The sequence below is a fragment of the Dyella sp. RRB7 genome (genome assembly GCF_022761115.1).
In the GTDB taxonomy this organism is placed as follows: domain Bacteria; phylum Pseudomonadota; class Gammaproteobacteria; order Xanthomonadales; family Rhodanobacteraceae; genus Dyella.
Genome location: NZ_JAKWJS010000006.1, coordinates 171,458 through 286,800, shown reverse-complemented (window position 1 = coordinate 286,800; position 115,343 = coordinate 171,458). Strand labels below are relative to the sequence as shown.

Annotated in this window: 102 protein-coding genes (1 of these 102 cut by a window edge); 44 read left to right on the top strand and 58 right to left on the bottom strand. The window is 63.5% G+C overall.

Annotation, left to right across the window (positions count from 1 at the left end):
• The 5 genes in view from MJ606_RS15050 to MJ606_RS15030 are tightly spaced (at most 54 nt apart) and all read right to left on the bottom strand, a layout consistent with a single transcriptional unit that may run on beyond the window.
• A protein-coding gene (locus MJ606_RS15050; protein WP_243050351.1) for a 2Fe-2S iron-sulfur cluster-binding protein crosses the window boundary here: on the bottom strand, positions 1 to 955 show its 5' portion. 101 nt of this gene lie to the left of the window's left edge; only the first 955 of its 1,056 coding nucleotides appear in the window; it begins with the start codon at positions 953 to 955; its stop codon lies off the left edge, out of view.
• A 28-nt stretch (positions 956 to 983) separates the two neighbouring features.
• Positions 984 to 1,478 (bottom strand): styrene-oxide isomerase StyC, encoded by a 495-nt coding sequence (gene styC, locus MJ606_RS15045; RefSeq protein ID WP_243050350.1) that lies wholly within the window; start codon positions 1,476 to 1,478, stop codon positions 984 to 986.
• A 20-nt stretch (positions 1,479 to 1,498) separates the two neighbouring features.
• Positions 1,499 to 2,629, bottom strand: coding sequence for an alkane 1-monooxygenase (locus tag MJ606_RS15040; protein ID WP_243050349.1), 1,131 nt, complete (start codon positions 2,627 to 2,629; stop codon positions 1,499 to 1,501).
• 46 nt (positions 2,630 to 2,675) lie between these two features.
• Positions 2,676 to 4,160: an aldehyde dehydrogenase family protein gene (locus MJ606_RS15035; RefSeq protein WP_243050348.1), complete on the bottom strand. Its 1,485-nt coding sequence runs from the start codon at positions 4,158 to 4,160 to the stop codon at positions 2,676 to 2,678.
• 54 nt (positions 4,161 to 4,214) lie between these two features.
• The gene (locus tag MJ606_RS15030) at positions 4,215 to 5,090 is read right to left on the bottom strand and encodes a 3-oxoacyl-ACP reductase family protein (protein ID WP_243050347.1); all 876 of its coding nucleotides are present in this window, start codon (positions 5,088 to 5,090) and stop codon (positions 4,215 to 4,217) included.
• Positions 5,091 to 5,276: 186 nt separating this feature from the next.
• Between MJ606_RS15030 and MJ606_RS15025 the strand changes: the two genes are divergently transcribed.
• Both MJ606_RS15025 and MJ606_RS15020 read left to right on the top strand, forming a co-directional pair.
• Complete coding sequence (locus tag MJ606_RS15025) at positions 5,277 to 6,638, top strand: FAD-dependent oxidoreductase (protein WP_243050346.1); 1,362 nt, start codon at positions 5,277 to 5,279, stop codon at positions 6,636 to 6,638.
• Positions 6,639 to 6,686: 48 nt separating this feature from the next.
• Positions 6,687 to 7,988 (top strand): FAD-dependent oxidoreductase, encoded by a 1,302-nt coding sequence (locus MJ606_RS15020; RefSeq protein ID WP_279236894.1) that lies wholly within the window; start codon positions 6,687 to 6,689, stop codon positions 7,986 to 7,988.
• On the opposite strand, the gene MJ606_RS15015 is transcribed toward MJ606_RS15020, so the two are convergent.
• The 3 genes from MJ606_RS15015 to MJ606_RS15005 form a co-directional block, all read right to left on the bottom strand.
• Entirely contained in the window at positions 7,972 to 8,232 is a 261-nt protein-coding gene (locus MJ606_RS15015; RefSeq protein WP_243050345.1) for a hypothetical protein, read from the bottom strand. The two genes, MJ606_RS15020 and MJ606_RS15015, sit on opposite strands and share 17 nt — an antisense overlap.
• 137 nt (positions 8,233 to 8,369) lie before the next feature.
• Positions 8,370 to 9,455, bottom strand: coding sequence for a ricin-type beta-trefoil lectin domain protein (locus MJ606_RS15010; protein WP_243050344.1), 1,086 nt, complete (start codon positions 9,453 to 9,455; stop codon positions 8,370 to 8,372).
• 93 nt (positions 9,456 to 9,548) lie between these two features.
• Entirely contained in the window at positions 9,549 to 12,617 is a 3,069-nt protein-coding gene (locus tag MJ606_RS15005) for a TonB-dependent receptor (protein WP_243050343.1), read from the bottom strand.
• 743 nt (positions 12,618 to 13,360) lie between these two features.
• On the opposite strand from MJ606_RS15005, the gene MJ606_RS15000 reads away from it, so the two are divergent.
• Entirely contained in the window at positions 13,361 to 14,167 is an 807-nt protein-coding gene (locus MJ606_RS15000) for a DeoR/GlpR family DNA-binding transcription regulator (protein ID WP_279236893.1), read from the top strand.
• Positions 14,168 to 14,203: 36 nt separating this feature from the next.
• Here the strand turns inward: MJ606_RS15000 and MJ606_RS14995 are convergent, their stop codons facing one another.
• Positions 14,204 to 14,998 carry a hypothetical protein gene (locus tag MJ606_RS14995; RefSeq protein WP_243050341.1) on the bottom strand — a complete coding sequence of 265 codons (795 nt, stop codon included), beginning with the start codon at positions 14,996 to 14,998 and terminating at the stop codon, positions 14,204 to 14,206.
• Positions 14,982 to 15,206, bottom strand: coding sequence for a CopG family transcriptional regulator (locus MJ606_RS14990; protein WP_243050340.1), 225 nt, complete (start codon positions 15,204 to 15,206; stop codon positions 14,982 to 14,984). The genes MJ606_RS14995 and MJ606_RS14990 overlap by 17 nt, the downstream gene beginning before the upstream one ends.
• A gap of 82 nt (positions 15,207 to 15,288) precedes the next feature.
• On the opposite strand from MJ606_RS14990, the gene sulP reads away from it, so the two are divergent.
• From sulP to MJ606_RS14950, 8 genes are all read left to right on the top strand, one after another.
• A complete protein-coding gene (gene sulP / locus MJ606_RS14985) occupies positions 15,289 to 17,013 on the top strand; it encodes a sulfate permease (protein WP_243050339.1) in 1,725 nt (574 codons plus the stop codon).
• Positions 17,014 to 17,061: 48 nt separating this feature from the next.
• A complete protein-coding gene (locus tag MJ606_RS14980; RefSeq protein ID WP_243050338.1) occupies positions 17,062 to 17,415 on the top strand; it encodes a YkgJ family cysteine cluster protein in 354 nt (117 codons plus the stop codon).
• Positions 17,416 to 17,491: 76 nt separating this feature from the next.
• A complete protein-coding gene (locus MJ606_RS14975; protein WP_243050337.1) occupies positions 17,492 to 17,839 on the top strand; it encodes a zinc ribbon domain-containing protein YjdM in 348 nt (115 codons plus the stop codon).
• Positions 17,840 to 17,901: 62 nt separating this feature from the next.
• The gene (locus tag MJ606_RS14970; protein WP_243050336.1) at positions 17,902 to 18,831 is read left to right on the top strand and encodes a LysR family transcriptional regulator; all 930 of its coding nucleotides are present in this window, start codon (positions 17,902 to 17,904) and stop codon (positions 18,829 to 18,831) included.
• A 489-nt stretch (positions 18,832 to 19,320) separates the two neighbouring features.
• Positions 19,321 to 19,842, top strand: a complete 522-nt coding sequence (locus MJ606_RS14965) for a hypothetical protein (protein WP_243050335.1) — start codon at positions 19,321 to 19,323, stop codon at positions 19,840 to 19,842.
• A 126-nt stretch (positions 19,843 to 19,968) separates the two neighbouring features.
• Positions 19,969 to 22,110, top strand: a complete 2,142-nt coding sequence (locus tag MJ606_RS14960; protein ID WP_243050334.1) for an FUSC family protein — start codon at positions 19,969 to 19,971, stop codon at positions 22,108 to 22,110.
• Between the two features lie 144 nt (positions 22,111 to 22,254).
• Positions 22,255 to 23,007 (top strand): ATP-binding cassette domain-containing protein, encoded by a 753-nt coding sequence (locus MJ606_RS14955; protein WP_243050375.1) that lies wholly within the window; start codon positions 22,255 to 22,257, stop codon positions 23,005 to 23,007.
• Positions 23,004 to 24,479 carry a glycine betaine ABC transporter substrate-binding protein gene (locus MJ606_RS14950; RefSeq protein ID WP_243050333.1) on the top strand — a complete coding sequence of 492 codons (1,476 nt, stop codon included), beginning with the start codon at positions 23,004 to 23,006 and terminating at the stop codon, positions 24,477 to 24,479. Before MJ606_RS14955 ends, MJ606_RS14950 begins: the two co-directional genes overlap by 4 nt.
• Here MJ606_RS14950 and MJ606_RS14945 read toward each other — a convergent pair.
• The 15 genes from MJ606_RS14945 to MJ606_RS14875 form a co-directional block, all read right to left on the bottom strand.
• Positions 24,442 to 26,094, bottom strand: a complete 1,653-nt coding sequence (locus MJ606_RS14945; RefSeq protein WP_243050332.1) for an MFS transporter — start codon at positions 26,092 to 26,094, stop codon at positions 24,442 to 24,444. The genes MJ606_RS14950 and MJ606_RS14945 overlap by 38 nt on opposite strands.
• Positions 26,095 to 26,118: 24 nt before the next feature.
• Positions 26,119 to 26,868, bottom strand: a complete 750-nt coding sequence (locus MJ606_RS14940; RefSeq protein WP_243050331.1) for a VOC family protein — start codon at positions 26,866 to 26,868, stop codon at positions 26,119 to 26,121.
• 116 nt (positions 26,869 to 26,984) lie between these two features.
• Positions 26,985 to 27,797, bottom strand: coding sequence for a ferritin-like domain-containing protein (locus MJ606_RS14935; protein WP_243050330.1), 813 nt, complete (start codon positions 27,795 to 27,797; stop codon positions 26,985 to 26,987).
• A 98-nt stretch (positions 27,798 to 27,895) separates the two neighbouring features.
• On the bottom strand, positions 27,896 to 29,371 hold the full coding sequence (purF, locus tag MJ606_RS14930) for an amidophosphoribosyltransferase (RefSeq protein WP_243050329.1): 1,476 nt from the start codon (positions 29,369 to 29,371) through the stop codon (positions 27,896 to 27,898).
• Between the two features lie 16 nt (positions 29,372 to 29,387).
• Positions 29,388 to 29,996 carry a CvpA family protein gene (locus tag MJ606_RS14925; RefSeq protein WP_243050328.1) on the bottom strand — a complete coding sequence of 203 codons (609 nt, stop codon included), beginning with the start codon at positions 29,994 to 29,996 and terminating at the stop codon, positions 29,388 to 29,390.
• 19 nt (positions 29,997 to 30,015) lie between these two features.
• Entirely contained in the window at positions 30,016 to 31,056 is a 1,041-nt protein-coding gene (locus MJ606_RS14920) for an SPOR domain-containing protein (protein ID WP_243050327.1), read from the bottom strand.
• Positions 31,057 to 31,117: 61 nt separating this feature from the next.
• Entirely contained in the window at positions 31,118 to 32,395 is a 1,278-nt protein-coding gene (gene folC / locus MJ606_RS14915) for a bifunctional tetrahydrofolate synthase/dihydrofolate synthase (RefSeq protein WP_243050326.1), read from the bottom strand.
• Between the two features lie 24 nt (positions 32,396 to 32,419).
• Positions 32,420 to 33,016 (bottom strand): GNAT family N-acetyltransferase, encoded by a 597-nt coding sequence (locus tag MJ606_RS14910; protein ID WP_243050325.1) that lies wholly within the window; start codon positions 33,014 to 33,016, stop codon positions 32,420 to 32,422.
• 3 nt (positions 33,017 to 33,019) lie between these two features.
• Entirely contained in the window at positions 33,020 to 33,427 is a 408-nt protein-coding gene (locus MJ606_RS14905; RefSeq protein WP_243050324.1) for a ketosteroid isomerase-related protein, read from the bottom strand.
• Positions 33,428 to 33,492: 65 nt separating this feature from the next.
• Positions 33,493 to 33,651, bottom strand: coding sequence for a hypothetical protein (locus MJ606_RS14900; RefSeq protein ID WP_243050323.1), 159 nt, complete (start codon positions 33,649 to 33,651; stop codon positions 33,493 to 33,495).
• A gap of 97 nt (positions 33,652 to 33,748) precedes the next feature.
• Entirely contained in the window at positions 33,749 to 36,037 is a 2,289-nt protein-coding gene (locus tag MJ606_RS14895; protein ID WP_279236913.1) for a heavy metal translocating P-type ATPase, read from the bottom strand.
• 128 nt (positions 36,038 to 36,165) lie between these two features.
• Complete coding sequence (locus MJ606_RS14890; RefSeq protein WP_243050322.1) at positions 36,166 to 36,591, bottom strand: MerR family DNA-binding protein; 426 nt, start codon at positions 36,589 to 36,591, stop codon at positions 36,166 to 36,168.
• Between the two features lie 397 nt (positions 36,592 to 36,988).
• Positions 36,989 to 37,132: a DUF2474 family protein gene (locus tag MJ606_RS14885; protein WP_243050321.1), complete on the bottom strand. Its 144-nt coding sequence runs from the start codon at positions 37,130 to 37,132 to the stop codon at positions 36,989 to 36,991.
• Positions 37,132 to 38,139, bottom strand: coding sequence for a cytochrome d ubiquinol oxidase subunit II (gene cydB / locus MJ606_RS14880; RefSeq protein ID WP_243050320.1), 1,008 nt, complete (start codon positions 38,137 to 38,139; stop codon positions 37,132 to 37,134). The genes MJ606_RS14885 and cydB overlap by 1 nt, the downstream gene beginning before the upstream one ends.
• A gap of 19 nt (positions 38,140 to 38,158) precedes the next feature.
• Positions 38,159 to 39,571 carry a cytochrome ubiquinol oxidase subunit I gene (locus MJ606_RS14875; RefSeq protein WP_243050319.1) on the bottom strand — a complete coding sequence of 471 codons (1,413 nt, stop codon included), beginning with the start codon at positions 39,569 to 39,571 and terminating at the stop codon, positions 38,159 to 38,161.
• Positions 39,572 to 39,764: 193 nt separating this feature from the next.
• Between MJ606_RS14875 and MJ606_RS18415 the strand changes: the two genes are divergently transcribed.
• Positions 39,765 to 43,337 carry a sensor histidine kinase gene (locus MJ606_RS18415; protein ID WP_243050318.1) on the top strand — a complete coding sequence of 1,191 codons (3,573 nt, stop codon included), beginning with the start codon at positions 39,765 to 39,767 and terminating at the stop codon, positions 43,335 to 43,337.
• A 128-nt stretch (positions 43,338 to 43,465) separates the two neighbouring features.
• Positions 43,466 to 44,077, top strand: a complete 612-nt coding sequence (locus MJ606_RS14865; protein WP_343214826.1) for a response regulator transcription factor — start codon at positions 43,466 to 43,468, stop codon at positions 44,075 to 44,077.
• A 119-nt stretch (positions 44,078 to 44,196) separates the two neighbouring features.
• Here the strand turns inward: MJ606_RS14865 and MJ606_RS14860 are convergent, their stop codons facing one another.
• Positions 44,197 to 45,735 (bottom strand): LuxR C-terminal-related transcriptional regulator, encoded by a 1,539-nt coding sequence (locus MJ606_RS14860; protein WP_243050317.1) that lies wholly within the window; start codon positions 45,733 to 45,735, stop codon positions 44,197 to 44,199.
• Positions 45,736 to 46,377: 642 nt separating this feature from the next.
• On the bottom strand, positions 46,378 to 46,878 hold the full coding sequence (locus MJ606_RS14855; protein WP_243050316.1) for a hypothetical protein: 501 nt from the start codon (positions 46,876 to 46,878) through the stop codon (positions 46,378 to 46,380).
• Positions 46,879 to 47,204: 326 nt separating this feature from the next.
• Between MJ606_RS14855 and MJ606_RS14850 the strand changes: the two genes are divergently transcribed.
• Both MJ606_RS14850 and MJ606_RS14845 read left to right on the top strand, forming a co-directional pair.
• A complete protein-coding gene (locus MJ606_RS14850; RefSeq protein WP_243050315.1) occupies positions 47,205 to 48,914 on the top strand; it encodes a thiamine pyrophosphate-dependent enzyme in 1,710 nt (569 codons plus the stop codon).
• 132 nt (positions 48,915 to 49,046) lie between these two features.
• The gene (locus MJ606_RS14845; RefSeq protein ID WP_243050314.1) at positions 49,047 to 49,295 is read left to right on the top strand and encodes a GMC oxidoreductase; all 249 of its coding nucleotides are present in this window, start codon (positions 49,047 to 49,049) and stop codon (positions 49,293 to 49,295) included.
• A 96-nt stretch (positions 49,296 to 49,391) separates the two neighbouring features.
• Here the strand turns inward: MJ606_RS14845 and MJ606_RS14840 are convergent, their stop codons facing one another.
• Positions 49,392 to 50,405, bottom strand: a complete 1,014-nt coding sequence (locus MJ606_RS14840) for a catalase (RefSeq protein ID WP_243050313.1) — start codon at positions 50,403 to 50,405, stop codon at positions 49,392 to 49,394.
• A 375-nt stretch (positions 50,406 to 50,780) separates the two neighbouring features.
• Here MJ606_RS14840 and MJ606_RS14835 point away from each other — a divergent pair, with 375 nt between their 5' ends.
• Positions 50,781 to 51,050: a hypothetical protein gene (locus MJ606_RS14835; RefSeq protein ID WP_243050312.1), complete on the top strand. Its 270-nt coding sequence runs from the start codon at positions 50,781 to 50,783 to the stop codon at positions 51,048 to 51,050.
• A gap of 68 nt (positions 51,051 to 51,118) precedes the next feature.
• Here the strand turns inward: MJ606_RS14835 and MJ606_RS14830 are convergent, their stop codons facing one another.
• The 5 genes from MJ606_RS14830 to MJ606_RS14810 all read right to left on the bottom strand — a co-directional run bounded on the left by MJ606_RS14830 (position 51,119) and on the right by MJ606_RS14810 (position 57,541).
• Positions 51,119 to 51,601 (bottom strand): Fic family protein, encoded by a 483-nt coding sequence (locus MJ606_RS14830; protein ID WP_243050311.1) that lies wholly within the window; start codon positions 51,599 to 51,601, stop codon positions 51,119 to 51,121.
• Positions 51,602 to 51,734: 133 nt separating this feature from the next.
• Positions 51,735 to 53,081 (bottom strand): retropepsin-like aspartic protease, encoded by a 1,347-nt coding sequence (locus tag MJ606_RS14825; protein WP_243050310.1) that lies wholly within the window; start codon positions 53,079 to 53,081, stop codon positions 51,735 to 51,737.
• A gap of 215 nt (positions 53,082 to 53,296) precedes the next feature.
• The gene (locus tag MJ606_RS14820; protein ID WP_243050309.1) at positions 53,297 to 53,599 is read right to left on the bottom strand and encodes a hypothetical protein; all 303 of its coding nucleotides are present in this window, start codon (positions 53,597 to 53,599) and stop codon (positions 53,297 to 53,299) included.
• Positions 53,600 to 54,117: 518 nt separating this feature from the next.
• Complete coding sequence (locus MJ606_RS14815; protein ID WP_243050372.1) at positions 54,118 to 56,652, bottom strand: serine/threonine-protein kinase; 2,535 nt, start codon at positions 56,650 to 56,652, stop codon at positions 54,118 to 54,120.
• 343 nt (positions 56,653 to 56,995) lie between these two features.
• A complete protein-coding gene (locus MJ606_RS14810; protein WP_243050308.1) occupies positions 56,996 to 57,541 on the bottom strand; it encodes an ECF-type sigma factor in 546 nt (181 codons plus the stop codon).
• Positions 57,542 to 57,708: 167 nt separating this feature from the next.
• On the opposite strand from MJ606_RS14810, the gene MJ606_RS14805 reads away from it, so the two are divergent.
• The 8 genes from MJ606_RS14805 (at position 57,709) to MJ606_RS14770 (ending at position 62,170) form a co-directional block, all read left to right on the top strand.
• On the top strand, positions 57,709 to 58,650 hold the full coding sequence (locus MJ606_RS14805) for a hypothetical protein (RefSeq protein WP_243050307.1): 942 nt from the start codon (positions 57,709 to 57,711) through the stop codon (positions 58,648 to 58,650).
• A 245-nt stretch (positions 58,651 to 58,895) separates the two neighbouring features.
• Complete coding sequence (locus MJ606_RS14800; RefSeq protein ID WP_243050306.1) at positions 58,896 to 59,195, top strand: hypothetical protein; 300 nt, start codon at positions 58,896 to 58,898, stop codon at positions 59,193 to 59,195.
• Between the two features lie 97 nt (positions 59,196 to 59,292).
• Entirely contained in the window at positions 59,293 to 59,556 is a 264-nt protein-coding gene (locus tag MJ606_RS14795) for a hypothetical protein (RefSeq protein ID WP_243050305.1), read from the top strand.
• Positions 59,557 to 59,712: 156 nt separating this feature from the next.
• Positions 59,713 to 60,273 (top strand): hypothetical protein, encoded by a 561-nt coding sequence (locus MJ606_RS14790; RefSeq protein WP_243050304.1) that lies wholly within the window; start codon positions 59,713 to 59,715, stop codon positions 60,271 to 60,273.
• Between the two features lie 130 nt (positions 60,274 to 60,403).
• Positions 60,404 to 60,778, top strand: coding sequence for a hypothetical protein (locus MJ606_RS14785; protein ID WP_243050303.1), 375 nt, complete (start codon positions 60,404 to 60,406; stop codon positions 60,776 to 60,778).
• A 51-nt stretch (positions 60,779 to 60,829) separates the two neighbouring features.
• Positions 60,830 to 61,141: a hypothetical protein gene (locus tag MJ606_RS14780; protein ID WP_243050302.1), complete on the top strand. Its 312-nt coding sequence runs from the start codon at positions 60,830 to 60,832 to the stop codon at positions 61,139 to 61,141.
• A gap of 73 nt (positions 61,142 to 61,214) precedes the next feature.
• A complete protein-coding gene (locus MJ606_RS14775; protein WP_243050301.1) occupies positions 61,215 to 61,565 on the top strand; it encodes a hypothetical protein in 351 nt (116 codons plus the stop codon).
• Positions 61,566 to 61,930: 365 nt separating this feature from the next.
• A complete protein-coding gene (locus MJ606_RS14770) occupies positions 61,931 to 62,170 on the top strand; it encodes a hypothetical protein (RefSeq protein ID WP_243050300.1) in 240 nt (79 codons plus the stop codon).
• A gap of 18 nt (positions 62,171 to 62,188) precedes the next feature.
• Here the strand turns inward: MJ606_RS14770 and MJ606_RS14765 are convergent, their stop codons facing one another.
• Positions 62,189 to 62,662 (bottom strand): Lrp/AsnC family transcriptional regulator, encoded by a 474-nt coding sequence (locus tag MJ606_RS14765; RefSeq protein ID WP_243050299.1) that lies wholly within the window; start codon positions 62,660 to 62,662, stop codon positions 62,189 to 62,191.
• A 165-nt stretch (positions 62,663 to 62,827) separates the two neighbouring features.
• Here MJ606_RS14765 and ald point away from each other — a divergent pair, with 165 nt between their 5' ends.
• On the top strand, positions 62,828 to 63,946 hold the full coding sequence (ald, locus tag MJ606_RS14760; protein ID WP_243050298.1) for an alanine dehydrogenase: 1,119 nt from the start codon (positions 62,828 to 62,830) through the stop codon (positions 63,944 to 63,946).
• A 52-nt stretch (positions 63,947 to 63,998) separates the two neighbouring features.
• On the opposite strand, the gene MJ606_RS14755 is transcribed toward ald, so the two are convergent.
• From MJ606_RS14755 to MJ606_RS14745, 3 genes are read right to left on the bottom strand one after another with little or no spacing between them, the layout of a single operon-like run.
• A complete protein-coding gene (locus MJ606_RS14755; protein WP_243050297.1) occupies positions 63,999 to 65,471 on the bottom strand; it encodes an efflux transporter outer membrane subunit in 1,473 nt (490 codons plus the stop codon).
• The gene (locus MJ606_RS14750; RefSeq protein WP_243050296.1) at positions 65,468 to 68,638 is read right to left on the bottom strand and encodes an efflux RND transporter permease subunit; all 3,171 of its coding nucleotides are present in this window, start codon (positions 68,636 to 68,638) and stop codon (positions 65,468 to 65,470) included. Before MJ606_RS14750 ends, MJ606_RS14755 begins: the two co-directional genes overlap by 4 nt.
• Positions 68,635 to 69,771, bottom strand: a complete 1,137-nt coding sequence (locus MJ606_RS14745) for an efflux RND transporter periplasmic adaptor subunit (protein WP_243050295.1) — start codon at positions 69,769 to 69,771, stop codon at positions 68,635 to 68,637. Before MJ606_RS14745 ends, MJ606_RS14750 begins: the two co-directional genes overlap by 4 nt.
• A 151-nt stretch (positions 69,772 to 69,922) precedes the next feature.
• On the opposite strand from MJ606_RS14745, the gene MJ606_RS14740 reads away from it, so the two are divergent.
• Positions 69,923 to 70,531: a TetR/AcrR family transcriptional regulator gene (locus MJ606_RS14740; RefSeq protein WP_243050294.1), complete on the top strand. Its 609-nt coding sequence runs from the start codon at positions 69,923 to 69,925 to the stop codon at positions 70,529 to 70,531.
• A gap of 61 nt (positions 70,532 to 70,592) precedes the next feature.
• On the opposite strand, the gene MJ606_RS14735 is transcribed toward MJ606_RS14740, so the two are convergent.
• Positions 70,593 to 70,877 (bottom strand): hypothetical protein, encoded by a 285-nt coding sequence (locus tag MJ606_RS14735; RefSeq protein WP_243050293.1) that lies wholly within the window; start codon positions 70,875 to 70,877, stop codon positions 70,593 to 70,595.
• 203 nt (positions 70,878 to 71,080) lie between these two features.
• Here MJ606_RS14735 and MJ606_RS14730 point away from each other — a divergent pair, with 203 nt between their 5' ends.
• The 3 genes from MJ606_RS14730 to MJ606_RS14720 are packed head-to-tail and all read left to right on the top strand — an operon-like array spanning position 71,081 to position 73,341.
• Positions 71,081 to 71,674: a TetR/AcrR family transcriptional regulator gene (locus tag MJ606_RS14730; protein WP_243050292.1), complete on the top strand. Its 594-nt coding sequence runs from the start codon at positions 71,081 to 71,083 to the stop codon at positions 71,672 to 71,674.
• Positions 71,671 to 72,120 carry a PaaI family thioesterase gene (locus MJ606_RS14725; RefSeq protein ID WP_243050291.1) on the top strand — a complete coding sequence of 150 codons (450 nt, stop codon included), beginning with the start codon at positions 71,671 to 71,673 and terminating at the stop codon, positions 72,118 to 72,120. The genes MJ606_RS14730 and MJ606_RS14725 overlap by 4 nt, the downstream gene beginning before the upstream one ends.
• A 57-nt stretch (positions 72,121 to 72,177) precedes the next feature.
• A complete protein-coding gene (locus MJ606_RS14720) occupies positions 72,178 to 73,341 on the top strand; it encodes a thiolase family protein (RefSeq protein WP_243050290.1) in 1,164 nt (387 codons plus the stop codon).
• Between the two features lie 15 nt (positions 73,342 to 73,356).
• Here MJ606_RS14720 and MJ606_RS14715 read toward each other — a convergent pair whose 3' ends face one another.
• Both MJ606_RS14715 and MJ606_RS14710 read right to left on the bottom strand, forming a co-directional pair.
• Positions 73,357 to 73,896 (bottom strand): DUF6496 domain-containing protein, encoded by a 540-nt coding sequence (locus MJ606_RS14715; protein ID WP_243050289.1) that lies wholly within the window; start codon positions 73,894 to 73,896, stop codon positions 73,357 to 73,359.
• Between the two features lie 90 nt (positions 73,897 to 73,986).
• On the bottom strand, positions 73,987 to 75,843 hold the full coding sequence (locus MJ606_RS14710; RefSeq protein ID WP_243050371.1) for an ABC transporter ATP-binding protein: 1,857 nt from the start codon (positions 75,841 to 75,843) through the stop codon (positions 73,987 to 73,989).
• 211 nt (positions 75,844 to 76,054) lie between these two features.
• Between MJ606_RS14710 and MJ606_RS14705 the strand changes: the two genes are divergently transcribed.
• Positions 76,055 to 76,693 carry a PadR family transcriptional regulator gene (locus MJ606_RS14705; protein WP_243050288.1) on the top strand — a complete coding sequence of 213 codons (639 nt, stop codon included), beginning with the start codon at positions 76,055 to 76,057 and terminating at the stop codon, positions 76,691 to 76,693.
• Positions 76,686 to 77,075 carry a transcriptional repressor gene (locus tag MJ606_RS14700; protein WP_243050287.1) on the top strand — a complete coding sequence of 130 codons (390 nt, stop codon included), beginning with the start codon at positions 76,686 to 76,688 and terminating at the stop codon, positions 77,073 to 77,075. Before MJ606_RS14705 ends, MJ606_RS14700 begins: the two co-directional genes overlap by 8 nt.
• Before the next feature lie 11 nt (positions 77,076 to 77,086).
• Here the strand turns inward: MJ606_RS14700 and nfi are convergent, their stop codons facing one another.
• Positions 77,087 to 77,785, bottom strand: a complete 699-nt coding sequence (nfi, locus tag MJ606_RS14695) for a deoxyribonuclease V (RefSeq protein ID WP_243050286.1) — start codon at positions 77,783 to 77,785, stop codon at positions 77,087 to 77,089.
• An 86-nt stretch (positions 77,786 to 77,871) separates the two neighbouring features.
• Between nfi and MJ606_RS14690 the strand changes: the two genes are divergently transcribed.
• Positions 77,872 to 80,307, top strand: a complete 2,436-nt coding sequence (locus tag MJ606_RS14690) for a DUF3772 domain-containing protein (protein ID WP_243050285.1) — start codon at positions 77,872 to 77,874, stop codon at positions 80,305 to 80,307.
• A 911-nt stretch (positions 80,308 to 81,218) separates the two neighbouring features.
• Here the strand turns inward: MJ606_RS14690 and MJ606_RS14685 are convergent.
• Positions 81,219 to 81,599, bottom strand: coding sequence for an immunity protein YezG family protein (locus MJ606_RS14685; RefSeq protein WP_243050284.1), 381 nt, complete (start codon positions 81,597 to 81,599; stop codon positions 81,219 to 81,221).
• Between the two features lie 632 nt (positions 81,600 to 82,231).
• On the opposite strand from MJ606_RS14685, the gene MJ606_RS14680 reads away from it, so the two are divergent.
• The 5 genes from MJ606_RS14680 to msrA all read left to right on the top strand — a co-directional run bounded on the left by MJ606_RS14680 (position 82,232) and on the right by msrA (position 85,018).
• Positions 82,232 to 83,092, top strand: a complete 861-nt coding sequence (locus MJ606_RS14680) for a DUF72 domain-containing protein (protein WP_243050283.1) — start codon at positions 82,232 to 82,234, stop codon at positions 83,090 to 83,092.
• 47 nt (positions 83,093 to 83,139) lie between these two features.
• Complete coding sequence (locus tag MJ606_RS14675) at positions 83,140 to 83,553, top strand: ribonuclease domain-containing protein (RefSeq protein ID WP_243050282.1); 414 nt, start codon at positions 83,140 to 83,142, stop codon at positions 83,551 to 83,553.
• Positions 83,550 to 83,984 (top strand): barstar family protein, encoded by a 435-nt coding sequence (locus MJ606_RS14670; protein WP_243050281.1) that lies wholly within the window; start codon positions 83,550 to 83,552, stop codon positions 83,982 to 83,984. Before MJ606_RS14675 ends, MJ606_RS14670 begins: the two co-directional genes overlap by 4 nt.
• Positions 83,985 to 83,987: 3 nt before the next feature.
• The gene (locus MJ606_RS14665) at positions 83,988 to 84,209 is read left to right on the top strand and encodes an RNA-binding S4 domain-containing protein (protein WP_243050280.1); all 222 of its coding nucleotides are present in this window, start codon (positions 83,988 to 83,990) and stop codon (positions 84,207 to 84,209) included.
• 101 nt (positions 84,210 to 84,310) lie between these two features.
• The gene (msrA, locus tag MJ606_RS14660) at positions 84,311 to 85,018 is read left to right on the top strand and encodes a peptide-methionine (S)-S-oxide reductase MsrA (RefSeq protein ID WP_243050279.1); all 708 of its coding nucleotides are present in this window, start codon (positions 84,311 to 84,313) and stop codon (positions 85,016 to 85,018) included.
• Positions 85,019 to 85,024: 6 nt separating this feature from the next.
• On the opposite strand, the gene MJ606_RS14655 is transcribed toward msrA, so the two are convergent.
• The 5 genes from MJ606_RS14655 to hutU all read right to left on the bottom strand — a co-directional run bounded on the left by MJ606_RS14655 (position 85,025) and on the right by hutU (position 92,354).
• Positions 85,025 to 87,775, bottom strand: a complete 2,751-nt coding sequence (locus tag MJ606_RS14655) for an EAL domain-containing protein (RefSeq protein ID WP_243050278.1) — start codon at positions 87,773 to 87,775, stop codon at positions 85,025 to 85,027.
• Between the two features lie 74 nt (positions 87,776 to 87,849).
• Positions 87,850 to 88,623, bottom strand: coding sequence for an iron-containing redox enzyme family protein (locus MJ606_RS14650; RefSeq protein ID WP_243050277.1), 774 nt, complete (start codon positions 88,621 to 88,623; stop codon positions 87,850 to 87,852).
• A 308-nt stretch (positions 88,624 to 88,931) separates the two neighbouring features.
• Positions 88,932 to 89,321 (bottom strand): MAPEG family protein, encoded by a 390-nt coding sequence (locus tag MJ606_RS14645; RefSeq protein WP_243050276.1) that lies wholly within the window; start codon positions 89,319 to 89,321, stop codon positions 88,932 to 88,934.
• A 199-nt stretch (positions 89,322 to 89,520) separates the two neighbouring features.
• Positions 89,521 to 90,546: a class A beta-lactamase gene (bla, locus tag MJ606_RS14640; protein WP_243050275.1), complete on the bottom strand. Its 1,026-nt coding sequence runs from the start codon at positions 90,544 to 90,546 to the stop codon at positions 89,521 to 89,523.
• A gap of 137 nt (positions 90,547 to 90,683) precedes the next feature.
• Positions 90,684 to 92,354 carry a urocanate hydratase gene (hutU, locus tag MJ606_RS14635; protein WP_243050274.1) on the bottom strand — a complete coding sequence of 557 codons (1,671 nt, stop codon included), beginning with the start codon at positions 92,352 to 92,354 and terminating at the stop codon, positions 90,684 to 90,686.
• 238 nt (positions 92,355 to 92,592) lie between these two features.
• Between hutU and MJ606_RS14630 the strand changes: the two genes are divergently transcribed.
• Genes MJ606_RS14630 through MJ606_RS14615 form a run of 4 tightly spaced genes read left to right on the top strand, consistent with a single transcriptional unit; the run spans position 92,593 to position 96,347 of the window.
• Positions 92,593 to 93,678, top strand: a complete 1,086-nt coding sequence (locus tag MJ606_RS14630) for a catalase family peroxidase (RefSeq protein ID WP_243050273.1) — start codon at positions 92,593 to 92,595, stop codon at positions 93,676 to 93,678.
• Positions 93,675 to 94,277, top strand: coding sequence for a cytochrome b/b6 domain-containing protein (locus MJ606_RS14625; protein WP_243050272.1), 603 nt, complete (start codon positions 93,675 to 93,677; stop codon positions 94,275 to 94,277). Before MJ606_RS14630 ends, MJ606_RS14625 begins: the two co-directional genes overlap by 4 nt.
• 49 nt (positions 94,278 to 94,326) lie before the next feature.
• Positions 94,327 to 95,823 (top strand): DNA-3-methyladenine glycosylase 2, encoded by a 1,497-nt coding sequence (locus MJ606_RS14620; protein WP_243050271.1) that lies wholly within the window; start codon positions 94,327 to 94,329, stop codon positions 95,821 to 95,823.
• A complete protein-coding gene (locus tag MJ606_RS14615; protein ID WP_243050270.1) occupies positions 95,820 to 96,347 on the top strand; it encodes a methylated-DNA--[protein]-cysteine S-methyltransferase in 528 nt (175 codons plus the stop codon). The genes MJ606_RS14620 and MJ606_RS14615 overlap by 4 nt, the downstream gene beginning before the upstream one ends.
• On the opposite strand, the gene MJ606_RS14610 is transcribed toward MJ606_RS14615, so the two are convergent.
• Complete coding sequence (locus MJ606_RS14610) at positions 96,344 to 96,664, bottom strand: hypothetical protein (protein WP_243050269.1); 321 nt, start codon at positions 96,662 to 96,664, stop codon at positions 96,344 to 96,346. The two genes, MJ606_RS14615 and MJ606_RS14610, sit on opposite strands and share 4 nt — an antisense overlap.
• Before the next feature lie 52 nt (positions 96,665 to 96,716).
• Between MJ606_RS14610 and MJ606_RS14605 the strand changes: the two genes are divergently transcribed.
• The gene (locus MJ606_RS14605) at positions 96,717 to 98,000 is read left to right on the top strand and encodes an ectonucleotide pyrophosphatase/phosphodiesterase (protein WP_243050268.1); all 1,284 of its coding nucleotides are present in this window, start codon (positions 96,717 to 96,719) and stop codon (positions 97,998 to 98,000) included.
• Between the two features lie 47 nt (positions 98,001 to 98,047).
• On the opposite strand, the gene MJ606_RS14600 is transcribed toward MJ606_RS14605, so the two are convergent.
• Positions 98,048 to 98,431, bottom strand: coding sequence for a VOC family protein (locus MJ606_RS14600; RefSeq protein ID WP_243050267.1), 384 nt, complete (start codon positions 98,429 to 98,431; stop codon positions 98,048 to 98,050).
• Between the two features lie 14 nt (positions 98,432 to 98,445).
• Entirely contained in the window at positions 98,446 to 99,744 is a 1,299-nt protein-coding gene (locus tag MJ606_RS14595) for an MFS transporter (protein WP_243050266.1), read from the bottom strand.
• 265 nt (positions 99,745 to 100,009) lie between these two features.
• On the opposite strand from MJ606_RS14595, the gene MJ606_RS14590 reads away from it, so the two are divergent.
• A complete protein-coding gene (locus MJ606_RS14590) occupies positions 100,010 to 101,686 on the top strand; it encodes a diguanylate cyclase (protein WP_243050265.1) in 1,677 nt (558 codons plus the stop codon).
• Between the two features lie 26 nt (positions 101,687 to 101,712).
• On the opposite strand, the gene MJ606_RS14585 is transcribed toward MJ606_RS14590, so the two are convergent.
• The 4 genes from MJ606_RS14585 to MJ606_RS14570 all read right to left on the bottom strand — a co-directional run bounded on the left by MJ606_RS14585 (position 101,713) and on the right by MJ606_RS14570 (position 106,036).
• Positions 101,713 to 102,699: an alpha/beta hydrolase-fold protein gene (locus MJ606_RS14585; RefSeq protein WP_243050264.1), complete on the bottom strand. Its 987-nt coding sequence runs from the start codon at positions 102,697 to 102,699 to the stop codon at positions 101,713 to 101,715.
• A 149-nt stretch (positions 102,700 to 102,848) separates the two neighbouring features.
• A complete protein-coding gene (locus tag MJ606_RS14580; protein ID WP_243050263.1) occupies positions 102,849 to 103,835 on the bottom strand; it encodes a multidrug resistance efflux transporter family protein in 987 nt (328 codons plus the stop codon).
• Between the two features lie 150 nt (positions 103,836 to 103,985).
• Complete coding sequence (locus tag MJ606_RS14575; RefSeq protein WP_243050262.1) at positions 103,986 to 105,353, bottom strand: HAMP domain-containing sensor histidine kinase; 1,368 nt, start codon at positions 105,351 to 105,353, stop codon at positions 103,986 to 103,988.
• Positions 105,350 to 106,036, bottom strand: a complete 687-nt coding sequence (locus tag MJ606_RS14570) for a response regulator transcription factor (protein WP_243050261.1) — start codon at positions 106,034 to 106,036, stop codon at positions 105,350 to 105,352. The genes MJ606_RS14575 and MJ606_RS14570 overlap by 4 nt, the downstream gene beginning before the upstream one ends.
• Positions 106,037 to 106,189: 153 nt before the next feature.
• Here MJ606_RS14570 and MJ606_RS14565 point away from each other — a divergent pair, with 153 nt between their 5' ends.
• Positions 106,190 to 106,687: a Spy/CpxP family protein refolding chaperone gene (locus MJ606_RS14565; RefSeq protein WP_243050260.1), complete on the top strand. Its 498-nt coding sequence runs from the start codon at positions 106,190 to 106,192 to the stop codon at positions 106,685 to 106,687.
• A 118-nt stretch (positions 106,688 to 106,805) separates the two neighbouring features.
• On the opposite strand, the gene MJ606_RS14560 is transcribed toward MJ606_RS14565, so the two are convergent.
• The 4 genes from MJ606_RS14560 to MJ606_RS14545 form a co-directional block, all read right to left on the bottom strand.
• Positions 106,806 to 108,383, bottom strand: a complete 1,578-nt coding sequence (locus tag MJ606_RS14560) for a tryptophan halogenase family protein (RefSeq protein ID WP_243050259.1) — start codon at positions 108,381 to 108,383, stop codon at positions 106,806 to 106,808.
• 193 nt (positions 108,384 to 108,576) lie between these two features.
• Positions 108,577 to 111,009: a TonB-dependent receptor gene (locus MJ606_RS14555; RefSeq protein WP_243050258.1), complete on the bottom strand. Its 2,433-nt coding sequence runs from the start codon at positions 111,007 to 111,009 to the stop codon at positions 108,577 to 108,579.
• Positions 111,010 to 111,433: 424 nt separating this feature from the next.
• A complete protein-coding gene (locus tag MJ606_RS14550) occupies positions 111,434 to 113,890 on the bottom strand; it encodes a glycoside hydrolase family 3 protein (protein WP_243050257.1) in 2,457 nt (818 codons plus the stop codon).
• Positions 113,891 to 114,195: 305 nt separating this feature from the next.
• A complete protein-coding gene (locus MJ606_RS14545; RefSeq protein ID WP_243050256.1) occupies positions 114,196 to 115,209 on the bottom strand; it encodes a LacI family DNA-binding transcriptional regulator in 1,014 nt (337 codons plus the stop codon).
• Positions 115,210 to 115,343 lie beyond the last annotated feature (134 nt).

Sequence of the window (115,343 nt, the reverse complement as noted above, 5' to 3'; positions counted from 1 at the left end):
GCGGAGGGCCGCACAGATAGCCTTCCGCTCCCAGGCAGAACCGGGCATCGATGTGATCCGTGACGAATCCACGCGCCCCGGACCAATCGCTATCGGCCGGCTCATGGGAAAGCACCGGCACGAACTCGAAGTGGTCTTGCCAATGCGCGGCGATGTTCTTGATGGCGTCTAGCTGGTAAAGGTCAGCCTGTGTTCTGGCACCGAACAGCAGCGTGCAGCGACGCTTGATCTTGGTGACCCGCGCGTGCTCAAGGATGCTGACCAGTGGTGCCAAACCGCTTCCACCGGCGATACACACCATCGGCGCATCACCACCGCGAAGGTGGAAGGTGCCGAGCGGCGCCTCCATGCCAAGCGGCTTGCCGTTCAATTCGCCTCGGAACAAGGCTTCCGTGAATTCGCCACCGGGGACTTTGCGGATGTAGAAATCCAGCACATCCCTGCCCTTGCGTTGTGGCGCATTGGCGAAGGAGTACGAACGGGCACGGGACGCCCCCGGCACGAGCAGATTGGCGTACTGACCCGCCACGTAATTGACTGGCCCATCGGTCTTGACCGTCACGCGCAGGATGTCGTGCGTGAGGATTTCGGTGCTCGTGATGGTCGCCGCGAACTTCCCGGGCGGTGGCAGGCTTTCCGAGGGTGAATCGAGTTCAACTACGGTCAGCTCGTCGCGTGGAAAAGCCTGGCACGCAAGGATGTAGCCGGCATCCAGTTCTTCCTTCGATAACGTATAGCCGAATGGCGTGGCCTCACGTACCCGCCCCTGCTTCAAGCGTGATTTGCAAGAAGCGCAATTTCCCACCGTGCAGTCATGGGGATAGACAATGCCCGCAGCCAGCGCAGCTTCGAGCAGCGTTTTCCCGGGTTCGATCGGAATGGTTACGTTCTGGGGAAGGACCTGAAGCTGCTTCGGCGAAGCCTTGCCGAAGACGGACTTGAAGAAGTTTGACATCGCTCACCAAAAGGAAAGATGTTGACGATCAGGCATCACGCCGGAAGGCACGAATGGCTACCGCAGCGACCACGATGATCGAGATGATCGCGAACAGCAGTGCCGGAATAAGACCCATGACCGATGCCGTGTTGGAGACGCCCAATCGGTTGTCACCGAAGGTCAATGCGCGATTGGGAGCAAACAAGGCCGCCCAATAGAAGATCGTGTTGGCCCAGCCGGTCGCAACGATCAACCAGCCAATCCGGCGCCCGCCACCTGCGCTGAATCCAAGCAGCGGCAAGATCAGCGCGATCAGCACGATCAGGAACGCGTTGAGCATCTGCCCTAAGTGGATCCGTACCCACGCATCCGGGTTACCCGGCAAATGCAGGGGCAGCAGTGAACCGGGCAAGACTTCGACGCCGCCGATCAGACTCACCAGCAACCCGATGCCGGCGAACATACCGATCAGCAGGATCAACATGGCATGTCCGATCATTCTGCGTTGAAAGGCCTTCAGTAATGACTCTTCCTGGCTCATGGCTATCGTCGCCCTCACGATCAGCCGTGCACGGCGACAGCCGTGCTGCCACGACGCGCCTGGCTCGGCGGCTCATCAAACCAGTCATCCCAGCCCGCCCTGCGGTTCTGCTCACGCGCCAGCGTTCGTTCGCCGGAGGAGGCAAACTCGTTATCCCAGCGCTTCAAGGCCGGCTTGATGATGGCGCTGTACCAAAGCGGAGGAATGAACCCGGACAAGAAGCAGACGATGATGCTTGGCATGATGATCGCTCCCATGTCCGGCACCAGCTTGTAATACGGGATGTACGAGTTGAGGTGATGGTCGGCGTGATTGGTGATCTCGAAGGCATACAACCGGGAGAGTGTGCCGTAGTGGTTCCACACATGGCGTTTCTCGATCGGCGTACCCTCGACACGTATCTGACCGAAGTGCTGGTAGTAGTTGAAAGCCTCGACCCAGAATCGGGCAATCACCATCGAGATCGAACACAACTCCACCGCATGCCAACCACCAATCGCATGGATGATGCCCAAGAACACCACCACAGCGAGTAACGCGCGCCACACCGAGTGACGAATGCCATAGCGGCTGTAGCCGCGCTTGGCCAACGTGTCGGCATCCAGCTTGAGTTCCAGGCGTGTCGATTCCACCATCGAACGGCCCACGAACTTGTAGAGGTTGGTACCGCGCGGCGCGGTATCACAATCGTCCGCCGTACCCACGTCGCGGTGATGACCCACGACATGGACTTCCATACGCATGGTGTCCAGGAACGCAATCTGGCCATAACGGCCCGCGAATCGGGCCAAGCGGCCACGAGAGTGGTAAAGCTCATGCGTAGCCGGTACGCCAGGCACCACCGACAACCAAGCCAAGCCCGCCACGCCAGCTGCCAGTTGCCAACTGGTCAGATCGTTGTGCTTCACCGCCCACGCGAAGGTGAAGTACATGACCGGCAGCAACAGCGTCGAGATCCACACGGGCAAGTAGGCCCAGAAGTGGCTCTGCATCCGCCGCGGCTTCAGGTCCAAGGGCAGCATGGCATCCAGAACAGCGATCGCTGGAAAGGCACCGATCGCAATCCACGTGTAACTTCCGCCCAAGTAAAAGCCCGCAATGGCCAACACCTGGACGAGTGGCGCGAAGTAATATTTGACGTATTCCCACATGACTGGTCTCCTCGGGATGCACCCGCAAGTTCAGTGAAAAATAGGTTCAGTCGTCCAGCAGCGCACAGACCGTCTTGGTTTCCGTGTACGCGTGCAGGCCTTCCTCGGAGATTTCCCGCCCCCACCCCGACTGCTTGAAGCCACCGAAGGGCGCAGCCGGATCGATGACGCCGTGGCAGTTGATCCAGACGGAACCGGCCTGCAGACGATGCGCCACGCGGTGGGCCTTCTTGATGTCGCGAGTCCAGATGTTGGCCGCCAGGCCATAGGTCGTATCGTTGGCGATACGAATCGCTTCTTCCTCATCCTTGAAGCGGATGATGCTCACCACCGGGCCGAAGATTTCTTCGCGAACGATCTTCATGGATTGATCGGCGTCGGCGAACACCGTCGGCTGCAGGAAGTACCCCTTATCGCCCACCTTCTGACCGCCATAGACCAGCTTTGCGCCCTGCTCCTGGCCAGACTGGATGTAGCCCAGCACACGCTCTTGCTGCTTACGTGACACCAGCGGCCCCAACAAGGTGTCCGGCTCCTGGCCATTACCCACCTTGAACTGGGAGGCCACGGCGGCTACGGCTTCCACGACCTTGTCGTAGACGCTTTCCTGCACCAGCAATCGGCTGGCAGCGAAACAGATCTGTCCCGAGTTGAAGAAAACGGCGAGTGCCGCACCGAGACCCACCTGGTCGAGATCCGCGTCGCCAAACACGATGCTTGGTGACTTGCCGCCAAGCTCGAGCGTCACGCGCTTCATGTTGCCCAGTGCGTACTCGACGATCTTTTTGCCGACAACCGTGGAACCGGTGAAAGTGATCTTGTCGACATCCGGATGGCGTGCCAGCGCCTCGCCCGCCTCATGGCCATAGCCGTTGACGATGTTTAGCGCGCCTTCCGGCAGTCCTGCCTCAAGGCAAATCTCTGCCAAACGGAGCGTGCTAAGGGGCGTCAACTCTGTGGGCTTCATCACCACGGTGCAACCGGCGGCCAGCGCCGAGGCGATCTTCCAGGAGCCCAATGCCAATGGGTAATTCCATGGTGTGATGGCACCGACGACCCCGATCGGTTCACGACGAGTGTAAGCGTGGTATTCCTTGCCGTCGAAGGAAATCGGCGGCGTGATGCCGCCGAGCTTGGAACACCATCCGCCCATATAGCGGAAGACATCGATGGTGGAGGGCAAGTCGATCACCTTGGCGAAAGAGACCGCCTTGCCCGTGTCCAAGGACTCCAGGTAAGCCAGCTCGTCGGCATGTTCCTCAACCTTGCGCGCAATATTCTCCAGCAGGCGACCACGGTCGATCGGGCGGATCTTGCGCCAAGCCGGCGACTCGAATGTGGCGCGCGCTACCTTCACGGCTTCATTGATGTCCTCCGCCTGGCCTTGTGGCACATAGGCGAGGATGCTTTCGTTGGCAGGATTCTCAACAGCGATCGTTTGACCGGAATGGGCGTCTTTCCACTTGCCACCAATCAGGTTCTTGCTGCGAAGGTTGGCGGTATCTACTGCGGGTTTCAGGCTTGCGTTCACAGGATTCGCTCCCTGGTTTGATTTCGCGATATGGCGACCAAGCCACCGTCAGGATCAGAGGCTCATGTAGATGCCGCCGTCCACCACGATGTTCTGGCCATTCACATAGGACGCCTCGTCGCTGGCCAACCACAGCGCGGCGCCGGCAATGTCTTCGGGTACCTGCGGGCGATCAATGGCGCGCATCGATGCCGAGACGCCTTCGAATTGTTCGTGCTGGGCCGTGTTGGCCACCGCATTGGCCGAATGGGTGTAGCCAGGCGAAATGGCGTTGACCGTGATCTTGGACTTGGTGACCGCGAATTCGCGGGCCATGGCACGTGTCATGGCGGCAACAGCGCCCTTGCTCGACACGTAGTGCAGCATGAAGGGAGCGCCGATATGCGCGATGACCGAAGCGATATTGATGATCCGTCCACCGCCGCCGGCGCGCATCGCATGGGAGACTGCACTGGTACACAGCCAGGGGCCTTTCACGTTGACCGCATAGAGCTTGTCCCAATCCGCGACGGAGATGTTCTCCAGCGGAACGTAGTTGAGGCCGGTGAAGATACCCGCGTTGTTGACCAGCACATCGATTTTCCCGAAATGCTTGAGCGCGGCCTCTGCCATGGCCTTCGTGCTTTCGGGACTGGAAACATCGGTGACCACCCCAAGCGCGGTGTCATGGCCGAATTTCGCGGCGGCGTCCTCGGCACCTTTGACATCGGCGATCACGACCTTGGCGCCTTCCTTCACATATGCTTGTGCGATCGCGTTGCCGATACCGGTCGCCGCGCCGGTGATGATTGCCACCTTGCCATGCAGTCTCATTGAACCCTCCCGATGAAGTAAACGAAGCCCTGTTGCAGACAATACCGACCGACTGTACGGTTTGTATCTGGCGCGAAACGTGCGCCGACACGAAGGGGATGTCAACGATTTCGTCATGCCACTTGTTGTGCATCGCACAAGGAAAGCAAGGGACATACGAGCATCGCCATCAGAAAAGGAACTCGTCGCGACCTGCTGCACGGCACCAAACGGTGTGGCGGCCCAAGACGAACCAATCGCGGCAAGTGCGATGCACGCGACATTCGCTTTCCCGCCCTACCTCACTTGATTCGGGAGGACGTTATGCAAAGGGATCCATCCAACTTTGATGCACTGGTCATCGGTGCCGGTGCTGGCGGCATGTGTGCTGCGGCAAGGCTTTCTGCCCATGGCTATCGAACGCTGCTGGTGGAATCGCTCGATCGCATCGGCGGCCGTGCTTCAACAAGGAAAGTGGGCGACTTTCTTTGCAACACCGGTGCATTGATCATCGAACGGGACGGCGCGGTAGCGAAGACCTACGAAGATCTTGGTCTTCCGCTTGATCTTTACGTTCCTCCCCGCGCATCGACCGTGCTTCGTGTCGGCAAGAAGGACATCAACGTCTCGGAAGGCTTCTTCGGTTGGTTGCGTAATGTCGCTCCCGGCATCTTGTCGGGCATTACCAAGCTGATCCCGCCGCTACGCCCCAAGAAAGGCCAGTCCGTGTCTTCATGGATTGGCCGCTTCACGCGAAACGAGGCGGTGCACCATCTTCTCGACAACGTGCTCGGCGCCATGTTTGCGGCCAACGCGCAGATCTTCTTTGCCGACGTTTTCCTGCATTACTTTTCCACGGACACATCCTTCAAGAAGTTCGGACTTCCACCAGGTGGAACGATCGAAGTGTGGAAACCCCTGGCCAAGGTGGTGACCGACAAGGGCGGCGAGATCTGGCTCAACTCGACGGTCAAACATCTGACCTTCGCCCCCGATGGCCGTGTCAGCGGGGCCGTTGTTGAAAGCAACGGCGAACTGAAGACCGTGTCATGCAAGGTGGCGATCAGCAATGCAGGCCCTCTTCAGACCGTGCAGCTCGCTGGCGAAGGCCGCTTCCCTGACGGGTACGCACAGGAGGTCCGCAATGCTACCCATCCAGCCGCCATCATCACCGTTCATTTCGCCAGCACCCAACCGCTTGCCAACTTCTCGGGACTGGCCCTGTTCAGCAAAACGCGGCGTATGGTCTATGCGGCCAACTTCAGTGCGCCAGAACTCCAGCGCGCACCATCCGGGTGGTACTTCTACTGCGGTGCATCGGTGCCTCATCCACCTTGTGGCGAATTCAATGTGGAAGCCGAGCAGGCCCTGCTCATTGAAGACCTCCGCGAACAGTTCCCGGGCTTTGAACAGGCCAGGATCATCGCTGTCGACGTAACCGCCCATGATTGGCCTGCCCAGCGCGCCGTGTCCGGATATGACCTGCCCCGAAACACGCCGATCGGCAACCTCTGGAATGTTGGCGATGGCGTCAAGCCGTGGGCCCAGGGCGGCACCGCTTCCTGTGCTGAGGTGGCGCGCCTGGTGGTGAACGACATTCTCGCGCGCTACCCGCTTCATGCCCTGTCAAAACTGAACACCCCACCACCCATCGATGACGTGTCCGCACTGGCCGCGAAAGATTGACCGTTCGTTTTGCCACAACCCACAGCAATTCATCCAGAGGGGAGAATCATGAAAGTTGCCGTCATTGGTGGTGGCCCCGCCGGCTGCACCGCCGCCTACAAGCTCAAGAAATACGGTCACGATGTGATCCTGTTCGAAAGCCAGGATCACGTGGGAGGCCGAACCAGCCAGGTCCAACGCGATGGATTCAATCTTGGCTCGGGTGCGCTGTTCTTGATGGGGGGCATCTATCCCCGCACCAACGCGATCCTGAAGGAACTCGATCACTACAAGGATCTGGTGCCATGGGATGCCAAGACCCACGTCGTGGACTGGGATCGACAGCGCTACACCGTGGACTTCGACCAAGTTCTAAGCTTTCTCAAGCTTCCCGTCTTCAGCATCGCGGACAAGCTCCGCATTTCCTTGGGTGTCGTGGGACAGTTGTTGTCAAAGGGTCCCAAGTCCTGTTTCGATGGCGCCGAGCTCGCCAAATTCGACAAAGGCGAGAACCTCGAACAGTGGTCCCTCCGGGTGCTGGGCGAGAAGGGGCACAACTACATCACCGTGCCCTACATGGGCTTTCTTTATGGAGTCCCGATGGACTGGCTCTCAACCCCGCTTTACCAGGCAATCATCCAGCAGTTCTACAAATTGGCGTTGATGGTGCCGCCCAACGGCATGGGGCAGATCTGCGACTGGTTGATCGAAGGATCATCAGGCCTTGACCTTCGACTCTCCTGTCCGGCCGAATCAGTCCGTCCGAGTGGAAATGGATACGAAGTAAGTGCCGGCGGCCAAGCCCATCATGTCGACGCCGTGATCCTGGCGTCCGAGCCAGGAGTAAGCGCTGCCTTGCTTGAAGAGGTCGCTCAGCCGCAATCGACCAGGAAGCTGCGGGAATGCCTGTACTCCGAATACGCCCATGTACAGGTGGCCTATGCAAGGAACCCGTGGCCCAATTTCCCGGTCAGTGTCGCCTTGCCCGCCAATGACCTTCGCAACTGGGGCGCTTGTGTCCTCCAAAGCCGGCGCCATCCCAACGCGGTACCGCCAGGGGGTGAAGCGGTCGGTGTCTACTTCTACACGCCCCCCCTCGCACACATGTCAGACGATGACATCAAGCGCGAGGCCGTCATGGCTGTCACGGAAGTATTCGGTGCTGCGCCAGACCCCACGTTCGTGCACCTGTTCCGCTACAAGCGCGGCCTGTCCATCGCGGGACCGGGACACTACGGAACACTGAATTCCCTGCACGCCGAAATGCCCAAAGGAATCTATCTTGCAGGCGACTACTTTGCACACGCTGGCGTCGAAGCTGCCGTGTTAAGCGGCGAACTGGCCGCAAACCGGCTTAGCGGCCGCACATGATCCACATCCACGTTGCACTGCACGCCGCCTCGATGAGCGCCGAAACATCGACTGCCCCCAGGTTGTTGCTCTCGACGTAGATCAAATCGACGACAGGGCTGCCACTGAAGGTCGCCGCGTCGGATAATTGTTGCCATGTAGATATCCAAAAATTGTCCAAGTAAATACGCAACACCGCTTGCATCGGGCAAACGGCGTGGCTCTGGACGACGATCGTGATGTAGGCGCTGCATGTTCGAATCATGTCACCCCGATCAAAATTCGGAGTAAAAAGGCCCTGAAACCGCTGCCCCGCGTGCTTTCAGGGCGTCTTCTTTTTCGGGCCAGGAACCGTGAAACATGCCCGCAGGCAAGGAAGCTCCCCACTACCCAAAGCAGCGTTTAACTACCGGTGGCGGCAGAACCCCTGCTCGATGGCAGTTGCCAGTGTTGCGCCGGCATCCCGCTGCAAACTTGCATGGTCAACGGCGCGCCCGCCGGGTGCGCCGCGAGGCAAAACCCGCTCCGACTGTTGCGCAGCTGTCCATCCGCAGCGTCCCATTGCTGGCCGGCATCGCCTGTGCACTTGGACGTGACCACCATTGCTGTCGCACCGGGGGCGACATCCAGGCAGGTGTTGTCCTCCAGCCTCAAGGTGCGGTCCACCGCGTAGACCCACGCCTGCCCAACGCTGCCATGGCAAGCGACCGCCACCACTGGAGCACGGCCATCCGGGCCCTGCCTTGCTTCCATGCAGCGGCCGCCTTCACCGCTCACCGGCCCACGCGATGAATTGCCGATGGCATTGCGCTGCACGCTGCCGTTGGCAGTCCTGACGACTTCCGTATAGCTGGCGCAGCTCTTGCTGGGCTGCATGGCCGAAATGCTGGCGATGGCGCGACCATCGTCGCCGCTTGGCAACGCGAACACCGCGCGGCTATAGGGCTGGTTATTGCACGCCGAGTTCGCGGCGTTCCACTCGAAATACTCCGTCCAATCCACCATGCCTCTGGGCGAAATATCATTCGCGTTCGCGCGGATGCTGCCGAGCTTGAAAGACTGGCGCGTGGCCATGTCGGTAACGGTGACACCCAGCCACTGGTCGCCCTCGAATGCCAGGTGGAAACGGTAGGTGTGCCCGGCCTGCCACTCGTGTGCCATGCGGCAGCTCTTGCCCACTCCTTCACCGCCAAAGTCAAGGCAATAGCTGCCCGAACTGCCCGGCTTCGCCTCGGTGGCATTCCACAGCGAGAAAAGGAACATACGCTTCTCGCCGCCGTTGCTCTGCATGCCGGTGTAGCCACCCTGCCCGCCAACCAGACTGAACTGGTTGCTCCAGAACACGTTGGCTCGATACCCCGGATCGCTCTCCACCGTCATACCGAAGTCCACCGCTTTGAGATCGCCCGCGCTGGGGTCGAAAGCGTAGTGGGTATAGCTCCCCGGTGTGTTCGAGGCGAATGCGATGGATGACATGGCCAACAACAAGGGACCAGTCAGGCGACTCGGCGATCTCATGGTCAATTCCCGATAAATACGCGCCTCGCGCGGTCGCCCGGCAGGCACCGGGCGACCGCTCCATCAGAACTTCTGCTGGTACTGCAGGTAGACATAGCGGCCGATGTCGTACGACGCGCTGTAGTCGAAGTAGCTATCGGTTCCGCCGTTGAAACCACCGCCATAGATGTATGGCCCGACGTGATTGAAGATGTTGTTGACGCCGAACGATATCGTGCCCTTCCACGGCGTGTTCCAGTGCACCTGCATATCGTTGAAGGTGGCTGATGGGTATTGCGTGAGCGGCGTGGGGCCCGAGCCCGGCGCGTAATAGTCCGGCACGGTGCAAGGGAATCCTGGATGCGGGGAATCGGGTGGCGGATACGCGCAGCCGCCCTTGAACGGTGAGAAATAACGCGCGGTCCAGTTCGCGCCGAAATCGTGCCAGGTCCAGCCGATCGTGACGCTGCCGCGCACGCGCCAACTGCTGTACAGGCCTGCCATGTAGTTAACCGCTGCGCCCGGTGCCGGCAGCATGTTGAAGCTGGAGAGATAAGTACCTTGCATGCCTACGGTGAACTTGCCGGCGCGCGTCTCCGGCAATGCGTAGTTGGCTCCGAAATCCCAGCCGCGCTCCTTCTCCCAGCCGGCGTTCGTTTCCAGGTTCATCAGATTGATGATCTGGCCGGCGAGCGGGCCCGACCCACCCATGCGCTGGAACTGCGAGCAGGCCGAAGTGATGCCGAACTGATAGCAATCGGCCAGCACCTGGTCGTTGCTGATGCCGGTGATCAAATGGCGGATGTTGTAGCTCCACCAATCCACGGTGGCATTGAACCCGGGCAGCCAGGCGGGGCTGTAGACCAGGCCGATGTCGCCGTTGTACGAGGTTTCCGGTCGCAAGTTGGGGTTGCCGCCGTTATAGGTATTGGTGACGCCACCCGCCCCCGGCCCGGTGACCGGCACGCCGTTTGCGTCGGTTTGCCGGAAGCTGGCCGGCACGCTTTGCAGGCCGGCAAAGCCGGCGGCACAACGCTGCGCGACAGCGGCGCTGGCGCCGTACTGCGACGATCCATAAACCGCATCGCAGGGATCGGTGAAACCGCCAGCCAGATAGAGCCCCTGGTATAGATCGTTGATGGTCGGGGCACGGAAGCTGGTGCTGTAGTTGGCGCGCAGCATCAGGTCGTCGATCGGCTTCCAGGTCAACTTGAACGAGTTGTTCTGCGTGCCGCCGAAATTGCTGTAGTGGGACCAGCGCCGCGCCACGTCGATGGCAAGGCTCTGCACGCCGGGAAGGTCCTTCAGCAGCGGCGCATAAAGCTCCATGTAGCCTTCGTTGAGATTGAAACGGCCACTGTTGGGAGCGACCGCATACGCACTGGAATAACCTGCGTAGGCCGCCGGGTCGGTGTCGTCGAAACCAGCCTCGGAACGATGCTGCAGGCCCGCCGCAAAGGTAAGGTTGCCGCCGGGAAGCTCGTAGATGTCTCCGCCGAAATCGAACGCGGCCACCTTCTGGTCGTAACCGGTACGCTCCTCGTAGTTGATGCGCGAGTAGTCGATCATCTGCTGGGTGACCTGACCGAGCGGATTGAACGGCACACATCCGCTAATCACCTGGCTGGGCGTACCGCAATGGACCGCGCCATCCGCCCCCATGAACGACGATCCCAGTGCCTGGGTCAGCTTGATCAGGTTGAAATATCCCTCGCGGATATCTACGACGCGGATCTTGCTGTCGTAGTAATAGGCGTCCCAGTGGAACTGGTGCTCGCCGATGCCGAAGTGACCATCGAGACCGAAACTGTAACGGTAGTTCTTCGACGTGTTGTCGTTGCTGTAGAGGTACTCGGGCAGGAACCGGTTGATGCGCAATGACGTCGGCGTCTGGCCGGCCACGTTGAGCGGGTTGTAGTAGCTGTGCGCATCCAGGGTGACCGGATAGTCCGGGTTCGGCGAGAATCCGCTGTAGACCGCGCTGGGACTGCCTACGCCGCCGTTGATGCTTTCGTTGTAGCCCAGGTTCAGATGGGCATCGAGGTTGTCCGTCAGGTGATAGGTGCCATCGAGATAGAGATTCTTGGTCTTGTTCGGACTCCATAGCGTGGCCTGGTGTCCGCTGTTGTGGTTGTACATATAGCCCCCTTCGTCAGCGGGGCTGTTGATCATGCCGGTGACCGGGTCGAACGTCTGTGGCTTTACGCGGTAGTAGTCAGCGATGTTGCGCGAATCGCCGCCGGGCTTCAGCACCAAAGTATGGCTCTTGCCATCCGGAAACAGGTAGCCGGGAGCACCGCTGATCACGCCACCATCGAGCGGCACATAGGAGAGGCCGAAATAGGGGTAATGATTGGTATAGGGATAGGCCGACCACGGGCGGTCGCCGGCCCATACCAGGCCGCTGTTCTGGTACGAGGCGCTGAACACCAGCGATCCCTTGTCGCCACTTTTGCCGGCCGTGAGGCTGTACTGCTGTTGCCGGCCATCCGCGTGCGGCATGTACTGGCCGTCGTAGGTATCGATCTCCACGCCATCGAATTTCTTGAGCGTGACGATATTGATCACGCCGGCAATGGCGTCCGAACCATAGACCGCCGAAGCGCCACTGGTGAGGATGTCGATATGGTCGACGATCGAGGTCGGCACCACGCTGACATCGGTGTAGCCACCATGCGTGGCGCCGATGCGTTCGCCGTTGACGAGCACCAGCGTACGCATCGCACCGAGCCCGCGCAGGTCAATGAAGCTGCCGCCCTGATTGGGCCCCAGCGACCCCGCATCCGCCCGGCTCATATCTGGCGTGGCGGCAACCGAAATGTTCTGCAGCAGCTGGGCCACCGTGGCGAAACCCTGCCGCTGGATATCGTCGCGGGTAATAGTGATGGTCGGCAGTGCCGTCTCCATGTCCACGCCACGAATGTTGGTGCCGGTCACGGTGATCTGCTCGAGCTGCACCGCCTTCTTCTTCGATGCCTGTGTGGCGGCATCTGCTGGCGGCGTGGCGGCCTGGTCGCTTGAGGTGGAACTTTGTTGCGGATCCGCGAGCGTCGCGCTTGCCTTCCCGCTTGCGGTCTCCGGCGTGCCGGCCTGTGCCCAGGCTGCTCCCGCGAAGGCCAATCCCCCCATCATCCATGCCATCCGCAATGCCATCAGTGACTTGCCAATGGATGCCGACAACAACGTCCTGCTCTTGCCTCGAAGGGCAAGACAAGCATTCCTTTCAGCCTTCATAGACGTCCCTCTCCCTATGGTTTGCAGACGCCTTGCGGAAAGGTCCTCTTCCCTCGTCGCAGGCGCTTGTGCTGGCTGGCAACGCTCCCCTTCCAGCAGCCCTTTCCTCACCCTTGCGAAAACTCCGGCTCAAGCGTTCCGATCCCGCGAGCGCCGCTGGCTAACCCCTTACCCCGCAGCTACTTACCGAAATGGGCGGCTGTCCCCATGCCCAGGCGCACCGAATCGCCAGCACGATCAAAACTTTCGTTTACTTGCCATTACTGCAAGTTTCGCTAGATTACATAGGAATACGAAACATTCAAGTGGCATTTTCGGCCAAATCAAAATAAGAAATAACTTACAAAATTGATTTCGAAAGGTTACGAAAATTCAGGCAGCGGTCGCTTCCGCGTGCCTGTTGTGGCGCCTGTCGTACCGATGCCGGCGGCTTTTCTGCGATCGATGGGGGCATCGGCCCAGGCGAAAAGAATGCTGCGGCGCTGTGCCCGCATCCGCGCGTCAATGCAAGCCATGGCAAAGGACAGCACCGATACGCTGTGCACGGGACGGCACCAACGCGTTGCGCTGGAGTTGGGTGCCCGTCAATGCAAGAGCCGGCTATCGGGCGCGATTCTCGGCAGGGGGTACCATGACGCCCAGACGAGACTTTTCGACACGTTATGAGCCAAGACCAAGCCGCAACGCCTTTTCGACGCCCGCGGCTGGCCGAACGCCGACGCCTGATCGTCGACTACGTGGAGAAGCAGGGCCGCGCCACCGTCGAGGAACTCGCCGCAAAGTTCAACACGTCGACAGTGACCATCCGGGCCGACCTGGAAGCACTGGCTCGGACCGCCGCGCTCACCCGGTCGCACGGGGGCGCGCTGCCGATAGTCCAGCCATCCGCGAGCGACACACCACTCAACATCAAGGAAGCCCGCTGGCATGCGCAGAAGCTGCGCATCGGGCGGACAGCCGCTGGAATGATCCGCGATGGCGAAACGATCATCCTCGATTCGGGCTCGACCACGGTGGAAATCGCGCGGCATATCCGCCACCTGCAGTTCGAATCGCTTACCGTGATCACCAATGCGCTGAACATTGCGCTGGAGTTATCCGACCTGCCCCAGATACGAGTGATGATGCTGGGCGGCCTGTTGCGTCAAACGTCGTATTCCTTGGTCGGCCCGGATGCCGAGCAGACGCTGGCCCGGCTGTCTGCCGACAGGCTATTCCTCGGCGTCGACGGTCTCGACCCAGCCATAGGCGTGACCACTCCCGACCCGCTGGAAGCATCGCTCAATGCGCTGATGATCCGCGTATCACGCAAAACCATCGCCGTCCTGGACGCCAGCAAGCTTGGCCAACGCTGCTTGTCGGTCATCACGCCGGTGACCCGGCTTCACCAGGTAATCACCGATACCAGCGCCCCCAAGGAAATGACCGAAGCGCTACGCGCCGCAGGGGTCAGCGTCACCCTGGCCTGAGCGTCCCCCCCCCCCTGGCATTGCGCACCGCCACGCTTACTTGCGACGGGTTGGCCGACTCAGCGAGTGAAAACGCGAGGGCGGCGCCAGATGCGCGCGAATCGTCTCGAAGATCGGGCTTGCGGGGGTGGGGTGCTGGACATGGCGTCCCACCGCGGCAGCGGCCAATTGGGCCATTTCCAAGGGCACCGGCACCGTCGCTTCGGACCAGAACGCGAGTTCGAGGGGACCTAGCCGGGAGGTGCTGTCCAGATGTGGCAGCACTTCGTGATAAACCCGCTGCTGCATCTCGTTTTTCAACGGGTCCTGGTTCGGCGCGATCACTAGGCGGCACGCCGTCTGCTTCGTGCTCTTGAGGTAGTTGCTATAGGCGGTCAGGCATCCCGACAGCAAGGAGCGATAGCGCAACGCATCCGATGCCTGGTTCTGGCCAGCCTCATGCTCCACGACCGCCACCGCGAAGCGGACCGGCAATCGGCGAATCAGCGTCGCCAGCGTGCTTTCCGCCGCGCCAAGGTCGCGTTCGAGCGGAAGGCCAAGCTGCGGCGCCACGCCGTGCATCCAGGACGGGTCGCCCTTGGGCGCGCTCAGCATGGTGGTGTCGCCACGCTGCTCGCGCAGGGCCTTGGCGGCCTGGGTCAGCAGCGGCCACGCCGTGGCGACGGTAGGCCAGCACAGGATCTGCACGAATACCTGCTTGTCCTTCGTGCTGGCTTCGTACTCGCCGAGGAAGGCGATCTGCTCGGCGCCGATCCCGGCCATCACCTGCGAGGCGCTTTTCCCGGCGACCGCGCGCGACGCGGCGCCGGCGGACTTAGCGGCCGCGGACATGCGCGCTCTGCACCGACGATTCCGTCTCGGCCTGGTCGTCCTCGGGCTGCCACGGGCGCCCGGTGCGCTGCTCGATGTAGTCCCGGATCAAGCGCCGCACGACCTGCGACGAGGTGGCGTCCTCCTCGCTGCACAGGCGTTCGAAGACCGCCTTCTTGCGCGGGTCGATCAGGATGGTGAGGCGAGCCGTGCGATTTTCGATGGGCATGGATATGTGACGTCGACTTACATGAAAGATGCGTTGGATGATAATAGCATTATCATGTCGGGAACTTCGACCGAGGGCATCGATGGACGCCAGGGCCGCCAGGAAGTACGCGCAATTGTTCGTGCCCAAGCTGTTCACCGTGCTGCGCGGCGGCTACGGCTGGAACGACTTGCGCGCCGATACCGTCGCGGGGCTGACCGTGGCCATCGTGGCGTTGCCGCTGGCCATGGCGCTGGCGATCGCCAGCGGTACCTCGCCGGAGAAAGGGCTGTATACGGCGATCATCGCCGGCTTCCTCATTTCGGCGCTGGGCGGCTCGCGCGTGCAGATCGGCGGCCCGACCGCGGCCTTCATCCCGGTGGTGTTCGTGGTGATCCAGAAGTTCGGCTTTGGCGGCCTGATTCTGTGCACCCTGCTGGCCGGCCTGATGCTGATCGGCGCCGGGCTGCTGCGGCTGGGCACCTTGATGAAGTACATGCCGCAGCCGGTGATCACCGGATTTACCGCGGGCATCGCGGTGAGCATCTTCTCCAGCCAGGTCAAGGATGTGCTTGGACTGACCATGGCCAGCGTGCCCGCCGATTTTCTCGAGCGCTGGACCGCCTATGCGGAACATCTGCCGAGCACCCAACCCACGGCCGTCGCCATCGCGCTCATCAGCCTTGCGGTAATCGTGGTCCTGCGGCGCTGGCGGCCCAACTGGCCGGGTTTCCTGATCGCCCTGGTAATCAGCACGGCACTCAGCGTGAGCCTCGCCTGGCCGGCCGAAACCATCGGCAGTCGCTTCGGCGGATTGCCGTCGAGCCTGCCGATTTTTGCTTTCCCGCATATCCCCTTCGAACGCACGCGGGAACTGCTGCCCAGCTCGTTCACCATCGCCTTTCTCGCCGGTGTCGAATCGCTGCTGTCGGCCGTAGTGGCCGACGGCATGATCGGTGGGCGGCATCGCTCCAACGGCGAGCTGGTCGCCCAGGGCGTGGCCAATATCGGTTCCGCGCTGTTTGGCGGCCTGCCGGCCACCGGCGCCATCGCACGCACGGCGACCAATGTTCGCGCCGGCGGGCGGTCGCCCGTGGCCGGCATGATGCATGCCGTCTTCCTGCTGCTGTTCATGCTGGTGCTGGCGCCGTTGATGAAGTTCGTGCCGCTGGCGGCGCTGGGCGCGGTGCTGCTGGTGGTGGCGTGGAACATGAGCGAGGTCGAGCATTTCCGTCACACGCTGTCAGCGCCCAAGGGCGACCGGCTGGTGCTGCTGCTGACCTTCGGGCTGACCGTCTTCTTCGATCTCACCCTGGCCATCGAAGTCGGCCTGGTGGTGGCGACCTTTGTCTTCATGTTCCGCATGGCCGAGGTGGTGGAGGTCAATTCCGGCATCCACCTGCTGGACGAGAACGGCGACGAGCGGGCAGCGGGCGACGACGCTACCCAGCGCGAACGGCTGCCGCCGGGCGTCGAGGTATTCCAGATCAGCGGGCCGTTGTTCTTTGGCGCGGCGAACCGGCTGGACGACTTGCTCGATCAGTTTCGCCTGCCGCCCAAGGTCTTCATCCTGCGCATGCGGCTGGTGCCTATCATCGACGCCAGCGGCGTGCATGCGCTGCAGACGCTGCTGGCACGCTGCCGTCGCCGCGGCATCGTGCTGATCGTCTCGGGCCTGCAGCCGCAGCCCAAGCGGGTCATCCAGCAGATGGCGTTGAACCCGAGCGAGGGCGCGTTGTATTTCGTCAACGATTACGAGGCCGCCCTGGCGCTGTCGCGGCAACTGGTCGATGCAACGGTGACCATCGCCGAGGTCAAGACCGAATGACATCGCCCATCAGCATCAAGAATGTTTTGCATCGAGGAGAGGCGCGCCATGACGCCCAATGACCGGAAGATCGAGAAGCTGCGCCAGCGCATCCCGTCGTTCACCTGCATCGTCGGTTGCCACGACTGCTGCGGACCGGTCACGGCGTCCTCGGAAGAGGTCGCGCGGCTCCCCATCAAGACCGATGCCGAACATGCCGCTGCACTGGCCGACCTGAGCTGCCCCTATCTGGGCAAGCACGGTTGCGAAGTGTATGGCGAACGCCCGCTGATCTGCCGGCTGTTCGGCACGACACCGCGGCTGCTTTGCCCGAATGGCCAGCGGCCGGTGTATATGATCGACACCAAGACGGAGGATGACATTCACCAGTTCCTCGCCCAGACGCGACAAGTGCTGCTTTAGGGCGTCGCGATATCCCGGTCACTCACTGCCCGACCTTCTATAATTCGAGTTTTTCGCACCGTTTGGATCACCTTTTATGTCTACTTCCGATATTCCGGCCTGCCCTGTTTGCGGCATGGAAAACACCTACCCTGACGGCAGCAACTACATCTGCCCGGACTGCGCGCACGAATGGCCCATGGTGGCCGTGCAGGCGGAAGAAGCCGACCTGGTGGTGCGCGACGTCAACGGCAACACGCTCAACAGCGGCGATGCCGTGGTAGTCATCAAGGACCTCAAGGTCAAGGGCTCCTCCATTCCCCTCAAGCAGGGCACGGTGATCCGCAACATCCGCCTGGTGGACGGCGATCCGGAACACATCGAAGGCAACTCCGACAAGATCAAGGGCCTCGTGCTCAAGGTCTGCTTCCTCAAGAAAGCCTGAGTCCACATCCAAGGCCTGCGCCATCCCGCTGGTGATGGCGTGAAGGGCTTGAGGTGACGATCATGGAACCCTACAGATTCGGCGATATCACCGCGTTCGTCGCGGCGGTGAAGACAGGCAGCTTCACCGCCGCCGCGACGTCGCTCGGACTGACGCGCTCCGCCGTCGGCAAAAGCATCGTGCGGCTGGAAGCCCAGCTGGACGTGCGCCTGCTCAATCGCACCACCCGCAAGCTGAGCCTGACCGACGAGGGCGCGGTCGTATACGACCGCTGGCGCCAGATCCTGGACGATCTGGAAGACGTGGACGCCACCATGGCGCTGCGTCGTAGCCGGCCGACCGGCACGCTCAAGCTGATGACGCCGCCGTCTTTCGGCCAGCGCCACATCCTGCCGGTGATCAATGCCTACCTGAAACAGTGGCCCGAACTGCGCGCCGAGCTGTGGTTCACCGACCGCTTCGTGGATCTGGTCGAAGAGGGTTTCGACATTGCGGTCCGCATCGGCGCCCCCAAGGACGATTCGCTGATCCTCACGCGCACCGTGGCCTGGCAGCAATTCATCGTGTGCGCCTCGCCGGACTACCTGGCTCGGCGCGGCATGCCACAGACCCCGCAGGACCTGGCCGACCACGACACCATCGTGTACCTCAACGCCGAGCGACCACGCGCCTGGCGCCTGCAGACATCCAACGGCCCCTATATCTACGAGGGCCCCGGGCGCATGAACATCGACAGTTCCGAGGCGATGCGCGAGTCGGCGCTGGCGGGGTTCGGCCTGGCCCACCTGGCCAACTACATCGTCGGCGACGATTTGCGCGCCGGCACGCTGGTTGAAGTGCTGCGCGCCTATCGCCCGCCGCCCGACCCGATCCGGTTGACCTACCCGAGCAAGCGGCACCTCACTCCCCGCACCCGCGCTTTCATCGACCTGCTGGTGGAGCGCTGGGAGGCCGGTGCGCCGTGGGAATCCGAACCGACTGCCGATAGCTGAGGCCACGGCCGTGCATGCATGCCTGCGATTGGGGATCGGCAGGACCGTGTGACGGTCATCGGCAACGATATATCCAGGGCAACGAATCCATAACACTGTCGCCTTCGCAAATCTCGTAGCACTAGAGCAATGACTGTCTCTGCTCCGACCGCGCCGCACCTGCGGTCAGCTGATCTCGCAACATCCCTCCCTTGCTTGACGCGATACCCAGGGCTTCGACGACGACCTCGACCCGAGGCGATCGCATGCGGCCATGTGCTGACTGCCATTCGGGCGAACCCAAGGAATCAGCACCGGTAGTGCCGCGGGGCCGCGACCTTCGCGCGGCCAATCCGTGACCTGATCCCGTTGACCCGGCAGGACACCTCACTCGACCCACGCAACCGTGGCGTCGCAGTCCTCGGCTTGCCCTCTGATCGCCGCTCGGCATCAACGAGTGACGTCGCGGCGCGCCTTTTCTCTCTCCATCCCAAAGTGAGATACCCCATCATGAAATCTGCAGCTCGCCCCCCTCTTCTTCTTGCATGCGCGGCGACGGTAACCCTCGCACTGACCGCTTGCCACGCGACCGTGGATGCGCGTTGGGCGACCACCGACGACACGGTCTACCATTGGCAGAAAGCGATGCCCAGCCTGCCCATCGAGGTTCGTGGCCAGTTGCCAAACGCTTCCAGTGAACAGATCGCACGCGCCATCCCGAACGCCAGCGCAGCGCCGTCGATAGAGTCCGCTCCGCGGCTTGTCGTGGAACTGGGCAACGACGCATCGCCTCGCGGCGATACCTATTGCGCCAAGTCCGGCCAGGATCAAGCAAGCGCAGCCCCTGGGACCGCCCTGGGAGTCACCTTGACGCTTTGTGACGGTACGCGCCTGGTCGCATCGTCGCATTCCCCGCTCGATGCCAAACAGGCGACCGTCGCCGACCTGCCTCACCAGATCGATCGCCTCAAGAAACTGACGCTTATCGGGATCGCAAGAAGCCCGGCCCAGTACACGGAAACCAATGGCTGACGCCCATCGTGCCGATGGGCACGATCCGATCATGGCTCGCCAGCCGCCTGTTCGTCTTCCGCGCTGGCCGGCGAGCCGCGCCACCCGTCGCTGATCGCGCGCTATACCCTCAAGGAAAGTGGCCGCATGTCAGCGGTATCTTCGGATCTACCCTCGAAACGCGGCTGGCCTTGGCTGGCCGAGTTCCTCGCTGGCGAACGCCAGGCATGGATCTTCGTGTTCAAGTGCCTGCTGGCGTTCTACCTTGCCGCGTGGCTGGCCATGCTGTTTCAACTGGAGCAGCCGTCGACGGCCATGATCACGGTGGCGATCGTGATGCATCCGCACAGCGGCATGGTGCTGGCCAAGAGCTTTTACCGCGCCATCGGCACGGTGGCCGGCAGCCTGTTTGCCTTGTTGTTGATGACCGCCTTTCCGCAGCAGCGCGAGCTGTTCCTGCTCAGCCTCTCGCTTTGGGTGGGGCTGTGCTCCGGTGGCGCCGTTTTCTATCGCAACTTCATGTCCTACGGCTTCGTGCTGGCGGGCTATACCGCTGCCGTGGTGGCGTTGCCGGTGGTCAACCATCCCCAGGCAGTATTCGACTCGGCGGCTATGCGCGTCAGCGAGGTGATGCTTGGCATCATCGTGGCCGGACTGGTGAGCGACATCGTGTTGCCCGAACGCCTGCGCGACGTGCTCAACCAGAGCGTGCGCGAGCACTACGAGCACTTCATCGCGTTCGCGCGGGGCAGCCTGCGCGGAAGCATCCCGCGTGCGGCGATGGAACAGGCGCATCTGCGCTTCGTGCGCGCCGCGGTGCAACTGGAAGACCTGCGTTCCTCGGTGATCTTCGAAGACCCCCAGGCACGCGCGCGCAGCAGCCGCATGCAGCTGCTCAACCTGCGCTACATGGCAGCGGCCACCAGTTTCCAGTCGTTGCATCACCTGATCAACCGGCTGCAACGCCACCACCATCCGCGTACCGCCGGTGCATTGATCAAGCTCTTTGCACCGGTGGGTGAGGCGCTTTCGCCATCACCGTCGGAGCGCACCGTACCGCGTCGACTGATCGCCCGCCTGGACGCCTGCGAAGCCGGGGTACCCGTGCTGGCTGCGCAGCTGCGCACGGAGTTGCGGCAAGACCCCGGGCTGTTGCTGGAATTTGATTGCGGCACCGCACTGCTGCGCCGCTTCGTCAGCGAATTGCGCGACTTCGCCGCGCTGGAGGCGACGCTGCGCGAAACCGCGGGACGCCTGTCCGGCAACGTGGAGCGCGTCCACTTCAAGCGCGCCAACGACCATGCCGCACCGCTGTTCGCCGTGGTACGCACCTTCCTCACCATGCTCGCACTCGGCGTGTTCTGGCTGGCCACCGACTGGCCATCGGGTACCACCGCCATGCTGCTGGCCACCTTGTTCAGTGGCCTGCTGGCCACTTCGCCAGCCCCGCTATCGGCCACCACCCATATCTGGATCGGCTTTGCGCTGGGCGCCGCGGCATCGTATGCGGTGCTGTTCTGGCTGCTGCCGAGCAGCGACGGGTTCTTGATGCTGTTTCTCGCCACCCTGCCGCTGCTGCTGATCGGCCCCTACCTGACCACGCGCAACGCCACCCTGCCCGGCGTGGGCACGGGTTACACCCTGGGTTTCGTGTTGACCCTCGCGTTGAAGAACCCGATGACGTACAACCCGGAACACTTCATCAATGACGCCATCGCGTCGCTGTTTGGCTTGATGGCTGCGGCCGGCGCGTTCATGGTGATGCCGGCCCTGGTCGGCACGCCATGGTTGCGCCGGCGCCAACTGCAGCAATTGCGCCGGCAGGTGGCGTTTGCCGCCACGGCGCCGATGGACGGACTGCTCTACCGCTTCGAAAGCGTCAATCGCGACCTGTTCCACCAGATCGTGCAGCACACCCGAGCCGACAGCGAGGAGTCGCGCAGCCTGCTGGCCTGGGGCCTGGCCGTGCATGACTGCGGCCGCACGGTGATCGAGCTGCGGCAAGACATGCAACATGCGGAGCTGCCGCCGCCCTTGCTGGAAACCATGTGGCGGGCGGTGCAGCAGCTGGCGCAGTTGTATGACGAACCCGATCCCAGCCGCTGGCAGCAGGCCGACCATGCGATCGAGCATGCCATCACGCTGACCACCCAGGCGTTACCTCTGGTGCGCGCCAGCTGCCAGCCGGCGCTGGCCCATCTGCTGCAGCTGCGCACTGCGCTGCGCGACGACGAATCCGCCCTCGCCCCCTACATGGTCAAGACTACGGAAGCTTCTCGCGCTGCCTGAAGCCCGCAGTGGTGGCGACCAGCCGTCCATACGGCGTGGCTGCCGGTCGGCCGTTGAGGTAAAGTCCTTGCCCATGTCGCAGGCACGCGAACAACGCTTCTTCGCCGCGCGGTGCGGAAGCCGCTCTTGTCCGGCACCGCGGCGATGACGCCCGCCGCATTCGCACTGGAACGGGTCAGCAAGCGCTACGCTTCCTTCGTGGCGCTGGACGAGGTCAGCCTGAGCTTTGCATCCGGCAGCACCACGGCCTTGATTGGAACCAGCGGCGCCGGCAAGTCGACCGTGCTGCGCCTGCTGCTGGGGCTCGACTGGCCCGACCAGGGCGTGGTCAAGGTGGGCGGCCAAATACTCCAGCATGCCGATGTGCTGTCACTGCGTCGCCGGGTCGGCTATGTGATCCAGGACGGCGGCCTGTTTCCGCATCTCACCGTGCTGGGCAATCTCGCATTGCTGCCACGCTACCTGGGCTGGCGCGCGCCGCAGATTCACGCGCGGGCGGCCGAGCTAGCCGAACTGACGCACCTTTCGCCAGACCTGCTGGAGCGCTATCCGGCCGAGCTGTCCGGTGGCCAACGCCAGCGCGTCGCCTTGATGCGCGGCCTGATGATGAACCCCGATGCCCTGCTGCTCGACGAGCCGCTGGGCGCGCTGGACCCGCTGGTGCGGCATGAGCTGCAGGATGAACTCAAGCGCATCTTCGCCCAGCTGGGAAAGACGGTGATCGTCGTTACCCACGACCTCGCCGAAGCGGCATGGTTTGCCGATCGCCTGGTACTCCTGCGCGGAGGCAAGGTGATACAGGACGGCGACCTGGAGGATTTCCGTCGTCGACCGGCCGATGCATTCGTCACCCGCTTCCTGCATGCGCAGCGGCATTTGCCGGAGTCCTCCGCGTGAGGCGCGCCCTGTTTGCCGTGCTTGTCCTGCTGCCGCTGCTCGCCTGGGCCGCACCGGTACGCATCGGCTCCAAGCAGTTCACCGAGTCGGTGGTGCTGGGCGAACTGGCGCGGATCCATGCGCGCGAGGCGGGCATCGACGCCATCCACCGGCGCGAGCTGGGCGGCACCAGCATCCTGTGGGCCGCATTGCAACATGGCGATATCGACGTCTATCCGGAATACACCGGCACCATCACGCATGAATTGTTGAAAGACGTGGCGCCCGATGCCGATATCGCCACCCTGCGCGCGAAGCTCCTGCCGCTGGGCATCGGCATCACCGACTCACTGGGCTTCAGCGATACCTACGCCATCGGCATGCGCGAGGACCGGGCGGCGCAGCTCAACATCACGCGGATGTCCGACCTGGCGTCGCATCCGCAGCTGCGCTTCGGCTTCTCCAATGAATTCATGGATCGCGCCGATGGCTGGCCAGGCATCCGGCAGCGCTATGGGCTGCCGCAGACACAAGTGCGCGGGCTTGACCACACCTTGTCGTACCGCGCCGTCGCCAGCGGCGCCGTCGATGCCATCGATCTTTACAGCACCGACGCCGAGATTCCCTATTACCACCTGCGCACGCTGATCGACGATCGTCACTACTTTCCCCCTTATGAGGCGGTGTACCTCTATCGCCTGCAGCTGGAACGCAGCGCGCCGGCCTTTGTCGCCGCCTTGCGCACGCTGAGCGGACGCATCGATATGGCGGCGATGCAACGCATGAATGCCGAGGTAAAACTCAATGGCATGAAGGAAAGCGACGTCGCCGCACGCTTTCTCGACGTGCCCCTGCGCGGCGGCGACGCCGGCTTCTGGCGGCGCCTGCTGCAGCGAACCGTCGAGCACGTGAAGCTGGTGGCGCTGTCGCTGGGCCTGGCGGTGCTGCTGGCGGTTCCGCTGGGCATCCTGGCCGCGCGCTGGAAACGCGCCGGCCAGCTGATCATCGGCCTCACCGGCATCCTGCAGACGGTGCCCTCGCTGGCCATGTTCGTGTTCATGATACCGCTGCTGGGCATCGGCACCTGGCCGGCCATGGCCGCGCTGTTCCTGTACAGCCTGCTTCCCATCGTGCGCAATACCCATGCGGGACTGGTCGGCATACCACTCGAACTGCGCGAATCGGCCGCCGCGCTGGGGCTGCCGGAAAACGTCCGCCTGCGTCGCGTGGAACTGCCCATGGCGACGCGATCGATACTGGCCGGCATCAAGACGGCAGCGGTCATCAATGTGGGCACGGCCACGCTTGCCGCGCTGATTGGCGCCGGCGGCTACGGCCAGCCCATTCTTACCGGCATTCGCCTGGACAACATCGGCCTGATTCTCGAAGGCGCCGTGCCTGCCGCGCTGCTGGCGTTGATCGTGCAGGCCATGTTCGAAGGCATCGAGCACTGGCTCACCCCGCGTGGCCTGCGCATCGAGGCGAGGCAATAGCGACGCCCGGGCTATCCTGCGGCGGCGGCGCCGTCACACGCCCACCCTGCTTTCCCCGGATGAAGATCCAGGCGCTGAGCGCGCTCAGCAATGCCAGCGCCGCGGATAGCAGCATCACCCAGCGAAAGCCGGCGACAAACGACATGCCGATGGCGTGCTTCAAGGCGTCCGTTATCGCGCCCGGGTAACCGTCGGGAATCACGATGCCGGCCAGCTTCTCGCGTTGCGCCATGACGGCGCCGACAAGATCGGCGGGCGCGCGCAGGGTCGCCAGCACGCGGTTCAAATGTGCGTTGAACGCCAGCGTCAGCACGGCGCCGAACAACGCAATCGCCAGCAGCGCCGCCACGCGCGATACCGCATTGTTGATGCCGGAAGCCGTGCCCGCCAGCTCCTCGCCCACCGCATTCATCACCGTGGTGGTCAACGGCGCCACGGTGATGCTCATGCCCAGGCCAAGGATGCAGATGGCGGGAAAGAAGGCCGTCCAATAGTTACCGTTGGTGGATGGCCACGCAAACAATGCAAAGCCAACGGCCGCGATCACCGGCCCCACCACCAACGGCAGCTTGGGGCCAAACCGGTCGACCAGGCTGCCCGCCCAGCGGGACAACGCGAACATGATGGCGATAAACGGCAACAGCGCCGCACCTGCCGCCGTGGCACCATAGCCCTGCACCTGGATCAGGTCGAGTGGAAGGAAGAACAAGCTGCCGCCCAACGCGGCATACAGCAACAAGGTCAACACATTGGCGCCGGTGAAATTGCGCTCGCGAAACAACCCGAGCGGCAACATCGGCGCCACGCTGCGCATCTCCACGCGAACGAACCCGATCAGCGCGACGATACCGATGATGGATGCCGCCCATACGGCGGTGTTCGTCCAGCCCCGGAACGGCGCCTCGATAAAGGCAAACACCACGCCCGCCAGCCCGATCGTCGCCAGGCATGCGCCCGTGACATCGATCTTGTCGTGGCCGCCACTTCCATAACTCTCCGGCACCTTCGCCGCGCAGAGCAGAAGCAGCACGATACCCATGGGCGCATTCACCAGGAATGCCCATATCCACGAATAGTGATCGATCAGATAGCCGCCAATGACCGGCCCGATCGCTGCCGCGATGCCACTGAAGGCCGACCACGTACCGATGGCCGCACCGCGCACCGATTGCGGAAACGTCGCGCTGATCAAGGCCAGGCTGCCCGGCACCAGCAATGCCGCGCCGATGCCCTGCACCGCTCTCGCGGCGATCAGCAGCCCCACCGTGGTCGAGAGCGAACAGCCGATCGAGGCGAGCGTGAACAAGGCCGTGCCGATCATGAAGATGCGCCGACGCCCAAACCGATCGCCAAGCACGCCGCCCACCAATAGCAGCGAGGCCAGGAACAACGCGTACGATTCCATGACCCACTGTGCGTCCGACGTCGTGGCGCCAAGCTCCCGCTGGATGGCCGGCAACGCGACATTGACCACGGTGCCGTCGATAAAGGCCAGGCTTGAGCCGAGAACGGCCGCCACCAGGGTCCAGCGACGCGATGCGGAAGAGCATGGCGCTGCCGCCTCGCCATACATGATGACGCCGTTGTCACAGGGAGGTTTGCCGATCTGGCTCATGCGCTCCTGCAGCGGATCGTCGGGTCAGGGGTGCTGTGGCAGGAATAGCGCGAACGACGCGCCCTGTGGGTCGCGCACCATGGCGAAGCGACCAATGCCAGGAATATCCGTAGGTGGCATGCGGACATCGGCGTGCAGCGTCGCTGCCTTGGCCGTCGTGGCATCGACATCGGTCACCAGTACATAGGGCAGCCAGAACGACGAACCATCGCTGCCTGACTCCTGCATGATGGCGCCCCGCCGGTGGTCGCCATCCTTGAGCACGTAATACGCGCCATGCCCCGAGGACGTGGCATCGTGGGTGAGCCCGAACAGCTGCTCATAGAACGCCAGTGCCTTGTCCGCGTCGGTGGCATGCAACTCGTGCCACACCCAATGGCCCGGCGGCACCTGCGCATCGGGCGTGTCATCGTTGGCGCCGCGCCAGATCGAGACCAGCGCGCCCACCGGATCGACCAGGCTGGCGCCGCGTCCCGCCGGCGGAAAGTCCGTGGGAGGCATCCACGGCGTGGCGCCGGCCACCAGCGCCATGGCAAAGCTCGTGTCGACATCCGCCACGCTCAGGTAGATGCCCCAATGGGCGGGCTCAGCCTCCTGCGCCGTGCGGTAGCCGCCGATGCCCGCGCCCGCATTCATGATGACGCGATAGGCTTCGCCGGCCACCTCCATGGGCGAATCCGTCCACCCAAACAGTGCTTCGTAGAACTGGCTCGCCTTGGCCGGATCGGCGCTGGCGTGTTCCACCCAAACGAGCTTACCGGGCAACGTATGCATCGCTTTGACTCCTCGACGAGGACACCACCGCGGATGCTATCAACCCAAAGATGACGGCACGGTGGTGGAACCAGGGCCTCGCACGCATCGCGCACCGAGGGCGGCGCGTCGTCGCCTCAGGCTTCCAGCGCCAATGCGGTCAGGCGATCGAGCTCTTCTTCGTCGAACCCGGCTTCAAGCCGTGCGGGACGGTTAAACGGACCGCGCAGCTGGCGGCCCATGTAATCGCGCAGCAGATCCAGGAACGTCTCGCGCGGATCGATGCCGTCGCGTTCGCAACAGTGGCGGAACCAGCGCGTGCCGGCGGCAACATGCGCCACTTCCTCGCGCAGGATCACTTCGAGGATGGCGATGGTGCGCGTATCGCCCACTGCCCGCAGGCGCTCGATCATGCCCGGCGTCACGTCCAGCCCGCGCGCTTCGAGCACGCGCGGCACCAACGCCATGCGCGCGGTGTCGTGATGCGCCGTTTTCTCGGCCATTTCCCACAGGCCGTTGTGCGCGTCGAAATCGCCATAGGCGTGCCCAAGCTCCGCCAATCGCGCCGACAGCATGGCGAAGTGGCGTGCCTCGTCGTGGGCGCAGCTGGCCCAGTCGCGGTAGTAAGCGTCGGGCTTGCCGCGGAAGCGGTACACCGCATCCCAGGCCAGGTTGATGGCGTTGAATTCGATATGCGCCACCGCGTGGACCAGCGCGACGCGCCCCTCCTGCGTGCCCAGGCCGCGATGCGGCACCTGGCGCTGCGGCACCAGCCGGGGTTGCCCGGGGCGGCCGGGCGCGCCGATCGGTTCGGGCGGCGGCGAGGACGGGTCGGGACGCAACTCGCCCGCCTGGAAGGCATCCCAGGCGGCGTGGGTGAGGCGCAGCTTTTCCGCCGGATCGGTGGCGTCGAGGCAACGCTTGGCGGCGGCGTGGAGATCGGCGGTCATGACAAGCTTTTCTGCTGGAGCGCGCCCTGAGCCCGACCACCCAACGTAGCGGTTGCTACGCAGCCCCGCGGTCGCGCACAGGGGGGCGCTCCTACCCCTTACGCGGTGCGGCGCGCGGCCTTGGCGTCGTCGGAGCGCAGCATTTCGATCTGCTCGAGATACTGCTTGTCCAGGCCGGTCACGTACTCGCCGGAGAAGCACGAGGTGTCGAACTGCTTGAGCGCCTCGTTGCCGTCCTGCACGGCCCATACCAGGTCCGGCAGATCCTGGTAGATCAGCCAGTCGGCACCGAGCTGCTGCTCCACTTCCTTCACCGTGTGACCGGCGGCGACCAGTTCCGAAGCGGCCGGCATGTCGATGCCGTATACGTTGGGGTAGCGCACCGGCGGCGCGGCGGAGGCGAAGAACACGTTCTTGGCGCCCGCTTCGCGCGCCATCTGGATGATCTGGCGCGAGGTGGTGCCGCGCACGATGGAGTCGTCCACCAGCAGCACGTTCTTCTTGCGGAACTCCAGCTCCACCGGATTGAGCTTGCGGCGCACCGATTTCACGCGCTCGCCCTGCCCCGGCATGATGAAGGTGCGGCCGATGTAGCGGTTCTTGACGAAGCCCTCGCGGAACGGCACGCCCAGCGCCTCGGCCAGCGCGGAGGCGGCGGTGCGCGCGGTATCGGGAATCGGGATCACCGCGTCGATGCCGTGGTCCGGACGCTCGCGCAGGATCTTCTCGGCCAGCTTCTGGCCCATGCGCAGGCGCGCCTTGTATACCGACACGTTCTCGATCATCGAGTCCGGGCGGGCCAGGTAGACGTATTCGAAGATGCACGGCGCGTGCGTGGCGCCCTCGGCGCAGTGGCGCGTATGCAACTGGCCGTCATTGGTGATGAACACCGCTTCGCCCGGCGCCACGTCTCGCAGGCGCTTGAAGCCCAGGATGTCAAGCGCCACCGACTCGGACGCCACAGCGTACTCGCGGCCCTCACTAGTGACGCGCTCGCCCAGCACCAGCGGACGGATGCCGTTGGGGTCGCGGAAGGCCAGCAGGCCGTAGCCCAGCACCAGGGCCAGGCAGGCGTAACCGCCACGCGCGCGCTGATGCACGCCGGCCACGGCCTTGAAGATGTGGTCGGGCGTCAACGCCATGCGGCCCTGGATCTGCAGCTCGTGCGCCAGCACGTTGAGCAGCACTTCGGAATCCGAATCGGTGTTGATGTGGCGGCGGTCGTCCTCGAACATCTCGCGACGCAGCGTCTCGGTGTTCACCAGGTTGCCGTTGTGCGCGAAGGCGATGCCGTAGGGCGAGTTCACGTAGAACGGCTGCGCCTCGGCGGAGCCTTCCGAACCGGCCGTGGGGTAGCGGCAGTGGCCGATGCCGATGCGCCCGCGCAGACCGCTCATGGCGGTCTGGTTGAACACGTCGCGCACCAGGCCGTTGCCCTTGTGCAGCCGCAGCCTGGCGCCATCCACCGTGGCAATGCCGGCTGCGTCCTGGCCGCGATGCTGCAATACGGTCAAGCCGTCATAGAGTGACGCGGCGACCTCAGTGGTGCCGACGATGCCGATGATTCCGCACATGGTTGAAAACCTGTCTTTAGTAAGTCGTGGCCGGAGCGGCCGTCGAAGCGGCTGCGGGATGGGTACTGTGTCCAGTCGCTGGCGAAGCGCCCGGCACAGCCGCCGGCAAGGCGGGAAGATGGTCAAGTACCGCTGGGGCATCATTGAGGTAGTGGCGGACATTGTCCGGCACCCGCTCGCCCAGCCACGCAGCCACTCCCTTGAACTGCGGCAACAACACCGAATCGTGCCACCACGGGTCGCGCGTGAACGCGGTGAACCCGAGCAGAAAAACCGCCAGCGTCACCAGCAGCACGCCGCGGGCGAAGCCGAACACCATGCCCAGCAGGCGGTCGGTGCCGGACAACCCGGTACCCTCGACCAGCTTGCTGACCAGGAAACGCAACAGCGCCCCGGCGATCAGTACCGCAAGGAAGCAGATGCCGTAGCCCACCAGGATCCGCGCCGACGGCAGCTGGATACTGTGCTCGAAGTAGCCTGCCACGCTCGGACCGAACGTCCAGGCCACCCAGAACGCCGCCGCCCAAACCGCCAGCGCCAACACCTCCGAAATGAGGCCGCGCCACAGCCCTATCAAGACCGACAGGCCCAGCACGGCGATGATGATGTAGTCGGCCCAGTTCACCGGGTCACCGTCCTGGGTTTCAGGGTGCGCTGACGACGTTGCCGTCGACACCTAGCTTGGTTTTTATCTGGTCGCGCACCCGCACCGCATCCGCACGCTGCGTCTGCGGGCCGGCGCGCACGCGCCACAGCTGCTTGCCGTTGGCGTTCACCGTATCCACGTAGCCATCGAAACCATTGGCGCGCAGCTTGTCGCGCAGCGCATTGGCATCGGCCTGGCTGCCCATCGCCGCCACCTGCACGGCCCAGCCCCCCGCGTGCGAGGTTGCCGCCGTATTGGCGGGCGCGGCGGCCGGCGCATCGTCCTGCGTGGGCGTGCTGGCGCTGCCCTCCAGGCGGGCCGGGGCCCCCGGAATGGTCTGGGTGATCTTCAGGCGGGCCGATTCGGCCGCCGTGCGCGACTCGAACGGGCCGGCGGTGACCAGGGTGAGCTGCTTGCCGCCCTGGTTGATGCTGCGGCCAGCGGCCGGGTAGCCCAGCGCACGCACGCGCTGGATCAGGCTCTGGGCACTGGCCGTCGACACATAGGCGCTGAGATTGAGCGAGTACTGGCCATGCGCGGCCGTGGCTGCCGGCAAGGCAGGCTGCGACGGCGCCTGGGCCGGCACGGCGGGCACGGCCGGGCTGGGCTTGGCGGCCGACGCGGTGGCGGTGCCCTTGGTCTGCACCGGAATCACCGGCTGCGCGGCGCTGGAGCCGGGCTGGGTGACCGTGGTGGGCTCGGGCTTCTGGCCGGCGGTGGGGTCGGTTTCCACGTCACGCGGGCGGCTGGAGCCGATATTCACCGTGGCCAGCTGGTTTCCGCCGACCGGCGTCGCGGCGGAAGTGGCCGGCGGCACCGCCACGGCCGGCTTGGGCGCGGGCGCCACGGTGGCGCTGGTGGCCGCCCCCGGGGTCAGGCTCATGGTCTTGGTCTGCAGGTCACGGTCGGGTGCCGGCGGGATGGCCAGGCTCACCGATTCGTCGCCCGCACTGCTGGTGGGGCTGCTGGAGAAGAACATCGGCACGAAGATGACCGCGAGTGCGAAGAGAACGGCAGCTCCCAGCAGACGTGTTTTCAAGACTGGCTCCAAACGGGCGGGGGTGCGAGAACGGCGCGATTATACCTGCCCGCGCCGCCGCTCAGGCCGATACCTGTCCCGCTGATTCAGCAAGCACCGCTGCCGCGACGAAAAACGAGCCAAAAGCGAGCACGCGCTCCCCCGGCAACGCCGCGCTGCGCGCCGCGGCGAGCGCCGAAGCCACGCTGTCGTGAAGGTCGTAGCGCGCCTGCGGCAGGGCTTGCGCCAGTTGCTCGGCCAGTGCCTGGACCGGCAACCCGCGTGGCGTATCGCGGTCCAGCCCCGCCAGATGCCAGTGATCGATGCGCGCACCGAGCGCACGGATCACCCCGCCCACGTCCTTGTCGGACAAGGCGCCATAGACGGCGTGCACGCGCCCGCCGGGTTGCGCATCGAGCCATTCAGCCAGTGCGCGGGCCGCTTGCGGGTTGTGCCCCACATCCACCACCAGCGCCGGATCCCCCCCCAGCGACTGCAGCCGCGCGGGCACATGCGCGCTGCGCAGGCCGGCCGAGGCCGCGGCATGGAGATCCCCGCCGGGCTCCAGCGCATGCAAGGCCGCGATGGCCGAGGCGGCATTGGCGTATTGCACCGGCGCGGCCAGCGCCGGGTCGGGCAGGGTCAGCGTGGTGCCGTCGCGGTGACGCCAGCGCCAGCCGCCTTCGGTCAACCGCTCGACGGTGAAATCCACGCCGGCCCGCTGCACCTTCGCCCCGATGCGCTGCAAGGCCTCGAGCAGCCCTGCCGGCGGATCGAGCTCACCGACGATGACCGGCCGCCCTTCGCGGGCAATGCCGGCCTTTTCCACGCCAATGCTGTCGCGGTCCGGGCCCAGCCAGTCCATATGGTCCAGATCGACCGTGGTGACGATGGCCACGTCGGCATCGATGATATTGACCGCATCCAGCCGCCCGCCCAGGCCGACTTCCAGCACGGCCACGTCCAGGTCGGCACGGGCGAACAGGTCGAGCGCGGCCAGCGTGCCGAATTCGAAATAGGTCAGCGGGAGGTCGCCGCGCGCCGCCTCGATGCGCTCGAAGCTGGCGATCAGCGCCTCATCCCCGGCCTCGATGCCTTCAATGTGCACCCGCTCGCGGTAATGCAGCAGGTGCGGCGAGGTATAGCTGCCCACACGCCGGCCTGCGGCGGCCAGCATGGTCTCCAGCATGGCGACGGTGGAGCCCTTGCCATTGGTGCCGCCGACGGTGATTACCCGTCGTGCCGGCGCCGGTGCGCCCATGCGTTGCCATACCGCGCTGACGCGATCGAGGCCCAGCTCGATGCTGCGCACGTTGACGCGGTCCTGGTAGGCCAGCCATTCGTCGAGACTACGGGTCATGCGGAGGGCACCGATGAGGTCAGTTCAGGCGTCCAGCGGACGCGTCCAGAAACGCAGGCGATGGGCGGTGGCGGTGTCCGCGCCGACCTCCTTCCAGTCCAGCGTGCAGAACATGTCGTCCTGGCGTTGGTAGCCGTGCTTGCGCCAGAACTCGTCCTTGGGACGATAGCCTTGCGGGCGACGCGGGTCGTGCTCCTCTCGCTCCACCGCGCAGAAGGCGGTCCAGCGGAAACCGGGCAAGCGACGCGCATGCGCCTCGCGCAGCTTGAAGAAGCGCTGGCCAATGCCCTGCCCGCGATACGGCGGCAACAACACCGACTCGCCGAAATAGAACACGTCGCTCAACAGCAGGCCGTGCTTGACGAACGGCTGCTGGATCGCCGGCACCTCATCCGCCAGCGGCATGCCGGTGGAGCAGCCCACCACCGCGTCACCATCCATCGCCAGCACGAACACGCTGCGCTTGGAGCGTGCATAGGCGGCCAGGTAGTCGCGCTCGTAGGCCATGTCCCCGTCGTACAGATAGGGGTAGTCGCGAAACACGGCGATGCGCAGGCGGGCCAGCGCGTCCAAATACGGATTCACCGCGTCACCGACACTGGTGAGGATGCGCACGTCCATCGCTCAGCGCCCCCCGACCTGGGCGATCCAGTCGTGCAGGTTGTAGTAGTTGCTGACGCGGGCAATGCGGCCGTCGCGGATATCGAAGAACGCCCCGCCCGGCAGCACGTAGCGCTGGCCATGCGCCGGCGGCAGCCCCTCGTCGTCGGCCAGGTATTGGCCATGCACCACGTATTCGGCCGCGGCGCGACGGTCGTCGGCGCTGGTCATCACCACGATGTCGCGCAACTGCTCGCGGTAGCTGCGCTGCATGCGCGCCAGGAAATCACGGAACGTGTCGCGACCGAGTTCGCGATGGCCCTGGTTGATGTCGTGCGCCACATCGTCGGTCAGGCAGGCGAGCATGGCCTCCCAATCGGCGCGGTTGAAAGCGTCGTAGTAACGTTCGATCAAGGCCCGGCTGGCGGACATCGGCTTGCTTCCTGCGGGGGTCAGGCCCGCAGTTTAAAGCATGGCGCCCCATTGCCCATCACGCCTTAGAAATGCACGCCACTCGCCCGCAGCGCCCAGTACATGCCAAAGCCGGTCCAGAGCATTTTCTTCAGTGCCTTGCCGGCCAGCAGCGCCACCAGCAAACCCAGCAGCAGCGGCAAGTGTTTTTCCAGCGTGCTGCGCGTGTCATTCACGATGTTCATGCGATGCCCTCCCGCACCCCATTGGTGCGGGAGGAATGATCCGATTCGGGACGCCCTGCCGGCAGGGTGCCCCGTCAGCCATCGCGGGTGACAAGCATCACAAGGGCGCGCGGCGCAGGCGCAAGGCATTGCCCACCACCGACACCGAGGACAGGCTCATCGCCAGCGCGGCCACCATCGGCGACAGCATCACGCCCAGCAGCGGATACAGCAGGCCCGCCGCCAGCGGCACGCCCACCGCGTTGTAGACGAAGGCAAAGAACAGGTTCTGCCGGATATTGCGCACCGTGGCCTGCGACAGCGCGCGGGCGCGCACGATGGCGGTGAGTTCGCCCTTCACCAGCGTCACCTGGGCACTCTCCATGGCGATGTCGGTGCCATTGCCCATGGCGATGCCGATATCGGCCACCGCCAGCGCGGGCGCATCATTGATGCCGTCGCCGGCCATCGCCACCCGCCGCCCCTGCGCGCGCAGCGAACGGATCACCTCGGCCTTGTCGGCCGGCGAGACCTCCGCGTGCACCTCGTCGATGCCCAGCGTGGTCGCCACCGTGTTGGCGGTGGTCGCGTTGTCACCGGTGAGCATGACGATGCGCAGGCCTGCCGCATGCAAATCACGGATCGCCTGCGGCGTGCCTGGCTTGATGCGATCGGCCACCGCGATCAAACCGGCCAGCACGCCATCCACCGCCAGGAACATCACCGTGGCGCCCGCGACACGCATGGCGTCGGCGCGGTCGAGCACCGCCTTGTCCGTCATGACGCCAATGTTCGACAGCAGCTGCCGATTGCCCAGCGCCACGGCATGGCCACCCACCGAGCCTTCCACGCCGGCACCGGTGACCGAGCGGAAATCGTCCACTGCGGGCATCCGGATGCCGCGCGCCTGCGCACCCTCGACGATGGCCCGCGCCAGCGGATGCTCGCTCGGCTGTTCCAGCGCCGCCGCCATCGCCAGCAACTGGTCGAACGGGCGCTCGCCGAGGCTTACCACATCCTGCAGCGAGGGCTTGCCTTGGGTAAGCGTGCCGGTCTTGTCCACCACCAGCGTGTCGATGCCGCGCAACGACTCGATGGCCGCCGCATCGCGGAACAACACCCCGTTCTGCGCTGCACGACCGCTGGCCACCATGATGGAGATCGGCGTGGCCAGACCCAGCGCACAGGGACAGGCGATGATCAGCACCGACACGGCGGCGATCAGCGCATAGGCCAGGCGCGGCTCCGGACCCAGCCATGCCCACAGGGCAAACGCCAGCACGGCCACCGCCACCACCGCTGGCACAAACCACGCCGCCACGCGATCGGCCACGCGCTGCAGCGGCGCCTTGCTGCGCTGCGCCTGCGCCACCAGCGACACGATCTGCGCCAACATGGTGTCCGCACCGACCTTCTCCGCACGCATCAGCAAGGCACCGTCCTGATTGACGGTACCGCCGGTGACGCGCTCGCCCGCCAGCTTGCTCACCGGCAACGGTTCGCCGGTGAGCATGGCTTCATCGACGTGGCTGCTGCCATCGAGCACCAAGCCATCGACCGGCACCTTTTCCCCAGGACGTATGCGCAAGGTGTCGCCGGGATGCACGTCATCAAGCGGTACATCGTGCTCTTGGCCATCCGCATCGACGCGATGCGCGGTCTTCGGCGCAAGCCCAAGCAACCCCTTCAAGGCCGCGCCGGTGCGACGGCGCGCACGCAGTTCGAGAAAATCGCCCAGCGTGACCAGGGTGACGATGACCGCCGCCGATTCGAAATACACGCCCACCTGGCCATGCATGTCCCGGAAGCCCTCGGGAAACAGCGACGGCGCCAGAAACGCCACCACGCTGTAGCACCACGCCACGCCCGTGCCCAGCGCGATCAGCGTGTACATATTGGGCGACCACGGCTTGAGCGAATGCCAGCCGCGCGCAAAGAACGGCGCCCCGCCCCACAGCACCACGAACGTCGCCAGTACCGCCTCCGCCCAGGCCGCGATGCCTGCCCAGGGTTCCGGCCAGTGCCAGCCGAACAGATGCGGCCCCATGGCCAGCAGAAACACCGGCAGGGTAAGCGCCACCAACGTCCACAGCCGGCGCGACATGGCGCGAAGCTCGTGCCCGTCATCCTCATCCAGGCTAGGCATCATCGGTTCCAGTGCCATGCCGCACTTGGGGCAATGTCCCGGCCCCACCTGCTGTACTTCGGGATGCATGGGGCAGGTATAGATGGCGCCCGCCAACGCCGGCGCAGGCGCTGCCGGCGGCTGCAGGTAACGTGCCGGATCGGCGACAAACTTTTCCTTGCAGCGCTGCGCGCAGAAGTAATAAGCCTGCCCCCCATGCTCCGCGCGATGCGCGGCGGTTGCCGGATTCACGCTCATGCCGCAGACCGGATCTTTCACCATGTGCGCCGCCGGATCGTGATGATGCCCGGCATGACCGATCGGCGCCGCGGCATCACCACCGCAACACGACTTCGCCACCGGTTCGGGGGCTGCCGGCTTGGTGCCGCAGCACGCGTGCTTCTCCATGTTCATGCCTCACCTTCCTGGTCGGCCAGGGCGCGCAGAATCGGGCATTGATCCGGCGAGCCATGCCCCGGGCATGCATCGATCAACTGTTCCAGCCCATCGCGCACACGGGTCAGTTCGGCGATGCGCGCGTCGATGGCCGCAAGGCGTTCCTGCGCGCGCTGCTTCACCGCTTTCACGCCGCGCTGCCGGTCGGCCGAAAGCGCCAGCAGGTCGCGGATCTCCTCCAAGGTAAAGCCCAGGTCCTTGGCGCGCCGAATGAAGCGCAACTGCCGCAGCACGCCTTCGTCGTAACTGCGATAACCCGAGGCACGCCGCAGCGGCTCGGGCAACAGCCCCTCGCGCTCGTAATAGCGGATGGTGTCGATCGCCACACCGACGCGCTTGGCGACGGCACCGATGGTCATGGGCGCATGGGGAGTGTTCATGGGCGGAAGTCTAGACCATTGATCAAGGTCCAGAGTCAAGCCAATACTTGGCTGGTTGTTGTCGAAGGCCCTTAACCGTCACCAGAGCCTCCAACCTTGGCACTGGCCCTTAACGCTGGCGCTGGGCTAGCCAATCCCCCACGACACGAAGGTGCAACTGGCCCGGCAGCCCTTACATCTCAGTTCCGCAAGCCCAATGGCCTCCTTTAGCGAATTGAAAGGGACGGGAACACGCACCTACTCGCGATAACACTCCCTACTCGCAAGCCAGTGAGGCATCCGTTCCTTCCAGGGAGTGAGCCATGGTCAACTCTAAGCCTCAGAGTCCCGCATACCTAAGGACCGGGCGGCAGGCTTGATTGTTTTGTGGCATGCGTTCCATGTGCCGACGAAAGCTTCAACTTTTCATGCCGCACAACGTCATCAGCAAGCGTAACAATGATGCCGCGGCAGCCAAGGTAGCCACGCTCGCAATCCATAGCGCAATCAGCCAGCCGGCGCGGCGAATCCAGAGATGGACCGGCTTTGCGGCCCTAATCATCAGTGATAGCCCTCGTCATTTCCGATCTTGCCGCGGAACACGAAATAAGACCATGCGCTGTAGGTCAAAATAAACGGAATGATGAGCAGTGCGCCTACGAGCGTGAAGCCCATGCTCTGCGCTGGACCCGCCGCGTCCCGGAACGAGACGGATGGAGGGACGATGTTGGGCCATATGCTGATAAGTAGCCCTGTATAGCCCAAGAATAGAAGAAACAGCGTCAAGACAAAGGGCTTCGCTTGCCCGTCGCGCCGTAGCGACCGCACGAGAGCCCATGACGTGAAGAGAACCAGAATTGGAACGGGGCTGAAGAAAGCGATGTTGGGAAACGAGAACCATCGCCGAGCAATACCGGGATGAGCCAGGGGCGTCCACACGCTCACTATGGCAATGGCGACTAATAGGGCCACAACCAACAGTTGCGCCGCTCTGCGCATTTGCCCTTGAACGAAGCCATCAGTCTTCATTACTAGCCACGTGGCGCCAAGAAGTGCATAAGCGACAAGGAGGCAAAGACCAGTGAACATACTGAAGGGAGACAGGAAGTCGAACGCGCCGCCCGCAAAGACCAGGTTACTTACCGTAAAGCCGTTGATGATGGATCCCAAGGCAATCCCCTGCGAGAGGGTGGCAATGAATGACCCCCACGTGAAGGCTCTATCCCAGAACGGCTTGTGCGCGTCGTCGGCCTTAAAACGAAACTCGAAAGCAACACCGCGCAAGATTAGTCCGATCAACATCAAGATGAGCGGAAAATACAGCGCGCTTAGCAAAATGGAGTACGCCGTTGGAAAGGCAGCGAGCAGTCCTGCTCCGCCCAGTACCAGCCAGGTCTCGTTGCCGTCCCACACGGGCGCCACCGTATTGACCATCCTGTCACGGTCCTCGCGATTGCGTATGAGTGGCAGCAGCATGCCTATGCCAAGATCGAATCCATCCATGATGACGTACATCATCAGTCCGAAGCCGATGATGACCATCCAGACAAGTGGCAGATCGATGCCCATTATTTAGCCCCTAGCCAGTTCACTTGGTGATCGCAGGATCGATGTTGTCAGGCGTTGCCGAGAGCGGTCGCGCCGGACGCCTGGCTTGACCTGGCTCCGACATATCTGCACCGCGGACACCGTAGGGTCCCTTGGCTACAAGCTTCAGCATGTAGCTAACGCCCGTGCCAAACACGAAAACGTACACGGCAACGAAGATAGCGAGCGTCGCTGATACGGCTGCGGCCGAATGGTTCGAAACTGCATTCTCAGTTCGAAGCAGGCCGTAAACCACCCACGGCTGACGGCCAATCTCGGTTGTCATCCAACCGGCTAACAGGGCGACCAAACCACTGGGGCCCATGAGCGTTGCAAATCTCAAGAACAGGCGCGAGGTGTAGAGGCGTTTGCGCGCGCGGAGCACCGCGGCCCACAGCCCAAGAAGCGCCATCAAGAAGCCCAGTCCCGCCATGAGGCGGAATGTCCAAAACACAATACTCGAATTGGGTCGATCGGATTTGGGGAAGGACTTCAACGGCGGAATTTGCCCATGAAGACTATGAGTGAGGAGGATGCTGCCCAAACGAGGAACTTCCACTGCGGCACGCGTCACTTCAGCCTCCATATCAGGGAACCCAACCAGGACGAGCGGGCTGCTATCTCCCTTGTTCTCCCAGTGCCCTTCAATGGCAGCAATTTTTGCGGGCTGGTACTTGAGCGTGTTCAGTCCATGAGCATCGCCCAGAAAAATCTGGATCGGGGCAACGATGACGATCATCCACATGGCCATCGACAGCATCGTTCGAACGGCGTCGGTACTGTGTCCCTTCAGGAGATGCCAGGCACCTGATGCGCCGACGAACAGCGCAGTCGACAGATAGGCCGCCACCGTCATATGAGCAAGCCGGAACGGAAAAGAGGGATTGAAAATCACCTCGAGCCAGTTGACCGGAATCGCGCGGCCATTGACGATGGAAAAGCCTTGCGGGGTTTGCATCCAGCTATTGGAAGCAAGAATCCAGGTCGTTGATATCAAGGTACCCACTGCCACCATGACCGTAGCAAAGAAGTGCAGCCCTGGTCCCACCTTATCGCGACCAAACAGCATGACGCCAAGGAAACCGGCCTCGAGGAAAAACGCAGTCAGTACCTCGTAAGCGAGCAACGGCCCTGTAATGCCGCCGGCCACTGAAGAGAACTGGCTCCAGTTGGTGCCAAACTCGTACGCCATCACCAATCCAGAAACAACGCCCATCCCGAAATTGACGGCAAAGACGTGCATCCAAAACTGATAAAGGTCGTAGTAGACGCGCTGCTTTTTCCAAAGCCACAGCGCCTCGAGGACAGCCAAAAAGCTGGCTAGACCGATGGTGATGGCGGGAAAGATGATGTGCACCGACACCGTGAAGGCGAACTGCATTCTCGACAATTCGAGCGAACTCAAGCCGAACATATTTAGTCCTCAAGGTGCATTGCGGGCTCACAGTCAAACAGAGGCTGAGCTGGCTATGTGCTGCTCGGTCGCCTGGTCGCGGGCGCGTTTACCGTCGCAGATGTCACCAGGCGATCAGGGTTGATGGGGACAGCGCTCCGGTCCATCGGATCGCCATCGCAACGTGCGTGTCCGGCAATCGAGAGGACAATGCGTGAAGCCTGCGCCGACGGTTCGCTGGGACAACATGTTCGCCATCTCGATGGCTGCCTTGACCGTCGCCGCTGGCGTAATCGGTAGCGCCTATTCTTCCGCGCCTAAGATCCCCGATACGCAGTTGCTAGGCGTCCCCCCAAATGGGGGCATTTCCCGTTTCCACTCACCCGGAGCAAACGCTCGAACTCCCAGCGAGCGCATGTGTCATGGCCGTAACAACGACGACGCCGACTGCCGAAAACAGGCATCTGCCATCTTCGACCGCAGGCTCCCTTGCAACGTCACTGGTCTGGACGCTCTCAGGACAGCGAGGGCATCGGCTATCCTTGAACCGCCTGGGCCTGACACGGCGTGCCTGGCGCAAAAAGTTGCGTTGCCGGCGTATGGGGGTACTGTGGTAACTATCGGATCCAACCAGATTGACCGGCTGATCCTATGGTTGTGGTTACTGCTGGCCACTTCTCTAGCGGCACCGAACCCGGTCTGGGCCGACTCCCGCCCTTGGACACTGGATCGTTACCAGCACTCGGCCTGGACGACGCGCGATGGCGCGCCCGTGGGCGTAACCGCCTTAGCGCAGACGAATGACGGATTCATATGGATCGGGTCATCTGAAGGCCTGTTCCGCTTCGATGGTTTCCGCTTTCAGCATGTCGAAAGAATCGGCTCCGTTGCGCTGCCCAAACTTCCGCTCATGACGATTTTCTCCGGGGCGGACGGCGGCCTTTGGCTGGGTTACGCGCACGGCCCTATCTACGAAATCAAAGGCGACACCATTGCGCATGTGAGTTCCGAAGAACATGGCCCCGTCAGTACCCTCAATAGCCAGTTCGTCAATAGTCCGGACGGTGGCACCTGGGCTTCGGTTGCACCCAATGTCATGACCTTTGATGGGAGGCGATGGAAAGTTCCCGATGCCGGCTTTCTTCAGCTTTTGAGTCAAAAGGAATACGTGGTCCGCGTGCTGGTCGATCGCAACGGAAACATGTGGGCCGGCACGCTAGACAAACTTCTCTATCGGCCAGCGCGCTCAACGCAGTTCATGACGTTGGAGGCGTCGACACAGAAAGGTTACATCTCAGACCTTGTGCAAAATACTGACGGAAGCGTCTGGGTTTGCTACAGCGAAAGCGCCATCGAGCGGTGGGACACCCACGCGACAACACCCATCAGGTCCAACGCCGGCGCATTATCTCAGTTGATGGCACGCGCCATGGCATTCGATGGACAGGGGAACGCTTGGCTAAGCACCCAGAGAAACGGCATTCAACAAATTCCCGCGTCATATCTCAACGGCCCGTCGAGACCCGCCGAAAATGTGTTGGCCGGCAGTAAGTTCGACAGCTCAAACGGCCTCAGCTCGGATGCCACCCGGACGCTCTTGGTCGATCGAGAGGACAATCTATGGGTGGGAACGAGCCATGGCATCGATCGCTTTAGCCGGAGCAATTTTGCCCGATCCCCATTCCCCCAAAACGGCAGCATGTACGCGCTCGCGGCTGGCAAGGACGGTTCGGTTTGGGCTGGAATGCAGTTACAAGCTACCCAGAAGTTGAAGGACGGACATACCAGCACATCAATCCCAGGGTCAGTCATTGCGGTCTATGCCGATCGCGACAACAACACATATTTATCGCAAGAGCATGCTGTCAATTCGTTTGATCTGTGGATGACTAATGACGCCGGCACCAAGCTGATGGCTCATTCAACATCGCCGTCGCTCGACATGACTGAGATCACAAAGGACAGCCACGGTGTTCTTTGGGGCGTATCAGAAGCTTCGACGAACGGCAGCTTTGGCTTGTTTACGCTGAATCGAGATCAATGGGTACCGTTCGCCATTCCCAAAGTAAATCGCCCTCCCTCTGCATTGTACGCAGATGACAGTGGGCGCGTGTGGTACGGCTATTTGCGAGGTCATCCAAACATCGATCTCATAGGTGTTATCGATGATGGAAAGGCAGCCTTGCTGAGTGCAGATCAAGGAGTAACCATCGGCAGCATAGGCGCCTTCATGAGTGACGGCCGACACCTTTGGGTCGGCGGAAGCGAAGGCCTTGGCTTTATGGATGGGATGCGCATGAAAGTCGTGCGGCTCTCCCAACCGTCGGCCTTGGGGACGATCACCGGAATCGCCTTTGCATCCAACGGTGACATGTGGATACATGCAATGTCTGGCGTTTACCGCGCGCCGGCAAGGGATGTAACCCAAGCCGAGAGCGATGCCGCGCATGCCCTGCCTCTCAAGAAATTCGATGGTTTGGATGGCTTGCCCGGCCCTCCCGACATCCATTACGGCCATCCCACTGTCGTCAAAAGCGCGGACGGGCGATTGTGGTTCGCCACCATCAATGGCGTGGTTTGGCTTGATCCTGGCCAGCTTGTAAGCAACCCCGTTCCACCCTCGATTGCTATCACGGGAATCAGCGCCAACGACAAAGCTTACAGTCCACGCGACAAACTGACATTTCCCGCGCATACCCGAAACCTGGACATTGAGTTTTCGGTGCTCAGCCTGACCATACCCGAACGCGTCGGTGCCAAAGTACGCCTGCTTGGCGTCGACCCTGACTGGAAGGACGTTGGCACACGTCGGGAAGTCAGCTATTCCAATCTAGCGCCAGGAATGCACCAATTCGATATCGTGGCTTCCAACAACGACGGGGTCCAAAGCCTAGCTGGCGCGCACATGGCCTTTTACATTAAGCCCGCCTTCTATCAGACCCTATGGTTTAGAGGTGTCTGCGTGTTGGCCATATTGGTTGCTCTATGGCTCGCCATTGCCCTACGACTTCGCCATCTCTCCCGGCGCCTGCGTATCAGCCTTGAGGCCAAGCACGAAGAGCGCGAAAGCATCGCCCGCGAGCTTCACGACACGCTGCTGCAAGGAATGCAGGGGCTACTAATGCAAATGGAGTTTTGGGCCCGCAAGACCGACCTTGCGCCACACCAGCGCGATGCGGCCACGGCGATTGAAGAAAAGATGCGTGACGTTCTGATTGATGGCCGCGACAAAATTCGTCTGCTCCGGCAAGACGACAAGCGCGACGTGGACCTGGTTTCGGAATTGCTCACTGTCGGTCAAGAGGCGTCAACAACCTCCCCGACGCTCTTTGCGTTGCGCGTGGAGGGCGAGCCTTTGCCAATTCGCCAGGAGGCTTGCGTCGAGATCTTCGCCATCACTCGTGAAGCCATTCTTAATGCCTACCATCATGCCGATGCAGACCATGTCGTTGTGACGATCATCTATAACGCCAACACTCTCCACATTTCCGTCAGCGACGACGGGGTGGGTATCGACCGGGAGCTTATGGAGGCCCGACAGCGTGCGGGTCACTGGGGCATCTCGGGTATGCACGAGCGTGCGGGGAAAATCAACGCGAGCGTGGAGATAGATGCATTGGCGCCAGGTACAACCATCCATCTGATCGTCCCCAAACGCGAAGCCTATCTCTCCCCTTCCAATGGAAACTCAGGCCGACTCCAGCGATGGAAGCACCCATGGCCGAACAGACATCGAACGGATAAAGCGGGCGCCCAAGGTACTTTTAAATACCCTTTCGAGCGTTGAAATATCTGGCTTGTTTGTGCATAGTTCAAAGACCATAAGCATCAGGTCGATCGCGCAATCTCCTCTAATCATCGGCATATACAACGTGTTTGGATGAGACCTTGAACGAAGAGCCAGAACGGTTTCGCATTCTCATCGCCGACGACCATCCCGTGATCCGGGACGGCCTGCGTTCGATGCTTTCCGCCGAGGATGACATGGTTGTCGTCGGTGAAGCAGGCGACGGCAAGGAAGCGATCCAGCGTTTCCGCGAGATCCGCCCCGATCTGTTGCTGATTGATCTTCAGATGCCGGAGATCGATGGTTTGCAGGCCATCTCGGCCATTCGTGAAGAGTTTTCCGATGCCGCCATCATTGTTCTGACAAGTTTCCTGGGGGACGCCCGAGTCGCGCGGGCATTTGCGCTAGGTGCCAGGTCGTATCTCCTCAAGACGGCCCGCGGCCAGGAAATCGTCAGAGCCATTCGCAGCGCACTCGTCGGCAGGCACACCATCGCACCCGATGTCGCGCAGCAGGTCGCCCAGCACATGGGCGACGAGCCATTGACTGAGCGAGAGACCAGTATCCTCAAACTGGTTGCTCAAGGGCGCAGCAATCGCGATATCGCCAACACGCTCTTCATTTCCGAAGACACGGTCAAGGCGCGCCTGAAAAGCATTATGCGTAAACTGAATGCTGACGACCGAACACATGCCGTAATGATCGCGATCGGGCGCGGCTTCATCGACCCGGTGCAGTAAGTCTGCGTAGCGCTTGCTAGCTGGCGCCGAGCCCTGCCGGATTGCCAATCCGCACCACCATTGAACGTCATCATGCGCTGCTTTCGAGCGTGAATCAGGTAAAACGGGTCCATGCGCCGTTAGATAATTCCAAGCGACTTTCCAAGCGCGACGGCCTCTGCACGTCTTTTGGTGGAGAGCTTAAGCGACATACGCTTGATGTGACTTTTAACTGTTTCAGGCGTGATATGCAGTTCACGCGCGATTATCTTGTTGGAATATCCCTTGCTGATCAGATGCAGCACTACGATTTCGCGACGGCTGAGTATCTGCGTCATTTCGTGGGCAGCGTTGTTCTCAGGAACGGCGACCGCCACATTACGGGGTGCGAGTATCGCATTTATATAAGCATTGAGATGGCCCAACTGATGCTTCATCGATGCGCGAGTCCTGCGAAGGCACGGCGCGATAACTTCCAGTTCGTCCACGAAGGTGCGGAAAAATCCGGCCGAAGCCCCCAGATCAAGCGCCTTAAGTAAGCCTGCGCAGGCTTCTTCCGGGTGCCCGCCATGAAATAGGCTGGCAGCCGCGAGCGCTGCAAAGCGCACGGCGAATGTTTCCTGATTGCGCTCGTTCAACCAGCAGCTCAACCGAGTGAAGCCGTCGGCTGCCTGGGCGAAATCGCCGGTAGCAAATGCGATGCGCAAACGGGCCGCCTCCAACGGCCATGCCATTTCGTCTATCGGCAAACCAAGTTGTGCAATCGACGGCTCACGTCGCAACGCGCGTGTCAACGTTTGCGTTGCGAGCAACAGGTGTCCCGCGCTGATCAGCAGCGTGATCTCCTGCTCAACGAAGTGCGCCGCCAATGCCTTCCAACCACGTTGTCGGCTCACTGCATGGGCTCTTCGAATAACCGCCAGCGCTTGCCTGGGCTGCTGGTTGGCCATCGCAATACGCGCGGCCACCGTCATGCCCCATAAAGTGGTGTCCGCAGAGCCGTATTGATCAATGGCGGCATCGCGGCCACGAATCAGTGCGTGGGACTCCTCTATGCCGCCCATTTCATAGGCGACTGCCGCGAGCACGCATCGCGATAGCAACGCAGCGTTGGCATCGACACCGAACGCCAGTTCACTCAACGCGACGGCGCGACGGGCGTTTCGTTCCGCCAACTTCAAGCGTAACTGTTCGGCCTCAGCCGCTGCTTCGAGCGACAGATTGATGATTTTGAGCGCCTGCATGTTCAGGCGGCCCCAATAGTGGCGGGGCATCGGAAGATCGTAAAACACACCGAGCCTGCGGGTTTTCCAGCAGGCGTAACGCACGACCGTCAATAGGACCAGACGAAATCGCTGCGTGGCCGAGCGCTTCAGCACTGCACTGGCCAACTCCAGCGCGCGTGCGGCCTCATCCTGCCAGATGAGGCCGATGGCCAAAAGCGTCTCCAGTTCCTCACGGCTAGCCCACCGTTGGGCGATCACATCCTGGCGTTGAATAAGCGAATTGATGACTGCCACGTACCTCAGCAGTTCATCGCGTTCAAACCGCTCAGCGGCTAGCCAAATGGCGTCGAGCAAACCGCGTGTTTGCGCGACGTTTTGCACATGGGAAGAAACATCAAGGGAAAACGCGGCTTCTACAACAACCGGTGGCCGCACGTAGTTGATGTCCTCCACGCAAACGCACCCATTCATAAAGCACCTCGAAAACTCGGTTAGGCACAGCGGATGTGCTTGAGTTTCACTTGGCAATCGCCCCTAAAGATCACCGGACGGTACGGCTACTGCCAAAGACTTCCATGAACGTCTAGCCGCCCTGCCAGCCCTTTTCTAGCATCCATGCGCTCCATCCCGCCTCAGCGCGACTGGACGGCGCAACAGCGCGCTATTGCGATTTCCATAGCGCAGGCGTTGCCTAGCGCGGCGGAGGGGGATTGAAAGGTGCGCCGTTTCACTCGGCGAACCCACACGGAGCCTTGTACTTTTGCCAAGCCAAAGTACCCGCTAGCTATCTTGGGTGATGCCTTCTAAGGGGTACAGTTCCTACCCCCGAAGGGTATTGCACGTGACTCAAAAGTGTCAGGCGTCAACCTTCCTCATGGATCAAGGCAATTGAGCCGAGCCGTCCACGCGATACGTGCGGCCGGGACGCAGGCCCTGGCTTCGTCGATGATCATCCGCGTCCGAAGCCTACGTCAGCGGCGCCCGCAGGACATGCTTGGCTTCCTTAGGAAGCAGGATGGTCACATCAGCAGAGCCACCCATGCGAGGTATCGCGGTTGCACTGCGGCAGAAATGCAGTGCGCGATACGGTATCGGTCAGCATCTTTTGGCCCTACGCGGGCTGAGCACTTGCCGAATAGCCAGCACGGTCAGCGTCAGGAACGCTATCAATGCCACCGCCTGTGCAAGCGCAAAAGGCGCCTCCTTGAGTGTCGGCGCAAGCGCATGCAGGGCTCCAATCTTCGTGAATGCCTGGGCGATGGTCACAAACACCAGAAGGTATTGGGCGGTCAGTAAACCGCAGGCAAAAACGAGTGACCACAGGCGCTTTTTGCTCGCGAGGCGGGCACGGGCGAGCAGTGTGACTATTAGGGTGAAGCAGGAGATCAGGCCAATGATGATGGCTGGTGTGATGCCATGGAAGGGAAACACGAAGCCAGTCACCGTTGCAGCCAGGCCAGTATAAAGGAAGGCCGATTCACGCGTTGGATGAAACGGCGCGAAAGACCAACGGACAACCGCGCGTCCACCCAGTATCAATGCAACCGCGCAAAGACCCAAATGCACCGTTGTTAACAGAATTACCCATACGCTCATAACCATCCTCGGCAGCTGCGTGTCTTCGTTATTGACATGGCCGCGACGGCGGCTATTTACACAATGGACGCGACATGCGGTGCGAAGCATCCCCCCAAACGGGGTAGTTGGCCGCTATCGCCACGTATGCATGCCTTTCTCACTGATGGTCGCGACCACCGCTCGGGGTCAGCGCACAGATAAGCCCCCATCAGGGGGATAGGTGGCACCAATTCGCTACTGCAGACTGCCGGCTGAAGCATCCAAAAGCGGTGCTTTTCGATTTCCTGGCCCGTCATTCACAGCGTGGTGGCGCCGCTTCTTCTTTCTGCCATTCGGAGTTTGTCATGGGCAAAAAAGTTGCTGAGATTGTCGTTGAAGTACTTGAGCAGGCGGGTGTGAAACGGTGCTATGGCATCGTCGGAGACACGCTCAACCTCATTGCCGAGAACCTGAACAAGAGTTCAATCGAGTGGGTAAGCGTACGTCATGAGGAAGCCGGTGCGTTCGCGGCCGGGGCCGAAGCATCACTCACTGGCGAATTGGTCGCATGTGCGGGGTCCTGTGGACCGGGCAGTCTGCACTTTATCAACGGCTTGTATGAGGCCAATCGCAACCGTGCCCCGGTCGTAGTCATCGCCAGTCAGGTGATGATGAATGAACTGGGCTTTGAATTCGTCCAAGAAGTGGACTTTAAGACCGTGTTCGAGGGATGCACGGTGTTTTGTGAAATGATCCTGACACCTGAGCAGGCACGCAAGAAGACGGTCGCCGCCTGCCAATCCGCTCTGACCCTCGGCGGCGTGTCGGTATTGATTGTGCCCGTCGACATGTCGCACGGCGTGGTCAAAGAGGATTTCCCTTACCGCGTGCACCATGCCCGCCCGGACATCTGCCCCAACACCCAGGAACTCGCTGAGATCGCCAAGATACTCAATGAGGGAAACAACATTTCCATTTACGCAGGCTCTGGCTGCGAGGGCGCACTCGAAGAGATCAAGGCGGTAGCCGAGCGCCTCAACGCACCCGTCGCGCATACATCGCGTGCCAAGTCCGCGCTCGAGCATGATAATCCATACAACGTGGGCATGACCGGCATCCTTGGCAATAAAGCGGGCTATGACGCCGTACTCGAATGCGACACGCTGCTGGTGCTGGGTGCCGACTTTGCATGGCGTCAGTTCTATCCGGACCATGCCAAGATCATCCAGATCGATATCAAAGCGACTCATATCGGCCGCCGGCATCACGTCACCTTCGGCGCGGTCGGCGACATCAAGACGACGCTCCGGGCGCTTCTTCCGCTGCTCGATGCCAATCCAGACGCATCGTTCCTCCAAAACGCCCTCAAGAAGCACGAGAGCGCCATGGCCGACTGGAAGAAGCACCTCAAGCCTGGCCCGAACGACAGCATTCCCGCGTCCTACCTGATGTCCGTCATCAATGAACGAGCGGACGAGAACGCATTACTGGTGGCCGATGATGGCTCACCGATTGTCTGGGCGCTGCGCTTCTTCGAAACGAATGGGAAGCGGAAAGTATTCGGCAGCCTTCTTCATGGCACGATGGCTTCGGCACTGCCCAGTTCGTTGGGTCTGAAGAAAGCGGCACCGGATCGGCAAGTCATTGCCTGTTGCGGTGACGGCGGATTGACCATGCTCTTTGGTGAACTCATCACCACCGTTCAAGAGCAGTCCAACGTAAAAATCATCGTGTTCGATAACGGCAAGCTCGGTTTCGTGGAGATGGAGCAGAAAGCCGAAGGCATCCTCGATACGTTTACCAAGCTCAAGAATCCCGATTTCGGTAAGGTCGCCGAAGCCATTGGCCTGTGGGGAAGGACCGTTAGCAAGGCCTCCGAACTTGACGCCGCGATTGGAGATTGGCTGGCGCAGCCCGGCCCTGCCCTCCTTAACGTACACGTGAATCAGCTCGAGCTGGTTCAGCCCCCCAAGATCGAGGCCAAACCCATCATCGGGTTGGGAATGTACTCGGTACGCGCGATCTTGAACGGCCGGGGTGCGGATGTGCTCGAAATGATTCGGGAGAATATCTGATTCAAGCCCTCGAAGGCTCCGAGTGCGGCCCTCGTTTGTCGGGCGCACTCGGCGGCCCAAGAAGGCAACGGCGATGCCATCTCGCGCGCCATGAAGCCCAAGAGCCACAGCATCTTCTGTATGAAGCCTGGCATGGATTACGGCGCGCGAATTTACCAGTCCATCCATATGACAGGCGGAGCCATCATGGGAAGCGGTCCGAGTAACAGCGTCGTCAACCGCCATTCGCAAAGCCGGGATCTGCACAACTTGTTTGTGTATGGCGCATCGTTGTTTCCGCAGAACATCGGCTACAACCCGGCCGGACTCCCTGCAGCCTTGACCCACTTCTCTGCAGAAAAGATGCGTGATTACCTGAAGATCCCCCCGTGCACTCGTTGACGTTTGATACACACCGCCCCTGAGTCTTTCTGTTCCAAAAAAGCGGCTCCTGTCTTGCCGACCAGGAGCCGTACAGAACCAAGCCGGGTGATGGGCTCAAGCGTTGGAAGAGGCGCCCCACGCTTTGGCACTCGCCCCGTACACTTCGCCGCGCGCGCGATTGATATTTCCCAATGGCCGGAAGAGAGCCGGGGCGTTCCAGGGATTGAATGCCATCTCGTCCACCTTCGCCATGTCACGCAGGCCTTCCTCGCCCAGGATATTCTGCGATGGAATCACGAGGGTACCCACTTCGACCGGAGGCGCCACGCTTTCGAGCCATTCAACGGCAGCATCTTCAATCGGCGTGTGTTCTTCATCGACGTAAGACTGGATGGCAAGCCGATACGCTATTGGCCGTTCATGCAACACGTTTGCAAAGCCTTCACGCAGCCCATCCGCCGTCGCAGGCCGCGCTTCACTCTGCTCGACACTTGTGTAAAGACAAGGGCGAAGCATCAGACGGACAGGAAACGAGCCCCAGAGCAGAGCGCCGCGGCTCCAAAAAGCTTCGGCTTGTAGCCCAGGACTGGGACGCATGCCCTTCATCACCGTGGTAATCATTCGCATGGCCTCATCGACGCCGAAGTGCGCGACGAGCCGCTCTTTCAATGTTGCTGGGTCGCCCATGGCAATGGTCGCAAACTGGACGAACTGCTTAGCGTTGCGCGCGTGTGAGACAGGATAGTTCGTCATCAATAGATCGTGTGCCTTACCGCCCGGCAAGGTGAGCTTGATCGCTATGCCACGCATGTCCGCCGCATCATCGCGCTTTGGCACGCCGCTAGCATTAGAGAAGCGGATCGAAGCACGAAGGACCGCACCTGGAATGAAGTGCCCGACATGAAATTGACTCTGAAGATCCGAGTCCATGCGCAGCTCAGCGTTGGTCACGCCAACCAATATCTTTGAATGGAGTGTACGCATCGCATGTGAAACACCCGCGGACTCCCTATTCTTTTCCTGGATATCCAGCATTGCCTGTGCGAGCTGACGAAACCCTTGACGTTCGGCTTCCAGGCTGCCTCCCTCATACGCCTCTGTCCACGAGCTTTTTTCTGCGTTTGTCACGAGAGATATCCTCATGTGGAAATGACCATCCTTGCGTAGTTTTCACCGAAGCCCGCCGCTGGCGACGCCCTTTAATCCCAGAAGTTTCGCTCCTTTTACGCATGACGAATCTCCCCTGTTTGGGGGCGGCGTACCGGTTCGAACTGGGTGCCGTCTCTCTTACCCGCCCCCAATAGGGGGCTATTCGCGACTACATCGGCATGGCCCAATGTTAGATGTGGTCGATCGAAAGTCACTGGATGACATAAGTGATCGGTCTAGCTGCCTATAGCGGTCTCAGACTCAGTTTCTCCACGGAACGTACGCGGCGATGGGGGCGAAGTTCTATAAAACGTGCGCTTTTATTGGCGAACACACCGCAAGAGGGAGTCAACAATGAAGGCGGACGCGAACCAGCCCGGGCAAAACCTTTCCATTGCTGAACGCCAGCACCTCAACCCCATAGATGTCAGTCGCGTTCTGATCGCAGTCATCAATGAAGCGGCTCGCATTGAACCAGATTCAATAAATCTTCTCCGCTGGTACGTCGAAGACCCTATCGATAGCCTCGGCGGGCGAACTGCGGAGCAATTAGTTGCGTCGGGTCATGGTGAACTCGTTGTTCGTTTCCTTCGCCATATTAACGGCGCTGCCATAGAACAATAGCCACCACGCTTACGCCTTGCGAACCAGCGCCCCCGTAAATCTATTGCGCCTCCTTGAGGATCCTCGGCCTATCGGGTAACTCCTGGCTGACATTTGCCACCGCCATATCCTAATGCGCTAAAAAAAGCCCCGCCGCCGTCGATAGACCCACGCAACGCCCGCCCTTTTGACATCAGCTCGGCCATATCGATGCTGGAGCAGAAGAATTCGACGACCGGATTCCAGTTGCCGTGCAGCCATGCCTGCTTGAGCTTCAGGGTGAAGCCGCCCTTGGAGAGGTACTGGATCTCCTTGAGAGGGATATAGGCTTCATCCGTGTCGATAAGTGCGTTGAAAACAATACGCGACGTTCGCCCGTTGCCATCCAGAAAGGGATGAAGAAACGTGATGCCGACCAGGCTCAGCATCGCCTGGAAAAATGGCGAGGATCGTTTGCTCACCAGCGCCCCGTGCAGGCGCCTGAGCTGAGGCTCCACCACGTCGAAGGGCGGAAACTCCCAGTAGTCCACTTGTTTGGATACCGCAAAGACAGGCACCGTGCGGATGCGCATATCGCGTCAGCGCATCGTCGCCACCCGCAATCAACGCGAGCTCGCGCAAAGTCAACCTTCGCACGGGATAAAACTCCTTTTTGTTGAATGCCCTTCCGGGACCCGGGGCGAAAGCCGCCCCAATGCTTACGCGCTAGTGCATGGACCTTGGTTGCACGCACCCTACGCCGCGTTGCAAGTCGTAGCTGAAGATAAAATCCCTGAGTGCTGGCAGGCCAAGGGTCAGATCGGCGTTCAGCGACAAGTTCGTGTAAAGGCGAAGCTCTCGGTGCAATGAGTTACCACCCTCGGTAATGCTCATTTCCGTGGGGAGATAGAATGCAAGGCCGCCACCACCGCTCGCGGTTGCCAGCCCTTCCACGCTAAAACGAGTTTCGGCGTCCTTGATGCCGAATCTGCTCCGCAGACTCCACGGGCTCATGGCATAAATCCTCGCCGCCCCGGTATCCAGCAGTGCATGAAACACCCCGTCACTTGTCTCCAAGGGCAGGAGAACCAGCATAGGATCGGGAAACACGGCCGAGCGCAGCAGTGCCTTGTCGTGGCACGCGTGGTTGCTCGACCCGACGACCAACGTATCGTCGGTCAGCGTGAATGCCCCCATCAACTTCAGGAAATCCATGCCAAGTAGCGGTGCCGATGCGTCGTCCCCGTCGACCAGCACCGGAAAATCGCGCACGGTGAAAGACCCCACCGACAGAAACCTGATGTAGGCGCGCTGCACCTCGGCTGGATGACCGAGGACATCCATGATCACTTCCTTGCGCGGAGTGATCTGCGCACCGATGGCTGAAGCGACCCTGTGCGAAATCACCGTGGGTCCCGCGCCGGTGTCCAGACTGAAGTCCATGCGAACGCCATTGGCGTGCACATTGACCATCAACTCGCCCGATGCATTGCGGCGCACGGGAACGTGCTCGTCGCGCACGAATACAACGCGGGGCGGCTTTCTATCGAGAACGCCCCGGTAGCTTTCAGGCCCGCGCAGGAACGAAAGCGCTGGCTCGTGCGCCACATCGTCGTCGCTTAAACCCGCCTGTTGCATAAGCCGACGATTGGCCGCAGCCAACCTGCCTGCCAGGGCAGCCATGGCCGGGTAGTCGCCTCGCAGGCCAGCGATATTCATCCTGAGCCAGCCGCACAGCGCCAGCGGACCATCCATAGCCCCCTGCTCCGCGATCGACATGCATCGCGATGCCTTGGCGTCGGCCCCCACGAAGTCGAAATGCATGCGCGCACGAAGAGCTTGGGCCAAAAGCGTGTAAGCCCTGCCGTTGGCGGAAGCGTCGGTACGCGCGATCCGCTCCACCGCGATAAGGGCCGGCTCGTCGGTCGCGGTCGCTGCTTCCATGAGCCGACTTCCGTACGGACCGAGCGTGCTCCAGTCATTGACCCATGGCGAACCCGCAAAGGCCAATCGCATGCACAGCATGCCGACGCATGCACACAGCACTTTCGAAACGGTATTCGACCAGGCCATTACACCATCCTCAATGCCGGGGGCGAGCTCCGCCCCCGGCCATACGTCATAACAGCAACCGCTTACCTGTTCTTGCAGGCAATGGAACTGCCGCTGCCATTGAGACCCACGGCACCGTTGATGATCTTGCCGACGGTACCGGCGCTCCCGTTGGCGCCGCCCGCCCCGTGGTGATCGACGGAACCGTATCGCTGGGCAGCTGATGCTCACGCCGGTCAGCGATCCATCCGAGCCATAGGTTGCCGTGGCGCTGCTGGTGCTTCCACTCGCAATGCCGTCACCGTACCCGCGCTCTGCGAGGTGATGTCCACCAGGCCTGCTTGCGGCACCAGCATGCCCGCCACGTGTTCGCGACGCGTGTATCGCCCCACGTAAAGCCATAGCGCAATCGCCATCCCCATCAAGAGCACCGCCATCGTCCACAATCCCTGGGAGACCGGCGTGACAAGCCGCACGCTTCCCAGCCACGGCTGCCGCTTGGCATCAATGGCCTGCTGGCGGAACAGTTCTTCGCTCATGGCTGGTTCCGCCGGAAGACGGCCACGGCCGACGTCGTCTGCTTGATGGGATGCACGTGTCAACACACCGGTTGGAAAAGGCCAGCCGCTATCCGCCTGCCAGCAAGACCGGCAAGAGACAATCGATTGAGATGATCAACAGAAATCAAGCCGGAGGATTATCAAATCCCCCCATGCGACCTGGCCCGCATGCACGAAACCATTCCCCGTCGCAGCAGGCCTGAATAAAAACGGCTGAATCAATGCATGTGCATGTTCTATTTCGTCACGCCAGGCTCCCTGCCCAAAGCAACTCGCCTCGCGGCGATTAAAGTCCCAGCCGCGGGAGTCGTGCCGCGGTGCGCGCATAAGAATATATGCCGGCCGACGCTGTCAATCGACAACATATTGCGATTGGCGACGAATGAAATTGCGCAGCCGCTTTCCCAATGAGTTGCTTTTGCTTAGACGCACATGTCGAGGAGTGACTACATGAATAGTCGCGGCAGGCTAATCATCCACCTCAATACCCATCTGGATCAGCGAGCGGCAAGCCCCGCGTTTGCGAGCAAGCGCATCGCGGCATCGCGATCGGTGTTTGGCCCCGCGGGGATATCGGCGAGCGACATTCTTGCCTCGACGCGAAGGCGGTCCGCCATGGCCAAGTCACCGAGCGAGGCATCGATGCGCGCAAGGTCCGCCTGGGTACGCGCGACAAGGGCCGCCGCCTTCGGCGTGATGGCGCTCGCCGCGGCAAGGGCACTGTCGAGGTAGGGCGCCGCATCTCTGCTGCGCCCGAGTGCCTGCAGAATGTCGCTATACAGAAGGCGCGCCCGGATCGCTTTCTCCGAACTCTGATCGGCCAGTGCAGCGTACATGGCGACGGCTTGACCAGCCGTCGTGGCCGCACGCTCGAGCTTGCCGTTGGCCGCCATCAACTCGGCCTCGACGGCAAGGGCGAAAGCGGTATCGGGATGGGCGCCGCGATGCAGCCGCTGCGCCTCGGCAAGCGCGCCCTCCACATTGATCAGGGCATCGTCGAAGCGCCCGCGTGCGATGAGCACTTGGGCGAGACTCGCGCGGTCGTAGCTGCGACCATTGTCGGCATAGTCAACGCCCAGCAGGCGCTGCCTTCGGCGGATCGCATCGCGCAGGCCCGTCTCGGCTTCAGCGTAGGCGCCCTGCCGGTAGCGAAGCCTGGCCACGTTGGCCATGCTCAACGCCTCACTGGATTCGGAAGACGGCGTCAACGCCCGATCGATGGCTATGGACTTGATATAGAAGGCTCTGGCTTCGTCGAACCTGCCTTCGAGCGTAAGCACGATGGCGAGGTCGTTGAGATGCCAGGCGGTATGGGCATTGAGGTGCGTATAGGCGTTGGCATCGATGTCCAGCGCGTCGCGCATGAGCTGCTCGCCCTCGCCATAGTGACCGAGTTTGGTCAGTGCCGAGGTGAGGATGGCCATCGTGTCCGCGACGTCGGCATGTCGTGCGCCAAGATGACGCCGCTTGCGCGCCAGTGCTTCCCGCAACAGCGGCTCTGCGCGGCTGGAGCGCCCGGCATCCATAAATATCCAGCCGAGATTCAGTACCGCCTCGGTCAGCGCCTCGCTGTCGTTCGGCAGTATGCGACGTGCCAATGCGACGTCCTTCTCGCCAATGTCGATGGCCTTGTCCGATTCGCCGATGCGTTCATCCAGGCCAGCAAGCCATGCGAGCGCCTGCACTTCCTCGGGCGAGTCATGGTTGGGTCCTGGATCGAAGGCTTCGATCGCGCCCTGGAGGCGCGACCTCGCCTCGCGGAAGCGACCGAGTTCATCGGCTTCTTTGGCGAACAGGTATTCGATGTGCAACGTACGCCGATCCGTCGCACCGAACTGCGCATTCGCCAAGCTGGCCGCTTCCTCGAGGGGTTGCCACGCGCGCTCAGGGTGGCCGCTGCGACGGTCCAGGTCGCCTACCAGCGCGAGGATCTCGGCACGAAGCGCGGGCTGCGTGGCGAAGTCGTGGTCGGCTCGCTCGCGTCCGCGTGAAAGCAGTTCCTCGGCGGTTTCGTTCGCCTCCGTGCCGTGCGCGGAACTGTCGAACAGGCCTTCAAGGAACGTCTTGAGCGCGTCCGCCCGATGCGCTTCACTCTCGGCCGCGGTAGCCTGCGAGCGAGCCTCATCGGCGGCACGCCGGGCAAGGCGCGCTTCGTGCAGGCCGGCCACCGTTGCACCGGCGAGCATCATGGCGGTCACGGCGCCGATGGAAACGGCCAGAGCATGGCGCTTGGCGAACGTGACCGCTCGATATGCCAGCGTGTCCGCACGTGCATGCAACGGCTTGCCGCCGATGTAGCGCTGGATATCGGCGCTTAGCGCGGCGACGCTGGGGTATCGACGGGCGGGGTCCGCTCGTGTCGCTTCCTGCACGATGGCATGAAGGTCGACGCCGAGCGTTCGACGCAGCGCTTCATCGTCAAAGACGGAGGCTTTCGCATCGGCATGGGCGTCGACTCGATGCGGCTGCTGATCGCCGATGAGCGCGGCCAGAAGCACGCCAAGCGCGTACACGTCGATGGCTGTCGTGGCGACGTCCCCCGCGAACTGCTCGGGCGCGGCATACGAACGGGTGAGGCGGCGCGCCTCGGTGCGCGTGTGTTCGCCTTCGCCGGTGAGCAGCTTGGCGATACCGAAATCCACCAGCTTGACGCAGCCTTCGGCGTTGACCAGCACGTTGCTCGGCTTCAGGTCGCGGTGCACGATCAGGTTGCGATGGGCGTGCTCGACTGCCGAGCACACATCGATGAACAAGGCCAGGCGTTCGCGCACGGACAGGCCACGAAGCGCGCAATGCGCTACGAGATCCTCACCGGCGACGAATTCGAGCGCCAGAAACGGCGTACCCGTCGGGGAGAAGCCAGCATCGAGCAACTGCGCAATATGCGGGTGCTGCAGCCGTGCCAGGATGCGTTGCTCACGCAGGAAGCGGCGGCGCTCGTCGGCATCGTGGACGTCGATGCGCAGCAGTTTGAGCGCCACCGTCTGCGGGCCGCCGGGAAGTTCGCGGGCCGCTTCGAACACACTGGCCATGCCGCCGGAACCGACGAAGCGAAGCACGCGATAGCCGGAAATGGTGGGCAGTGCATCGGGCTGGACGTCGGCGAGCGCAGGCAACCATTGCTCCATGCCGCGCTCGAGCGCCTCTACGCCGGGGGCATAGCCGAGGGCTTGCGTGACCAGTGCGCGCAAGGTCGGGTCGTCACAATGCCGGCGCAACCATTCGGCCTGCTCGATGGCAGGCACATCGAACAGCTGGTCGATCAGTGGCTCGATCTCATGCCAGCGTTGGGAGAAGGCGGAAATCATCGGCGGCGTGTATTCCCGTGCTGATATGTCCCTATAGCGTATTTACCCGCCCGGAACCGACATCGCCTCACGTATCCGGCAGCAGGCAGGCCGACAGGAAGGTACGCGCCTTCAGCCAGTCCCGCTCGACCGTGCGCGCGTTGACGCCCAGCACCTCGGCGATATCCTGGCTCGACAGGTCGGCGAAGAGCCGCAGTTCGGCTACCCGCGCAAGGCGCTCGTCGGCAGCCGCGAGCCGGGTCAGCGCTTCGTCGATGGCCAGCACGTCGATGATGTCCGAGGGAGTCTCGGCCGCCGTCATGTCGGGGGCCTGGCGTTTCTGCGCGTTCTTCCGGCGCGCGTGGTCGATCAGGACGCGGCGCATCACCTGGCTCAGGTACGCATAGAGATGCGCACGATCGGCGAAGGCAACGCCGTCCTGGACGACCAGCCTCAGATAGGCCTCATGGACCAGCGCCGTGGTTTCGAGCGTGTGCGCCGCTTCATGCGCACGCTGGCGGTGCGCCAGGCGGCGCAGGGTGGCATAGACCTTGGGGATCAGCGTATCGAACGCGGTGGCGTCGCCGTTGGCGGCACGCGCGAGTACCTCGGTGATGTGGAGCTCGGCGTTCATGCGCGTGGGCGCCCCGGCAACCGGCGGGTGAGCACCTGCGAAAAAGGCGGCTTCGGCGATGTCGGCATCCGCCCCCCTTTTGCGCTGTAAAGGGGGATGGCGCAGATCGGAACGGCCTCAAACCCAGGGAATGCCATCACCCATCGCATCCAAAGAGGATAGAAATCATGTCGAATCATCGCGCTACCTATGCTCGACTCACAAGGGCCACGGGTCTACTGGTGCTGGCCTCCGCCAGCCTTGCAGGCGTTGCCATGGCCGATGCCGATGTCGCCGCATCCGCCACCAGCGTGGGAACCTACAGCTATCAGACGCTCGATTACCCCGGCTCGTCGCAGACGATCTTCTGGGGCATCAACGATTTCGGCGAACTGGGCGGCCAATATGCCATCAATGGCGGCACGGCCCACGCCATGGTGTATCGCCATGGTCATTTCGAATTGCTCGACCCTGCCGCGCTGGGCACCTACTTCAGCGCCGCTGGCGGCCCCAATGACCTGGGCGTGACCTATGGCGCTTATGCCGATGCCTCGGGCACGCAGCACGGCTTCGTATTGCGCGGAAATCATTTTGAAACCGTGGACTTTCCCGGCCACCTCAATTCGAACGTGGATGGCATCAATGAGTTCGGCACCATCCTGGGGGTGTACTGGGACGCGGATGGCGCCTTCCATGGCATCCTGCGTCGCGGGCACGGCTGGGATACGCCCTTCGATGTGACTGGCGCCGCCGAAACTTATCCGCTGGGCATCAACGACCTGGGCGAATCCATCGGCTATTGGGACACCAATCCGAAAGCCCCCGTGCCGCACGGCTTCTACCGCGACGCGAACGGAAAGATCACCACGCTGGACGTTCCCAACGCCGGGAGCACGGTAGCCTTCGCGATCAACGACGTGGGCCAGATCGCAGGCTATTACTGGACCGGAACCGGGCAGATCCATGCGTTCGTCAAAACGCAGGGCAAGTTCCAGACCCTCGACGTGCCGGGCGCGGCAGACACGCTAGCCACCACCATCAACAACTTCGGCGTCGTCTCCGGGGAATACATAGATGCCGCAGGTCAACAGCATGGCTTCATCGCCACGCCCAAACCGGCGGACCACTAAGACTGAGTGATACGGAGGCATCCGCACGGATGGGGAGCCTCCAACCCACGCGCTATTCACCTGCGGATTCCGGTCGGGTTGAACACCGGTTCCGGTAACCATTGAACACCCCGCTGGGGCTGACCAGGGGTGTCGTCGGGCTCTTATGGCTATATTCTGGAACGGCCCGCTATCGACCCAAAGCAGAAATTTGCAAAAAACGGATTGATCACAATGCTGTGACGGTCACATACGAAGGAACGCTGATGAATATGGTGTTGAGGACGGTCCGTGGGGCTATGAACGTCTTTGGTTCGGGGCTTTTGTTGTTGGTTACGACCAGCCTGTGGGTAAGTGCTACCAATGCGCCCGCGAGCGCATTTAAGGGTGAAGGTTGGGTGGGAGCCTTGGTAGTGCTGGGGGCGGCGCTGTTCAGCGGGTTTCTTGCTACCGTGTTTTGGAAACAGCGCGCAGGAAGACGTTCTTACTATTCCAGTGCAATTCTCAATGGGCTGTCCACCGTTGCGTTCCTGTCCGTAATTGTTATCTGGGCGATGAATCATTGATCGGGGTCCAGCCCGCGTAATCGATTTGGGCAACGCTACAGGTCCGCTTTCGACCCGAAGCAAACATTTCGATTGAATGGATTCAGGGAGAAGAAGCATGAGCGACCCAAAGGACGATCCGCTGTGCCTGGTTTTCATACCGCCGCTGGTTACCCTGCTATATCGTGCAGAAAGCACGCTTGAACAGCCCCTGACGGAAGCCCAGGTCATTGCCATAAGGGATAGCGCCACATGCATCACTTTACCGTTCAGCGTGGCCTTGAAGGGCGAGCAAGAACGGGGGTATCCCGATATCGTTGCTGAGCAATGCTGGGAGGAGTGGCAGGCGGCAAGGGAGCAGCTCTTTCCCAAAGAGCAGTGAGGTCCGCTTCCGACCCAAAGCGGACCTCCGCGGCGAATTAGAAATGGACATGGCCTGGGCTACGGGTTGTCCACAGGTTCTTCCGTTCGAAAGTTGACCGTATGGCGCGAGCAGGTCATCGTTAGTCATTCATCGGCTTGGGGATCTGGGATTGCCATGACAAAAACAGACGAGCGAGGCATCGGTTATAGCCAACTCGCGCGCGATTTTTCCCCTTTTGAAGCGCAAGTCTTGCTGGGGCGCCTGCAGGCGGAGGGAATCGATGCGCATCTGACAGGCGTCAATCATGCACAGGCCAATCCGCTCATGCTCAACGCCTTGGGGGGAGTCCGGCTATTCGTCCGTGATGAGCAACAGTCGTTGGCGCTCGAGATCATGGCGGCCGCCGACCAAGGCGAGTACGCCCTTGAAGAGGAAAGCCGGGCTGACGAAGCCACGCATGCAGCGTCCGATTCAGCGAGAGATATGCGTCTACAACACCAGTGGACAAGCTCCAGGAAGGTCCTCGTACTCGTGGCGATGCTTCTGCTGGCAATTTCGCTGGCTATTGTGGTCATCAAGGTAGTGTGGGCGCAGTCATACGACTACTTCCCGTACTCCATGACGCCCGAGCCGACATCCCGCATCATTGGGAAGTGGGTGTTCAGTGCCCTCGTTGCCTTACACCCGGCGCTCTGGCTTTTCCTGATCGTCCGTGAGCTAAGGAAGTCGCGATGATGTCATGGGAAGAAATTGAAGCGGTGCGCCGTAAGTGAAATGTTCGCTTCCGATTTAAAGCAGACATTGTCGGAAGTGGTTTGAGACGGGGCGGTGGGTCGGCAGATATTGAATCCAAAGGGGGATTTTCGTGATTTTTCGCACACGTAAGGGCGCAATTACTGCGGGCATTCTCGTAGTGGCAATTGCCTGGATCATGAAGGGGCCCCTTCTGGTTCAGTGGGTAAGTGAGGGCCTCCTTAGCGTCGTTTCGTTCTTGCTATTGTTCTTTTCGGTGGCGTCGATTCTCGTCGGGTGCTTGTTGATGAAGCGCGGCAAGCCGAGCCGACGAGCGTTTGTTCTGCATATCGCGTCTTCGGTCATGGCATGCGTTACAACGCATTTCTTCTTCGTAACGCCGCTCGCGCTCGGAGTCTCTGTGGCAGTCACCGCGCTGATCTGGCCGGCCTCAAACCAACGGGTAACGGCCTCGGAACGCATCGATCCGGACGCGAACTCGATCTAGGGCAACGGCTGCTTCCGACCCACAGCAGACATCGATATTGGGAGGCTACGCATGAAGGTCATTGAACATGAGCCTCAATTTTGGTTCTTGCTCCAAGACGGCGCGCAACTTCTGCTAGATGTGTCCTGTGAATATAGTTTCGTGGGATACAGCTTCCTCATGGTGCTCAATGAGGACGAAGTTAGTTGCTACCAGAATGAAGGCCGCGGCTACCTGAGTAAACTCGCCGAGGCAATTAATTTTTCATGTCCAATAGCTCGCGCTAGTTCATCTCCATATAAGCAACGGAATATTCAGTCGCTGCGGGGCGGCGAGGTGCTCGATGCTGTGCGAGGGTGGCGGGAGGCAAAAGTTGAAAACTGAAGCGTCCGCTTCCGACCCGAAGCGGACATGGTGCAGTCGCAATTCTGCGGGTTGTGAAGAGAAAGGAGGGGTGATGGCCTGGCTGGATCCTCGATGGTTCACGTTCGAAGCGCTCAATGCGGAATGGCAGAGAAAGGACATCCGCGGCTGGTTTTTCAGTGTGGCGACCGCCTCGCTGGTCCTGATCCTCGTTCTGCACCCGGAAACAGCACCTACCGCGCTATATATCGACTCAGTTGGCCTGGAGATGTTTTTGACGCTGCTGGAGTTGCAGGTGGCAGTTGGGTTGGTGCTCTATAGGGAGCAACTTGTGACGATCTTCCGCGCTATGTCAGCGTCGGATAACCTTCCAGGCACCGCGCTGCGCAAGGCTGTTGCACTTCCGCGTTACTCCTGGGCTGCTCTCAATGGCGCCTTCCGGTGATTTCGCAATTCACGTCGATTTGGAGACCTGGCGATCTTCGTCGCGAAGTCCGCTTCCGACCCAGAGCGGACCTTTCGAGTTGGCTGATTGAGCAACAGCAGCGGGTGTTCAAAACCAGCGCATTGTTCAGACCATGCCGGAACGCTGTTCAGTGGTCACCGTGATCTGCACACCAAAACTTGGCGTCACCCGCGGTCGTCTATGAGACCGCACCGCCGCCACCGCCACCGCCAGCGGGAGTGGTCTATTACTCCAATGGGTCTCCGCCGTGAGCGTCGCTGATTGAGCCCTCGCCCGTGCTCATCCGACAAGCCTTCATCAAGCCTTGTCGATTCCTTCAGGCGACTCTCTGAGCACATCCCACCATGAAAACCAGCATCCGCCACCTGGTCATGCCTGCCGCTCTGGCATTTTCGCTGTTTTCGATGTCCGCCTTGGCACAGGACACGAAAACGCCCAGCCAGGGCATCCCTTCGACAAGCGCGCCGGCCATGTCGAACCACTCGCAGAAGAACGAAGACTCGGCCCGGGTGCATGGAAGCACATCACCCATCACTGACGCCGACAGGCGAACGGCCAAGATTCAGGCCGGGACGTCACCGTAGAGCAGGATGGGTCGCGATTCACACCGGCAACGCGGTGGTCCGCTTCACCGTGCGTAGCGCCAGGGTGGACTGCACGCGCACCACGCCCGGCAGCTGGGTGAGGATGTCGGTATGGATGCGTTCGAAGTCGGCCGAATCGGCATAGACCACGCGCACCATGTAGTCGGCCGCGCCGGCGAGCAGGCAGCACTCGGTGACTTCGGGATGGCGCTGGATGGCGGCCTCGAAAGCGTCAAGCGCGGCGCGGCCTTGCTGATCCAGCGTGACCAGCACGAAGGCGGTGCCGGGCAGGCCCGCGGCCTTTTCGTCGAGCAGCATGACGTAGCGCGAAATCAAGCCACGCTCTTCCAGCAACTTCACCCGGCGCAAACAGGCCGAGGGGGACAAGTTGATCTGCAGGGCCAGCTCCATATTGGTCAGCCGGCCGTCCTGCTGCAGCAGTTGAAGGATCGCCCGATCCCGCTCGTCGAGGGCCAAATCAACCTGTGACATAAAATTCTCTAAATATGAAATTACACAGATTATTGTGCTACATGACGACCGAAAACGGCGCAAAATTGGCGAGAAATTGCTCAATACACCGATCATACTGCTGCGTCTCCGGCACCCAGACAACGCCGGTCCTGCAACCCTCCCACTAGCAAGAGAGATCCAGCCATGCGCATCGGTGTGCCCAAAGAAATCAAGAACCACGAGTACCGCGTGGGCCTCGTTCCGTCGTCCGTGCAGGAACTGGTGCACCACGGCCACCAGGTGCTGGTGCAGGCCGGTGCCGGCATCGGCGCCGGTATCACCGATGCTGACTACACCGCTGCCGGCGCCACCATCGTGGACGGCGCTGACCAGATCTTTGCCGAAGCCGACATGATCGTGAAGGTGAAGGAGCCGCTGGCGGTGGAGCGCAAGAAGCTCCGCAAGGGCCAGATCCTGTTCACCTACCTGCACCTCGCCCCCGACGCAGAGCAGACCCATGACCTGATCGCCTCCGGCGCGGTCTGCATCGCCTACGAGACGGTAACGGCCGCCAACGGTTCGCTGCCGCTGCTGACCCCGATGTCCGAGGTGGCCGGTCGCCTGGCGCCGCAGGTCGGCGCGCATTCGCTGGAGAAGGCCCAGGGCGGCCGCGGCGTGCTGCTCGGCGGCGTGCCGGGCGTGCCGGCGGCGGAAGTGGTGATCCTGGGTGGCGGCGTGTCCGGCACCCACGCGGCCACCATCGCCGTGGGCATGGGCGCCAAGGTCACCGTGGTCGATCGCTCGGCCGATGCGCTCAAGCGCCTGGCAGCCCAGTTCGGCACCTCGATCTCCACCGTGTTCTCCACCCGCGCGGCCATCGAAGAGCTGGTGCGTCGCGCCGACCTGCTGATCGGTACCGTGCTGGTGCCGGGCGCCGCCGCGCCGAAGCTGGTGACGCACGACATGGTGCGCACCATGAAGCAGGGTTCGGTGATCGTGGACGTGGCCATCGACCAGGGCGGCTGCGTGGAAACCTCGCACGCCACCACCCATTCCGACCCGACCTACGTGGTGGACGGCGTGGTGCACTACTGCGTCGCCAACATGCCGGGCGCGGTGGCCCGCACCTCGACCTTCGCGCTCAACAGCGTGACCCTGCCCTTCACCCTCGCCCTGGCCAACCACGGCTGGAAGAAGGCGCTGGCGCAGGACGCCCACCTGCGCAACGGCCTCAACGTGTCCGAAGGCCAGGTGACCTGCGAGCCGGTGGCCCAGGCGCACAACCTGCCGTACGTGAAGGCGGAAACCGCGATCGGCCTGTAAGGCCTCGTGCTCGTGGCCTCCCTGCGCCGATGCGCAGGGAGGCTACTGCGGCTCATCGAGCCGGCTGGTAACCCAGCGCTCCGCCACTCGCCTCCGGCGACGTTCCCATCGCCTGATACAACGCCGCGGTATCCACCAGGCGCGCGGCCGTGGCCTGCACATCGGACAACTTCGCGTTCTGCCAGCGCTGTTCGCTGGCAAGTGTGGCCGGATACGCCACCGAACCCAGCTGATAACGCGACCTGGCATCGTTGAACGATTGCCCGGCTGCCGCCGAGGCAGCCTGCGAGGACTGCAAGGTCAACGCATCCTGCTGCAGGGCGGCCAGCGAATCGGCGACATTCTGGAAGGCGTTGAGCACGGTCTGCTTGTATTGCGCCAGGCTGGCCTGGTAGTCCGCGATGGCGGCCTTGCGCTGCGCCATCAAGGCACCGCCATGGAAAATCGGCTGGGCCAGCGACACACCGGCGCTCCATATGGAACCTGCCCCGGTGAACAGCGCCGCTTCCTTGAACGCGGCCGAACCCAGCGAGGCCGACAGCGAAATGCGCGGAAACAGATTGGCCGTGGCGACACCGACCTGCGCCGAGGCCGCCTGCACGGCCGCCTCGGCGGCCAGCACGTCAGGCCGTTGCCGCAACAGGTCCGACGGCACGCTCACGGGCACATCGACGGGCAAGGACAGCTGCGCCAGTGGCAGCACCTCGGGCGCCTGGTCGGGCGTGCGCCCCATGAATACCGCCAGCGTGTGCCGGGCCCGCTGCGCCTGGAAGCGCAGCGGCGGCAAGGACGCATCCCATGCCGCCGCGTTCTGCTGCGCGGTGAGCATGTCATCGTGGGACGCCGCGCCAAGGCGATAGGCTTTCGCCGTGAGGTCCGCCTGCTCGCGCGCCAGCACGGCGACACGTTCGCTGATGGCAAGCTGCTCGGCCAGCGACGATGCGTTGATCGCCGTGATCACGATATTCGCCGCCAGCGCCCGCCGCGCGCCATCGAGCTGCAGGGCCTGCTGATCCACCTGTGCCGCCGCCTGCTTGATGCCGTAGCGGGTGGCGCCAAACAGATCGAAGGTATAGCCCAGGCTCAGCTGGCCTGCATAAACGTTGTAGAGATTGGTCGGCGGGCCAAGATCGGGCAGGCCCAGGGCACGCTGTCGACTGGTCTGGCCTTGCGCGTCGAGCGATGGCAGCTGCGTCGCGCCCACCTGGGCACGGAACTGCTGGTGCACCGCTTCCAGCGTATGCCGCGTCGCCTCCAGTGACGCGTTGTTGCGCAGCCCCTCGTCCACCCAGGCATCGAGCGTGTCCGAACCGTACAGCCGCCACCAGTCCGGCACCGGATGTTCGCCCTGGTTGAAATGCTGCGCCACGCCGCCCGCTTCCGCGCTGACCGGCGTCACCGGTGCCACCGTATAGTTTTCCGGCGAAGGCGCCGCCGGTGGTTTGGGCGGTGGCGCAAAGGAACAACCGGCAAGCCACACGGCAGTTGCCAGCGAGGTCAGCCTGAGCATGTTCGCGCGTTTCATGGTGCAACCTCCTGTGCCGGCTCATCGGCCCGCACGCGGAACCAGGCGGCGTACAACGCCGGCAGATAGAACAAGGTGAGTACCGTGGCCACGGTGATGCCGCCCATCAGCGCGGTCGCCATCGGTCCGAAGAAGTTGCTGCGCAGCAATGGAATAAGCGCCAGCACCGCCGCCGCGGCCGTCAACGTAATCGGCCGGAAACGCCGCACGGTGGCACCGATGATCGCTTCCCAGCGCGGATGCCCGGCCTGGATGTCCTGCTCGATCTGGTCCACCAGGATCACCGAGTTGCGCATGATGATGCCGAACATCGCAATGGTGCCCAGCATCGCCACGAAGCCGAACGGCTGGTGGAACAGCAGCAGCGAGCCGATCACGCCGATCAATCCCAGCGGCGCGGTCAACACCACCATGAAGGTGCGGCCGATGCTCTGCAGCTGGATCATCAGCAAGGTCAGCACGGCAATCACCATCAACGGCATCTGCGCATTGATCGAGTCTTGCGCCTTCTGGTTCTGCTCCACCGAGCCACCGACCTCGATGCGATAGCCCACCGGCAGATGACTGCGAATGCCGTCGAGCTGCTTGTCGATGGCGCTGGTGACGTCCAGCCCTTGCGCGCCATGGCGCGTATCGGACTGCACGGTGATGGTCGGCTGGCGGTCACGCTCCCAGATCACGCCGTATTCCAGGCCATAAGTGACACGCCCCAGTTGCGACAGCGGAATGGCCGTGCCGCTGGGCGTGGGAATCGCCAGTCGCTCGATCTGGTCGGGATGAATGCGATCGGCCTGCGGCGCGCGCAAGTCCACGGCAATCAGCTTGTCGCGCTCGCGGTACTGGGTCACCGTGGTGCCCGACAGCGTCATGGCCAGGAAACCGGCCACGTCCTGCGAGGTGATGCCCAGCTGGCGCGCCTTGATCTGGTCGATCTCGAAGCGCACGGAACGCTCCGCCGGCTCGTCCCAGTCGAACTGCACATTGCTGGTCTGCGGGTTGGCGCGCATCACGCCGGCGACCTGTTCGGCAATGCCGCGCACCGTCGCAATGTCGTCACCCTGCACGCGAAACTGCACCGGGAAGCCCACTGGCGGGCCGTTCTCCAACCGGCTCACGCGCGTGCGCACGGCGGCAAAGTCGCGCCGCAGCAGGCCATCGAGATAATTCGCCAGTTGTTCGCGCTGCTCGACGCTTTTGGCGGTGATCACGAACTGCGCGAAGTTCGGCTGCGCCAGCTGCTGGTCCAGCGGCAGATAGAAACGCGGCGCGCCGCTGCCGACAAAGCTGACGACGTTGGCGATCTCCTTGCGGTCCTTGATCGCCGCCTCGAAGCGCTTTACCTGGCCCAGCGTTGCATCGAACGAGGCACCTTCCGGCAGGCGCAGATCCACCAGCAGCTCGGGGCGATCGGAGCTGGGGAAGAACTGCTTGGGCACCAGCCCAAAACCGGCCAGCGCCACCACGAATATCGCCACCGTCGCGCCAAGCACCAGGAAGCGGCGCTTCAGGCAGAAATCGAGCCAGCCACGGAAGCGGCGATAGAACGCGGTGTCGTAGATTTCGATATCGCCGTCCTTGTGCACGATGGCCGCGGCTTTCGCCTTGCGCGCCGCGTTCCACCGCTGCGGCATCGCGCGCGCCCACCACTCCTCGCCCGGCTTGGCACGCTGGTGGTGCTCCGGCAGCAGGTGATAGCCCAGCAGCGGAATCACGATCACCGCCGCCAGCCACGACACCAGCAATGCAATCGCCGACACTTCGAAGATCGAGCGCGTGTACTCGCCGGTGCCCGACTTGGCCAGCGCAATCGGCAGGAAGCCCGACACGGTGACCAAGGTACCGGTGAGCATCGGGAACGCCGTGCTGGTATAGGCAAACGCGGCAGCGCGCACGCGGGTCCAGCCCTGCTCCAGTTTCACCGACATCATTTCGACCGCGATGATCGCGTCGTCCACCAGCAAACCCAGCGCGAGCACCAGCGTGCCCAACGACACCTTGTGCAGGCCGATGCCGAACAGTTCCATGCACAGCGCCGTGGCCGCCAGCACGAACGGGATGGAGATCACCACCACCATGCCGGTGCGGAACCCCAGGCTCAGCAGGCTCACCAGCAGCACGATGATCACCGCCTCGGCCACCGACTCCAGGAAATCGTCCACCGAATGGGACACCGCATGCGGCATGCTGGTGACTTCGGACAGCTTCAGTCCGGCCGGCAGGCGTTTCTGCAACGACACGGTCGCGCTGTCCAGCGCCTTGCCGAGATGGATGACGTCGCCACCCGGCTGCATGGTGATGCCGATGCCCAGCACCGGCCGCGCCATGAAGCGCATCTGCTGGCTCGGCGGGTCGTCGTAGCCCTTGTGGATGGTGGCGATGTCGCCGAGCCGGAAGCTCTGGTTGTTGATGCGCAACAGCGTGTTCTTCAGCGCATCGACATTGTCGAACTGCCCGGTCGGGCGCACGAAGACACGGTCGTCCCCCGTGGTCAGCACGCCCGCCGCGGCCACCGCGTTCTGCTGGTTGATGGCCTGCGCCAGCTGCTGCGGGCTGATGCCCAGCTTGGCAAGCCGCGCGTTGGTCATCTCGATATAGACGTGCTGGTTCTGGTCGCCAAGGAAGTCGACCTTGGCCACGCCGGGCACGCGCAGCAGTTCGGCGCGCAATTGATCGGCGTAGTCATGCAACTGCGCCGGCGTGAAACCATCGCCTTCGAGTGCGTAGATATCGGTGTAGACGTCGCCGAATTCGTCGTTGAAGAACGGCCCCTGCACACCCGGCGGCAACTGCGCGGCGATGTCCCCCACCTTCTTGCGCACCTGATACCAGGTATCGGGCACGCTGGCGGCGGGTGCGGAATCCTTGATGTTGAAGAAGATCAGCGACTCGCCCGGCCGCGAATAGCTGCGCAGGAAGTCGATCGATGGCGTCTCCTGCAGCTTGTGCGAGATGCGGTCGGTGACCTGTTCCTGCACCTGCTTGGCATCGGCGCCGGGCCAGAAGGTCTGCACCACCATCACCTTGAAGGTGAACGGCGGGTCTTCCGACTGCGACAGGCGGCTGTACGACAACAGGCCGAACAGCGCCACCATCACCATGACGAAGAACACCAGCGACTGGTGCCGTAGCGTCCAGGCCGAGAGATTGAAGCGACCCTCCTGGTTCATAGCGGCGCATCCTCCGGATGCGGCGGAGCGATCGGCGCCACCTTCTCGCCGGCGGACACGGTGTGCACGCCCTGCATCACCACGCGCTCGCCGGCATGCAGCCCGCCGCCGACCAGCACGTCACGCTCGCCGTAGCGCAGCACGCTGACCGGGCGCAGCTCCAGCGTCGAGTCGTTGGGACGCACCACCCACACCGCCGGCCGTTCTCCCTGATGGAACAGCGCCGTCGCGGGAATGCGCACGCCCTGGGCCGCCTGCGACGAGGCCGCCAGGCTGACCTGCGCCGTCATGCCCAGGCGCACCTGCGGGCCGGGCTGGTCGAGCCCCAGCTTGATGCGATAAGTGCGCGACTGCGGGTCCGCCGACGGCGCGATATCGCGTACATGGGCAGCGAGCGTTACGCCGGGCAAAGCCAGCAGCGTCACCGTGGCGGCCTGCCCCACCGCGATGCCGGCAAGGCGGTCCTCGGATACATCGATGAACACGTCGCGGTCGCCGGACCAGGCGAAACCGAATACCGCCTGGCCCGCCGCCACCACCTGCCCCACGTCCGCCTGCTCGCTGGTGATGCTGCCATCGCGATCGGCCACCAGCGTGGTGTAACGCGACTGGTTCTGTGCCAGCGCCAGTTGCTGTTTCGCCTGGTCGCGCGCGGCCAGCGCCGAGGCGTAGGCATCGTGCGTCTGCTCCAGCTGCAGCTGGCTGATCAGGTTCTGCTTGGCCTGCGCGTCGTCGCGGTCGCGTTGTTGCGTGGCGAAGGTCAACCGATGTTCCGCCGCTTCCAGCGCGGCCTGTGCGGAGGCCTGCGAACGGGTGGCGTCGGCATCGTCGAGCTGGGCCAGCACTTGGCCCTTCTTCACCGTGTCGCCCAGATGCGCCTGGCGGGCGACCAACTGCCCACCCACGCGGAACGACAGCGGCATCTCGTAGCGCGCATGCACCTCACCGGGAAAGGGTTGACGCAGCGCGCCGTCGGCCGCCTGCACCGGCAAGGCAATCACCGGCCGCGCTGCCTCTTCGGGCGGCGCACTTTTGCCGCAGCCGGACAGCAGGGCCAGCGCCGCCACGGCAAAAGGCAGCCATCGACGTCGCGTCGGCACGTCAGCCGACACGCGGAAATCACGGTAAGTCACGGGTCACTCCTGCATACGGGGACACGGCGGCAAACGCGGCAAAGCCGCCATCCACCGCCACGAATTCATCGGTGCATACAAATACATTGTTGTATTTGAATTCACAAGTGCACACGGATGCACGCGGACGGGCGCGTGCTACCATCGGTCCATGGCACGTAAGCGATTGACCCGGGAAGAAAGCCGCGATCAGACCCGCCAGCGATTGCTGGAGGGTGCGACTGTCATCATCGCCAAGAAGGGGCTGGCCGCCAGCAGCGTGGAGGACATCGCCGCCCACGCCGGTTACACCCGCGGCGCGTTCTACTCCAACTTCAAGAGCAAGAACGATCTATTCATCGAACTGCTCAAGCACGATCACGCGGATATCCAGCATGGCCTGCAGGAAATCCTGGACGCGGGCCTGTCGATCGGGGATATGCAGAAGCAGCTCGAGCAGTTCTACATGCAGTCCTATTGCGGCGAGAACAGCTTCACCCTGTGGGCCGAGGCGCGACTGCTGGCATTGAGGGATGCGCGCTTCCGCACCCGCCTCAATGCGCTGATGATAGAAAAGCGCGATGTCATCGCCTACTTCATCCAGGAGTTCTCGGCGCTGATGGGCACCACGCTGCCCGCCCCCGCCGCCGACCTTGCCCTGGGCACCATGGCCATGATCGATGGCGTGCGCTTCTTCCACGAGTCGATGCCCAACGAACTATCCAACGAAGCGGCGCAGAAGATGCTGAGCGCCATCTTCACCAAGACGTTCTTTTCCTGAGGCAGCCCGCGAAGGGAACGCATCGCCAGGACGAGGGCGACGCGTTCCGAAAGCGCGAGGATCACTCCTCGGTGTCGTCTTCCTCTTCTTCCTCGTCCTCTTCCTCGTCTTCCTCAAACTCGGCCAGTTCTTCCACGCGCAGGAAGTTGGCTTCGAGATCGGCGAAGCCGATGCCCTTGCCGTCTACCCGCATGGGGCGCACATCGCGACGGCTGACGCCGTTGTTGACCGTTTCGACCAGCGCGAAGCAGACCAGGGCCTCGGCGCTTTCCTCGCCGTCCTCGTCGTAGACAGCGACCCACCCGGTGGCGGGCATGATCTGGATGATGGTTTCTTGGCTGGACATGACATCTCCGGGTTGGCTAAACCGATTAGCGTGCCCGACGCCCAACACCGCTGCAAGGGAAATGGCCGCTCATGCGGGCTGGAGCCATTGCGCACCGGCAGTTCGGCCGTCCGGCCCGTGAATGCCATGGCAAGACGCCGCGCCACTTGCGCAGCCGCGACGTAATAGTATGATTGATATCATACAAATGAGGTGGAACTGCCATGCGCTACAACGCCGAACACAAGCAAAAGACCCGCGCCAAGGTGTTGCAGGTAGCGGCCAAGGCCATTCGCGCCGAGGGGCCCGATCGCGTCGGCGTGGCCGGCGTGATGGCCGAAGCCGGGCTGACCCATGGCGGCTTCTACGCCCATTTCCGCTCCAAGGACGAACTGGTGACGGCCGCCATCGAGCAGATGTTCGAGGAGTCCCGCGCGCGCATCCGGCATGAAATGGATGGCCGTGGCCCGGCCGAGGGACTGGCTGCCTATATCGATTTCTATCTGTCGAAGAGGCATCGCGACGCGCGCTCGGCCGGCTGCCCCATGGCGGCGCTTGCCTCGGATCTGCCGCGCTTGTCCGAAGCGACGCGCGAACAGTTCGCCAGCGGCGCGCAGCGTCTCACCCATGCGATCGCTGAAAAACTGCAAGCGCTTGGGCATGCCGACGCGCAGGCCCAGGCGCACTCGGTGGTGGCGGAACTGATTGGCGCACTGTCGCTCGCGCGCATCGAACCGGAAGCGGCACGTTCCGATGCCATCCTGGCCGACTCGCGCCAGCTGCTCAAACAACGGCTGGGCCTGGAGGCGAAGGCATGAGCCTGATCACCGAGATCGGCCACGGCCTGAGCGGCCTGGAACAATTGCGCGCGTTCATCGCCTCGGGCAAGCGCCCGGGCATCGGCGACGCGCTGGATTTCGACCTGGTCGAGGTGAACGAAGGCTTCGCCGCGTTCGAAGGCGTGCCCGGTCCGCATGCCTACAACCCGATGGGCATGGTGCATGGCGGCTACTTCGCCACCCTGCTCGATTCGGCCTGCGGCTGCGCGGTGCATTCGCGACTCACCGCCCAGCAAGGCTATACCTCGCTGGAACTGAAGACCGCATTCCACAAGGCCATGACCGGCGAGACCGGCCGCGTGCGCGCCGAAGGACGCGTGCTCACCATCGGCCGCCGCGTGGCGTTTGCCGAAGCCAGCCTGCTCGATGCACAGGGCCGTCTCTACGCCACCGCCACGTCCACCCTGCTGGTGTTCGACCGATAGACCACCCACCCGCTGGCGACCACGCATCGCCGGCGACATCCCCACAGGACGCTTCCCATGATCGATGCTGTCATCGCGGGCTATGTCCGCACGCCTTTTGCTTTTGCGCGCAAGGGGCCGCTGGCCACCGTGCGACCGGATGACCTGGCCGCCATCACCCTCAATGCGCTGGTGCAGCGTGCCAATGTCGATCCTCGCCTGATCGAGGACGTGTTGATGGGCTGCGCCTATCCGGAAGGCGTGCAAGGCGACAACATCGCTCGCATCGCCTCGCTGCTGGCCGGCCTGCCCATCGACGTGGGTGGCGCCACGGTGAACCGCTTCTGCGGCTCCTCGATGTATGCCATCCACATGGCCGCCGGCCAGATCGCGATCGGCGCGGGCGAAGCGCTCATCGCCGCCGGCGTCGAGAGCATGACGCTGGTGCCTCAGGGCGGCCTCAGCTTCTCGCCCAATCCGCGCTTTGCCAGTAACGAGCACCCGGATGCGGAGGTCGCCATCGAAGCCTATGTCACCATGGGCCAGACTGCCGAGAACGTGGCGCTCAAATACGGCGTTACCCGCGCCGACCAGGAGCAACTCGCCTACGAGTCGCAGCAGAAGGCGGCGGCCGCACAGGCGGCGGGACGTTTAAAGGACGAGATCGTGGCCGTCACCACGGCCGAAGGCATCGTGGTCGATCATGACCTGTGCCTGCGCCCGCAGACCACGCTGGAAGACCTCGCGGCGCTGAAGCCGGCATTCGGCGAACACGGCACCGTGACGGCCGGCACCGCCTCGCCGCTTACCGATGGCGCGGTCGCCGTACTGGTGACCTCGGCGGCCTTCGCCCAGCGCCACGGCCTGGAGGTGCTGGCGCGCATCAAGTCCACCGCCATTGCCGGCGTGGCCCCGGAGTTCATGGGCATGGGTCCGGTGCCCGCCACGCAGAAGGCCCTGCAACGCGCAGGCCTGAGCATCAGGGATATCGATGTGGTGGAGATCAACGAGGCATTCGGCTCGCAGGCGGTCGCTTGCCTGCGCGAGCTGGGCATCGACCGGGACACGGTGAACATCGATGGCGGCGCTATTGCCCTGGGCCACCCGCTGGGTGCCACCGGTGCGCGCATCACCGCCAAGGCCGCGCAGATTCTGCGCAGGAACGGCGGACGCTATGCCCTGGCCACCCAATGCATCGGCGGCGGACAAGGCATAGCGACCATCCTGGAAGCCGTTGGATAAACCCCGCAGGTGATTTCAGCGCCCGCGTGCCCGCATGGTCCGGGTGCGCGTGGCGCGGGTAGCCCCTGCGGCACGGCTGCCGGCCTTCCTCGTGCGCGCGGCCTTCTTGGCTGCTGCCTTGCGCCCCGCCGCACCCTTGGTGCGCGCCGCCTTTTTCGCCGAGGCGGAGCGTTCGGCCGCCGTGCGCTCCCCGGCCGCCTGGCGCGCATGTCTGGCCAACGCCGCCTTGGTCACCGCCGTAGTCCCTTCGCGCTTGAGCGCGTTGGTGGTGGCGCGGCTTCGCCTGGCCGACGTCGCCTTGGCGGCCTTCCCGGCCACCGGTTTCTTGCGCGAACTCTTTTTGGCCACCGCGCCCTTCTTGGCCGGCACATCGATACCGGCCCGGCGCGCCTGCGAAAGACCGATCGCGATGGCCTGCGCGGCCGAACGCGCACCATGCTTGCCTTCGCGGATACGGTCGATCTCCTCGCGCACGAACTCACCAGCCTGGGTGCTCGCCGATTTGCCTTCGCGCTTGTCCTTGCGCGCACGTGCCAGGGCTTTTTCAGTAGGCATCACGCTGCTCCGGTGTCGGAAGGAAGGGTGATGCTGCAGGCACGCCCGTGAAGCACGAGGCAAAAAAAGCTCAACAACCCGCGCCCGCATTCAGGCAATCGCACTGTCCTCGGCGGGATCTTCCGCCGCGACGAAGCCGCCGGTCTGCCGTTGCCATAGCCTCGCATAGAGCCCGCCGCGCGCGATCAGTTCCGCATGCGTACCGCTTTCCACGATCTGGCCCTTGTCCATCACCACCAGCCGGTCCATGCGCGCAATGGTGGAAAGACGATGCGCAATGGCGATGACGGTCTTGCCGCGCATGAGCATGTCCAGGCTGTCCTGGATCGCCGCCTCGGCTTCCGAGTCCAGCGCGGAGGTGGCCTCGTCCATCACCAGGATAGGCGCGTCCTTCAGCAGCACGCGGGCGATGGCGATGCGCTGGCGCTGGCCACCGCTCAACTTCACGCCGCGCTCGCCGACCAGGGCGTCATAACCGGTGCGGCCTTCGCCGTCGACCAACTGCGGGATGAATTCCTCCGCCCTGGCCTTGCGCACGGCCTCGCGCAGCTGCGCTTCGGTGGCATCGGGCCGGCCGTACAGCAGGTTGTCGCGAATCGAGCGATGCAGCAGCGAGGTGTCCTGCGTCACCACGCCGATCTGGGCGCGCAGGCTTTCCTGGGTCACCTGCGCGATGTCCTGGCCATCGATCAGGATATGGCCGCCTTCGAGGTCGTACAGCCGCAGCAGCACATTCACCAGGGTGGTCTTGCCGGCACCGGATGGGCCCACCAGGCCGATCTTCTCGCCCGCGCGCACCGACAGGTTGAGGCCGGAGATCACCCCGCCCTGCTTGCCGTAGTGGAAGTGGATATCCTCGAAGCGCACGGCGCCGTTGGTCACCTGCAGCGGCATCGCGCCCTCGCGGTCCTGCACCGTGCGCGGCCGTGAAATGGTCTCAATGCCGTCCTGCACCGTGCCCACGTTTTCGAAGATGCCGTTGATCACCCACATGATCCAGCCGGACATGTTGTTGATGCGGATGACCAGGCCGGTGCACAACGCGATGGCGCCCACCGTGACCTTGCCCTGGCTCCACAGCCACACCGCCAGCGCGGTGGTGCCGACGATCAGGAAGCCGTTGAGCGTGGTGATGCTGGCATCCATCGCCGTGGTCAGTCGCGTCATCGCGCGCATGCGCTTGATCTGCTCGCCCATGGCCTCGGCGACATAGGCTTCTTCGCGCTGGGTATGCGCGAACAGCTTGAGCGTGAGGATGTTGCTGTAACCATCGACGATGCGCCCCATCAGGCGCGAGCGCGCCTCGGACTGCCGCCACGAACGCTCCTTGGTGCGCGGCACGAAATACGCCAGCGTCGCCACATAGGCCACCAGCCACAGCACCAGCGGCAACGCCAGCCAGTAGTCCGCCTTGGCGAACATCACGATGGCGCTGCCGGTGTAGATGGCCACGTACCAGATGGCGTCGACGATCTGCACCGCCGATTCGCGCAGCGCGCCCGACGTCTGCATGATGCGGTTGGCGATGCGGCCGGCGTAGTCGTTCTGGAAGAATCCCAGGCTCTGGCGGATCACGTAGCGATGGTTCTGCCAGCGGATGCGGTTGGTGAGGTTGGGCACGATGGCCTGGTTCACCAGCAGGTCGTGCAGGCCGATCAGCACGGGGCGGGCGATCAGCGCGACAAAGCCCATCCACAGCAGTTCGTGGCCGTGCAGCTGGAAAAAGTCCGCCGCCGGCGCGCCCTTGGCCATATCCACGATGCTGCCGATAAAGCCAAACAGCGACACCTCGACGATGGCCACGCCAAAACCCACCACGATGGCGGCGGCGAACACCGGCCACACCTGGCGCAGGTAGAACACATAGAAGCGCCACACCGACTGCGGCGGCATACCGTCGACCGGCTCCTTGAAGGCGTCGATCAACGATTCGAACCAGCGGAACACCATGGGGGAATCGTCCTTGGGAAACAGCGGGGCGGGTGGCTATGGGGTGAAGGCACGCTAAGCGGCTTTCAAGCTGGGCGAAGACGAAACGCTGATGAGGACGCTCGCGTCGTTCCCGCCTTCGCGGGGATGGCGAGCATGGTCCCACTTGCGCTCCGCGAATATTACGATATATCTTAAGACCGTTACTTAAGATATATCGGAGTTAGTCATGCGATTTCGTCATTTGTTCGACCGGCACCACCATCATCACGAGGGCCGCGAGGCCTTTATCCGCGAAGCCATCGGCCGGCGCGGGTCCGAGCGCGGCTTCGGCCGGGGCTTTGGCCGCGGCTTCGGCGACGACGAGGGTCACGGCCATGGCATGGGCGGCCGTTTTCGCGGCGGCCGCGTGTTTGGCCACGGCGACCTCAAGCTGATCCTGCTTGCGCTGATCGCCGAGCAGCCGCGCCACGGCTACGAGCTGATCCGCACCATCGAGGAAATGTTCGATGGCGCCTACGCCCCCAGCCCGGGCGCGGTGTACCCCACCCTCACCTTGCTGGAAGAACTGGGACACGCCAGCGTGGAAACCGGCGATGGCAAGAAGCTCTACACCATCACCGAGGAAGGCAAGGCCTTCCTGGCCGCCAACAAGGAAGCGGTGGACGCGGTGATGTCGCGCATGGAAAGCACCGCCAGGATGTTTGCGCGGGCGGCGGCGCCGATGGCGTTGCGCGAAGCCATGCACGAGCTCAAGCGGGCGCTGTTCATGCACGGCGGGCCGTGGAATACGGCCGAGATCAAGCGCGTGCGCGACATCATCAAGCAGGCGGCCGACGAGATCGCCAAGGGCAACCAGGATGGCTGAGCCTGCCCGCACGATGGCGCACGACGGTACCGAGGTTCTGGTCCGCGCCGGATTGCGGGCCACGGCACCACGCCTGGCGATCTGGCAAAGCCTGTGCGAGGCCGATGACGAACCCGACGCCGTGGAACTGCTGCGCCGGGCCGCGATCATCGAGCCGCGCACGAGCCTGGGCACGGTGTATCGCTTCTTGCGCGAACTGGAACAGCGAGGCCTGGCGGCCTCGCGCCCCATCGCCCATGAGCGTGCGCGCTGGCGCACGGGCCCCGCCGACGATGCCACCACGCCACGCGATCCCGAAGCGATTGCCGCGGTGGCCCGCCTGGCGGCGGCCTTTGGCTATCGCTTGGTACCCGTGGCCAACGCCATGCCCGCACCGGAATGACCGCACACCGGTCAGACGCGTGGGCGGCTGGCCTGGTCCCTGCGCGATGCCAGCCGATCCGCCAGCCGCGTAGGTTCCGGCAGGCGGTACTTGGTGCAGTACGCCAGCACGAGTCCAGGCGTCGCCTCCATGCTCACGCGATGACCGGGTGAAACGATCAGCGGCCGCACGTTGTCCTTGCTGCGCAAGGCATAGCCAATGACTTTTCCCTGGTAGCGCAGCGGCGCACGTTCCCCGCGAAGCGGGCCAAGCTCATCGTGCACGCCCACCAGTATCGACTTGGCCACCCCGATCGCCGGTAGCCCGGTGACCACGCCCAGGTGCGCGGCGATGCCCAGCCCGCGCGGATGGGCCACGCCCAGGCCATCCACGAAAACCAGGTCCGGCACTTGCGGCAACTGCCCCAGCGCCTGCAACAGCGCCGGCAATTCGCGAAAGGAAAGCAGCCCGGGGATGTACGGCATGCGTGTCGGCAAACGGGCCACCACTTCCGCCAGCGGCTGCAGCGTGAGCGCATCGAGCAACACCGCCGCCGCGCGTGTCACCGCCCCGCCGTCCTCAAAGCCCACGTCCACGCCGGCCACGTGTCGCAGCGGTGGGTGATCGTCCACCAGGCGCACCTGGCGGGCCAATGCAACCTGCAACGCGCGTGCCGCGGCGATATCGCCGTCCCATGGCGGCATGGTGAATAGCGGGCGTGACTGATCCATCGCGAAAGCGTGAAGCAGGCGAACTGAACCAACCGTCAAGGCAATTATTCATTGACCGGTCCGTGACGCGCCCGGATCATGCCGCCATGCCTATCGTGCTTCGCTTGCTGCTGATCCTTCTCATCGCCCTCGGTGGCGCCACTCCACTGTGCGCGCAGAACGCGCAGGGCCCGGCGCAGATTCCCCAGGCCACGCTCGCCAGTCCCGACCAGCTGAGCGCCCAGCTTGACCAGATCAAGCAGGCCATCACCGACAAGGGCAAGCTCACCGATACCTTGCTTAGCGATGCGCGCGCGCGCGCGACCGCCGTGCAGCAGCAAGCCGACCAGCTGACGGCCAGCCTCACGCCGCAAGCCGAAACGCTGCAGGCCAAGCTCGACGTATTGGGGCCGCCGCCGGAGAAAGGGGCACCGGCGGAAGCACCCGAGGTGGCCGCCCAGCGCAAGCAACTCAACAAGGACAAGAGCGACCTGGCCGGCCAGATCGCCCAGGCGAAAACGCTCAGCCTCGAAAGCCAGCAATTGGTCACGCAAATCGCGGCCCTGCGCCGCGAGCTGTTCCAGGCTCAGATCAGCCAGCGCACGGCCTCGCCGCTCAGCATGGCCTTCTGGCAAGGGCTGGCGCAGAGCATGCCGGACGATCGGGCCAACGTCGCCCTGCTCGGCAAGACCGTAAAAGGTGCGCTGGCACAGGCCTGGCAACCCGCCAATCGCCTGCCGTTCATCGCCTGCCTGCTGGCTGCCGTGGCCCTGCTCGCGGGCGGGCGTCGCCTGCTGGAACACAAGCTGCTGGAGATGGCGGCCAAGTACCTGCCGTCCGGCCACCTTCGCCGCAGCGCGATGGCATTGCTGATCACCCTGTGCACCACGTTCACCTACGGTCTTGCCGTGTGGCTGATCTACCTGGCGGTGAACTGGGGCGGCGTGTACGACCAGGACCTGGATGACCTGGTCCGCCCGATCGTCAAGTTGATGTTCTTCGCGGCAACCATGGCTGGCCTGGGTCGCGCGATGCTCAGCGTGAAGCACCCGTCCTGGCGCCTGCCGCCCATCTCGGACGACCTGGCCAAGCGGCTGTGGCCGTTTCCCACCATGCTGGCCTACAGCACGCTGCTGCTTGGCCTGATCGAGCGCGTCAACAACGACATCGGCGCCAGCCTCGCAACCGCGATGGCCGCCAACGCGCTGACCTCCACGCTGATCGGCGGCCTCATCGGCGCGGCGCTGATCCGCATGGGTCGCGCCCGTCGCGCACTGCTCGCCCGGGGTGAAGCACCGGCCGAGCGGCCGCTATGGGTGGGTCTGCTGGTGGCCTGTGCCTTCATCGGTTCGTTGCTGACCTTGCTGGGCGTGCTGACCGGCTATATCGCCCTCGCCTTCTTCGTGGCGCGGCAGATGCTGAGCACCGGCTTCCTGATCGCCGCGCTCTACGTGCTGATGCACCTGATCAACGACCTGTGCGAATCGTTGCTGTCCCCCGACTCGCCCACCGGCGCGCGCATGCAGGAAACCTTCGGCATCGCGCCGGCGCGCCTGGAGCAATCGGCCACCGTGCTGTCCGGCGTGGGCCGGGTGTTCCTGTTGCTGCTGGCCTTGCCGCTGGTGCTGGCGCCTTATGGCGCAGGCCCGTCCGAGCTGGTGGATCGCGGCACGCGGCTGTTCGCCGGCCGCTCGCTCGGCACGCTGACCATCAACCCCAGCAACATTTTCAACGCCATGCTGGTGCTGGCGATCGGCTTCATCGTGGTGCGCCTGCTCAAGCGCTGGCTGGGCAAACAGCTGCTGCCCAAGACCTCGCTGGACGTGGGCATGCAGATGTCCATCGTCACCCTGCTCGGCTATGTCGGCGGCATCCTGGTCTTCGTGCTGGTGCTGGGTGCGCTGCAAGTCGACGTGCAGAGCATTGCCTGGGTGGCCAGCGCGCTGTCCGTCGGCATCGGCTTTGGCCTGCAGGCCATCGTGCAGAACTTCATCTCGGGCCTGATCCTGTTGGCCGAGCGCCCGGTGAAAGTCGGCGACTGGATCAGCATCAGCGGCGTGGAAGGCGACATCCGCCGCATCAATGTGCGCGCCACCGAGATCCAGCTCAGCGACCGTTCCACCATGATCGTGCCCAACTCGCAGCTGATCACGCAGAACGTGCGCAATGTCACCCTGGCCAACGCGCTTGGCCGCGTGCAGATTCGCCTGCCGATGCCGATGAGCACGGATGCCGCCAAGGTGCGCCAGATCGTGTTCGACATCCTGCGCAACTATTCCGGCACGCTCAATACGCCCTCGCCCAGCGTGCAGCTGGACAGTCTCGATGCCGGCTCGCTGATGTTCATCTGCACGGCCTATGTAAGCAATCCGCGCGATGCCAGCAATGTGAAAAGCGACCTGCTGTTCGAAATCATCGACCGCCTGCGCCAGGCCGACCTGCCGCTGACCACGCCGCAGGATATGGTGGTGCGCACCCTGCCGCAGGAAGGCAATGCGGCGGCGAACCCTATGACCACGGTGATGCCGGGGAATGGGACTTGATGGCGCTCATCGGTCTTGTGGCATAGGTGTGGCGTTGACGCCAGGTTGCCGCCTACGCGGCGGGCGTTTCGACCTCCTGCCGGAGGCCGAGTCACTTCTCTTTGCCGGCCCACGCATGCGCAGGAGCGCATGCGAACGGCGATGCCGGCCCGAAGGGCGAAGGGCAGGATGCCCGGAGTAAAGAGAAGTAACCCAGAGAAATGGCCTGAAAGGCCAAGGCTCATAGCATTGCGTTGAATACCAGCCGGAACGGCCTCTGGGGCCTCGTTGCGGGATGCCTTCGCCGCTACACAGCGGTTAGGCCATAGGGCTGCGCAACGCGCCACCGCGCTGAGGGCTTAAAGCCGGTACGGCGTAGTTGATGGGTTGCTATAGCTCCTGAAGGTGGCGGTACCCATGGTTCTAACCACTACTGAGGCTAGATTGGCCCCTCACCCCAACCCTCCCCCGAAGGGGAGCGGGCGCCAAGGCGCGAAGCGTGCCGCTTTAAGTCCTCAGCGCTATGGCGCGTTGCGCAGCCCTATGGCCTAACCGCTGTGTAGCGGCGGAGGTTGTCCCGCAACGAAGTACCTCGAGCGTTTGGGCTTTTCCCAACGTTATGCTGCCAGCTCTTCAGGCCATTTTCTTTGGGTTACTTTCAGCAGGACGACTTGTGATCTCTTACGGCCGAGCGGTCCCAGTGGAATTTCAGCTTGACCCGGCCGTACTGGTCGGTCCAGATTTCGTGCCCGTCGGTAGATGGCATGGTTGGACTGTATCCGCCGCAATCGAGACCGCTACCTGTTAAGGACAACTACGCGCGCGCTGCGCAGTTGGCCCACAACCGCCAACTTGACAAAGCCCACTGCAGATATGCCAAGCGCCATATTCCAGATTCAAAAATTACGATGAAATTCATCTACAAAAATCCGCTAGGTCCGTGGAAATTTTTTGGCATCCTCATCGAACTTATCCTGACTCGGCTTATACTGAAAATCAGGGGAGTTGTCGTAATCAAATTTGAATGAAAATTCACCCTCGGAATTAAGGTCGAGTGTTGCGGTATACCAAGCCCCCTTCCCAGGCTGCAAGGCAGCCATTGATTCACGCAACTTCTCAAGAAGCGGCTCCACCTTCTCATCGGGCAAAAAGGACTTCGCCACCTCATTCTCGCGTGTCACATAATTTCCTGTCACCTCAATATAGCGCGCAATCATCTTTGCCGTTAGCGATGCACCGGAAAAATTCTTTGGCAAGGAGTTAAAAGTGCATTGAGCTATCTTTTCGTAAAGGCTCGCAATATCTTTATTCATAATTTCCTCATGGCTTTGGATTGATGATCGTCACGCGCGACAGCTCCCCATCGATATTTTGTGTAATTATAAATCTATCTGGTCGCAATGCATCGTCAATGTAAGCGGGCTTGATATTAACCTCGACAGACTTTCCATCGGCGAGAGCCTGAGCCCAGTTTTTTCCATCCGCCCCCATTCGCCAGCGTGATAATTATTTATTCCCTTGTCCATCGGCACAAGGTTGGCTTTCTCTCCTGAGCCTCCAAATGGCCGCCCTGATCGTCTGCGAGACGACCATTTCCTTTGCCTACAGTTCTTTGTGCATATCTTTGACTCCGGGCCGGCTTCGCCGTTCGCATGCGCTCCTGCGCATGCGTGGGCCAGCAAAAGAAGTGACTCGAGCGTCGGCAGACGATCGAAACGCACGCCGCGTAGGCGGCAACCTGGCGACCACGCCAACAAAGGCGAAAGTCACTGGGTGACTGGCTACGCTCGCCCCTGCGGGGCCGCCCTTCGGGCGTTCTGCGCGCTTCGCGCTTGTCCTGCTTTCGCAAGCATGACAATCAAACGTAGCAGCACATATCCCACCCGAACAAAATCTCCACCTCCCCTCATGGCATCATTTCCCGCCCCCAAGGGAATCCCCGCCGATGCCCAAGCCCACACCCGCCTTCGACCTGTTCTCTCGCGCCCCCGCCAACGCCACCTCCCACATCCGCGTCGGCATCGGCGGCTGGAACTTCGCGCCATGGCGCAACAACTTCTATCCGGCGGGACTGGTGCAACGGCGCGAGCTGGAGTTTGCGAGCAGGCAGTTGCGGACCATTGAAATCAACGGGACGTTCTACGGCGCGCAGAAGCCGGCGACCTATGCCAAGTGGGCGGCAGAAACGCCGGAGGGTTTTGTTTTCTCGCTGAAGGCGCCGCGCTACGTCACCGAAGGCAAGCGGCTGGCGGATACGGCGCGGGGCATCGATGGCTTTGTCTTCGGCGGGCTGGAGGCATTTGGCGAGCGGCTGGGCCCGGTGCTGTGGCAGCTGCCGCCGTCGCGGCCGTTCGATGCAGATGATCTGGCAGCCTTTCTCGACCTGCTGCCACGGGAACTTGGTGGCCGCACGCTGCGGCATGTGCTCGAAGTGCGCCATCCCAGCTTCCTGGACGAACGCTATGTAGCGCTGGCCCGCACGCAACGCATCCCGACGGTATTCACCGATTCGCCGCAGTACCCCTCGCTGGCCGATCTCACCGGTGACTTTGCCTACGCCCGGCTGATGCGCAGTGAATCGCATATCGACACCGGTTACGCGCCTGCCGATCTCGATGCATGGACCACGCGAGCGCTGGCCTGGGCCGAGGGTGGCGATCCAGTAGAGCTGCCGCATGTCGCACCGCCGCAAGCGCAACAGGCGCCACGGGACGTTTTCATCAACTTCATCAGCAGCGCCAAGGAGCGCAATCCGGCTGCGGCGATGGCGCTGCAGCAACGGGTCGATCAGGCATTGAGTGCCTGAACACGGCGGAAGCTCTACACTCGCGCCACTCCTTCGGGGCGTGTGCCATGCGTCTACTCAAACCCTTGCTTTTGCTGGTCGCCCTGGTGATCGCCGCGCTGCTGTGGCGCCAGCAGGCGCCGGCACCACAGCCGGACGCTGGTGGCGCGACGCCACATGCGTCGTTGCCCGGTGCCAGCCATCCGTTGCCGCCGTTCCTGCCACCGGAGGCGGCCGACACGTTGGCACGGATCGCCCATGGCGGCCCGTTCGAGCATCGCCAGGACGGCATCGTGTTCAATAACCGCGAAGGCCGCCTGCCGGCGATGCCCGACGGCTATTACCACGAGTACACGGTGGACACGCCGGGGCTCGATTACCGGGGTGCGCGGCGCATCATCACCGGCGGCACGCCGCCGCGCGTCTACTACTACACCGACGACCACTACCGCACGTTCCGCCCGTTCGAGGTATCACGATGAGTGCACAGTTTGATCTCGACTTTGGCGATGCCTCGCACGGCGGCATCTTCTTCGTCACCTCGGATGATCTCGACCCGTTGGCGGATGGTGCCGGCATGCAGGGGTTGTGTGTCTGCCGCATCGACCTGGCGGACTATACGGACCGCGCGGCCCTGTTCGACCGCCTGGCGGTAGCGTTGCGCCTGCCGGCCGACTTCGGACGCAACTGGGATGCGCTGGCGGACAGCGTGCGTGATCTGTCCTGGCTGAAGGCGCCGGGCGTCATCCTGCTGTTCGATCACGCCGACGACATGCAGCAGGCCGACGAGGACGATTTCGATACCCTGCTGGACATCCTTGAAGAGGCGGTGGACTACTGGCAGGAAGCCGGCTCGCCTTTCTTTGTTTTCTTCGCGCTGCCCGAAAGCGCCTTTGACGATACCGACGACTGACTCATGCACGAACTCGATTTCGAACTGGACCGCGACTACATCGAACTCAACCAGTTGCTCAAGCTGGTGGGGCTATGCGACAGCGGCGGCGCCGGCAAGGCGATCGTGGCCAGTGGCGCGGTATCCGTGGATGGCGAGCAAGAGCTGCGCAAGACGTGCAAGATCCACGCGGGCCAGGTCGTGCAGATCGAGGATGTCGTGATCCACGTGCAGGCCGGCGGATAACGACGGAGGTAACCGGACCGCCCCAGGCAGCGAATAGTCGGGTAACCGCACGGCGCCTCACGCCGAGCCTAGCGTCTCATCCACCGATGGAGCGTTTCCCCATGAGTCTTCGCCGCCTCAAGCTATTCCCCTCCCTGGCCTTCCTGCTGGCCATGGGCGGCCTGGGTGCCTGCAGCCTGGCCACGGCCGGCAGCGACACCGCCGCCTTGCCCGATCCCGCGGTGGATACCGCGCAGCCGCCGGGCAACCAGGTCGCCGTGTTCGCCGGCGGTTGTTTCTGGGGCCTGCAGTCCGTGTTTGAACACGTCAAGGGAGTCAGCAAGGTCTGGGCGGGGTATTCCGGCGGCGCAGCGAATACCGCTGAATATGACCGGGTCAGCGACGGCGACACCGGCCATGCCGAATCGGTGAAGATCCTCTATGACCCGGCCAAGGTCAGCTATGGCCAGCTGCTGAAGGTGTATTTCTCGGTGGCCACCGACCCCACCCAGCTCAATCGCCAGGGACCGGACGTGGGCACGCAATACCGCTCGGTGATCTTCTACGGCAACGACGAGCAGAAGCGCGTCGCCACCGCATACATCGCGCAACTCACCGCCGCGCATGCGTTCGACGAGCCCATCGTGACGCAGTTGGTGCCCCTGAAGGCCTTCTATGTGGCGGAGGCCTATCACCAGGATTACGCGCGACGCCATCCGGACGATCCGTACATCGTGTTCAACGATGCACCCAAGGTGGTGCACCTCAAACAGAAGTTCCCCGCGCTATACCAGCCGGAACAGACCGTGGTGGACGTGCAGCTGCATTGAGCCCGATCAGAGCGACTCCGGCGGCACCAGGCGCAGGTGCGTACCGGCCTGGCGCCGCCCGGGGCTGAGCAGTTGCACGATCTCTTCCGGCGCCACCGGCCTGGAATAGAGAAAGCCCTGCCCTTCGGCGCAGCCGGCACGCAGCAGGAAGCGATGCTGTTCCTCGGTCTCGATACCCTCGGCAATCGGGCTGATGCCGAGGTTGCGGCACAACGTGAGCATGGCCTCGACGATGGCGCCATCGCTGCTGTCCTCGGGCAGGCCGCTGACGAAGCTGCGATCGATCTTCAAATAGGCGATCGCCCGCAGCTTCAGGTAGCTCATCGATGAATAGCCGGTGCCGAAATCGTCGATGGCCACGCCCACGCCCAGCGCATGCAGGGCGTGCAGCGTGCGCTCCATCTCCTCGCCAAGACGCAGGATCGCGCCCTCGGTGATCTCCAGCATCAGGCGCTCCGGCGCCAGGCGGCGCGCCTCCAGCAGGGCGCGGATGTCGTCGACGAAATTGGCCTGGCCAAACCAGTGCGCGGAAACGTTCACCGCCATGCGCAACGGCGGCACGTTGGCCTTGTCCCACAGGTGCATCTGCGTGCAGGCGGCCTGCAAGACCCATTGGTCGATGCGCCGGATCAGGCCCAGCTTCTCCGCCATGGGAATGAACTCACCCGGCTGGATCTGGCCACGCACCGGATGGTGCCAACGCAGCAAGGCCTCCACCGCCACGATGCGACCGCTGCGCAGCTCCACCGCGGGCTGGTAGACCAGGCGGAATTCGTTCTCCGCGAGTGCCTTGCGCAACTCCGAGGCCAGCGCGATGCGCCGTCGCGTATCGGCCTGCATGCGCGGCGAGTAGAAACGGAACGCGTTGCGCTCCTCGGTCTTGGCCGCGTACATGGCGGCATCGGCGCTGCTGATGAGCGTGGGTACGTCTACGCCGTCCAGCGGGTAGCAGGCGATGCCGATGCTGGCGCTGAGCGCGACCTCGTAGTCGCCCACCATCACCGGTGCAGCCAGCGCCGTAAGCAGGCGCCCGGCCAGCGCGCTGGCCTGTTCGCGGGAATGCAGGCCATCCATCAGCACGGTGAACTCGTCGCCGCCGATGCGCCCGGCCAGGCCGGCGTCACCCAGCTCATAGACGATGCGCTCGGCCACTTTCACCAGCAGATGGTCACCGATGGCGTGGGTATAGCTGTCGTTCACCGCCTTGAACGCGTCGAGGTCGATGAACAGCACCGCCATCATGCCGCGCTCACGCTCGGCCTGCACCACGGACTGCACGCAGCGCCGCTCGAACTCGGCGCGATTGGCCAGCCCGGTCAGCGGATCGTGCGCCGCCATGTATTGCAGGCGCTGTTCGTTCGCCTTGGCCGCGCTGATGTTGTTGATGACCGCCACATAGTGCTGCACCTGCCCTTCCGGATCGCGGATGGCACTGATGCTCAACAGCTCCGGGTACGACGAGCCATCGAACCGGCGGCTACGGACTTCCCCCACCCAATTGCCGTCGACATCGATGGTCTCCCACACCGACTCGGGCAATGGCGAACCGTCCGGCAGCGAACGCAAGTCGTCGAAGCGCACGTCCTGCAGCGCCTGGGCGGTGAACCCCGTCATGCGGATATGCGCCGCATTCACCCGTGTCACCCGCCGCTCGGCGTTGGCGATGATCACGCCCTCGGCGATACCGGCCAGCGCTTCGGAAGCAATGCGCCGCTGCTGCTCCATGTTCACCCGCTCGGTGATGTCGCGCATGATCGACTGGCGCACGCTCTGCGTGCCCCAGTGCGCCGTGCTGCTGCGCATTTCCACCGGGCGCAGCCGCCCACCTGGCCCGCGCAACTCGCCGGTGACCGCGCCATCGGCCCGGTGCAGCAGCGGCACGAACAGGCTGGCCAGGTCCCGGCCGAGCAAGGCGTCCATGTCCAGCCCGGTCCAGCTCATCGCGGTGCGGTTCACGCCGAGGATGCGGCCGGTGGCTTCGTCCACCATCACGATGGCATCGGCGGCGCTGTCGAACAGCAGGCTGTAGCGCTCTTCGGTACCGCGGATGCGCGACAGTATGCGTTTGGCCATGCGCAGCCAGAGCAGCGACGCCACGCATGCGGTGAGCAACACGCCGAGGAACAGCACGCCGCCCAGCCAGATGGCGCCTTGCGCCACTTCCAGCGAAAAGCGCTTGGTCAGCGGCTCCAGTTGATCGTTGAGCGCGTTGATGTGCGCCAGTTGCTGCTTGACCTGCGCGCTGTCGGGCTGGCCCTGCGCATAGGCTTGTTCGAGTTGTTCCGCGATACTGCCAAGCTTCAGCAGCGGCACATCGGCTTCACGCCATGCCGCGACAGCCTCGCCCATATGCGGCGACTGGGTGCAGCAACGCAGCATGAAAATCATGCCCGACTCGGCCGTCGGCAAAATCTTGCCGCGCGTGAAAGCCTTGTCAACGGCGGCGCGATCGAACTTGCCCGAGGCAATCGCATCGCGTGCCCAGCGATCGGACATCAACAGGCCATAGTTGTCGTTGAAGCTGGCCAGGCGAGTGGCATCGCCCGTCTCGGCATAGGTGGCAAGGTCGATGACCGCCTGTTTCTGCGCCTTGCTCCAAACACTCTCGCCGTTGAGAAAACCGGCGAGAGTGACCTGCACCTGGAGGGTGCCCCAGGTCAATACGAGGATCAGGCCAATAACGGCCACCAGCCCGTAGGCCAGTGGCCTCAAGCGTCGCGACAGCGGTCTTTGAGAGGTGCTACGGATCGAATCCATGGCGTCCCTTTTACACGACCACTTCATAAAGCTAAATCTCGCCGGGTCTCACTCTCGACGACGAGATTGCCCTGTTATGCCGCCTGCTCTTCCACTTCAGTCGCGTACTGATAAGCCAGGCAACGCTCCAGCCCGTAATGCAGGCTGGCATAGCTGCGTACGATGCATTCTCGCAGGTGTTCCACTTCTTCGGGAGCGGGGCGGTTACCCATCAGGGTACAGACAATATCGAGCGCCTCCCACGGATGGGTATCGTCATAGGCGGCGTGCAACTGCAGCCAACGCAGCGTGGCCTTGCGACCGGCGGCCGGCAGGCTTTGCGCATAGGCCTCGCTGTCGAACACCTTCTGGGACCATTCGCCGGTCACTCCTTCAATGGCGTAGTTGGTGGCGGCAACGCCCGCGGCGAGGGTATCGCGACCGCACACTTCGTGGCACCACTCGGCAGCGGCCTGGGTTCCCTGTGGCGGGCGGCCATCCAGTACTTCCTTGCGCGCGACACCGGCGCCTTCGGCCCAATCCAGCCAATACTCGGCATGGTTTTGCTCCACCCGGATATTGCGCACCAGCCAGCGGCGGGCAAGGTTGTCGCCCGGGCTGCGGCCATACTGGGTCTTGAGCAGGTTCTGCGCCATGAACGAGGGGAAGCGTTCAATCAGCGACCAGGTACCGACCATGAAGTTGCGCATGATGCGGGGATCGATGCGGCCTTCGCTCATCAAGTCCCACATCACGTGGTCACGTACGCTCCGGCGGGCGGGTTCGCAGGCCGCGATCATGTCCTGTGCCCATTGCGGGTAGCTGGTCAGTTCGGTCAGCGCACCGGTGCGTTCAAAATCAGTGTTCATGCGGTTCTCCCATTCATCAGTGAGGAATGCCGCCGGCCCCTTGCCGGCGACCCGACGCCATGAGACGCCGGAACCGCATAGTGGTCATGCACCGGATATCTTGCGAACACCCCGCTTGATCGCGAATGCCAAGACAATCGCCTAACCAAATGAAAGAAAACAATAAATCAAACGCAGCGATACGCCACGCATGGGCCAGCAAAGCAGGCTGCGCCGAGCTTTTGACGCCCGAAAATTGACTATCGCCAAATAAATGGCACGCAGGCCGCCGCTACCGATGCCGCCACCACGACGGCACCAGTGCAGGATCAAACCAGCGCGGAAAGCAGCAACACGATACCCACCACCGATACCAGCCACACCAGGGTACGCAGGTAGGGAATGCCAATCGCATAGATCGGCAGATAGACCACCCGGGCCCAGAAGTACAACTGTGCACCAAGCACCGTGCAGGCACTGCTGCGCTGCGCAGCAACCACGGCCAGTACGGCAGCGGCGAAGAACGCAAACATTTCCAGGAAATTCCGGCTTGCCCGGTCGGCTCGCGCAGCCATGCCGGTCAGCGGCGCGGGCGCGCCCTCACGATTGCTCGTGTTCCATTTCAGCCCCCGCTGCTGTGTGGCCAGCGTGGCGGCAAACAGCACATACACCAGGCCAAGAACGATCGACCATCCCAGCAACCTCAGTTCGACTGGCATGTCACGGCTCCCCGTTGTGATGTGGCGCCATCATGCGCCCGGCGGTGATGGACCGCCAACCCAGCCGGCGGCGATTCCATTCGTTCCGACGTCGAAGTTCACGCCGCGTCGACATGTGCTGCACCGGACCGCTGGATTTTCGTATTCGCGGGAATGACGCAAGACGCAGCGAACAGCCCCTCGTTACGACAATCGTTCCTCAAGGACGTGTGGCGGCCACGACAGCCCGGGCGATGTCGGCAAACCATGCGTCGCGCGCCGCCGTCGATGCGGTCGAATCGGTGAGGAACGCGGCCACGATCACCGTGTGGCCATCGGGCCAGCTGATGACGCCGATGTCGTTGTACGCCGCCGTCCTGCCTTCCAGCGAACCCGACGAGCCGCTCTTGTCGGCCAGGCGGACGCCTTGCGGCAAGCCCGCACGCAAGCGGTTGGGGATGGTTTGCGCGGCCATCAGGTCGAGCAAGTAGTGCGTGGATGCCTGCGTAAGCAGCTCCTGGCCCACCAGCTTGCGCAGGAACAGCACGGCAGCGTCCGGTGTGCTTCGATTACGCGGATCGTCGAGGTAGGCCTGGTAGCCGCGACGATAGCGTTCCGATGCAGCCTGCTCGCTTTCATTGGCAGGCGCCGCTTGCCCCGGCTGAAGATGCTGGAACACGCGATGCACGCCCGCCTCGTCCATGTCCACGCGCATGCCGTCGATACCGTGCGCACGCAGGAACGCAGTCACCGCCTGCGGGCCACCGACCGCTTTTACCAGCGCATCCACCGCCGTGTTGTCGCTTTCGGACACCGCCGCCTTCAACAACTGCTCGATGGTGAATGTCATGTGCTCGCCGCGGAAGTGTGCGCCAATCGATGGCACAGCCGAACCGTCGAGCACGTCCTCACGATTCACCGTGACCTGCTGCTGCAGCGAGAGCCTGCCTTCGTCGATGGCCGAAAGCACGGCGGCGGCAACCGGCGCCTTGAACACGCTCATCATGGGATAGGCCTGCTCGGCATGGACGCGCGCCTCGGCTCCGCTTTGCAGGTCGAGCACGGCAACGCCGAGCATGCCCGGGCGCGCACGCTGCGCCAGCGCGTCGAGCGCCTGTTGCAGCCGGGTATCGACCGTTTTAGAGGGCGGGGCATCGAACGCACTCGCGAGCGGAACGATGCAGGCGAACGAAGACGCGAACATCGCCGCCGCCATGGCGGTGCGACGAATACCTGGGCGATCCATGGGGGCGCTTCCTTGTCGAAGAGGGGGAACCGCGAGCAAGCTTGCACACGCTTATGGCGAAATCGTGGCCCGGCACTGACCTTGCCTGGGCGCGCCGCCTCGCGTCCGGCGCCTGCGGGCACCGGACGCCGGTTGCCTTAGAGCATCGGCAGATTCAAGCCCTGCTCTTTCGCGCACTCGATGGCGATCTCATAACCCGCATCCGCGTGACGCATCACGCCGGTGCCCGGATCGTTCCACAGCACGCGCGCAATGCGCTTGTCGGCCGCTTCGCTGCCGTCGCACACGATCACCACGCCCGAATGCTGCGAATAGCCCATGCCGACGCCACCGCCATGGTGCAGCGACACCCACGTGGCGCCGCCCGCGACATTGAGCATCGCATTGAGCAGCGGCCAGTCGCTGACCGCGTCGGAACCATCGCGCATCGCTTCGGTTTCACGGTTCGGGCTGGCAACGGAACCGGAATCCAGATGGTCGCGGCCGATCACCACCGGCGCCTTCAGCTCGCCGTTGCGCACCATCTCGTTGAACGCGAGGCCAAGCTTGTGGCGCAGGCCCAGGCCCACCCAGCAGATGCGCGCCGGCAGGCCCTGGAAGCTGATGCGCTGCTTGGCCATGTCGAGCCAGCGATGCAGGTGCGGATCGTCGGGGATCAGCTCCTTCACCTTCTGGTCGGTCTTGTAGATGTCCTCCGGATCACCCGACAACGCCACCCAGCGGAACGGGCCCACGCCACGGCAGAACAGCGGACGCACGAACGCGGGCACAAAGCCCGGGAACGCGAACGCGTTGCTCAGCCCTTCGTCCTTGGCCATCTGGCGGATATTGTTGCCGTAGTCGAAGGTGGGAATGCCTTGCGCATGGAATGCAAGCATCGCTTCCACATGCGTACGCATGGACTGCTTGGCGGCCTTGGCGGTGCCGACCGGATCGCTCTTGCGACGCTCGAACCACTGCTCCACCGTCCAGCCGCTGGGCAGGTAGCCGTTGACCGGATCGTGCGCGCTGGTCTGGTCGGTCACCGCATCCGGGCGCACGCCACGGCGCACCAGTTCCGGCAGCACGTCGGCCGCGTTGCCGAGCAGCGCGATCGATTTCGCCTCGCCCGCCGCGGTGTACCTGGCGATGCGCGCCAGCGCGTCGTCGAGATCGCTGGCCTGCTCGTCGACGTAGCGCGTCTTCAGGCGGAAATCGATGCTCTTCTGCTGGCATTCGATATTCAGCGAACACGCGCCCGCCAGCGTCGCGGCCAGCGGCTGCGCGCCGCCCATGCCGCCGAGGCCGGCGGTAAGGATCCACTTGCCCTTGAGGCTGCCGTGGTAATGCTGGCGGCCCATTTCCACGAACGTCTCATAGGTGCCCTGCACGATGCCCTGCGAGCCGATGTAGATCCACGAGCCAGCCGTCATCTGGCCGTACATCATCAGACCCTTCTTATCGAGTTCGTTGAAGTGCTCCCAGTTCGCCCAGGCCGGCACCAGGTTGGAGTTGGCCAGCAACACGCGCGGCGCATCGGCGTGGGTGGGAAACACGCCCACCGGCTTGCCGGACTGGATCAGCAAGGTCTCGTTGTCGTTGAGTTCACGCAGCGCGCGCAGGATCGCGTCGAAGCACTCCCAGTTGCGCGCGGCGCGGCCGATGCCGCCGTACACCACCAGCTCGGCCGGGTTCTCCGCCACTTCGGGATCGAGGTTGTTCTGCAGCATGCGGAACGGCGCCTCGGTGAGCCAGCTCTTGCAGCTCAGCGTGGTGCCGCGCGGCGCGCGGATGGTGCGGGTGGTGTCGATACGGGTCGGAGCATTCATGGAGGGGAGCCCGGCGAATGGGAAAACCCGATTGTGGCGACCCGGCCCGGCTGCCGCAAACCGCAGTGCGGCAAACGTGCCGCCCACACGATCGACGCCCGGGCAGGTAACCCGGAGCTGGCCGGCGACGAAAAGGAAGTTCACGACAGGCGATGCCCCGGCGCGAGTACGATGGCCGCACGGGGAGATGGACCCCCGCATGGCCCGTCTTATCCGCCTGACCTGCCAGGAGTCGCCCATGCACGACCCATCGCTCCAGCCTGCTCGCCCGAACCGGCACCTGGGTTCCTGGGCATGGATTGCCGCCACAGCGGCAGCCTGCCTGCTCGCCTTTGGCTATGTCGGTGGCTGGCTGGATCCCGGCCGCCTCACGCCCACGCGCATCATCAACCAGTTCCAGGCCGATGCCGGCACCTTCCCGGGCTATCGCCGCAATCACGCCAAGGGCGTGTGCGTCACCGGCTATTTCCAGGGCAGCGCCCAGGCCCAGCCCTATTCCAGCGCGCAAGTTTTCGCGCCAGGGCGCACGCCGGTGGTGGGACGCTTCGCGCTGCCCGGCGGCAACCCGTATGCGCCGGACAGCAGCGTGCCGATCCGCAGCATGGCATTGCGCTTTGCGCTGGCAAACGGGCAGCAGTGGCGCACCGGCATGAACAGCATGCCGGTGTTCCCGGTCAATACGCCGCAGGGCTTCTACGCACAGCTCCAGGCCCAGCAGCCGGACCCGAAAACCGGCAAGCCCGATCCGGCGAAAGTGGCGGCATTCATTGCCGCCCATCCGGAAACGGCCGCGTTCCGCCAATGGGTCAAAAGCGCGAAACCCTCGGCGAGCTATGCCACCGAAACCTATCAGGGCCTCGATGCGTTCGTCTTCGTCGGCGCCGATGGCGTGCGCCATCCGGTGCGCTGGCGCACCGTGCCCGAGGCGACGGACGCCGGCAGCGATGCCATCAAGGCCGGCGATCCGGACTATCTCGCCGCAGACCTGGCGCAACGCCTGTCGCAAGGCCCGTTGCGCTGGCGTCTGCTGGTCACGCTCGCCGAGCCGGGCGACCCGACCAATGACGCAACCAAGGCATGGCCCGACGACCGTCGCACGATCGACGCCGGCACGCTGGTGATCGAACACACCGAGCCGCAGGAGAGCGGTCCGTGCCGCGACATCAACTACGACCCGCTGGTGCTGCCCGCCGGCATCGAGGCCTCGGACGATCCGCTGCTGCCCGCGCGGTCCGCCGCCTATGCGACATCGTATCTGCGCCGCACGAGTGAGGAAGCCCACCTGCCCGGTGCCGCGCGCCCGCCAGCGGAGGCACGGCCATGACGTCGAACAGCCCAACTTTCTCGCTGGCGGCCCGCGTGCTGCATTGGCTGATGGCGGTGATGATCCTGTCGATGCTATTCATCGGTGTCGGCATGGTGGCGTCGGTATCGCCACGGCATGACTGGCTGCTGCGCATCCATAAACCGCTGGGCATGGCGATACTGCTGCTGGCCGTAGTACGACTGGTCGTGCGCGTGCGCAACCCGCCACCCGCGTTGCCGGCGGATCTTCCGCTGCTGCAAAAGCTGGCCGCGCTCGCGTCGCACTGGCTGCTTTACGCGCTGATGTTCGCGCTGCCGCTGGTCGGCTGGGCCATGCTGTCGGCGGGTGGCTATCCGGTGATGTTGAGCGAATCGATTCGGCTGCCGGCGATCGTCCCTGCCAGTCCGTTTGCATTCGCCGTGCTGCGCCATGCGCATGCGTGGCTGGCGCTATTGTTGTTCCTGACGTTCCTGGCCCACATGTCCGCCGCGCTCTATCACGGGCTGATACGTCGCGATGGCGTGCTGTCGAGCATGACCGGATACCGGCCAGCGCCGCCACCGCCACGGACCGACGCGGACCCGCTCCAGGAAGTGCCGGAACAGCCCGGGCATTGATGTCCGAAAACGGCGAGTCGCGCGCTGGAAGCGGTGCTAGCCTTCACCCATGTCCTGCGCCCCCGACCATCCGCTTCCCGACGTGCGCGCCTGCGAACAGGCGCGCCTGAGCCGTGACGCGCGTTTTGATGGCCTGTTCTTCACCGCCGTCACCAGCACCCGCATCTATTGCCGACCGGTGTGCCCGGCACCGCCGCCGAAGCCGGAGAACGTACGCTATTACGCGAGCGCGGCGGCGGCCGAGGCGGCCGGCTTTCGCCCATGCCTGCGTTGCCGTCCGGAGCTGGCGCCCGGCAACGATGCATGGCAACGCGGCGACCACGTCATCGCGCGCACCTTGAAGCTGATGGAAAGCGGCGCGCTGGACGAACTGTCCATGGATGCGATGGCCGAGCGCGTGGGGCTGGGCGCGCGCCAACTGCGCCGCCTGTTCGTGGATCGGCTCGGCGCACCGCCGATCAGCGTGCATACGACCCACCGCCTGCTGTTCGCCAAACAGCTGCTCACCGAAACCACCCTGCCGGTCACCGAGGTGGCACTGGCGTCCGGCTTTCGTAGCCTGCGCCGCTTCAATGCCGCGTTCGTGCAGGCAAACCGGGTGCCACCGCGTGAGTTGCGACGGCAGCCTGGCGTTTCGCATGGCGACGCGATCACGTTGCGGCTCGGCTATCGACCGCCCTATGACTTTGCGGCGATGCTCGCGTTTCTGCGCGGGCGTGCACTGCCCGGCGTCGAGCGGGTCGATGAACACAGCTATGCCCGCGCGCTCGGCCCCGCCAATGCTCCCGGCTGGCTGCGGCTGAGCGCGTGGCCAGGCGATGAGCACGCGTTGCAGCTGCAATTGCATTGTCCACAACCGGCACAGATGCTCGGCGTGGTGACGAAGCTGCGGCGCATGTTCGACCTCGACGCGAATCCCCAATCCATCGGCGATGCGCTGCGGCAAAGCCCCGTGCTGAAGCCGTTGCTGCGCAAGCGCCCCGGCTTGCGCCTGCCCGGTGGCTGGGATGGTTTCGAGATCGCGGTGCGCGCGATCCTGGGGCAACAAGTGAGCGTGGCGGCGGCGCGAACACTCGCCACGCGCATCGTGCAGCGCTATGGCACGCCGGTCGAATCGACATGGCCGGGCCTTGAGCGGCTGTTTCCCGGCCCGGAGGCGCTCGTCGATGCCGACCTGCGCGAGATCGGCCTGACCACGGCACGCGCCGCCACTGTTCGCGGCGTGGCACAGGCCCTGCTGGATGGCCGCATCGATTTCCGCAGCGAGCAGCCGCTGGACGAATTCGTCGAGCGCTGGGTGGCGTTGCCGGGTATTGGCGCATGGACGGCGCACTACATGGCGATGCGCGCGCTGAGCCATCCGGATGCGTTTCCTGCCGCCGACCTGATCCTGCGTCGAGCCGCCGCCGGCGATGGCCCCGAACTCAGCACGAAGGCACTCACCTCACTGGCGGAAGCGTGGCGTCCGTGGCGCGCCTACACGGTGATGCATCTTTGGCGCAGCGCCACCGACGCGGCGGCCTCGACAGGCAAGGTGTCCCGATGACCCGCAACGCCATCTTCTGGTACGACGAACTGCCCAGCCCGATCGGCCTGCTGCGACTGGTCGCTGACGACCACGGGCTGCGCGAAATCTGGTTCGAGCACGGGCGGCACCAGAAATCACCCCAGCCTGGCTGGCGCCGCGCGGCGGAACCGCTGGCGCAGGCGCGGCAGCAACTGGAGGAATACTTCGCCGGCGCGCGCCAGCAGTTCGAGCTGTCACTGCATCCCCACGGCACGCCGTTCCAGCAGGAAGTGTGGTGGGAGCTGGCGCGTATTCCCTATGGCACCACCATCAGCTATGGCGAACTGGCGCGCCGTATCGGCCAGCCGCTGGCCATGCGTGCGGTGGGTGCCGCGAACGGACGCAATCCGCTGCCTATCGTGCTGCCGTGCCATCGCGTGATCGGCAGCAACGGCAGCCTCACCGGTTTCGGCGGCGGGCTGCCGACCAAGCGCTATCTGCTGTCGATGGAAAGCCGCGTCGCCCATGGCGACCTGTTCAGCGCGGAACGCTTCCGGCACTAGCGTCCACTATCGATCGGCGGCGGCGTCACGGCGTTCTGGTATTGATCGATGAGTCCGTGCGGGCGCGGCGCGTAGCGATCGCCCAGGTGGTTCCGGTTCACCTCGGCCGTGCCCGTCGCACGCTTGGACGGCAGGCTGCGGGCGGATACCTGCACGTGTGGCTTGGACTTCAGCACGGACGAATCCGCTTTCGCCGTGGATACCGCCGGCGCCGGCGCGGCGGCAGGCTGTTGTTGGGCCGCAGCCACACCGGCCCAGCCAAGCGCTCCCAGCAGCGCGAGCAGGGCGATGGGCGAGAAAGAGCGTGTAATGGTCATATGACTGGGCGATCATACGGCGTTTGTTGCCATCTATCGTACGGACCCACGCATGAAAATACCGTTTCGCCTGTTGCTCTGTTCGCTGATCGCGTTCAGTGCGGGTTGCGCCACCCAACTCACGCCCCCGCCCTCCGCGTCTTCCGCGCCCACCGCCTCCGTGGCGAAAACGGCACCCACGCCCCTGCTGTTGATTTCCATCGACGGCTACCGCGCCGACTATATCGAGCGCGGGCTCAGCCCCATCCTGGCGGAACTGGCGAAGAACGGCGTGCATGCCACCGGCATGCAGCCATCGTTTCCGTCGCTGACGTTTCCGAACCACTACACGCTCGTCACCGGCCTGCGCCCGGATCACCACGGTATCGTCAACAACACCATGGTCGATCCCGTGCTCGGAAAGTTCTCGCTCGGCAGTCGCGATGCGGTGAGCGACGGCCGCTGGTGGGATGGCGGCATGCCGCTGTGGGAAACCGCCAGCGAGCATGGCCTCAAGAGCGCCACGATGTTCTGGCCCGGTTCCGAGGCGGACATCCACGGCAAGCATCCGGATTTCTGGAAGCCGTATGACGGCAAGGTCACGCCTGACCAGCGCGTGGACCAGGTGCTGGCATGGCTGGACCTGCCGGCCGGCGAGCGGCCCACGTTCCTCACGCTGTACTTCGACGAAGTCGACCACCAGGGCCATACCTACGGACCGGAGACTCCGGAAGTGGACCAGGCCCTTCGCGAAACCGATGCCGCGCTGGCGCGACTGGTGCAAGGCCTGCAGCAGCGCGGCCTGCTGGATCGCATGAACCTGATCGTGGTGGCCGACCACGGCATGGCCAGCGTACCGGCGAAGAACAGCGTGATGCTGGACAAGCTGATTCCGCTCAATCGCGTGGACGTGGTGAGCCTGGGCGTGCTCGCCGGCCTCAACCCCACGCCGGGTCACGACTTCGCCAAGATCGAAGCGCAGTTGGAGAAGCCGCAGAAGCACATGACGTGCTGGGACAAGTCGCGCGTGCCCGCTCGCCTGGCCTACGGCAGCAACCCGCGCGTGCCGCAGCTGCTGTGCCTGGCGGATGTGGGCTGGCGCATCACCACCACCGATTACGTGACCAAGAAGAAGGGCAAGCTCAGCCTGGGCGAGCATGGCTACGACAACGAGGCGCCGCAGATGCAGGCGCTGTTCGTGGCGCATGGCCCGGCCTTCCGCCAGGGTGCCACGGTGCCGTCGTTCCCGAATGTGGACGTCTATCCGCTGATGACCCACCTGCTCGGCCTGCCGGCCGCCGCCAACGACGGCGACTACCAGGCCGTGAAGGACATGCTCAAGCCCGAGGCGCAGTAAAGCGAGAGCGCTTGACTCCCCCCTGCCGTCGGCAGGGGGAGCAGGTACTAAACCGTATACCGGCTCACCTCGATGAGGTTGCCGTCCGGGTCGCGGAAGTACACCGACTCGATCGGACCACGCGCGCCCGTGCGCGCCACCGGTCCTTCCTCGATCACCACGTCGTGACGATGCAGGTGGTCCAGCACCTGGGCGATCGACTCCGTGGTCAACAGGCAGATATCCGCCGAACCGGGGGTCGGGCGGCGCGCTTTGGGCTCGAACTCGTGGCCATGCGCGTGCAGGTTGATCTTCTGGGCACCAAACGCGAGTGCCTTGCGGTCGTTGCCGAAAGTCACTTCCTGCATGCCCAGCACGCGCGTGTAGAACGCGCAGCTTGCCGCGACATCGGCAACGGTCAGCACCAGATGGTCCAGGGCTTCGATCTTCACGCTATATGCTCTAGCTATTGCGGCAATGGTGGTTCGGTGCCGGGCGACGGCGGGCCGGGCAATGGTGGCAAACGATACAGGCGCCCGGCGATCAGCAGCCCGGCCAGCACCAGCGCGACGACAAACAGCGCCACCCCGTTCCAGCCATGCCAGGCATAGAACAGGCCGCCGCTGGCGCCCGCCAGGCTGGACCCCATGTAGTACGAAAACAGGTACATCGACGAGGCCTGTGCCTTGGCGCTGCCGGCACGTCGCCCCACCCAGCTGCTGGCGATGGAATGTCCGCCGAAAAAACCGAACGTAATGGCCACGATGCCCAGCACGATCAGTACCAGCGGCTGCATCATGGTCAGCCCGACGCCAAGCAACATCAGCGCGAAGGCGGTCCACAGCACCTTGCGGCGGCCCAACCGGCCGGCCAGGTGCCCCATCCACGCCGAACTGAACGTGCCAATGAGGTACACGCTGAAAATCGCGCCGACCACCGCCTGGCTCAGCCCGTAAGGCGGTGCCAGCAGCCGATAGCCGATGTAGTTGTAGATGGTGACGAACGCACCCAGCAACAGGAAACCCTCGGCGAACAGCCATGGCAGGCCCGCGTCACGGAAGGCCAGCGCAAACCGTCCCACCAGCGTCCCCAGCGCCAGCGGATGGCGCACGTGGTGGCGTGACGGCGGCAGGCTGCGCCAGAAGATCAAGCCGGCCACCAGGCCGATCACACCGACCGTGGCCACGCCCGCGCGCCAGCCCACGAAGTCGGCGAGCACGCCGGCGATCAGTCGCCCAGCCATGCCGCCGATGGCGTTGCCGCTGATATACAAGCCCATGCCCAAGCCGATCGATTCGGGGTGCATTTCCTCGCTGAGATAGGTCATCGCCACCGCAGGCAAGCCACTGAGCGTGACGCCAAGCAGCGCGCGCAGGATCAACAGCATGTGCCAGTCCGGCACCAGCGCCGTAAGCAGTACCAGGACGGCTGAAGCGAGCAGCGACACCGTCATCACCGATTTGCGTCCCCAGGCGTCGGAAACGCCGCCCGCGAACAGCATCGCGAACGCCAGCACGCCGGTGGTGAGCGACAGCGACAACGCCGCGGTGGCGGCGCTCACGCCATAGTCCTTGCTGAATTCGGGCATCAGCGGCTGCGTGCAATACAGCAAGCCGAAGGTCGCCACGCCCGCGGCGAACAGCGCCAGGTTGGCCTGGCGAAAAACCGGCGTGCCGTGGCGGATGAAGCCATGGGACTCAAGTTCCTGCGCGCGCGGCCGATGATCCTGACGAGTCACCGCTTCCACGTCATCCTGCCTTGCCATGCCTGAACTGCCTTGCCCATTTCGACAGTACACAGCATAGAACTTGCCGCGACAGCGATCGAGCGAACGCTCAAACACCTGTGGGGAAAGCACTTCCTTGCGGGGCGTCCCTCCCATCGGTCACTGCATGCCGTTCGGGAAAACGTGATACATAGTGCGCATTGAGGCCTCATCCGAAGGATCGGCTGAGCTCATGGACCGGCTACAGGGGGTCGGAAAAGGGGGAACTGTGATTCGCGAGCCCGTCGTGGTTTTCGTCGCATGCTTGTTTGCAGCGCTTTTTGCGCTGGCCGCGCATGCCTCGCCGACGGCCCCGCCCCAGCCCACGCTGCAGATCGCGGCCCTTCCCGCCACGATACCGGCGCCCTCGCCCGCCAAGGTCGTGCAAGGCGGCATGGATGCGTCCTTTGTCCCGTCCCCATCGCCCTATACGCCCAATGCCATCGAGACCAAGCGCTGGTACCGCCTGACCACCAACATCGACTGGAACGGCGCGACGTCGCCCGTGCTTAACTTCACCGGCGCGACCTATATCCGCATCACCGTTTATGCCCCGCCGGACTACCAGCCGCATGAGCTCTGGTTCGCGCAGACCGAAACCGCACCGCGTTTCTCCCGCCACCACCTCGCCATGGAACTGCCGCGCGACCTGCGCGCCGGACAGCCGATTTACGTGGAGATCGCCGCGGACAATTTCACCCGGCACATCAAGCCCGCCCTTACCGACATGGCCGCGTATCAGGCGGAGGACTTGCAGCACGTGCGGCTGACCACGATGTTCGCGAGCGTGCAGGTCACCATGATCCTGGCGGCATTGTGCCTGTGGCTGGTGCTGCGCGATCGCGTGCTGGTGTACTTCATCGGCTACGCCACCTTCCAGCTGATGTACCAGATGCTGGTCAGCGGGGAGATCTACGAACTGCCCGGCGCCCGATGGCTGGTGCCGCTGGGCACGCATGCGCCATGGCTGTTCACCGCGCTGAGCGCACCGTTGTCGCTCTCCTTCATCCTCGAGTTCTGCGATCTCCGCCAGATCACCCCGATCGCCGCCAGGATACTTGGCTGGATGCGCTGGCCGTTCCTGGTTGCCGCGGTATTGCTGTGCCTGCCATTCGCCGAGCGCGTTCACGCGTTGGCCAGCGGGTTCAACCTGTGGTTCATGATTTCCTCGTTGTGGGCACTGGGCACGGTATTGCTGGCGATGTCGCGTCATGGCCGGCAGGCGAAGTTCTTCCTGATCGCATGGTTGCCGCAGGTGCTGTTCACGCTCACGCGTCTGGGCCAGGTGGTGCTCGGCCTGGATCAGCCACGCTGGCTCGAATACGGCTTTCCCTTCAGCATCGCGTTCTCCAGCATCGTGCTTACCATCGGCCTGGCCGACATGTCGTTGCGCGCGCGGCGCGAGCGCGACATGGCGCACCACCTGGCCGACCACGACGCGCTGACCGGCGTGCTCAACCGCCGCGCGCTGGTGCGCCGACTGCACGGGTGCATCAACGATGCACGCCTGCAAAAAGAGCCGCTTGCCCTGTTGTTCCTGGACATGGACCACTTCAAGTCCATCAACGACCGCTACGGCCACCCGGCGGGCGACGCCTGCCTGCGCGCGGTGGTGGAAACGATCGCCGACGAACTGCGCCCTTCCGACTGGCTGGGCCGCTACGGTGGCGAGGAGTTTGTCATCGGCCTGCCCGGTGCCACGCATGACCAGGCCATGCTCATCGGCGAGCGTATTCGCCAATGCATCGAGAACCTGCACGTGCATTCGCGCGGCTGCACCCTGCAGACCACGGTAAGCATCGGCGTGGCCAGCCTGGATGGTTACACCGACACCGCGGACGAACTCATCGCCCGGGCCGATGCGGCGCTCTACAGCGCCAAGACCGATGGCCGCAACCGCATCGTCGCCCATGCGGCGCCGCTCGCCACCGCCGGTTCCTGATGCGACGTCCATTCGGGACGGGCAACCTACTCCCCGCGGGTCCCGTAGGCCCACTGCAGGAATAACGGCAGCACGCGCTTCCAGGTCGCCTGGTTGTGCTCGCCATCGGGCAACAGGTAAAACGCCACGTCGGTGCCGCTCGAGGGATGATGGGCGTAGTCCATCTCCACGCTATAGCCGAGATCGCGCAGTCCGCGCAGATAAGTGCCATCGGGCGAGCGATAACCGTTGATGAGATCCTGCACGTCCTCGACGGCATCGATGATGCCGTTGCCGTTGCGGTCATCGGTTTCCTCGCGAGCACCGACCGAAAACCACCAGCGCATGCCGTTTCGTCGCGGCGAACCGCTCACCATGGCCTGGGCCAGGCGTGACGTCTCGATCGCCTGCGCGCTGCTGCGATCCGCCGCCAGCCAGAACGAAGGGGAAAAAGCCCCCACGCGACCGAACACGTCGGGATATTGCCAACCGAGATTGAACGCATTGAGTCCCCCGAGCGACCACCCCAGGATGGTGCGCCCACGCGCCGAGGCCTGGGTGCGGTAATGCGCATCGATGTAGGGCACCAGCTGGGTGGCCAGCCAGTCGGAGTAGTCATAGGCACGACTGCCGATCGGCCCGATGCGCGAATCCCCCGCCACGCTCTTCCTGGCCTTGCGGTCGGACAGACCGTAGCCGGACGCGCGATCGGCCAGCATGTCGATAGCCACCACGATCACCGGCCCGATCGCGTGATCGGCGTACAGCTGGTCCAGTGTCTCGCGCAGCCCCACCGCGGCCATGTCCTGGCCGTCATTGGCGTAGAGCACCGGGTAACGCGTGCCCGCCGTTGCATAACCCGGCGGCAGGTACACGGTGAGCTTGATCTGCTCGGGCGCAAACGCCTTCGCCTCCAGCGCCAGCGTCTTCACCTCGATGCCATCGTCGGCAGCAGGCGCGGCCGTCGACGGGCCGCTCACGCCAAGCATCACCAGCAGCGCCAGTCCAGCAAGCCGCCATGATTTTCCGTCCATGCCGCTCCCCTCTTTCCGCATTCATTCCACCACGATAAACAAACCAGCCCTTGCCGGGTGACAGTCCCAATGCAGGTCGATCAGCAAATGCGGTCGGCACGCCTGCAGCAAAGCAACACGCCCGCCACGATCCATGCACAAGGCGCCGGTCAGGCGCCGCGATCGCTGCGCAAGGTGCGCACTGCTTCATCGTGTCCCGCTGCCGATCGGCCACTCACCCAGCCAAACAGTGCGATGCCCGCGATGATCATCAGCGCCCCTGCGGCAGAGAAGCCATGCGGCCATGCCTCGCCCAGAAAGCACGCCCCGATCACGGTGGCGAACAACAATTCCGCCGCCTGCATGGCCTCCACCGCGGCGAGCGCGGTCGGCTCACTGCGCACCATGTCGGTGGCGCGGAAGAACAGCACCGTGGCAATCACGCCCGAGGACAGCGCCACGCCACCGGCCAGCAGTATCTCGCGCCATCCCGGCGGCCCGATGGTGAACCACGACAGCGCCGCCAACAGCAGCCAGAACGGCCAGCTGCACAAGGTCATGCCGAACACGCGCTGGGTCGCGCCGATGTGCGTGCCGCTCTGCTCCAGGTGCAACAGCAGCATGCGATTGCCCAGTGGATACGCAAACGCCGAGAACACCACCGCCGCCATCGCCAGCCAGTCGCTGGCGCGCAGTTGCCCTTGTGCATGTCCCCACTGCAACGCGAACACCCCGGCGACGATCAGCACGCCGATCGCCACGCTTCGCCAGGCCAGGCGCCGTCGCTCGTCGCGATAGATGAAAGGAGCCAGCAACGGACCGGCCAGCACGGTGGTCTGGAAACTGCCGGCCACCAGCCATGACGGCCCGCTATTGGCCGCCCAGGTGAGCGGCAGGCCAAACAGCACGAAACCCACCGCGCTCCAGCGCAGCCAGGTACGCGGATACCGCCGCAGCTCCTGCGGTAACGCCCCCAGGCCGCCCTGCCATGGCAACACCAGCGCCAACAGCGGCAACGTGATCAGGTAACGCAAGATCACCGCCCATGCCCAATGACCCCCACCTGCCACCAGGCTGCGGTTGAGCACATAGGTCATGGTGAAGAACAGCGCGGCGCACAGCGCCAAGCCTACTGCGGCGAAAGCGTTCGAGCGCATCGATATCCTGCTGCAAAAGCTTGAGTGTGGCAGTTGCGGGGGTGTTTTCGTAGGGTTTTTGGGTGGTTATTGCGGCATGGTTTGCGGCGTTGACGCCAACAAAGACGAAAGTCCCTGGGCCCCCGCTTTCGCCGGGATAACAGCCACGCTTCACCCCATGTGATCAAGCGCCAACGGCAATATCAGATGCACGACCAACCCGCCACCCTCCGCGTTATTGGCACGGATATCCCCCCCATGCGCCCGCACCACCCGCTGCACGATGGCCAGCCCCAGGCCATGCCCATCAGCACGCGCCGCATTGCTGCCGCGAAACAGCGGCCGGAACAGGGATTCCAGTTCCGCATCCGGCACGCCTGGGCCGTGATCACGGATGGCCAGCTCCACCTGCTCACCGCCCGCCTGCATGGTCAACGCCACCTGACCGCCGCGCGGACTGAACTTGATGGCGTTGGCGATCAGGTTATCGAACGCGCGCTCCAACAGTAGCTCGCTGCCCGATACGGTTATCGGCCCGACCGCATGGAGCGTCATGGTGATGTCGCGCGCCTGCGCTTCCAGTTCGGCACGCCGCACGCTCTCGCGCAGCAAGGCCACCACGTCGACCGGCTCGCGATTGACGCCGGGGATGCCGCCTTCCAGGCGCGAGAGTGCGAGCATTTCACCGGTCATGCTGTCCAGCCGCGCGATCTCCTGTTCGGCCTGCTGGAAATAACCCGCCGCTTCGTTCGCATCGGTGCTGCGCCGGGCCAGGTCGAGAATCAGGTGCAGCCGGGCCAACGGCGAACGCAGCTCATGCGATAGGTCCTGCAGCACGCTGCGATCGTGCGCTACCAGCGCCTCGATGCGTTCGGCCATGGCATCGAAATCGCGGGCCAGAGCGGACAGCTCGTCATGGGCGCGGTCACCCTGATGACCCACGCGAGCGGACAATTCGCCAGATGCCATGCGCCGGGTCGCCTTGCTGATGGCTTCCACCGGACGGGCCACGCTACGCGCGACCCACCAACCGATGATGCCGATGAACAGCAGCGACAACACGCCCTGGATCGCCAGGAAGATGGTCTGGCGTGTCTGCTGGCGCAGCCGCGAGTGCGTGCGGCTGAGCGCGACCAGCTGACGGGTCCGGCCGTCGTGGCCCTGCACCTGCTGTACCGCCAGATAGAGATTCGGCCAGGGCTGCAGCACGACATCGCGTTTCTCGTCCAGCCAGGTTTGCAGCGAGGCCTGCACGGAGGGCGGCAGCCGGATCGGCACCAAGGCCTGCCCTTGCTCGAACAGCGTGGCGTCGATGCCTTCGTGGCGTTGCTGTGCCGACCAGTCCGCAAGCGCGGCGGTGCCGCCGCTCTCATAGGCCTGGTCGGCGCTCTGCGCCAGCGCGCCCCAGTTGATCTCCACCGCCGTGGTGTATTCGATGAAGCGCTGGGTCAGCAAGCCGCCCACGCCCAGCGCCAACAGGTTCGCCGCGCAGAGGAAGATCAGCAGGCGCCAGTAGAGCGAACTCTTGAATGGATTCACGCCGCCCCCGCCACCAGGCTGTAGCCGGCGCCGCGCACCGATTCGATGCGCGGGGATTGTGGCGAGGCTTCGGTGAGCTTGTGGCGCAGGCGGCTCACGTGCACGTCGATGCTGCGGTCGAAGCGCTCCAGTTCGCGACCGAGCGCCATGCGGGTCAGCGTCGCCTTGTCCACCAGTTCGCCGGCACGTTGCGCCAGCGCCAGCAGCAACTGGAACTCGGCCCCGGTCAGCGACAGTTCCTGCTCGCCCACATAGGCGCGGCGCTCGCCCGGCTCCAGCCGCAGCGTGCCGATCTGCAGGCTGCCCGCGGTGGCCGGGGTATGGCGGCGCAGTTGCGCGCGCACGCGGGCCAGCAGCTCGCGCGGCAAGCAGGGCTTGGTGAGGTAATCGTCCGCGCCAAGCTCCAGGCCGATGACCCGGTCCACCGGCTCGCCCCGCGCCGACAGCATGATCACCGGCAGGCGATGCTTCAGGCGCAGCTCGCGCAACGTTTCCAGGCCATCCCGCCCGGGCATCATCACATCGAGAATCAGCAGGTCGGGTCGCGAGGCCTGGTTGTGCAATTGCGCCAGCCCCGTCTCGCTGTCATAGGCGACATCCACCACGAAACCCTCGCGCTGGAGGTACTCGGCCAGCAAGCCCGCCAAGGCGCGGTCGTCGTCGACAATCAGGATTCTGGGCATGGTGTTCGCTATCTCCTGGCCGGATTCAAGCCGCGCCACGGCGAGAACTCTACCGGCTTTACGCTTCTTTACGTTCCGGCAAAGAACAGACACATAGCCTTGTCGTCAAATGGGCACCAGCAAGTCCACCTCCAACGACCAAGGAATTCCCCCATGCGCAAGAACCTTTCTCTCGCCCTGGTACTCGCTTCGGCCATGGCTCTCGCACCCTTCGCCATTGCTGCCGCACAGGACGGTGGCCCGCACGGCGGCTGGCAGGGTCACGGTCACCACGGTGGCTTCCAGGCGTTCAGCAAGCTCAACCTGACCGACGCGCAGAAGGCCAGCATCAAGCAGATCTTCCAGAGCAGCTTTGCCCAGAACAAGGGCCAGTTCCAGGCCCTGCGCCAGCAGCGTCAGGCCTTTGCCGCGCTGACCCCGAACTCCGCCGGCTACCAGGCTGCCGCCGCCAGCCTCGCCCAGGCCGAAGGCGCTGCCGCCGTGGCCCGTACGCAGCAGCGTGCCGCCATCCGCGCCCAGATCTACGCCGTGCTGACCCCGGCCCAGCAGGCCCAGCTGGCTTCGATCCAGGCCGCCAACCAGGCCCGCCGCCAGCAGTGGCAGCAGTTCAAGGCCCAGCACCCGGTGTCGGGCTCGACCTCGGGCCAGTAATTCGGGCGACGTCACCACAACAAGACTTATAGCGGCGCCTCTCGCGTCGGCAAAAACCATCGGCGCCAGCCTGCATGCTGGCGCCGTTCTTTTTTTGATCGCCGCCCGCCTGAAGCACCTACGCTACGCGCTCCACGCCGGCCTGTTGGTGATATTGGCTGCACATCTGCTCGACCAGCGTGCGATGGTCAGGCAGATCGCTCAACGCCTGCGCCGCCGCCTGCTGGATCATGGCGAACTCCCGACGCGCTTCGTCCATGCGTGGATACGCGCTGCGCATGGGCTCCAGGTTCGTCGTGAACTCCATGCCGTAGAGCACGTACTGCCAGCTCGATACGAGGAACATCTCCAGATCGCCGATGAAGTCCAGGCGATGCGGTGGCCGATGCTTCCACAGGGCGAGCTTGTCCTGCAGCGTCGGCGGGATGCTGGCCGCATCGGTGTTGTCGATCCAGAACGGCGAATCGCGGCGCTGGCTCAGGCAGTAGTGCATCTTGATGAAATCGATGATGCGGTCGTAACGCGCGATCATCATGTCGTTGAAGTGCCTGGCGGCGCGCTCCATGTCGTCGGTGTCGCCCGGCAACAGGTGCGTCAGCAGGTAGGTAGCCAGCTCGATAAGCGCGATGCCGGTGGATTCCAGCGGCTCGACGAAACCACCGGCCAACCCCACCGCCACGCAGTTCTTGCGCCAGTGCTCGGGCCGATAGCCGGTCTCGAACTGGATATGCATGGCCTTGAGGCCATCCGCCGCGGAGCCAAGGTAGCGACGGAACACATCCTCGGCGCGCGCGTCGTCCGTATGCCGCGAGGAATACACGTAACCCACGCCGCGTCGCTTCTGCAGGCCGATGTCCCAGATCCAACCCGCCTCCTGCGCGGTGGACATGGTGTACGAAGGAATTGGCGTATCCGGCCGCTCGTAAGGCACCTGCATCGCCACCGCGCGATCGGCAAACAGCACGTCGCGCCGGCTGCGGAACGGCGACTGCATGACGCCGCCGATCAGGGCGCCGCGCAGGCCCGTGCAATCCACGTAAAGATCGGCCGTGAGCTCGCCCAGCTCCGTCGTGATGACACGCGCAATGGCGCCCTGCCCGTCCAGTTCGGTGCGCTCGACGGTGGCGACGTGCCGCTTCACGCCCAGCGCCTGCTGTCCATGTTCGGCCAGCACTTTCGCGAAACGCGCCGCGTCGAAGTGGAAGGCATGGTTCATCGGCCCGAGATAGTCGGGGTCCTTCAGGCGCTTGGGGCCGCGGCCGTGATCGACCAGCATGCTCTGCATGGTCACGGCATCGGCGAAGGACACGCCTTCGGGCGCGCCACCCAGCAGCCAGTAAGGCAGCAGCTCCGGGCCACCGGGACGCTGGCTCGGCACACTGAACGGGTGGAAGAAATGATCGCTGCCCTCGGCACCCGGCGGCCGTACCCAGTGACGATAGTGGATGCCTTGTTTGTAGGTTGCCGTGGCGCCGACGAGGAAACGACGCTCATCAAGACCAATCGCCGACAGCGTGCCCCGGATGGAGGGAAAGGTGGCCTCGCCCACCCCCAGCAGCCCGATGTTGGACGACTCCACCAGGTGCACCTGCACGCTGTTCGGATCGACCGCATGGACGGCCTTGGCGAGATAACACGCGGCCAGCCAGCCGGCCGTGCCACCGCCCACCACCAGTACTTTCTTCAAGCGTGCCATGGAAGTCTTCCTATCGGCGGCCCTTCGGCAACACGCGCATGCGACCGGGGGCCAAAGAAAAGCCGGATCACCCAACGGGGATCCGGCAAAAGCCATTCATGGGGAGGAAGGGCGATCTGCGGGAGATGCGTCGCCCTCAGAACGGCAAACCATGGGCGGCAAAGGCGAAGTGGGTCGCCGCCCGGCCACGGCGTTAGAACCAGACACCCAGCTGGACGCCATAAGTGCGCGGTGCCAGGTACTGCGAGACGTACTCGAACGAACCATTGGCCATCAGGAAGCGGCCAGCACTGGTGCGCACCTTGCCATCGGACACGTTCTGCACATAGGCACTGGCCCACCAACGATCACCCGGCTCGGTGTAACGCAGCGAGACATCGCCACGCGTATACGCCGACTGCTTGTCGCCATCGCCGAGATTGAAATAGCTGAGCCATTGCGAGCTCTGGTACTGCGCGCTGATGCGCGGCGTCAGGCGGCCACCGTTGCCCAGGTGGAAATCGTGCTCGTAGATCGCGGTGAGCGATACGTTGGGCGCATGCGGCAGGTCATTGCCGCTCACGTTCATGCAATTGGCCAGACCGGACTGCGGCGGGCAGGCCGGCAGGCCCTGGTAGTCGTTGCTGCCGGCGTAGATCAGCGTGCCCAGCTTCTTCTTGGGAATGGCCGAGAACACCAAGTCCACGCGATCGTCCTTCTGCTGGTAGGCCAGCTCCGACTCGATACCCAGCACTTCGGTGCTGCCGCCCACGTTGGAGAAGCCCAGGCCCAGGTTGCCGTTCGGATAGGTGATGGGCGCCGACAGCTGGAAGTTCTTGAAGTCTTCGTAATAGACGGCCGAGTTCCACGTCATGTGGCCATCGAGGAAGGTGAACTTGGTGCCGATTTCGTAGTTGGTCAGCGACTCGGGCTTGTACAGCGCGCCACCGTCCTGGGTGCCGCCGGACTTGTAGCCGGTGGACACGCTGGCATACAGCAGGCCGTGCTCGCCCAGGTCGGTGTCGACGCGGGTAAGCCAGGTCACCTTGCTCTTGCTGTACTTGGCGCTGTTGTAGGTCGACACGGTGAAGCCGTTGTCCGGGCCTGGAATGGTGCTGGGCGCGATCGGCACCTGCGGCACGGACGGGTCGTAGTCCCAGCCCCAGTTGATGCCGCCGTCGTTGGCCTTGTCGTCATGCGACCAGCGCGCGCCGCCGGTGAGGCGCCAGTGATCGGAGATATGCCAGGTGGCCTGGCCGAAGATCGCCTTGGACTCCACCGTTTCCTTCGGCTGGATGAAGGAACCCTGCCAGGCCACGGTGCCGTTCTGGGTGCCGTTCATCTGCGGGATGTCGAAGCGGATGTTGTTGTCCTCGTAGGCGTAGTACGCGCCCACGATCCAGTCCACCGCCTGCTCGCCGCGCGACTTCAAGTCGACTTCCTGACTATAGCTTTCGTAGTTGGAGTAGTTGGTGCGGTCGTCCTGATAGATGCCGCCCGTGGTGAAGCTGGTGGGCACCGAGACACCGACGTCCTGGTCGTAGTCGCTCTTGCCCGAGTAGCGGTTGTAGCCGGCGATGTAGCTCAGTTCCAGGCCATCGTTGATGTCCCAGTCCATGCGGCTGCGCACCGTCTTGGAGGTGCGGTCCAGGTACGGCGCGGTGTCGATCAGCGCCGACCAGAAATCCTGCCCCGGACGCGGCGTCTGCATCAGGCTGAGGCTGGGCGTGCCGCGGTCGATGAAGTACTCGTACGACAGGTTCCACTTGAACGAATCGCTGGGCTGCCACAGCGCGCTGACACGCGCGGCCGACTGATCCTGCGCGCTGTATTTCTGGCCGCCGTGGATGAACTGGTCGGCGTTGATCGGCTGGAACTTGGCCGGGTCACCGCCCGATGCCAGATAAGTCGCCTGCTGCTGCGCCACGCTGGGCAGCTCGCTAGCGGGGTTCTGGTAATCGACGTAGCCGTCGTGCTGCTCGTGCACAACGGCCACGCGCATGGCGAAGGTGCTGCTGATCGGCAGGTTGAAGGCGGCACGCGCGCCCATCTGGTTGTAGTTGCCCGCCTCCACCTGCGCATTGCCGTAGAAGCCGGCGCTGATATCCGGTTTGGCCGTCTGAAAGCTGATGGCGCCGGCGGTGGAGTTGCGGCCCCACAACGTGCCCTGCGGGCCGCGCAGCACTTCGACGCCGTCCATGTCCAGCAGCAGGCCGGAGGCCGCCTCGGCGCGCGGCGCGTACACGCCATCGACGAAGGTGGCCACCTCGGGATCGGCGTATTCGGTCTTGGCGCTATCGTTGCCGATGCCGCGCAAGGTCAGCGTGACCACGCCATGATCGCCTTCGCTGGTGCCCTGCAGGCCCGGTACGAGTTTGGTGAGATCCTGCACCGTCATCACGCGCTCTTTGTCGAGCGTGTCGGGCGTGATGGCGCTGACGGCCACCGGCGTTTTCTGCAGCGGCGTCTCACGCTTGGTGGCGCTCACCGAGATGGCGTCCAGTTGCTTGACCTTCTTCTCGACTGGCGGGGCCGGATTCTGCGAAGACGAGCTCTGCGGTGATGCATCCTGATCCGCGGCGAGCGCAATGCCCGGTGCGAACACGACTGACATGGCGATATACAACGCCGAGTAGCGCAACTTCATTTGCCTTCCCCTCCAAATCGTACGGATTGTTGTGTATCACCGTCCTCGACGGTGACGCGGTTGTCTTTGCCCCCGATGACAGCGCTGTCATCCATTAAAATGACAGCGCTGTCATATTGGATGATAGACCGGTTTTCCCGCAGAAGCTTGACGCGTGGCAGCACGCCAAGGCGATGGAAAAAACCGTTGATACAGCTGGTGCGGAGAGGTTTCGACGACTATCTGCACGAGCATTTATGGTGCAGAGCAAATAGCCGTTTCGCCGTCCGATAGCGCGAGCGCAGCGACCATCCACCGGACCCGCGATACCGACAGGCACGCCGGTGAAACCTGCTGCCCATCCCATGAGCCGTACAAACCGGCCATCCCCGTGACATTCATGGATGTCCTCCCCGACCGCCCAGCAACTTGCGCCGCGCACAGGCTATTTGGCGCAGTCGATAACCTGGTCCACGTCCGTGCCCAACGCGACGCGATGGATCGCCAACACATCGCCGTTGCCTGCTCCCAGGACAAACGGCTGGTCGATGTGATGCATGTCCGCACCCGCCGCCCGGAAACACTTGAGCGGCACGCCAACACGCACCCACTGCCCCGGCGCCAACTTGGCCAGTTGTGCGCCAATGGCGACATGTCCCTGGCAATGCCCGCCGCATTCCATGCCAATCCACGCCTGCGCTGTCGGCAGCGCATCCACGCGCAACGTCGTCACCAGCAGCACATCGCCATTGGTTTCACGATCGAGATCGATCGGCGATTGCGCATGGATGGCGAGTTCGGCACTGTCCTTGTTCCAGCTGAAGCGGCGCGCATCTTCCTGTGCCTTGTAGTCGAGCGCGGTCATGCGCAAGCTGCCGTCCGCGGTCTCGGCGGGCGACACATCCGCCGAAACGGCAGTACCCGTACCACCCGCCAGGGTAAAGGTGTAACCGTGCACGGCCTTGCCGCGCTCCAGGTAGTTGCCTACCGGAACCTGCACGCCGCTGATCCCCGATGCCTCGGGCAGCGTCGGCACGTCCGCGTGATCGGCATAAGTCAGGCCGTAGCCGAGCGGAAACTGCGCCGGCCCATCGCCCGCGACGGCCGAGCGTGGCCACGCATAGGCCAGCTTGCCGTGAAAGTCATGACCGATGCGTCCGTCACGCGTACGCAGCAATACGTCGGCCACGCCGCCACCTTCGCTGCCCGGAAGCCACGCTGCGACAAACGCGTCGGCGGCATTGATCTCGCGATTCACCCAAAGCGGACGACCGCTGAGAAACACCGCCACCACCGGAATGCCCTGGCCATGCAGCTGCCTGATCAGCTCCAGGTCGTGGTCATCGCCAGGGCGATACATCAGGTTGGGAATATCACCCTGGAATTCGGCATACGGATCTTCGCCAAACACCACCACGGCCACGTCGGGCTTGCGGGTGTAGTGGCCGTCCGCCGCGATCTCCGTGGTGCCGCCCGCCGCCCTTACCTGCTCGGCCAGGCCTGCGCCGATCGACTGCGCGCCGGGGAAATTCTCGTTCTTCAAACCCGCGCCTTGCCAGGTCAGGGTCCAGCCGCCGCTCTGGCGGGAAATATTGTCCGCACCATCACCGGCCACCAGGATGTGCTGGCGCGGATCGATCGGCAGCACGCCACCGTTGTTCTTCAGCAACACCAGCGTTTCGCGCACGGCGCGCCGTGCAATGGCGCGGTGCGCCGGGCTGCCGACCACTTCGGTCGATTTCATGGCAAGCGGCAGCGTGGAGGGCGCGCCCTGCCCGAACAGGCCGGCGCGAATCTTCACGCGCAGGATGCGCGCCACCGCATCATCCAGCCGGGACTGAGAGATAAGCCCCGATTTCACCTCCGCAAGCGTGTGCTCGTACAAGCCACGCCAGCTGTCCGGCCCCATCAGCATGTCGAGACCGGCATTGATCGCCGCCGGGCAATCGTCGTTGCTGCAACCCGGAACCTGGCCGTGGGCGTTCCAGTCGCCGACCACGATGCCCTGGAAGTCCAGGCGCCCCTTGAGCACATCGGTCAGCAGGCCCTTGTTGGCATGCATCTTCTCGCCGTTCCAGCTGGAAAACGACGCCATCACCGTCTGCACGCCCGCCTCGATCGCCGGCGGATAGCCGGCAGCGTGCACGCTGCGCAAGGTCGCTTCGCTGATCTGCGCATCGCCCTGATCCTTGCCGTTCTTCGTACCGCCATCGGCGACAAAGTGCTTGGCCGTGGCGACGACATGCGAACTGTCGAGGAACTCCGCGCTGCCCACCTTGCCCTGCAGGCCCTCCACCATCGCCGCGCCATACTGCGCGACCAATTGCGGGTCCTGCGAGTAGCCTTCGTACGAGCGCCCCCAACGCACGTCCTGCGGTACGGCCACGGTAGGCGCGAAGGTCCAGTTGAGGCCGGTAGCCCGCACTTCGGCGGCGGTTGCCGCACCGATCTCGCGTATCAGCTCGGGATCGTGGGCGGAGCCCAGGGCGGAGTTCTGCGGAAACAGCGTGGCACCGACCACATTGTTGTGCCCATGCACGGCGTCGATGCCGAACAGCAAGGGAATGGCGACGTGGCCACCCGAGGTATCCATCGACGCGCGATAGAACGCATCGGCCAGCTCCTTCCACTGCTCGGCATTGGCCAGCAGCGCACCATGAGGCTTGGAGTTGCCACCAGCGAGAATCGAACCGAGCCGGTATTTGCGCACGTCATCGGGCGTGACGCTGAGGATATCGGCCTGGATCAACTGGCCCACCTTCTCTTCCACCGTCATCCTCGCCATCAACGAGGCGACGCGCTGTTCCAGTGCGGCGTCCTTCGGCAATGGCCAGGTGGCGCGCGGCCACTGCCCGGGATGCACGGTCGCGGCCTCATCGGCCCATGCTTGGCCGCTTTGCATGCAGGCCAATGCCATGGCCAGGACTGTCGGGGCACAACGCAAACGGCGAACGGTCGCCAGCACGGCTCTCTCCATCAGGCTTAAGGGGTGGCCCCCTCGGAGCCGGTGCTGGCAGACTGACAGAAATGACAGCGCTGTCAATTTGCGGCGCAACAATGCCGACCGCCCTCATATACCTATTTCCATCAATGACTTAATCCAAACATGGCCGGCAGGGGCGGCAGTCGAATCTCGATGGAAGATGGAGGTGATTGGCCGCGATTTGTGGCGTGATCGCCAGGTTGCCGCCTCTCAACACCACCCCATCAAGGGGCAACCGAAGTCGACTCCCTCAATTCCAGCGAATAAGGCACCTGCACCAGCAACCCCGTACCACGCCCACGCAGCTTCTCCATCAACTGCAACGCCGCAAGCTTCCCCATCTCGCGGCTCGGCTGCCGCACCGTGGTCAATGGGGGCCACAACTGGGTTGCCAGCGGCGTGTCGTCAAAGCCGCACACCGACAGATCGCGCGGCACTTTCAAGCCACGCTCGTTCGCGGCCCACATCACGCCTGCCGCCATATCGTCGTTGGCGGCGAAGATCGCGGTGGGACACACCGGCAGTGCGAAAAGCTGCCGCGCCGCCATCACGCCGGAGCCGAAGGTGAATTCGCCCTGCACCACGTAGTCGGGATCGTTGGGCAACCCGGCAGTGGCCAGCGCTTCCTTGTAGCCGGCCAGTCGCCAGCGACTGGCGCCATGGTTGGCGATGCCGACGATGTGGGCAATGCGCCGATGCCCCAGTTCGATGAGATGGGTGACCAGGGCCTTGGCCGCCTGCTGTTCGTCCATGCACACCCCTATGGTGCCCTCGCGATGGAGCGGCGAGATGCTGGCATGTGGCACACCGTGCTCCTGCAGGCGTTTCAGCAGCGCCGGGTAGTCGGTGAGTGGCGGCGTCACGATCACGCCATCGATGTGGTGATCGGACACCAGCGCGTCGACGCGCCGGATGAAGTCCTGTCCCCGCATGCGCAGCGGGCACGCCATCATGCTGTAGCGGTGGGCATCGCAGGCATCCAGCACGCCGTCCTGGATCTCGGCAAGGTAGGTCGATGCGGGATTGTTGTTGTTGTCGTACAACATGGCCACCAGGAACGAACGGCTGCCCGCCAGCCCGCGTGCGGATGGGCTTGGCCGATAGTTCATCGACTCCATGGCGGCCAGCACGCGCTGGCGCGTGGAATCCTTGACCGAGGACTCTTCGTTCAAGACACGGGAAACCGTCTTAGGCGAGACGCCCGTCGCGCGTGCTACATCTTCCAGGCGGACCCGCATGATTTCTCCCGGCATCAAAGTGCTGCGGGTGACTATGCCTCTCGCGCCCGGCGCTTTACAAGAAGCGGCGCCGGTTGACCGGATACCGCTGATTCCGCCGCAGGTCGAGCACCGCTGCGGGCAGCCCGCACTCC

Coding starts and splice junctions, on each gene's coding strand:
- MJ606_RS14570 (WP_243050261.1), bottom strand. CDS start 106,036: ATGCCCAGAATCCTGATTGTCGACGACGACCGCGCCTTGGCGGGCTTG.
- MJ606_RS14815 (WP_243050372.1), bottom strand. CDS start 56,652: ATGGCCAGTGTGTTCGAAGCGGCCCGCGAACTTCCCGGCGGCCCGCAG.
- MJ606_RS14720 (WP_243050290.1), top strand. CDS start 72,178: ATGATCGATGCTGTCATCGCGGGCTATGTCCGCACGCCTTTTGCTTTT.
- MJ606_RS14625 (WP_243050272.1), top strand. CDS start 93,675: ATGACGTCGAACAGCCCAACTTTCTCGCTGGCGGCCCGCGTGCTGCAT.
- MJ606_RS14795 (WP_243050305.1), top strand. CDS start 59,293: ATGAGCGACCCAAAGGACGATCCGCTGTGCCTGGTTTTCATACCGCCG.
- MJ606_RS14955 (WP_243050375.1), top strand. CDS start 22,255: ATGACGCCCGCCGCATTCGCACTGGAACGGGTCAGCAAGCGCTACGCT.
- MJ606_RS14580 (WP_243050263.1), bottom strand. CDS start 103,835: ATGCGCTCGAACGCTTTCGCCGCAGTAGGCTTGGCGCTGTGCGCCGCG.
- MJ606_RS14835 (WP_243050312.1), top strand. CDS start 50,781: ATGAAGGCGGACGCGAACCAGCCCGGGCAAAACCTTTCCATTGCTGAA.
- MJ606_RS15000 (WP_279236893.1), top strand. CDS start 13,361: ATGAGCCAAGACCAAGCCGCAACGCCTTTTCGACGCCCGCGGCTGGCC.
- MJ606_RS14855 (WP_243050316.1), bottom strand. CDS start 46,878: ATGAGCGTATGGGTAATTCTGTTAACAACGGTGCATTTGGGTCTTTGC.
- purF (WP_243050329.1), bottom strand. CDS start 29,371: ATGTGCGGAATCATCGGCATCGTCGGCACCACTGAGGTCGCCGCGTCA.
- MJ606_RS14670 (WP_243050281.1), top strand. CDS start 83,550: ATGAGTGCACAGTTTGATCTCGACTTTGGCGATGCCTCGCACGGCGGC.
- MJ606_RS14780 (WP_243050302.1), top strand. CDS start 60,830: ATGAAGGTCATTGAACATGAGCCTCAATTTTGGTTCTTGCTCCAAGAC.
- MJ606_RS14975 (WP_243050337.1), top strand. CDS start 17,492: ATGTCTACTTCCGATATTCCGGCCTGCCCTGTTTGCGGCATGGAAAAC.
- MJ606_RS14790 (WP_243050304.1), top strand. CDS start 59,713: ATGACAAAAACAGACGAGCGAGGCATCGGTTATAGCCAACTCGCGCGC.
- MJ606_RS14935 (WP_243050330.1), bottom strand. CDS start 27,797: ATGACCGCCGATCTCCACGCCGCCGCCAAGCGTTGCCTCGACGCCACC.
- MJ606_RS14995 (WP_243050341.1), bottom strand. CDS start 14,998: ATGTCCGCGGCCGCTAAGTCCGCCGGCGCCGCGTCGCGCGCGGTCGCC.
- MJ606_RS14905 (WP_243050324.1), bottom strand. CDS start 33,427: ATGTCCGCCAGCCGGGCCTTGATCGAACGTTACTACGACGCTTTCAAC.
- MJ606_RS14620 (WP_243050271.1), top strand. CDS start 94,327: ATGTCCTGCGCCCCCGACCATCCGCTTCCCGACGTGCGCGCCTGCGAA.
- MJ606_RS14595 (WP_243050266.1), bottom strand. CDS start 99,744: ATGGCAAGGCAGGATGACGTGGAAGCGGTGACTCGTCAGGATCATCGG.
- MJ606_RS14630 (WP_243050273.1), top strand. CDS start 92,593: ATGCACGACCCATCGCTCCAGCCTGCTCGCCCGAACCGGCACCTGGGT.
- MJ606_RS14565 (WP_243050260.1), top strand. CDS start 106,190: ATGCGCAAGAACCTTTCTCTCGCCCTGGTACTCGCTTCGGCCATGGCT.
- MJ606_RS14685 (WP_243050284.1), bottom strand. CDS start 81,599: ATGAATAAAGATATTGCGAGCCTTTACGAAAAGATAGCTCAATGCACT.
- MJ606_RS14820 (WP_243050309.1), bottom strand. CDS start 53,599: ATGAGCGAAGAACTGTTCCGCCAGCAGGCCATTGATGCCAAGCGGCAG.
- bla (WP_243050275.1), bottom strand. CDS start 90,546: ATGGATCGCCCAGGTATTCGTCGCACCGCCATGGCGGCGGCGATGTTC.
- MJ606_RS14895 (WP_279236913.1), bottom strand. CDS start 36,037: ATGGTGAAAGATCCGGTCTGCGGCATGAGCGTGAATCCGGCAACCGCC.
- ald (WP_243050298.1), top strand. CDS start 62,828: ATGCGCATCGGTGTGCCCAAAGAAATCAAGAACCACGAGTACCGCGTG.
- MJ606_RS14885 (WP_243050321.1), bottom strand. CDS start 37,132: ATGATTAGGGCCGCAAAGCCGGTCCATCTCTGGATTCGCCGCGCCGGC.
- MJ606_RS14680 (WP_243050283.1), top strand. CDS start 82,232: ATGCCCAAGCCCACACCCGCCTTCGACCTGTTCTCTCGCGCCCCCGCC.
- MJ606_RS14610 (WP_243050269.1), bottom strand. CDS start 96,664: ATGACCATTACACGCTCTTTCTCGCCCATCGCCCTGCTCGCGCTGCTG.
- MJ606_RS14605 (WP_243050268.1), top strand. CDS start 96,717: ATGAAAATACCGTTTCGCCTGTTGCTCTGTTCGCTGATCGCGTTCAGT.
- MJ606_RS14665 (WP_243050280.1), top strand. CDS start 83,988: ATGCACGAACTCGATTTCGAACTGGACCGCGACTACATCGAACTCAAC.
- MJ606_RS14940 (WP_243050331.1), bottom strand. CDS start 26,868: ATGCATACGTTGCCCGGTAAGCTCGTTTGGGTGGAACACGCCAGCGCC.
- nfi (WP_243050286.1), bottom strand. CDS start 77,785: ATGGATCAGTCACGCCCGCTATTCACCATGCCGCCATGGGACGGCGAT.
- MJ606_RS14900 (WP_243050323.1), bottom strand. CDS start 33,651: ATGAACATCGTGAATGACACGCGCAGCACGCTGGAAAAACACTTGCCG.
- MJ606_RS14960 (WP_243050334.1), top strand. CDS start 19,969: ATGTCAGCGGTATCTTCGGATCTACCCTCGAAACGCGGCTGGCCTTGG.
- MJ606_RS14970 (WP_243050336.1), top strand. CDS start 17,902: ATGGAACCCTACAGATTCGGCGATATCACCGCGTTCGTCGCGGCGGTG.
- MJ606_RS14825 (WP_243050310.1), bottom strand. CDS start 53,081: ATGGCCTGGTCGAATACCGTTTCGAAAGTGCTGTGTGCATGCGTCGGC.
- MJ606_RS14765 (WP_243050299.1), bottom strand. CDS start 62,662: ATGTCACAGGTTGATTTGGCCCTCGACGAGCGGGATCGGGCGATCCTT.
- MJ606_RS14675 (WP_243050282.1), top strand. CDS start 83,140: ATGCGTCTACTCAAACCCTTGCTTTTGCTGGTCGCCCTGGTGATCGCC.
- MJ606_RS14775 (WP_243050301.1), top strand. CDS start 61,215: ATGGCCTGGCTGGATCCTCGATGGTTCACGTTCGAAGCGCTCAATGCG.
- MJ606_RS15005 (WP_243050343.1), bottom strand. CDS start 12,617: ATGGCATTGCGGATGGCATGGATGATGGGGGGATTGGCCTTCGCGGGA.
- MJ606_RS14615 (WP_243050270.1), top strand. CDS start 95,820: ATGACCCGCAACGCCATCTTCTGGTACGACGAACTGCCCAGCCCGATC.
- MJ606_RS14645 (WP_243050276.1), bottom strand. CDS start 89,321: ATGCCAGTCGAACTGAGGTTGCTGGGATGGTCGATCGTTCTTGGCCTG.
- MJ606_RS14910 (WP_243050325.1), bottom strand. CDS start 33,016: ATGGACGTGCGCATCCTCACCAGTGTCGGTGACGCGGTGAATCCGTAT.
- MJ606_RS14655 (WP_243050278.1), bottom strand. CDS start 87,775: ATGGATTCGATCCGTAGCACCTCTCAAAGACCGCTGTCGCGACGCTTG.
- folC (WP_243050326.1), bottom strand. CDS start 32,395: ATGACCCGTAGTCTCGACGAATGGCTGGCCTACCAGGACCGCGTCAAC.
- MJ606_RS14725 (WP_243050291.1), top strand. CDS start 71,671: ATGAGCCTGATCACCGAGATCGGCCACGGCCTGAGCGGCCTGGAACAA.
- MJ606_RS14800 (WP_243050306.1), top strand. CDS start 58,896: ATGAATATGGTGTTGAGGACGGTCCGTGGGGCTATGAACGTCTTTGGT.
- MJ606_RS14690 (WP_243050285.1), top strand. CDS start 77,872: ATGCCTATCGTGCTTCGCTTGCTGCTGATCCTTCTCATCGCCCTCGGT.
- MJ606_RS14810 (WP_243050308.1), bottom strand. CDS start 57,541: ATGAACGCCGAGCTCCACATCACCGAGGTACTCGCGCGTGCCGCCAAC.
- MJ606_RS14850 (WP_243050315.1), top strand. CDS start 47,205: ATGGGCAAAAAAGTTGCTGAGATTGTCGTTGAAGTACTTGAGCAGGCG.
- MJ606_RS14805 (WP_243050307.1), top strand. CDS start 57,709: ATGTCGAATCATCGCGCTACCTATGCTCGACTCACAAGGGCCACGGGT.
- MJ606_RS14965 (WP_243050335.1), top strand. CDS start 19,321: ATGAAATCTGCAGCTCGCCCCCCTCTTCTTCTTGCATGCGCGGCGACG.
- MJ606_RS14750 (WP_243050296.1), bottom strand. CDS start 68,638: ATGAACCAGGAGGGTCGCTTCAATCTCTCGGCCTGGACGCTACGGCAC.
- MJ606_RS15030 (WP_243050347.1), bottom strand. CDS start 5,090: ATGACGAAATCGTTGACATCCCCTTCGTGTCGGCGCACGTTTCGCGCC.
- MJ606_RS14755 (WP_243050297.1), bottom strand. CDS start 65,471: ATGAAACGCGCGAACATGCTCAGGCTGACCTCGCTGGCAACTGCCGTG.
- MJ606_RS14830 (WP_243050311.1), bottom strand. CDS start 51,601: ATGCGCATCCGCACGGTGCCTGTCTTTGCGGTATCCAAACAAGTGGAC.
- MJ606_RS14705 (WP_243050288.1), top strand. CDS start 76,055: ATGCGATTTCGTCATTTGTTCGACCGGCACCACCATCATCACGAGGGC.
- MJ606_RS14545 (WP_243050256.1), bottom strand. CDS start 115,209: ATGCGGGTCCGCCTGGAAGATGTAGCACGCGCGACGGGCGTCTCGCCT.
- MJ606_RS14770 (WP_243050300.1), top strand. CDS start 61,931: ATGAAAACCAGCATCCGCCACCTGGTCATGCCTGCCGCTCTGGCATTT.
- MJ606_RS14980 (WP_243050338.1), top strand. CDS start 17,062: ATGACGCCCAATGACCGGAAGATCGAGAAGCTGCGCCAGCGCATCCCG.
- MJ606_RS14945 (WP_243050332.1), bottom strand. CDS start 26,094: ATGAGCCAGATCGGCAAACCTCCCTGTGACAACGGCGTCATCATGTAT.
- msrA (WP_243050279.1), top strand. CDS start 84,311: ATGAGTCTTCGCCGCCTCAAGCTATTCCCCTCCCTGGCCTTCCTGCTG.
- cydB (WP_243050320.1), bottom strand. CDS start 38,139: ATGGGCATCGATCTGCCACTTGTCTGGATGGTCATCATCGGCTTCGGA.
- MJ606_RS14555 (WP_243050258.1), bottom strand. CDS start 111,009: ATGAAGTTGCGCTACTCGGCGTTGTATATCGCCATGTCAGTCGTGTTC.
- MJ606_RS14650 (WP_243050277.1), bottom strand. CDS start 88,623: ATGAACACTGATTTTGAACGCACCGGTGCGCTGACCGAACTGACCAGC.
- MJ606_RS14890 (WP_243050322.1), bottom strand. CDS start 36,591: ATGAACACTCCCCATGCGCCCATGACCATCGGTGCCGTCGCCAAGCGC.
- MJ606_RS14560 (WP_243050259.1), bottom strand. CDS start 108,383: ATGGCACGCTTGAAGAAAGTACTGGTGGTGGGCGGTGGCACGGCCGGC.
- MJ606_RS14700 (WP_243050287.1), top strand. CDS start 76,686: ATGGCTGAGCCTGCCCGCACGATGGCGCACGACGGTACCGAGGTTCTG.
- MJ606_RS14550 (WP_243050257.1), bottom strand. CDS start 113,890: ATGCAAAGCGGCCAAGCATGGGCCGATGAGGCCGCGACCGTGCATCCC.
- hutU (WP_243050274.1), bottom strand. CDS start 92,354: ATGAATGCTCCGACCCGTATCGACACCACCCGCACCATCCGCGCGCCG.
- MJ606_RS14735 (WP_243050293.1), bottom strand. CDS start 70,877: ATGTCCAGCCAAGAAACCATCATCCAGATCATGCCCGCCACCGGGTGG.
- MJ606_RS14740 (WP_243050294.1), top strand. CDS start 69,923: ATGGCACGTAAGCGATTGACCCGGGAAGAAAGCCGCGATCAGACCCGC.
- MJ606_RS14990 (WP_243050340.1), bottom strand. CDS start 15,206: ATGCCCATCGAAAATCGCACGGCTCGCCTCACCATCCTGATCGACCCG.
- MJ606_RS15025 (WP_243050346.1), top strand. CDS start 5,277: ATGCAAAGGGATCCATCCAACTTTGATGCACTGGTCATCGGTGCCGGT.
- MJ606_RS15020 (WP_279236894.1), top strand. CDS start 6,687: ATGAAAGTTGCCGTCATTGGTGGTGGCCCCGCCGGCTGCACCGCCGCC.
- sulP (WP_243050339.1), top strand. CDS start 15,289: ATGGACGCCAGGGCCGCCAGGAAGTACGCGCAATTGTTCGTGCCCAAG.
- MJ606_RS14715 (WP_243050289.1), bottom strand. CDS start 73,896: ATGCCTACTGAAAAAGCCCTGGCACGTGCGCGCAAGGACAAGCGCGAA.
- MJ606_RS14585 (WP_243050264.1), bottom strand. CDS start 102,699: ATGGACGGAAAATCATGGCGGCTTGCTGGACTGGCGCTGCTGGTGATG.
- MJ606_RS14730 (WP_243050292.1), top strand. CDS start 71,081: ATGCGCTACAACGCCGAACACAAGCAAAAGACCCGCGCCAAGGTGTTG.
- styC (WP_243050350.1), bottom strand. CDS start 1,478: ATGAGCCAGGAAGAGTCATTACTGAAGGCCTTTCAACGCAGAATGATC.
- MJ606_RS15040 (WP_243050349.1), bottom strand. CDS start 2,629: ATGTGGGAATACGTCAAATATTACTTCGCGCCACTCGTCCAGGTGTTG.
- MJ606_RS15015 (WP_243050345.1), bottom strand. CDS start 8,232: ATGATTCGAACATGCAGCGCCTACATCACGATCGTCGTCCAGAGCCAC.
- MJ606_RS14875 (WP_243050319.1), bottom strand. CDS start 39,571: ATGTTCGGCTTGAGTTCGCTCGAATTGTCGAGAATGCAGTTCGCCTTC.
- MJ606_RS14845 (WP_243050314.1), top strand. CDS start 49,047: ATGGATTACGGCGCGCGAATTTACCAGTCCATCCATATGACAGGCGGA.